This window comes from Streptomyces sp. NPDC006140 (genome assembly GCF_040628815.1).
GTDB lineage: Bacteria > Actinomycetota > Actinomycetes > Streptomycetales > Streptomycetaceae > Streptomyces.
The window spans coordinates 287604-399216 of sequence record NZ_JBEXTS010000001.1 but is presented as its reverse complement, the minus strand read 5'-3'; the positions used below and the strand labels follow the sequence as shown (position 1 = coordinate 399216).

Genomic DNA, 111613 nt, shown 5'->3' with positions numbered 1-111613 from the left:
TGTCCTACTTGACTTCCTCCCCCTCGTGTGAACGAGGGGAACTCCTACGGCTCGCGCCGTGGGGTTTTCTGCTTCATCGCCGACTGCCCGCCCGGAGTTCTCCGTTGAGGTCTTACACCAGCTCCACAGACAGACACCGCCAGCCCGGCGGCCAGAAGGTTGTTCGCCGCGTTCACGTCCCGGTCATGGGCCGTGCCACAGCTGTCACACGTCCAGATGCGGACGTTCAGCGGCATGTCCGGCTGGAGAGTGCCGCAGTGGGAGCACAACTTGGAGGAGGGGAAGAAGCGGTCCACCGCGATCACGTCCCGCCCGTACCAACTGGCCTTGTACTCCAGCATGTTCCGGAACTGCGACCACGCGGCGTCACTGATCGCGCGGGCCAGACTCCGGTTTTTCACCATGGTCCGCACGGTCAGGTCCTCGATCACGAGCGTTTGGTTCTCACGCACGAGTCGAGTGGACAGCTTGTGCAGCACATCACGCCTGCGATCGGCGATCCGGGCATGGATCTTCGCGACCTTTCGGCGCGCCTTGCGCCGGTTGGCGCCATCGCCCCTGGCCTTACGGGACAGCTCCCGCTGCGCCCTGGCAAGGCGCTCGCGGTCGCGGCGCTCGTGCCGGGGATTGGCGATCTTCTCCCCGGTCGAAAGGGTCAGCAGATGATCCAGACCGACATCGATGCCGACCGCCGCACGCGTGGCCGCGAGCGGCGTGACCGTCGGGTCCTCGCAGAGCAGCGAGACGAACCAGCGCCCCGCGCTGTCCCGGCTCACCGTCGCCGTGCTCGGCACAGCTCCCTCAGGCAGGGGGCGGGACCAGACGATGTCCAGCGGATGGGCCATCTTCGCCAGTGTCAGCCGGCCGTCACGGAACCGGAAGGCCGAGGATGTGTACTCCGCGCTCGCCCGCGACTTTTTCTTGGCCTTGAACCGCGGGTACCTGGCGCGTCTGGCGAAGAAGTTCGCGAAGGCCATCTGCAGGTGCCGCAGCGCCTGCTGGAGGGGAACGCAGGACACCTCGTTCAGGTAGGCCAGTTCCTCGGTTTTCTTCCACGCCGTCAGCATGGCCGAAGTCTGGTTGTAGTTGACCCGTTCTTGCCGCGCCCACGCCTCGGTGCGGGCAGCGAGCGCCATGTTGTAGACCTTGCGCACACATCCGAAGGTGCGCCACAGCTCCGCCGCCTGCGCATCGGTCGGATAGAAGCGGTACTTGAAGGCTCGCTTCACGCGAGTGGCCATGACTCACAAACTATCATCACAATGTGTGGCCACACGGTAGCTGTTGGTGATGGATGCCGATCCGCCAGAAGGGCGAATCGGTTCTCCCTGCCCCGCTCCGCAGGGGTCCGTTTCCTCCCCCGCCTGAAGGCGGGGGTATCCACGGAGGGATCCAGATGACAACCACCGTCCAGGCTCCTCCACCGGCAGCCGTCCCCACCACCGCGACCGCGTCCGGGCCCCCCGAGGGCCCGCGGTCGCGGCGCTGGCTGCTGGGGTTCTGGGCCGTGGTGTTCGTGCTGTTCCTGGTGGTGCAGCCGGGGCGGCAGACCTTCGACACCAAGCTCGGGGTGACCACCGACCCGGGTCAGTTCCTCGCCGATCTGGGGCAGTTGTGGCACGACCGGGCCGGGTTCGGCGGGATCCAGGACCAGTACGTCGGCTATCTGTGGCCGATGCTGCCGTTCTACTGGCTGTGCGACCTGGTGCGGCTGCCGGTGTGGCTGGCCGAGCGGCTGTGGATGTCGTTGATCGTCTCCGTCGCCTTCTGGGGGGCGCTCAGGCTGGCCGAGCGGCTGCGGGTGGGCAGTTCGGCGTCCCGGCTGCTGGGGGCCGTGGCGTACGCGCTGTGGCCGCTGTTCACGACCGTCATCGGGTCGACGTCGGCCGCCGCGCTGCCCGGCGCGTTCCTGCCGTGGGTGCTGCTGCCGCTGACGAACGAGCGGTACGCGGCCCGGGTCGCGGCGCTGCGGTCGGCGCTGCTCGTGCCGTTCATGGGCGGGGTGAACGCGTCGGCGACGCTGGCGTCCCTGCTGCCGGTCGGGCTGTATCTGCTGTCCCGGCCGCCGGGGCCGCGGATGCGCAAGCTGATCGCCTGGTGGGCCCCGGCGGTGATCGTGGTGACGGCCTGGTGGTGGGTGCCGCTGCTGCTGCTCGGCGTCTACGGCGAGAACTTCCTCCCCTATATAGAGACCGCGCGGACGACCACGGACACCATGTCGGCGACCGAGGCGCTGCGCGGCGCCGGGAACTGGGTGGCCTATCTGCACTTCGGCGAGGCCTGGCTGCCGGCGGGCTGGACCGTGGCCTCCTCCGTCCTGGTGGTCGTGTGCTCGGCGCTGGCGGCCGGGCTGGGTCTTGCCGGGCTCGCGCGGCGGGACCTGCCCGAGCGGCGGTGGCTGGTGCTGACGGTGCTGGTGACGGCACTGGTGCTGCTCGCCGGGTACGGCGGGGCGTTCGGGGCGCCGTTCCACGGCGTCGTGCAGGACTGGCTGGACGGGTGGCTGTCGCCGTTCCGGAACATCTACAAGTTCCAGACGGGGCTCGCCCTGGCGCTCGTGCTGGGGCTGGTCCATCTGGTCGGTGTGGCGGCCGAGCCGCGCGGGGCCCGGCAGGTGCGGGGCCGGCGGTTCGCCCCGCTGGTCGCGGCCGTGCTGATCGTGCCCGGGCTGCTGTGGCCGTACCTCAACGGCTCGATCCTCAACCCGGGTTCCTTCCAGAAGCTCCCCGCCTACTGGCAGGCCACGGCCGACTGGCTGGAGAAGTACTCCCCGGACTCCCGCGCCCTGGTCGTCCCGGCGACCGCGCACGGCATCTACACCTGGGGCTCGCCCATCGACCAGCCGCTCGACGTGCTGGCCGAGTCGCGGTGGGCGCAGCGCGACTACGTCCCGTTCGGCACGCCCGGCAACCGGCGCGCGATGGACGCCGTCGAGGAGGCGCTGCTGACCGGGGGCGAAGTGCCGGGCCTCGCCGACTACTTGAGCCGGGCGGGGCTGTACTACGTCGTCGTCCGCAATGACCTCGACCCGGACCAGATCGGCTCCGTGCCGACCGCGACCGTCAAGCGCACCCTCGAACAGTCGGGGTACGAGCGGGTGACGGGGCTCGGGCCGGTGATGACCGGCGGGCGGATCGCGCAGGACGCGCCGCTCCAGGTCGAGGGGCTGTACCCGCGGCAGCGGGCCGTGGAGATCTACCGGCCGACGGGGGACGACGTGATCCGGCCCGGGCAGGCCGGACTCGCCCCGGTCGCCGACACGGCCGTGGTGTCCGGCGGACCGGAGGCGCTGCTGCCGCTGGCGTCCGAGCTGCGCGGCCGGGCGACTGTCCTGACCGGCGACCACCACCCCGGGCTCGGCACGCCGGCCGTGCAGGTGGTGGGCGACGGGATGCGGCGGGCCGACACCCGGTTCGGGGTGGTCAACGCCGGCACCTCGTACACGTACACGCGCGACGAGCGCAACGCGCCCGACGCCCAGCAGGACCCGGGCGAGGAGCCGCGGCAGATCCTGCCGACCGAGGGCGTCGAGCACCAGACGGTGGCCGAACTGCGCGGCGCCCGCTCGGTGACGGCGTCGTCGTACGGCAACTGGCTGTTCCACCTGCCGCAGTACGACCCGGTGAACGCCTTCGACGGCAACCCGGACACCGCGTGGGCGGAGGGCGCGCCGGACACCCCGGACGGGCAGTGGCTGCGCATCGGCTTCACCGGCTCCTACGACATGCCGTCCTCCTTCAAGGTCACGCCGCTGCCGCAGGAGAGCGTGCGGGCGGCGGCGACGAAGGTGCGGGTGGAGACCGAGAAGGGCGCGAAGACCAGCTTCCTGCGGCCGAACGGCACGACGCAGAGCGTCAAGGCGCCCGAGGGTGCCACGCGGTGGATGAAGCTGACGATCACGGACTCGGTGGAGCGCCGGGCCGGGCTGACGGGCGCGGGCTTCTCCGAGATCGACCTGCCCGACGTGCGGGTGACGCGGATGCTGCGGCTGCCCGCCGACGCGGACGACGCCACCGCGTCCGCCACCGTCGTCTCCCTGCACCGCGCCTCCGACCCGACCGGCCTCTCCGCGACCGGCACCGAGGCCGGTCTGCACCGCCGCTTCACCACCCCCGCCGCCGGGACGTACGAGGTGAAGGCGACCGCGGTGCCGGTGCCGGGCGCGGAACTCGACGAGCTGCTGTACGAGGTGGCGCCCGAGCAGCAGGCCCGGATCGTCGCCACCGCCGACTCCACGGCCCGCCTCGGCGCGGGCCTCGGGGCGCGCAACCTCACCGACGGCGATCTGACGACGGCGTGGATCGCGGGCGACCGGCCGACGATCCACCTGCGCTGGGAGGGCAAGCAGCCGGTCGGCGAGCTGGTCCTGGCCCCGGCGGGCGGCCTGTCCACCCGGGCGTCCGAGGTGCACATCGGCTCCCCGGACGGCGCCGCGATCGCCGGCGTGGACGAGAACGGCTGGGTCCGCTTCCCGCCCATCACCACCGACCGGCTCGACATCACCGTCACCGAGACGGCCCCGCTGACCCTGCACAACCCGGTGGCCGACGAGGACCTGCGCCTCCCGGTGGGCCTCACCGAGGCGTACATCCCGTCCCTCGACCAGTACCGCACCCCGCAGCCGGACGGCACCCGGACGTTCTCGCTGCCCTGCGGGAAGGGCCCGGACGTGGCGCTCGACGGCGAGCTGTACCAGTCGAGCGTGAAGGGGACCGTACGGGACCTGGTGGAGCGCCGGGGCGTGGCGGTGACGCTCTGCCAGGAGGGCCGCGGGGACGCCGAGGTGGAGCTGGCCGCGGGGGAGCACCGGCTGGAGGGCGGTGACGCGGGCCCGCTCGCGCTCACGGACGTGACCCTGACGCGCGGGACGGTCCCGGAGGAGGCCGCGGCCGGGCGCGAGCTGCGGGTCCGGGACTGGCTGGGCGACCAGCGCCGGGTGACGGTCGGCTCGGGCGCGGCCTCGTACCTCACGACGTACGAGAACTTCAACGAGGGCTGGCGGGCCACGCTGAACGGCAAGGAGCTGACCCCGGTGCGGCTGGACGGCTGGCAGCAGGGCTGGCGGATCCCGGCCGGGGCGGGCGGCTCGGTCGAGCTGTCCTACGAGCCGGCCACCACCTACGACGCCGGGCTGATCGGCAGTGGTGTCGGCATCGCGGTCCTGCTGGGCCTGGCCGTCTGGCGCCGCCGGGCCCCCAACCCGGACGCGCCGCAGCCGGCTCCGCCGCTGCCCGGCCTGTGGCTCGGGGCGGTGGCGCTGACGCTGGTCGCAGCGGTGATCGCGGGCTGGTTCGCGCTGCTGGTCCCGGCGCTGGCGCTGCTCGCCGCGCGGCGGCACACGCTGCTGGTGCCGATCGCGTTCGCGGCCCTCGCGGCGGCGGGGATCGTCGCGGCCTTCGGCGCCGGGGAGCCGGTGGGCGCGGGCGGGGGCGCCTTCGGGCACCTGGCCCAACTGCTGGCGCTGACCGGCCTGTTCGCGGGACTGGTGAGCCTGCGGGAAGGGCCGCCGTCCGAGGCGCCGACCCAGCAGCTGCCGAGGACTGACACCGGGGAGGGCAAGCCCGCATGACGACACCGGTGCGTGTTCCGTTCCCGGTGGTGGACGAGGTCTCCCGGCACTGCCTCCAGCAGGAGGAACCGGAGACCGTCCACATCGAGGTCCACCTGCCGGGGCCGCTCGACCCGACGCGGCTGCGCAAGGCGTTCACGGAGGCCCTGTACCGGCACCCGCGGATCCTGATGCGGGAGGCGCGGGGGCCCTGGTACCGGCGGCGCTACGAGTGGGAGCTGACGGCGGAGCCGGACGTGGAGGTGGTGACCTTCGCCCCGTCGGGCCCCCGAGCCCTCGATGACGCCAGGACCCGGGCCCTGGCTCAGGCCCCGCCGCTGTCGCTGTCCCCGCCCATACGGCTCGAAGTGGTGGACTCGGTCCTCTTCCTCACCATCAACCACACCGCCCTCGACGGCCCGGCCTGCCTCCGTGTCCTGGCGACGGCCGCGGAGCTCTACGGCGGCCGGGACAACGCCCCCGCGGCGCCCCCGGTCCGTCCCGCGGAACCCCGGCGGGAGACCCCGGCCTCTGCGGCCACCTGGTCACCCCCGGCGCGGGTGGCGCGCGGCACGCCCGACCCCTCGCCGGGCAACGGCATGCTCGTCACCGAACTCGCCCTGCCGCACCGCCCCAAGGGCTCCCCCTACACCGTCAACGACCAGCTCATGGTCGCCACGGCCCTGACCATCGCCCACTGGAACAGGGAGCACGGCGCCCGGCCGCGCCCGCTGCGCATCACCATGCCGGTGGACGACCGCCCCCGCGACACGAGCATGCCCATCGGCAACGGCACCCGCCTGGTCGAAGTGCCCTTCGCCCCGGGCGAGTTGACCGACCCCGACCTGCCCGGCCTGCTCCGCCGCACCGCCGAGCGGACCCGCGCCCTGAAGGCCCTCCCCCGGCCCCAGCTCGGCCACGGCGCCACCCTCCTCACCGCCCCCTGGGCGCCGGTCGCCGCCCGCGCCGCCCTCACCCGCGCCCTGCGCCGGGCCGCCGCGCCCTGGACGTCGACGACCCTGCTCAGCAACATCGGCCGCATCCCCTACCCGCTCGACTTCGGCGAGGAGGCGGGCCGCGCGCACGCGGTCTGGTTCTCCGCCCCGGCCCGGATGCCGCGCGGCCTGACCGTGACCACCGCCTCCACGGCCGGCCGCCTCCACCTCGCCCTGCGCTGGTCCCGGGCCCTGCTGAGCGACGGCGACGGCGCCCACCTTCGCGACCTCTTCGAGCACCATCTGCACACCACGGAGGCCACCCCGTGACGACCTCCCCCGTGAAACCCCGCGACCTGCGCGACTTCTACGAGAACCCGGCCGTGCCGGTCGCCTCCGGCACCCCGCGCAGCCTCCGCCAGGCCCGCATGCTGGCCCGGGCCCTCGGCCCGGCCACCGGCGGCCCCCGCACCGTCCTCGACATCGGCTGCGGAGACGGCACCGCCGCCGCCACCGCCGCCCCGCTCCTGACCGGCCACCGCGTCATCGGCGTCGACTGGTCGCAGGACGCCCTGCGCCGCGCCCGCACCCGCATCCCCTACGCCGTCCGCGGCGAACTCACCGGCGGCGGGCTGCCGTTCGCCGCCGAGTCGGCCGACGCCGTGCTGTTCAGCGAGGTCATCGAGCACCTCGTCGACCCGGACGCCGCGCTGGACGAGATCCGGCGGATCCTGCGCCCCGGAGGACATCTGATGCTGTCCACCCCGAACCTGGCCGCCTGGTACAACCGCGCCCTGCTGCTGGCCGGCGTGCAACCCGTCTTCTCGGAGGTCAGCCTGCGCGGCATCCACGGGCGTCCGGGCAAGGAGGTCGTGGGCCACCTGCGGCTCTACACCCCGCGCGCGCTGCGGGAGTTCGTCGCCGCGTCCGGGTTCACGGTCGTGACGCTCGAAGGCGCTCCCTTCCACGGCGTGCCGCGCCCGCTGCGCCCGCTGGACCGGCTGGCCTGCGCCCGGCCGCAGCTGGCGTCGATCCTGCTGCTGCACGCCAGGAGGACGTGACCCATGTGGTGGGGAGTGGCCGCGGCCCTGCTGGCGAACACCCTGTACAGCCTGGGTTTCGTGCTGGAGAAACGGGCGCTCACCGCGCTGCCCGAGGTGAGCATCCGGCAGCCGGCCCGGCTGCTGCGCCTCGTCCTCGGCAGCCCGTTGTGGATCGGCGGCTCCCTCGCCCTCGCCGCCGGGTTCGCCGCGCAGCTCGTCGTCTACCGCACCCTGCCGATCGCCGCCGCGCAGGGCATCTTCGTCTCCGGTCTGGTGCTGCTCGTGCTGCTGTCGGCGCGGCTGCTCGGCGAGGAGACGACCGGCCGGGAAAGGTACGCCCTCGGCGCGATCCTGCTCGCCCTGCTGATGGTGGTGCTGTCACTGCGCGAGGGCTCGGACACCGTCAGCCAGGACGCGCCCTACCAGCTGATCCTGCTGGTGTGCGTGCCGTCGCTGGCGGCCGGGGTGTGGCTGTACGGCTCCGCCGAGCGGCGCGCCCGCAACCGGCACCGGCGCCCGACGACCGGCGTCGAGTACGGCGTCGCCGTGGGCCTGCTGTACGGCGTCAGCTCGCTGGCCATCAAGGGCGTCTCCAGCCACCTGACGACCGACGGGATCGGCGGCGCGGTCCTGGACCTGCTCGGCTCCCCGTACCCGTATCTGCTGCTGTTCACCGGCGTGTTCGGCCTGGTGATGTCGCAGGCGGCGCTGCAGCGCTGCCGGGCCTCGCTGATCGTGCCCGTGTGCACGACCGTGACCTCGCTGTTCACGGCCGTCCTCGGGACGCTGTCGTTCGGCGAGGCCCTGCCCGACGAGCCGCTGCGGCTCGCCCTGCGCGTGGCGGGCACGGCCCTGGCGGTCGCCGTCCTGCTCACCATGCCCAAGCACGACTCCGCTCCCCAGCCCCCCGCACCAGCCAAGGAGTTGGCATCGCCATGAAGCCCGACGACCCGCTGCTGAAGATCCTGGCCTGCCCGCTCGACAAGGGCCCGCTGCATCTGCTGGCCGAGGAGTCCGGGCAGGAGGAGGCGCTGTACAACCCGCGCCTGCACCGCCGTTACCCGATCGTCGACGGCATCCCGCAACTGCTGCCGTCCTCGGGCGAGCAGGTCCCGGACGACGTGCACGAGGAACTGCTCAAGAGGATGACCCCATGACCAGTCTGGCGGCGCGCCTCGCGCCCTTCCTGCCCGCCCGCCTGGTGGCCGCGACCGCCCGCGCGCTCTACCCCCGGTTCGAGCCGGAGCTGGCCCGGCTCGCCGAGCTGTGCCCTTCCGGCTGCGGTACGGCGGTGGACGTCGGCGGCTGGTACGGGCCGTGGACGCACCGGCTGTCCGGCCGCGCGGAGCACGTCGTGACGATCGAGCCGGTGCCGCACCTGGCCCGGCTGCTGGCCGCCGCGGTCCCGCCGAACGTGCGCGTGATCCGGGCGGCGGCCTCGGACCGTCCGGGCATCGCCCGGCTGTGGCTGCCGTCCGACGACTCGGGCGAACGGGGCGTGTCCTCGCTGGTCCGCCGGGACATCCACGGCCGGGCGCTGGACGTCCCCTGCGTCACGCTGGACGAACTGGGCCTGCGGAACGTCGGCTTCATCAAGATCGACGTGGACGGCAACGAGCCGGCGGTGCTGCGCGGGGCGACGGGCCTGCTGGCCCGCGACCGGCCGGCGCTGTTCGTGGAGCTGGAGTCCCGCATCCAGCCGATCGCGCCGGTGGTGACGTACCTGTCCCTGCTCGGCTACGACGGCTGGGTGCTGCCCGGCGACAGCTGGGTGCCGCTCGCCGAGTTCCCCCTGGAGGACCACCAGGCGGACGCCTCGTACGTCGTCTCCCACGGCCTGCTCCGCCGCGTCCTGCCGTCCCCGCTGCTCAGGGGCCCGCGCTACGTCAACTCGGTGCTGTTCCTGCCCGACGGGCGCCGCCCCGGCACGGCCCCGGTGGGCGACGATGGGTCCCATGCCCTCCGGAAAGCGCCCCGCTAGCCCCTTCACCCCGCTCGACTTCCAGCTGGTGCTGCTGCGCCGCATGGCCGACCACAACCCCGGCCTGGTGGAGGACGCCCGCCGCGAGCTGGGCGTCTCGATCGCCGACATGCGCGAGGCCAACAAGCGGTGGCAGGCGATGGTCCGCTCCCCGCGCTCCCGCGCGCCCCTGTCCCGCTACCGCCAGGTGCTGGGCGAACCGGAGTCCCGCACCGCCCGCCGGATCGGCGACCTCGACTGCGAAACCTGGCTCTGGCCCGTGCCCCTCTGGCCCGACCTGCGCTTCGAGGTGCTGACCGCCCCGAACGGCGCGGTGTGGAACGAGTGGCTGGTCCGCGCCCCGGGCGCGAAGGGCCCCGGCCTGCGCACCCTGGACGACCTCGCCCCCTGGTCCTGCACGGTCGACGAGGCGTCCCGCGCCTTCGCCCCGGCCCGTCCCCTCCAGGGCTCGGCCCCGACCCGGTGGGGGCTGGCGTTCACCGCGCCCGACGCCCAGGGCGTCCGGCGGGAGGTGGTCGCGGAGTTCACCTGGGGCTTGCTGCAGCGGGTGGCCGTCACCGGCACTCAGGACTGAGGCGCCCCGTCGGCTGTGCGACATCGCCGCCTGTGACGCGGAGAAGGTCCAGTTTCCCCGCGTCGTCGCTGCCGGCCGCCGCCGTGTAGGTGACCATGCGCAGGTCCGCGCCGGGGACGACGAGGACATCGCAGTCGAGCAGGATGTCGCCGATCCGCGGATGCCGGATCGTCTTGCGGTCGGTCGTGTGCTGGGCCGCGGCTGTCTCCGTCGCCCAGAGATGGGCGAAGGCACCGGAAACCTCCCGCAGTTCCCGCACGAGACGGCCGAGCTGGGCATCGGCGGGGTAGCGGGACACCGCGTCCTTGAGGTCGGCGACGATCGACACGACGAAGGCGTCCTGTCCGCGCTCCGACCGGACGGGGAGCATCGCGGCATGCGCGGCGCCGTCGCCGAAGAGTGCCCGGGCGAGGTTCCGTTCAGCGGCGGGGAGGACGGAGGCGTCGCCGTGCAGGGCGCTCCACATGGTGTTCCACCACACCAGGGTCCAGTCGGCGCTGAACACCCCGATCGGGACGTCGCCCAGGCGGGCGGCGAGCCGCTGGATCCCCGGGGGCACATGGGTGCTGACCGTTCCGTCCTGGGGCGGCAGGAGCCCTGCGCTCCGGTACAGCCGGTCGCGCTCGGCGCGGGAGAGCTGAAGGGCCCGGGCTAGGGCGCCGACGACCTGGGCCGAGGGGTTCTTCGCACGTCTTTGTTCCAGCCGCAGGACGTAGTCGACGGAGAGCCCGGCCAGTTGTGCGAGCTCCTCGCGGCGCAGTCCCGGAGCACGACGGCCGTCCGTCACGGTGAAGCCGGCGTCGGCCGGGGAGAGGCGGTCGCGCCAGGCGCGCAGGAGTGCGGCGAACTCGGGCCGGGAGGAAGCCATGGGTTCATTCTCGCCGCGCGGCGCCGGATGAGCCTGGGTACTGCCAGTCCTGGTGACGGGGAAGGCACTGGTCGGCTCCTGCGCACACAGCGAACGTGGGGACGCGCCCGAGCCGGGCGCCGTCGGCTGGACCAGTTGAGGAGTCACCCATGCAGCACACCCTCGTGATGACGGGCGCGAGCCGCGGGATCGGCCGCGTCGCCGCGGAGCACATCCTGCGCCGGTCGGACCACGCGCACCTCCTCGTCGTCGCCCGCGGTGCGTCCGGCGCGCGGCTGGCCGCGGAGCTGGGCGCGGGCGGGCACGCGGTCTCGCACGTCTCGGCGGACCTCGGCTCGCTGGGGAGCGTCCGCTCGGCCGCCACCGCGATCCGCGACCGGCTCGACCGCGGTGAACTCCCGTCCCTGCGCGGCTTCGTGGGGAACGCGGGTACGCAGTACACGAACGCGCTCACCGAGACACCCGACGGGTTCGAGTCCACCTTCGCGGTCAACGTGCTCGCCAACCACCTGTTCGTGCGCCTGCTCCAAGACCGCTTCGTCGCTCCCGCCCGGATCGTGATCACCGCCAGCGACACCCACTTCGGCGACTTCAGGCACAACCTGGGCATGGTGCCCCCTCCGGCCTGGAAGTCCCCGGACGTCCTGGTCCGCACGGGCGCCTTTCCCGAGCCGGACACCGCGGCCGGCGGACGCACCGCGTACGCGACGAGCAAGCTGGCCGCGATCTACCTGGTGCACGAGTACGCACGCCGGCTGCCGACCGGGATCGACGCCGTCGCCTACAACCCGGGGTTCGTGCCCGGCACGGGCCTCGCCCGCGACGCCGGGCCCCTCACCCGGTTCGCCATGCGGCGCGTCCTGCCGTTGCTGGCCCTCACCCCGTTCGCCACCAGCAGCAACGCCGCGGGCCGCTACCTCGCCGACGTCGTCCTCGGCGCCACCCGGGCGCCGACCGGCTCCTACGTCGACCGCGGCCGTGCGGACCGCTCGTCCCCGGAGTCCTACGACCCCCGGCGCGAAGGCGAGCTGTGGGAGGCCGCCGAACGGTTCACCGCGGCGTCCGCCGCCGGGGCGGAGGCGTGATGATCAGCCGGCGGCGGCCAGCACCGCCCGCACGACCCGCGGCAGGGAGTCGGGGTGCAGGCCGAGGAACAGGTTCGGCTCGACCAGCTCCAGCTCCATCACGCACGGCTCCCCGTCCGGCCCGGTGACGAGGTCGACCCGCGCGTACAGCAGCTCGGCGCCCCCGGGCACGGCGGCCAACGCCCGCTCCGCGACGGCCAGCTCGGCGGCCGTCGGCTCCCAGGGCCGCAGGTCGGGGTGCGCGACCTTGTCCGCGTCGTACGGGGTGCCCGGCGCGAGGACGGCGCCCTTGACGCTGGCGTGCAGCAGGCGCCCGCCGAAGAACTGCAGGGCCCGCTCGCCGGCGGTGTCGATGCTGCGCACGTACGGCTGCACCATCGCCGTGAAGCCCTCGGCGTGCATCCGCGCCAGCTGCCGTACGGCCGTCTCGTGCTCGTCGGGCGTGTAGCGGGCGGCGAAACGGGCGCCGGCGCCGGAGGTGGGCTTGATGACGTACTCAACGTACTCGGCGTGCTCGTCGTACTCGGCGTGCTCAGGGTGCTCGGCGCGCCCGTCGAGTTCGGGAAGGCCGGCGGGCTCGCCGGGGGCTATGTACCGGGTGGGGACGACGGGCACGCCGGCGGCCGCCAGATCCCCGAGGTACCGCTTGTCCGTGTTCCACCGCACGACCACGGGCGGGTTGGCGAGCCGCGTGAGCTTCCCGCAGCGCTCCACCCACGCCGCGAACTCCTCCGCGCGCCAGCTGTAGTCCCAGGTCGACCGGATCACGGCGAGGTCGAAGCCGCCCCAGTCGGCGCCGGGGTCGTCCCAGGGCACGGCGACGGCCTCGGCACCGGCCTCCCGCAGCGCCCGGACCAGCAGCGGAAGGTCCTGGTCCTTGCTGGGCTCGGGGCCGGAGTCGTAGGTGACGAGCGCGATACGGGGCACTACGGGCTCCCTCTCCGTGCGACTGGGCGATCGATCGGGCGATCGACCGGCAGGCTAACAACCGCCGCGGGAACCGGAACAGCCCGCTTGACCTTCACCTTCGGTGAAGCCCCAGCATCGGTGGCGGAACGGAAGGAGGTGGGGAGGTGCACCGGAGCATGCTGACGATCGGCGCGTTCGCGAAGGCCTGCCGGCTCTCGCCGAAGGCACTGCGCCTGTACGACGAGCTGGGCCTGCTGCGGCCCGCCCGGGTGGACCCGGACACGGGTTACCGGTACTACGCGGTGGCGCAACTGGAGCAGGCACGGCTGGTGGCGTGGCTGCGCCGGCTCGGCATGCCGCTGGCCGAGATCCGCCGGACCGTGGCCCTCGACCCGGCGACCGCCGCCCGGGAGATCCGCGCCTACTGGGCGCGGGTCGAGGCGGAGACGGCGGTACGGCGGGACCTCGCCGCGTTCCTGGTCGATCACCTGAGCACGGACCCCTGCGGGCCCGGAGAGGACACCCCCATGCTGGAACTGCGGTACTCCGCACACACTGACACCGGCCGCGTCCGCCCCGCCAACCAGGACACGGCGTACGCGGGCACCCGGCTGCTCGCCGTGGCCGACGGCTTCGGACCGGCGGGCGCGCCCGCGAGCAGCGCCGCCGTGGAGGCCCTGCGCTTCCTGGACACGGAGGAGGTCCCGGCCGACGGCGTCCTGAACCTCCTGGAGGACGCGGTGCGGGGCGCCGAGCAGGCCGTCCGGGACGCCGCCGACGGCTCCGAGGACGCCGGCACGACCCTGACCGCGCTGCTGTGGACGGGCTCGCGGCTGGCCCTGGTGCACATCGGCGACTCCCGCGCCTATCTGCTGCGCGACGGCGAACTGTTCCGCATCACGCACGACCACACCATGGTCCAGTCGATGATCGACGAGGGCCGCCTGACCGTCGAGGAGGCCGTGTCCCACCCGCAGCGCGCCCTGCTGCTGAAGGCGCTGACCGGCGACGGCACGGACGCCGTCCCCGACCTCCGCCTGCACGACGCCCGACCCGGCGACCGCTACCTCCTGTGCTCCGACGGCCTGTACGGCGTCGTCCCCGAGGACCGGATCCGGGACCTCCTCGCCTCGCCCGCCTCACCCGACGAGACGGTGACGGCCCTGGTGGCGGCGGCGAACCAGGCCGGCGGGCCGGACAACGTCAGCGGGGTGGTGGCGGACGTGGTGGCGGCCTGACCCGGACGGCCCAGGACCTCGGGCCGCGCGCCCGGCCTGCCGGTCTACTGAGCAGGGACGCCGCCGAACAGAGGAAGGGACTCCCATGGCTGTTGTGCTGTCCTTGCGCTGGGCCGGGATCACGCCCGAGCAGTACGACGCGATGCTGGACACGGTGCGCTGGGAGGAGCGGGTGCCGGACGGGCTCGTCCTGCACGTGGCCTGGTTCGAGGCGGACGGGCTGCACGTGACCGACGTGTGGCACGCCGAAGGGGACTTCCAGCGGTTCTTCGCCGAGCGGCTCGCCCCGGCGGTGCAGCAGGTCGGGCTCGCGGGTCAGCCCGAGGTCGCGTTCTCCCCGGCCCACCGGCGTTTCGTCCCACCGGGGACGGGCGGGGGCGCCTGAGTCCCTTCCCCGCATGGGCGGGTGGCGCCTGACTCCCCGTCCCGTTCGGGCGGGGGCTGCCCCTCCTCCCCCGGCTCCCGGTCCAGCGACCGCACCTTCGCCACCGTGCGGCCGTGGCGGCGCATGGCCGTGGCCGCCTGCCGGGGCTGCCACGCGGCGATCTGCTCGGCGATGGAGCGCATGAACCCGGCGAGCAGACTGCTGTGGGCGGCCGCCGCCACCGCCGCGTGGAACGGCCGGTCGCCCTCCACGCCGTGACCGCTCGCCTCGATCTCCTCCGCCGCTCGACCGGCTCGGTGTCGAGGCTGTCCCGCACGAGGTAGGTGCCCCCGCCGTGCCGGGCCTCCACCAGGCCCTGCACCTCCAGCACCACGATCGCGTGCTTCACCGAGGCCCGGCTGGCCCCGAGCCGCTGCGCGAGATGGGGGCCCCGAGACCGACGCCCTGCGGGCCGGCGAGGGCGTGGGCGGCATCGGCGTCCCCCTGCTCGCCGCCGTCCTGCTCTGCTACATCGGCGCCCTGGTCTCGGCGTTCGCCTCCTCCGTGGGGATCACGGGCGCCCTCATCCCGCTGGCCGTGCCGTTCCTGGAGCGGGACGAGATCGGCGCGGTCGGCATGGGCGCCGCCCCGGACGTGGACCGAGAGCGTTTCTTCCGGGAGCTGATGGTGTACGGAGGGATCGTGGTGGCCGTCGTACCGGCGGCGGCCTGGCTCGTGATGGTCGTACCCGGCTGGGGACAGCCGCACAAGCCCAGGACAACCGTCCGCACCAGCCAAGGAGATGCAGCTCGTGACCCCTCTCTTCCCCGCCCTGACCGACACCCCGGCCGACCGGCCCGCCCTCCGGTTCGGCGAGCGCTCCCTCACCTACGCGCAGCTCGCCGCCGCGGCCGGGGCGCTCACGACCCGCCTCGGCGGGGCCACGCGGATCGCCGTCTGGGCGACGCCCACGATGGAGACGGCCGTCGCCGTCGTCGCCGCGCTGCTGGCCGGTGTGCCCGCCGTGCCGCTCAACCCGAAGTCGGGCGAGAAGGAACTCGGGCACATCCTGTCCGACAGCGCGCCCGAGCTGGTGCTCGCGGCCCCCGACGATCAACTTCCCGCGCCCCTGCGGGATCTCACCCGTGTCGACGTCGACATGCACGCCACCGGCCCCGCCCCCGAGGACCGCGCCACGGCACAGGACCCGGCCCTGATCGTCTACACCTCCGGCACCACCGGCCCGCCCAAGGGCGCCGTCATCCCGCGCCGGGCGATCGCCTCGACCCTGGACGCGCTGGCCGACGCCTGGCAGTGGACCGGTGACGACGTCCTCGTGCACGGGCTGCCGCTGTTCCACGTCCACGGCCTGGTCCTCGGCACCCTCGGCCCGTTGCGACGCGGCGGCTCGGTGCGGCACCTGGGCCGGTTCAGCACCCAGGGCGTCGCCCGCGAGCTGAACGCGGGCGCGACCATGCTCTTCGGCGTGCCGACGATGTACCACCGGATCGCGGAGGCCGTGACGAGCGACCCGGAGCTGGTGAAGGCGCTGACCGGGGCGCGGCTGCTGGTCTCCGGGTCCGCCGCGCTGCCCGTGCACGACCACGGGCGGATCGCGACGGCGACCGGGCGGCGGGTGATCGAGCGGTACGGCATGACGGAGACGCTGATGAACACCAGCGTCCGCGCCGACGGCGAGGCCCGCCCGGGCACGGTCGGCGTGCCGCTGCCGGGCGTGGAGCTGCGGCTGGTCGAGGAGGACGGCTCGGAGGTCACCGCGCGGGACGGGGAGACCGTCGGCGAGATCCAGGTGCGCGGCCCGAACCTTTTCACCGAGTACCTGAACCGGCCCGACGCCACCGCCGCCGCGTTCACCGCCGACGGCTGGTTCCGCACCGGCGACATGGCGGTGCGCGACCCCGACGGCTATGTCCGGATCGTGGGCCGCAAGGCCACCGACCTGATCAAGAGCGGCGGTTACAAGATCGGGGCCGGTGAGATCGAGAACGCGCTGCTGGAGCACCCGGGCGTGCGGGAGGCCGCCGTCACCGGGGAGCCGGATCCCGACCTGGGCGAGCTGATCGTGGCCTGGATCGTGCCGGCCGATCCCCAAGCGCCACCCACTCTCGAGGAGTTGGCGGATCATGTGGCCCGGCGGCTCGCCCCGCACAAGCGTCCCCGGGTCGTCCACCACCTCGACGTGCTGCCCCGCAACGACATGGGGAAGATCATGAAGCGGGCGCTGACCCATGGCTGAGCGCCGCTCCGCCCGCGAGGTCGTCACCGCCCTGGCCGACGACTCGACCTTCGACGAACTCCCCGCCCCGGCAAGGCCGTCGAAGCCCGACGGCCCGCTCGGCTGGCCCGGCTACGACGCCTCCCGCGCCCGTGCCGCGGAGCGCACCGGCGAGCAGGAGTCCGTGGTGTGCGGCACGGCCCGCGTCGGCGGCACCCGGGCCGTGCTGATCGCGTTCGAGTTCGGCTTCCTCGGCGGATCCCTCGGCGAGCGCACCGGCGACCGACTGGAGGCGGCGTACACGTACGCCCGGGAGCGCCGGCTGCCGGTCGTGCCGCTGGTCGCCACCGGCGGCAGCCGGATGCAGGAGGGCATGCTCGCGCTGACCCAACTCCAGCGCGTGGCCCGGCAGTCGGCGCTCACCCGGGAGGCGGGGCCGGCCCAGGTGGCCGTCCTGCGCGACCCGACGACCGGGGGCGGCTGGGCCACGCTGGGCGCGGGCGCCGACGTGGTGCTCGCGCTGCCCGGGGCGCAGGTCGGGTTCGCCGGTTCCCGGGTGCGGCCGGCGGACGCGGACCCGGCGGCGTACACGGCGGAGGCGCAGGTCGCGGCGGGGGCGGCGGACGCCGTCGTACGGCCGGAGGAGCTGCGGGAGACGCTGGGGCGGTGGCTGCGGCTGCTGACCTGCCCGTCCACCACGCCCGCCGCGCCGCCCGACGCGCTCGGCGACACCGCGGTCCTGCCCGCCACGGGCTGGGACGCCGTCCGGCGCGCCCGCTCACCCCGACGCCCGCGCGCCGCCGCCTACTTGGACGCCTACTTCACCCACCGGGTCGCGATCAGCGGCGACCGCTGCGGCGGCACCGACCCGGACGGCGTGCTGTGCGGCTTCGGCGAGCACCAGGGCCGCACGATCGCGTACGCCGCGCAGACCGGGACCGCGACCCGCCCGGCCGGCTACCGCACCGCCGCCCGGCTGATCCGCCTCGCGGACCGGCTCGGCATCCCGGTGCTGACGCTCGTGGACACCCCGGGCGCCGCCAACGACGCGGAGGCGGAGCGGCAGGGCGCGGGGGCCGCGATCGCCGACCTGTTCGCCGCGGTGGCGGGCGCCCGGACGCCGGTGACGTCGCTGGTGATCGGCGAGGGCGGCTCCGGCGGCGCGCTGGCCCTGGCCGCGCCCGGCAATACCTGGGCCACGCCGGACAGTTACTTCTCGGTGATCGCCCCGGAACTCGCGGCGGCCATCCTCAAGCGGCCGCCGCGCGAGGTGGAGGCGACGGCGGACCAGTTGCGCATCCGGCCGCAGGACCTGGTGGAGCTGGGGGTGGTCCGGGGAACCGTCGGCCCGTGAGTTCCCGGTGGCTGCCCCTCGCATCATCAAGTACCGTCCGTCACAACGGGAATGCCCATAGCGAGGACGACGGGGGTGCCGTGGACGGGTTGGTCGAGTTCAGGACCGGTGACGGTGCGGTGGTCGCGGTCGAGGCGGTGGAGGAGCGGTCCGGCTCCCGCCTGGTCTCCCGGGGCGACGGCACGATCCAGGCGACCCGCACCTTCGAGGGCGCCCTGGACGGGGTGCGGGCCGCCGCGGAGTCCGCGCTGCGCGTCTTCCGCGACGGTTCCCTGAAGCCCGACGGCGTGGAGATCGAGTTCGGGGTGAGACTGTCCGCCGAGACGGGCGCGTTCATCGCCAAGGGCACCGCCGAGGGCCATCTGGTGGTCAGACTGACCTGGTCCCCGGACGCCCCGGAGGCACGTCCCGCCTCATGAACAGCGCCGAGTGGCACGCCCGGATCGAGTTACGCGGCCGGGTGACCGGGGCGGGTTTCCTGGTCGCTCCCGGCACCGTGCTGACGTGCGCGCACGTCGCCGGCGACGGCGCGGACCTGACGGTGACCTTCACGGAGCGGCCCGGCAGCCCGCCCGTGCCCGCCCGGGTCGTCGCCCACGGCGGCTGGACCGGCGGCGCCACCGACGTCGGTGACCTCGCCGTGCTGGAACTGGCCGAGGAGGTGCCCATCGCCCCGGCCGCCCTGGCCCCGGTCGACGCCGCCCACGGCCCGGTCCCGCGCAAGCTCGTCGTGTACGGCTTCCCGGCCGGCTTCGACGAGGGCACCCTCAGCGAACAGCGCGTCACCGCACCCCAGTTGATCAAGCGGGAGTGGCTCCAGCTGGAGGCCTGGCACCCGGGCGGCCAGCCCCTGGCCCCCGGCTTCAGCGGGGCCGCCGTCGCCCTGGCCGACACCGGCGAGGTCGTCGGCATGGTCACGGCGGCGGCGGGCAGCCGGGACGTGCGCACCGGCCGCATGATGCCCACCCAGGTCATGGCCCGCTACTGGCCCGGCCTGCAGAGCCTCGTCCCGACCTCCGACCACACCACCGCCGACCGGGCCCGGCTGCGCGCCCTGGTCGAGAGGGCGGCCCGCGCGGGCGTCGACTGCGACCCGGTGCGGCTCTACACCGCGGCGGCCGACCCGTTCGACCCGCCGCCGCCCGAGGAGGGGTTCGCCTCGCTGTGGTCGGCGGCCCTGTTCGTGCTGTGCGAACTCGACGGCCCGGGCGCCGCACGGACCGTGGCCCGGTTCGCCGACCGGCTCGAAGCGCTGCTGCGCCTCCCGGCGGTGGAGCCGTCGGCGCCCGACTGGTCGCCCATCCTCGTCGAACTCGCGCACAGCGGGGCGGGCGACGGGCTGATCCGCGTCGAGGTGTCCGCGTACAGCGGGGGACGGCGGCACCCGGTCGACTCGGGCACGGTCGAGCGGCACCGGCTGCACGCGTACGTGCGCGACCGCATCGAGGCGGCGTTCCGGTATCTGACGCCCGGCGCCGACGAGTTGGTGGCGTTCGCGCTGCCCCGGGACTGGCTGGACTGGCCCGTCGACCGCTGGGAGAGCGCCCCCGACGACACCACCCCGCTCGGCTGCCTCTACCCGCTGGTCGTCACCGATCACGCCCGGCGCAAGGCCAGCACCCGGCACGTGCTGACCCGGGCGTGGAAGCGGCTGGACGCCCTGCCGGGCGCGCGGGTGCACCGCGTGGAGTGCTGCGGGCCGGAGGAGCCCGGGCGGCTGCGGATGCGGCTGCGGCGGCCCGACGCCTGCCTCGCCGGGTTCGGCACCGCCCCGGCCGCCTCCCGGACCCGGCCGCACTTCGACACCTCGCTGACCGCGCCGGCCCCGGTGATCGTGTGGTCGCGCGGCGGCTGCGGCTCCGGGCAGGAGGAGTGCGAGGGAGCGGACGGCTGCACCGGCAAGGCCTTCCTCGACGCGCTGGACGCCTGCGTGGCGGCCGTGCCGCCCGCCGAACTCCCCCGTCACATCCTCGCGCTGCGCGAGGAGGCCGACGCGGAGGAGGACCACTGGGCGCGCGGCATCCAGCTGCTGTGGGACGACCCGCGCGTCTTCACCGACCCGCACGCCGTCGCCCCGGCACACGCGGAGTCGCCGGTGGCCTGACCCACCCGGACACGGTCCGGCGCGCCTGAGAAACACCAGCACGAAACGGAGAGCGAGACCGACCCCCATGCCGCACTGGTCCGTCTACACCGGCGACAGCGAGCCGCACGACGGCATCGACCACCTCCCCGCCCCACCGCCCTGGCGGGCCTTCGACGGCGGTCCCGCGCTGCCGCCGCCCGACGACACCGACGACGCGTCGGCCGTCTCCCCCGACCGCGTGCACCGGGCGAAGTCGTACGTCGCCACGCCGGAGACGGTCCGCCTCGTCAACGCCGCGCTCTGCCTGCGCCGGCCCCTGCTCGTCACCGGCCCGCCCGGCACCGGCAAGTCCTCGCTGGCCTACGCCGTCGCGCGCGAGCTGCGGCTCGGGCCGGTGCTGCGCTGGAACATCACCAGCCGCAGCACCCTCGCCGACGGCCTCTACCAGTACGACCCGCTGTCCCGGCTGTACGCGGCCCGGGACCGGTCCGACGCCGCCGCCGGGGACGTCGAGGACCATCTCCGGCTCGGCCCGCTCGGCACCGCCCTGCTCCCCTACGGCCGGCCCCGCGCCCTGCTCGTCGACGAGATCGACAAGAGCGACCTCGACCTGCCGAACGACCTGCTGAATGTCCTGGAGGAGGGCCAGTACGAGATCCCCGAGCTGGTCCGCGCCGCCCGCCACTCGGGCGACGGCACGGCCGAGGTCCTCGCGGACGGCACGGACACGCCGGTCACCGTCCACCGCGGCCGGGTGCGCTGCCGGGCCTTCCCGTTCGTCGTGCTGACCAGCAACGGCGAACGCGAGTTCCCGCCCGCCTTCCTGCGCCGCTGCGTCCGGCTGAAGCTGCGGCGCCCCGACCGCGACCAGCTCACCGACATCGTCCGCGCCCACCTCGACGCCCCCGGCGGCGACGCGGACCGGCTGATCACCCGCTTCCTGGAACGGGCCGGCGGCGGCGAACTGGCCACCGACCAGCTGCTGAACGCCCTCTACCTCACGGGCGTCGCGGGCCTGGACGCCGACTCCCGCGACGACCTGGCCGAACAGCTGATGCCGTACCTCAGCACCACGGCCGACGGCGATGGCTTCTGACGCCGGATCCGGGCCGTCGCCGCTCCCCCGGCCGGCGGCGGGCGGTGCTCCGACGCCCCAGGACGACGCCGCCGGGCGTGGGCCGTCCCCCGTCGCCCGGCTGGCCGCGGCCCTGTCGGCGGCGGGTGCGGCACCGACGCCCCGGGAGATCGCGGAACTGCTGTGGCTGGCAGGTCAGTTGGAGACGGAGCAGGACCGGCCGTCCGCGGGGGAACTCCGGGCGGTCCCGCCTGCCACCCCCGAGGAGGTCCCGGCCACCGAATCCCCCGCCGTCCCCGAGGACCCGGCCCCCACCGCCCCGGTACCGCCCCACCAGGCCCCCGCACCCACCCCCGCCCGCATCACCCTGCGCCTGCCCACCCCCCGCTCCCCGGACCAGGAACACGCTCGGACTCACCCCGGCGGCGGATCCCCCCTCCTCGCCCCCGCACCCCCGATGCTCCCCCACCCCCTCGCGCTGCAACGCGCCCTGCGCCCGCTGAAGCGCAAGGTGCCCTCCCCGCACGTCCGGGTGCTGGACGAGCGGGCGACGGCCGACCGGATCGCCAGGCTGGGCGCGCACCCCGACGTGTGGCTGCCCGTGCTGCGCCCGGCCCCCGACCGCTGGCTGCGCCTGAACCTCGTGCACGACACCGGCCCCACCATGCCGGTCTGGCGCCCCCTGGTGAGCGAACTGCACACGGCGCTCGCCCAGTCGGGCATCTTCCGCACGGTCACCCTGCACCCCGCCACCCCCGACGGCCGCGCCCGCCAGGTCCCCGTCCTGGACGACGGCCGTACCGTCACCCTCGTCGTCAGCGACTGCATGGGCCCGCAGTGGCGCCCGGGCGCGGCGGGCGAGCGCTGGTACCGCACGCTGCGCCACTGGGCCCACCACATGCCGCTCGCCGTGGTCCAGCCCCTGCCCGAACACCTGTGGCCCAGCACGGCGCTGCCCGCCGAGCCGGGCCTGCTGACGTCCCCCGCCACGGCGGCACCCTCCGCGTCCCTCGCCTTCACCCCGTACGACGACACGCCTCCCCCGGCGCAGGCCCTCCCCCTGCCGGTCCTGGAGCCCGGCGCCCCCTGGCTCGCCCACTGGGCGGCCCTGGTCGCCGACCCGGGCGGCGCCCGCACCCCCGGCGCCGCGGCCTGGCTGCCACCGGCTCCCGCGCCGCCCGCCGAACCGGCCCCCGGCCTCACCACCGCCTCCCCCGAAGACCTGGTCCTGCGCTTTCGCGCGACCGCGTCCCCGGAGGCCTTCCGACTCGCCGGGCACCTCGCGCTGGCGGTCCCCTCGGTGCCGGTGATGCGCCTCGTGCAGCGCGCCGTGGACCGCGACCCGCGCCCCCAGCACCTCGCCGAGGTGATCCTCAGCGGCATGCTCACCGCCGTCCCGGGCCCGCCCGGCTCCTACGCGTTCCGGCCCGGCGTACGGGAGTTGCTGCTGCGCTCCCTGCCCCGCACGGCCCGGGGCCGGACCCGGGAGTTCCTCGCCCGGGTCGGCGGCCTCATCGACGAGCGGGCGGGGCTCGCGGCCGGGGAGTTCCGGGCCGAGGCCGACCGCGGCCGGGGCGGCTCGGGACCGGCGTTCGCGACGGTCAGCGAGGAGACCGTGCGGCGGCTGGGCGGGGAGGAGCTGTTCGCCGGGCGGTACCGGCTGACCGGGCGGCGCCAGGCCGTGGACACCCGCACGGGCCGGCAGGTGATCGTGTGCCGGTACCGCGAGCAGCCCGCGCCGCAGGAGCGGTTCCTGCGGGAGGCGAGCGCGCTGGCCGGGATCGACGATCCGCATGTGGTGCGGGTGCTCGACTTCGGGGTGGAGGGCGACGCGCCCTACCTGGTGACGGAGTTCGTGGACGGGCTGACGGTGTCGGAAGTGCTGGCGGGCATCGACTTCCGGACCTTCACCCGCCTGGTCGGCCAGGGCATGGCCGGCCTCGGCGCCCTGCACGCCCGGGGTCTGGTGCGCGGGGAGCGAGGGCCGGCGGGCCTGCTGCTGCGGCCCGACGGCACCCTGCTGCTCAGCGGGTTCGCCCTGGGCGAGGAGTCCCGGGGCAAGGACGCCGAGTCGGACCTCGCCGAGTTCCGGTGGCTGCTCAAGCAGTTGGCCGCGGGTGTGCCGGGGCCCACCGGGCGCCAGGAGCTGGTGGACCTCATCGAGGAGCACCGGCTGCCCGAGGCCGCCGACTACGCGGCCCGCCTGGACGCGACGGGCCCGTGGCCGCCGTCGCGCTCCTTCACCCTGCTCGGCCCGCCCCGCATCAGCGACGGCACGCGGGACATCGAGCCTCCCTCACCGATGGCCCTGGCACTGCTGTGCATGCTCCTCCTGCGCCCCGGGCGGCGGGTGCCCCACACCGAACTGGCCGGGGGACTGTGGGAGGAGCCGCTGCCGGAGCGCGAGGCCGCCGCCCGCCTCGAAGAGCTGGCGACAGAGGTCCGGCAGGTGCTGCCCCCCGACCGCCTCGTCTCCTTCTCCCGCTCCTACGCCCTGCACGTACCGGACGTGTACGTCGACGTCCCGCACTACCAGAGGCTCGTCGCGGACGACGACGCCCGCAGGGCCCTCGACCTCTGGTACGGCGACCCCCTCGACGGCGTCCCCGGGCCCGCCGCCGCAGCCGCCCGGGACCGGCTGCGCGCCCTCCGGCGGGCCACCCTGACGGCCCCGGACGCAGCCCCGACCATCCTCTTCGAGGCCGACGACCTCACCGGCCACCCCGAGGCCCGCATCACCCTCGAATACGCGGTGCACGAGATGCTCTCCCGCGGCGCCCTCGCCGCCCACCGGTTCGACGTACGCGTCCGCCCCAACGGCTACGTCGTCCACACCGAGCCCGGCACCTACGTCCTCCCCGTCCTGGTCGCCGTCCTGCGCGGCCTGCCCGAGGTCCTCACCGGGCTCGTGGACCCGCCGCCCCTGACCGTCACCTTCTGGGACCGGCCCACCCCGCCACCGGCGGCACCACCCGGGCCGGCCGGCATCCAGGTGGTCGTGTCCCCGGCCGTGTACGAACAGTTCGCCGCCAGCTCCGCCGCCCAGGGCCCCCAGCGCCTCCAGCCCCTCTACCAGGGCGGTGCCGACACCCCGCCCGTCGCCTGGTACTGCCCGCTGACCCCCGCCGCGGCCCCCGAACCCGAGGTCCGCGACCTGGTCCGGGGCCCCTTCATCACGCACGACCTGCGCCGGCTCGGGATCCCGGCCCCGGGCCGCACGGCTGTCGTCCACACCCGGCCCGACGGCCCGCTCACCCTCCTCGACCCGGCCCGGCCCTACGGCGACGGGCCGACCCGGCCCGTGACGTACTACGAGGTCGACCTCACCACCCACCAGTCCCACCACCGCGTCTCCCTGCCCAGCTCCGGCAAGGGCGCCTTCGCCGCCGCGGTCGAGCTGTCCTGGCACGTGAACGACCCGGTCGCCTTCGTCCGCGGTGAGGTCGGCCGGGTGTCCGAACCGCTGCTGGACCATCTGCTGGAGGAGGCGGCCCGGATCACCCGCCGCCACCCGCTGCGCCGGGCGGGCGCGGCCCAGCGCGCGGTCAACGCCGGGCTGCGCCGGTGGCCCGTGCCGGGACTGTCGGTGGCGGCGTCGGTGCAGCTGGCCCCGGAGGGCGCGGCCCTGCCCGGACCGCAGGGCCCGGCCCCGTCCGACCGCCCGCTGCCCGGTCTGCTCGCCGACGCCGAGACGGTGCTGCTCGGCTTCGACGGGCCCATGGCCCGGCTGTTCTCGGCGAACGCCGCGAGCGAGGCCGTACTCGACCTGCTCGCCCTCGTCGCCGAGCACCGCGACCCGCGGGACGCCCTGCCCGCCGCGGTGCGGGACACCTTCACGCACCCGCTGGACGTGCTGCGGGCCTTCGCCCGGGACCGGCTCGGCCCGCTCCTGCGCGACCGCCTCGACGCCCTCGAACTCCGGGCGGTCCCCGACGCGCCCACCACCCACAACTCCGTGCCGCTGGTCCGCGCCCTGCACGACTCGGGCCGCCGCGTGAGCGTCGTCTCGGACGCCGGCGCACCGGCCGTGCACCGCTACCTCGACCCCTACGGCCTGCCCCTGGCCGGCATCCACGGCCGCGGCACGGACCTCACCCTCCTCACCCCGCACCCCGACTGCCTGCTGCGCGCCATGCACTCCTCGGGGGGCGCCGCCGCGACCGGCGTCCTGATCGGCTCCACGGTCGCCGAGCTGACCGCCGCCCAGCAGGCCGGCCTGCGCTTCGTCGGCCTCGCCCGCAACACCACCGCCGGGCGGCAGCTGCGCGAGGCCGGCTGCGAGACCACCGTCACCTCCCTCGCGCCCCTGCTGGAGGCCGCCCGCGCGCTGTGACGGAACGTCGAACCCCCCGTTCGGCGGCGCCCCGCCCGGCCCCCTTGGGAAGGCGGCCCGGTGCCCTCCCGCGCACGATGCGAGGGAGGCCCGCCGCCCGGCGGCCCCTGTCCGCGAGGCCCGCCACCTGGCGGCCCCCCACGGTCTGTGCTCTCGGGAGGACCTGCCATGACCGCCAGTCTGGAGCAGCTGCGCCGCTGCCACTTCGCCGTCGACCTGGGGGCGGCCCGCACCCGCGTCTACGTCAAGGGCGCCGGCCTCGTCGTCGACCAGCCGTCCGCCGCCGCCGTGAACACCCGCACCGGCGCGCTGATCGCGGTCGGCGAGCTCGCGGAGAAGATGACGGGCCGCACCCCGGACTACATCCGGGTGCGGCGGCCGGTCTCCGGCGGCACCGTCGTGGACATCGAGATGGCCCAGCGCATGCTGCGCCACCTGCTCGGCGACAAGATGCGCCGCGCTCTGCGCCGCAAGCCGATCCTGCGCGCCGCGGCCTGCACCCCGCACGACGCCGACCCGCTCGCCCAGCGCGCCGCGATCGAGACGCTGGTCGGCCTCGGGGCCCGCCGCGTGGAACTCGTCGACACGCTGATCGCCGCCGCCGTCGGGTGCGGGCTGCCCGTTGAGCAGCCCGAAGCCACAATGATCATGGTGTGCGGGGCGGCGGCCACGCAGGTGGCCGTGCTGTCCCTGGGCGCGATCGTCACCGCCGAGCGCATCCCGGTGGGCGGCGAGGCCGTCGACCAGGCGATCGTGCAGCACCTGCGCCACGAGCACGAGCTGATGCTGCCCAGCCAGTCGGTACGGCCGCTGCAGCTCGCCCTGTCCGGCAACGGCCTGACCCCGCAGGGCCCGGCCTCGACGGAGATCCACGGGCGGGACGTCGCCACCGGCCTGGCCCGCTCCGTCCAGGTCGACACGGCGGCCGTGCGGGACGCCATCCAGACGCCGCTCACCGCCATCCTGGACGGCATCGGCAAGGTGCTGCGGTCCTGCCCGCCCGACCTGGTCGCCGACCTCGCCGACCGGGGGATCATGATGGTCGGCGGCAGCGCCCTGCTGCCGGGCCTGGACCAGATGCTGCGGCAGGCGACCAACATGCCGGTGCACATCGCGGAGCGCCCGGACGTGTGCGCCGTGCAGGGCCTCGGCGCGATGCTGGAGGGCCGGATCGAACCCCTGGCCCTGGACCCGCTGGGCAGCTGAGGCCCAGGGGGTGTCAGCGGGCGAACCAGCAGCGCACGGTCGTCCCCTCGTCGCCCCGGTGCACCCGCACCAGGTCGGCGATCAGGTTGACCAGCAGCAGCCCGCGCCCGCCGCGCTGGTCGCGCGGTACGGGCTTGCGCCCGGCCAGGACGTCCGCGAGCCGCCCGCCGTCGCGCACCTCGCACACCACGAACCCGTTCTCGGGCCACACCCGCAGCACGCCGGAGCCGCCGCCGTGCACCACGCTGTTGGTGGTGAGCTCGGCCGTGGCGAGGGCCAGGTCGTCCAGCTTGACGCCGACGAGGCCCAGCCGCGCGGCCTGCCCGACGGCCACGTGCCGGGCCTGGGAGAGCGAGTCGGAGTCGAAGGCGAACGTCAGCGCGTCCGGCACGGGCGCCAGCGGCTCGTTGTAGCGGTCGACGACGGCCCCGGGGGCGTACGCGTCGCTGTCCTGCTCCGCCCGGGAGCCGGAGGGGATGACGGTGGGGTGGGTGGCGTACGCGTCGGCGACGACGTGGTCGGGAAGCCGCTCGACGTCGTACGGACACAGGATGGTCGCCGTACGGCCGCGGAAGGCCGCGTTGATGAGCGCCTCGTGCTGGACGCACGCCGGGTACTCGGTGTCGGAGCGTCCCGCCCAGATGGGCTCGCCGATGATCCGCACCCGGCGGCCGGCCGGCTGGGCGTCGGCGAACGCGCGTAGTACGCCGGGGATGATCCGCCCCGGGTTGCGGCCGGCCTCCTGCATGTCCAGGAGCCGCACGGCCCCGGCGGCGTCGCCCAGGGCGTCCCGGATGAGGGCGAGGTTCTTGCCGGGCACGGCGACCGCCACCGGTTCGCCGGCCTCCAGGCCGTCGCGTACGAAGGGCACGGTGGCGTCGAGGTACTCCTGCTCGTCCCGGTAGAAGAGGGCGGGGTGGACGAACGGCTCCAGGGGCCCGAAGGGCTCGGTGACGGAAGCTGTCATGACGGCGCAACCTCGATCCCGGCCTGGTCGGGCCACAGCAGGTCGAGCGTCCGCCGCAGGGCGGCCGGCGGGCGGCGCACCACGAACCGGCGGCCGTCACTCAGCCGTCCGGCGGCGGCCGCGAGCGCACCAGCGCCCGCGACGTCGACGAACGTCACATCGGACAGCTCCAGGTAGTACACGTCCTCACCTTCGCGAACGGCCTGCTCCAGTACACCTTCCCAGATCGCACGTGTCGTCAGGCCGACCTCGCCCGCCGCCCGGACCCCCCGCCGCCCGGCCAGCGGGAACACCGCCAGGCCCGGCGAGGGGCCGCAGGGCCCGGTGGCCGGCACCGGATACCGAGTGTTCACGCCCTCTCCCCACGCTTCTGGACCACAGCGCTCGTACCCGCCGGGAACAAGCTCATTCCCCCGATCCGTGTGTAGTACGCCGTGCGGCGGGCAGGCGCACCTCACACCGACGTCCACGGGGGCGAATGACGTCGTGCAGTCCGGCGAGACGAACGACGACCGACGAGGACCGACAAGGCGGTGACATGACGTCAGCGGCATCACCACATCTCACAGGAGGACTGAACACCCTGGTCATCTCCGGCCGCGTCGACGCGGACCGCGCCGAGCTCACCCCGCGTGGTGAGCTCGTCCACGGCTGCGCGGACATCCTGGCCAGAACCCTGTCCGACCTGCCGCCCACCGTCACCCGGGTCGACCTGGACATGGGGGGCGTGCACTTCATGGACACGGCCGGGCTCCAGTTCCTGGACGTGCTCGGGGACTACGCCCGGCGGCGGTCGCTGACGGTCACGGTCACCGTCACGAACTGGAACGGCCAGCCGCGCCGGATCCTGGAGCTGGCGGGGCTGGACACCACCGACCCCCTGGCCGGCCTGGGCGCCACCGACCCGCTGCCCGGCCTGGGCATCACCGGCCCGGACAGCGCCGCCCCCGGCACCGTGCCGCCGCCGGCTCCCGCCTCCTCGGCGGTCTCCATGGAACGCGCGGAGCGGCTGCACATCCTCCAGGAGGAGGTCGAGCAGCTCCGGCAGGCCATCGTCTCCCGCCCGGTCATCGACCAGGCGCGGGGCATCCTCATGGCCACCCACGGCTGCACGTCCGACGAGGCCTGGCACATCCTCCGGGAGGCCTCCCAGCTCTCCAACACCAAGCTCCGCGAGGTCGCCGCCGCGGTCACGGCGAGCGCGGGGTCCGACGGCCCGGCACCGTCGGCGGAACTCCGCACGGCCCTGCAGCGGGCCCTCGCGCGGCGCCGCCGGGTCTGAGGAGCCCGGGACAGAAGGCCCCGGCCGCCCGGGGTTCCCCCTACGGGCGGGCACCCTGCCGGCGGCCGCCGCGGCCCACGCCGTCCTGCACCTCCCGCGTCGCGGGTCAACCGGGCGCCCGCCCGCCGTGGTGCCGCGTGGCCAGAGGGGTACTCAGCCGACGACAGCGACCTCGGGAGGCACCGCCATGAGCGAGGACACCTGGACCACCCCGTCCCAGGCTGAGGGCGACCGCGACGACGAGCCGGACACGACTGCCCGGCCCACCCCGTCCCAGGCGGAGGGCGACCGGGACGAGAGCGACACGGAGGACGACGACACGGCGTCGTAGACAGGCACACCGCCGCACGCCCAGGACGTACCGTCCTCGGTGTGAGCGATGTGCCCCCCGCGACCGCAGCACCGGCAGACCGACGCGAGCCCTCCGCACCGCCGGTGACCGCCGACGACCCGGCCCTGCGGGCGGCCTACCGGCTGTGCCGGCGCCGGACCAGAGCCGAGGACCCGGCGGAGTACGCGCTGATCCAGCTGGTGCCCGCGCCCCTGCGCCCGGCGCTCCACGCCCTGTGGGCGGCGGCCAACGCCCTCGACGACCTGGGCGACGACCGCACCGCGCCCGCCGCCGAACGGGCCGCCCGGGTCGAGGCCTGGATCACCGCCCTGCACCGCGAACTGCCCACCGGGACGAGCCCGGACCCCATCCGCCGCGCCCTGGTGGACACGGCGAACCGCTGGCGCCTGGACCTGTCCGAACTGCACGGCGCCATGACCCAGGTCCGGGACGACACCGACGGCCGGCGCTTCGGCGACTGGACCGCGTGGCGCACCTGGGGCCGGGACAACCTGCTGCCCTGGTTCGGCCAGGTCCGCGCCGTCTTCGACCGCTCCGGCGTCCCCGTGGCCCTGCGCCTGGACACGCGGGAGAGCTACGAGGAGTTCCTCGACGGCGTCCGGCTCACCGACATCCTCAGCGACCTGTCCGCCGACCTCGCCCAGGGCGACCTCCTCCTGCCCGACGAGGCCCTCGACCGGCACCCCGGTTCGGCGGACGACCTGCTCCGCCGCCGCTGGAGCCCGGCCGTGGCCGCCCTGGTCACGGACCTGACCGGGCTGGCCCGCCAGTGGGTGAGCCAGGACTCCCTCGTCCGCGGCATGCACCCGGGCCCCGCCACCGTCCTGCGGGCGATGGCCGCCCTGCTGCGCGCCCAGCTCGACGCCATCGACTCCGCCGGTCCCGCCCTCCTGCGCGCCCGGCCCCGGCCCCCGCTCCACACCCGGGCCCGTATCCTCGCCCCGGCCCGGGCCCGTGCCGCCCTGGCCTGGCGCCTGACCCCGCTCACGGTGCCGCCACCCCGGCAGCCCGGCCCGCACCGACCCCCCGCGGCCGCCCGGCCGGCCCCCGCTGCCGTCTTCCGCCTCCCGCCACCCCACCCCAGCGGCCGGCGCCCCCCGCCGATCCCGCCCGCCCACCTCCCCCACCACGTCGCCGTGATCATGGACGGCAACGGCCGCTGGGCCCAGCAGCGCGGCCTGCCCCGGTACGAGGGCCACCGCGCCGGCGCCACCGCAGCCCGCGACGTGGTCCACGGCGCGCTGGAGCTGGGCCTGCGGCACCTGACGCTCTACACCTTCTCCACCGAGAACTGGAGCCGCGACGCCGAGGAGGTCGACGCGCTCCTCGACGTCCTGCGCCGCGAACTGGACGACGACGCCTTCCGCGACCTCGACGTCCGCCTGCGCTGGCACGGCCGCGCCGGCCGCCTGCCCCCCGACCTGGTCGAGCTCCTCCACCTCCGGGAGCGCACCACCCGCACCCGCACCGGCCTGACCCTGACGATGTGCATCGACTACGGCGGCCGGGACGAACTCACCCGCACCGCCGCCGCCCTGGCCCGCCGGACCCGTGCGGGCCACCTCGACCCCGACCTGATCACCGAGGACGACTTCGCGCGCCACCTGCCCCACCCGGACCTGCCGGACGTGGACCTGCTCTGGCGCACCGGCAACGAGCAGCGCACCTCCAACTTCCTGCCCTGGCACACGGCTTACGCCGAGCTGTACTTCACCCCGGGCCTCTGGCCCGACACCGACCGCCGCGACCTGTGGCAGGCCGTCACCGCCTACACCCACCGCCAACGCCGTCTCGGCACCGCTCCGACCACCCCGACGCTGCCCCGAATGCACCAATAAGTGTTCTACGTCACAGTGGAAACACAGCGGAGGAAGAGAGCGGTGATGTGACATGAACGCCTTCCCCAAGCCCGTGATCGACGCCATGGCCGCTCGGACGATGCGCCTGCACCACATGCTGTGGCACACCGCCCGCGACTCCTGGGCGGTGCTGACCCCGCAGGAGAAGGCGGTCTTCCGCGACCACGGCTGGGATCCGCCGCGCCCTTCCCTGACGGCGCCGCACCCGGTCACCGGCATCCGCTCCGTCGAGCGCGACAATGGCTCGGGCGAGGACTTCCTGTACATGCACCGCGAGATGATCGCCGCGGTCGACGAGATCCTCGCCGAGGTGGGCGACCCGCAGCACCCTCGCGTGGAGGGCTGGCCGACGGTCCCCGCCCCCGAGGACACCGCCTACCCGGTCCCACCCGCCTTCGACATCCCGGACGACCCGGCGACCGCCGACGCCATCCGGAATGCCAAGACCCAGGCGTCGTTCGATCAGCTCCGCGCCTGGGAGGCGGAGTTCACCGACCCGGCCGCGCTGCGCCAGATGACCCTGGGCCGTCTCGGCGCCAGGATCGAGTTCGGCATCCACAACCGGATGCATCTGCGCTGGGCCGCCGAAATGCCCGCCTACCGGCCCGGCGGCGACGTCTTCAGCGTCGACCCCCGCTGGGACGACGCCGATTACGACTGGCTCGCCGACACCTACTCCGCCCACGTGAACCCGGTCTTCTGGAAGCTCCACGGCTGGGTGGACGCCCGGATCGACGACTGGATGACCGCCAACGAGCTCACGGGCCCGGTCCCCTGGAGCTTCGACCCGCCGTGGAGCGGCCCCGAGGGCCACCACCATCACCGCGTCTCCCGGCCGTCGCTGGAGGAGCGTCTGAGCGACATGGAGTCCACGGCCGAACACCTGAGGCAGGCGGGCATCGCCCAGCCGGCCCGCTTCCCCGTCTTCGACGACGTCTGAGCGAACCGCGCATGATGAGACGTTTCCGCAGGTCATAACCTGCGCAGTGGGGCGGGTGGGACTCGAACCCACGGCCGACGGATTATGAGTCCTTTGAGGATCATCCGTGATCTTCCCGATCCTGCCCTGCACTTCCTGTTTCCGCAGGTCAGCTCCATGGTGCCGTATGCCTGAGCCCATCGTCCTTCCTGATCCTTCCGTGCCCTTCCGGTCCCTCGCGGGTCCCTGGGCACCGTCCGGGTCCCGGGAAGGCCCCTACGCCTGGCCCCTGAACACACGGAGAGATGGCCGCGGCGCCGCCCCGTTCGCGAAGGTGCTGGTCGCCGCTGCGAGAGGCGGCGCAGTCGAACTTGAGAGCAGCGGAGTGCCTTACCGGCGCAGCGTCCTCTCGCCCCCTGTGCCCGGGGCCGGAGCGGAGCGGCTTTCTGCAGGTCAGCCGCCTATCGACAGGGTACTCGGGTTTGCAGGCACGGATGGGCACAAGCCCCGTGAAGCGGTTACCTGGCGTGATGCAGGGAACAGGACGGGACTGTCGCTGATCAGGCTGCTGGAACGTCCGTTCAGATGAACGTGGTGGCAGGTGCTCCACTCGCCGCCGTGCCTCCCGGCGGCTGTGGGATGGTGCGGAGTATGAGCGGGAGCTATGACATCTTCCTCGCCCGGCTCCGTGACCGGGGTGGCTATGCCGACCTGGCACGCGCCGAGCAGGTCCTCACCGCGGCACTGGAGGTACTGGCTAACCGGCTCAGCGCGCACACGGCGGAAGCTCTCGCCGCCCAGTTGCCCGCGTTCCTGACCGCGGCCCTGGAAAACCGCTCGGAGCAGCAAGCCGAGCAGTTCGGCGTGGAGGAGTTCTGTCGTCGGCTGGCCGAGCTGAACGAGACGAACCTCAAGACCGCCCGCCGGGACGCCGAGGTCGTGCTGACCTGCCTCGCCGACACACAACGCCGGAGCCTAACCGCACAAATGCTGCACGAACTGCCCCACGAATACGCGCCGCTGTTCGGCAGGCCCGGAGTGACGTGACCACCGAAGTCCTGCGCCAGGTAGCTGGTTCGGCGTGTGACGGCGCCACGGCATTCGTCGGATGTGGTCATGGGTGGTCTCCGGAGCGGGGTGGCCCCGACGAGGTTGCCGGGGCCACCGTGATGGTCAGAGTGTGTCGAGATCCGCTCGGCTCGCAGCGAATCGCACTGCCTCATCGCGGAACGTCGCGAGGAGCAGGGCCGGATCCACCCCGGTGCGGATGCCGTCGAGCAGCAACTCGGCGAGCGTGTAGCCGGGGTGGATGTCGAGGGCGTCCGTGAGGGCGTGGCAGGCGGTGACGGTGTCGCCCTGTCGCCAGGCGACCCAGCCGAGGAGGATGAGGAGCGGCGGGGCCTTGTCGGTGTGCGGCGGTACGCAGTGCCGGGCGAGGTAGCCCCACAGCTTCCTCTCGTAGGGGAGGTCGTTCTCCTCGCCGGTGGAGAGCGCGGCGTCCCTGGTCTCCCGGTCTTGCAGGCCGAGGATGATGCGGGCGGCGATCTCGTCCATGAGCTGAGGTCGCCCGTTGCGGAAGTCGGCCAGGGCTCCGCTGATGATGTCGATGGTGCCGTGTCGGGCGAGGAGTTGTCCGTCGTCGGTGAGGACCTGGACGACGTGGTTGGCGGTGGCTGCGTCGAGGGCTTCGCGGTAGCGGACGGCTGTGGTGTCGGTGGTGGGGCGGTACTCGCTGGCGATTTGGACGGCGTGCTGGAGGTGGGCCATGCGCTCAGCTCGGCCCTCGCGGGCGGAGGTGAGGAAGTCGCGGGGATCCTCGCCGTCGATCGTGCCGAGGTGTATGCCGACGGCGAGTTCGTAGTCGGGGTCGGTGGTGATGGCGTCGCGCAGGGCAAGCCGAGCCGCGATGAGGTCGCCTTGGCGCCAGGCGACGAACGCGAACAGCGTCAGGATGGGGACGGCCTCCTGAGTGAACGGCTCCGCGCAGTGCCGGGCGAGGTAGGCCCACAAGCGTCGGGCGTGAGGAAGGTCCTCGTCCTCCGCGTGGGCCATGCCGGCCTCCACGGCCCCGTCGTCTTGCAGGCCAACGATGAGCTGCGTGGACAGGGCGCGGCTGAGTGCGGTATCGCCGCCACGGAACCGGCTCATGGCGACGTCGATCTGGGTGCAGGTCGTCATCAGCGTCGCGTCGCGTCCGGCGCTGGTTGTGCATTCCGTGTTGAAACGGAAGGCGGCCGTCTGGAGGTCCTTGAGGAAATCCGGGTCGGCTGTGGCCCGGAATTCCTTGATGATGTCGCGGGTGCGGGGGCCGGGGGCGCGGCCGAGGCGCGTCATCTGCGCGACGACGCTGGTGGGGTCGTCGGGAGATGGGAGCGGTTCACCCTCGCAGCACCCGTCGATGTTGCACTCGTAGGCCCACCACCGGTTGGCGACGAGCCCGATCGTCTGGAGGACGGTGGCGCGGTGCTCCGCGAACTCGTCGGTGAGCCAGGTACCGATGGGGGCCAGGAGGGCGGCGGTTTCCTCGGGGCTCTGGCCGGGGCGCGGTTCACGGCAGAGGTAGACGATGACGCCCTGGGCGGGGTCGTGCCCCTGGCCGTGGGCGTAGGCCACGAACTGGCGGGCGGCGTTCTCGGCCGTGGCCTGCCACTCGGCGGTGTCCTCGGGCAGGGGGAAGGTCATGGTCGGCCCGTCGTGGAAGTTCGGGCCGGGGGCGTGGAGCGCGATGCTGTCGTCGGGGTAGTGGCCGAGGAGGTACGGCAGGACCTGGGCGAGGTTGGGCAGGCTGGTGACCTGCACGGTGTTATCGGGCGTGCTCACTTCTGGGTTGCTTCCTTCTGTGGGGTGGTGTCGGGCTGCCCGATACGGGCGGGCGGAGCCGGGGTGGGAATGCCGCGTGGCTTGTTCGTCAGAGCGGGGAGCAGCCGTTCGCGGACGAGCGTGCCGAGTTCGGCCGCCAGGTCTTTACTGCGGCGGGTGGTCAGGACGGCGTGCCAGGTGCGGCCGGGCTGGAGCCGGGCGTCGTTGGCCGCCTGTGCCTCGGCCTGCTCCTCGGGTGTGGCGTCGGGGATCGGCGGCAGGTCGGGGCCTGCGGTGATCCAGGTCTGGATGGCGAGGCCGCGGGGCTGAACGCGGAGGCCGATGCGGTGGCGGTCGGGATGGTCGTAGGCGGCGGTGCGGTCAGGGGTCTCGGTGTCCTCCTTGCGCCAGGGCGGGTCGAGAGTGGGGGCGATCTGGTCGAGGGGCGGCACGTCGATCTCGTCGTGCGGTCCGGCGAAGGCCGGGCGCCGGCGGCGGGTCATAGGGGTGGTGCCGGGGCGGTCGAAGGTGTCGGGTTCGGTCACGCGGCTGTGGTCTCTTTGCTGGGCATGAGCTGGTCGAGGAGGGCGAATGCGCGACGGTGGGCCACGATCGTGCTGGCGGTCTCCATGTACCGGTCGCGCTGCTCGAAGGCTTCGGCGGCTTCGGCCCGGGTGTTGGCGTAGTCGTCTTCCGGCGCGAGGGAGTCGGCGCAGCCGATGAGGCAGCGGGGACCGAGGTCCCAGATGATCGCGTTGAGGGCGGCGCACCCGGCGGACAGCGCGTCGATGTCGTTGCCGTACCAGTGGAAGTCGTGGGTGCTCAGCCCGAGGTCGCGCAGGCGCTGGGCGACAGAGCGGAACATGCCGCCCGATCCGATGGCGGGCTCACGGAAGGAGCTGCCGGGCTGGGCGAAGTCCTTATCGATGAGCATGTTGGCGAGCAGGTCCGTGACGCACGCCGGCGTGTGGTACTCGCCGCGCCATTTCTTGTCGCTCTTGTGCCGTAGGCCGGTGAGCAGGGGGCTGAGGACGTCTGCCTCGGAGCGGCGCCAGGGGTCGTCGTGCCCGGTGAGGTCCATCAGGCCGGTGTTGATGGCGGCGCGGGTGACGGCGTGGACGGCGCGGAGCTGCTGGCGATCGGGGTTGGGGTTCCAGGCCCAGTCGTGCAGCGGTATCGCGCGGTTGATCAGGTCGGGGCGCTTGATCCAGTGACCGAGGTAGATCTCCTTGAACAGTTGCGGGAGTTCCTCGGGCTTGCGGTTGAGCACCCAGTCGGCCAGGCCGGGCACGTTGCGGAGCAGGCAGAGCGCGCCGACGGTGCCGAGGGGGATGTCGATGCTGCTGCCGCCGAAGCTCTGGTACCAGGCGTCGAGGACGTTTTCTGCGATCTTGCGGGCGTGCTCGTGCGAGTCTCGGGGTGCCGGGTAGCGCAGGGCGGTGGTCTTGCCGCGGCCGCGGGTGCTGGCCTTGGACTTGGGCGGGGGCTTCTTCGCCCACGAGGGCGCGGGCCGCTCGGCGGCCGAGGCCGCGGCTCGGGGCAAGAAGTCGTCGGACATTGTTGCGGAATCCTTTCTGCGAGCGCGAATGGAGCCGCCCCGGTGCGCGGGTCGCGCGGCCGGGGCGGCAGGGATGGTGCTGTGGTGAGGAGGCGTCAGCCTTCGGGATCGGCGCTGAGCTGGGTGACGATGGCGCGCAGCGCCACAGAGCGCGCGGCGTCGTGGTGCCCGGCCTGACGCAGACCGCTGACCAGGAACATCAGGGCGAACTCGTCCACATCCATGTGGTCGATCAACGCCTCGAAGGACAGGTGGCGCATCGCGAGCGGGCGGTGGGCGTAGCCAACGTGCAGGGTGGTCTCGATGTCCGCGAGGGTGGCGGCGGTCTGCTCGGTGGTGAGGCCGAGGAGCCTGGCCCAGGCGCTGAGGGTGTCGTCGTCTACCGGAAACTTCACGTGCGGTGGACCCTTTCGGGGTCGGCCGTCCCGTGCCCGCCCAAGAGTGGGCACGGGCGCGGTGGCGGTCAGGACGGGAAGGGGTTGTTCCGGTAGTCGGGGTGGACGGCGGCCCACAGTCCTTGGGGCATGGGTTCGGTGATGACGCCCCATCCGGCGAAGCGCAGGACGGCGAGGTAGCCGAGCCGCCCGCCGGCGAAGCCCTGGCGGTCGTCGCATTCCGGGTCCGGTGCGATGAAGATCCATCCGGGGAAGTCGTCGCAGCCGGGCATGACCTGGAAGCCGGGGCGCAGTTCGTGCGTGCCGTCGGTGACGATCGGCGGGAGGTCTGCGGCCTGGAGAATGCGGATGGCCTGCTGGACGTGGGGATGGCCGTGGTACTCGGGCAGGGTGCCGACGCCCTCGCGGATGACGAGCCGCGGGGCCTTGATGCCCTCGCTGGCGTGGTAGACGTCCATCAGGAGCAGCGCGTCCTCGATGCGGCCTGCGAAGCGCATGGCGAGGTTGGCGACGACGGCCACGGCATGGCGGTCGCTGCCCATGAGGCGCCGGAACTGCTCGTCGGTCATGTGGCTGAAGTGGCTGGCGCGGATCGCCGCGTGGGCGTGGGAGGCGACGCGCAGAGCACGGGCAACGTGCGCTGGGTCGACGCCGATGTGGTCGGCGAGGGTCTGAACTCCCCGGCTGTAGCTCATGTTTGTGGTCTCCAAGAAGGCGCTTGCGCGTATGGGTGCGCCCCCGGCGGTTCGCCGGGGGCGCGGGGGTGTTCGGGAGCTGTGCTCAGCGGCGCCGGCCGCCGCATCCGGCGTGGCCGCAGCCACCGCAGAAGCCGCCGCGGTTGCACTCACAGCCGCATCCGCCGCTGTTTGCGATCAGCATTTCCAGCTCCTTACCGGTTCGGTCATCTCCTGAATTCCTTACTTATATTTTATTCGCGTAAACTTCTAAAGCAAGTTCCATCGCGCGAAATTCAAATTGATTTTCCGGGAATCCGGCTTCATTAATTCGCTGCGACGGGAATGAGATCCGGCCACTGCACGGCTTCCAAGGCGCGGCGGTGGCTGTCCGGTACCGGCACCGTCGGGTAGCCGAGCCAGTCCATGCCCATCGCGGCGAGGATCGTGGCGTCGGCCTGGTCGTAGCGGCCCGGCCCTTCGCATTCGACGCCGTACCGCTCCACGGCCACGCTGCGCACCATGCCTTTCGCCACCCGCGACCGCTCGTTGCGTGGGTAGTCCTGGGCCGGGTTCGCCCGCCCGGTGGCGTAGATCGTGCGGTGGTGGGGGTTGGCCACGGCGTACGGGATGCGGTGCCGCCACAGGAACTGCGTCACCAGCCACCACAGCCCGGCCAGTTCGTGATGCCCAGCCTGCCCTCCCTGTGCGTAGGCTGCTCCCTCGACCACCACCAGGTCCGCGCCGTCCTTCACGCACATGCCGATGGCGCCCAGCAGCCAGTCCATCCGCTCGTGGCCGCGACGTCTGCCCGGACGCAGCGCCCTCGCCCAGTTCGTGCCCGCGACGCCCGTGGAGGTCAAGGAGAGGTCCAGGCCGATCACCTGCGGCTGCCACGCCCCCTTCCCCTGGACCGTGGGCAGGGTGACCGGGGCACTCTGGAGCAGCGCCGTCATGCGGCACCTCCGGCCCGTCGGATCACCTCAGCCATGGACAGGTCGCGGCGGAAGGGCGCCCCCATCTCCGCTTCCAAGTCGGCGTACTCGCGGGCCAGCTCCGGGCGCAGGCCGGCTGCGCAGGTCAGATCCGGGAGTGAGGCCAGCACGCATAGGCTGCACGACAGGCGGGACATGCCCGCGTCGTACGCCCAGTGGTACGGCAGGCCTCGTTCGCGGATGCGCTGCCACACCTCGGCGGTGCTCCACCGCAGCACCGGGTACCACAGGGTCACCGTGCGGCGGCCGCTGCTGGCGCGCTGGTCGGACTCGACGGCCTTCTTGCCCGCACGGGCCCGTGACTCCTCGGCCCGCAGGCCCATGACCAGCACAATCCGCGCCGGGCCTCCCGTGATGCCGAGTTCGGCGACCTGCTCAGTGATGAACTTCCGCGAGACGCCGCGCTTCTCGGCGGTGCAGAACCGGTTGAAGAGGTTGGGGAACTGTCCCCGGGCTTTGATGCGGTGCAGCAGCGACGGCCACTTCGCCGGGCTGCGGACCTCGAAGGGGAGGCCGTAGTGGTCGGCCTGCTGCCGGGCGAGGTCCAGGGTTCCGGGCCACTCCACCGCGTGCCCGCGGGGGGTGGTGCCCAGGTCGATGTGGTGCACCACGATGCGGTCGCGTACGCCGACTTCGTCGGCCAGCCGCACTGTCTCATCCAGTGCGGCTGCGCTGTCCTTGCCGCCGCTGTTGCTGATCACGATGCGGTCTGCTGCGGTCAGGTCGGGCACCGGGTCGGGGCCGTGTGCCTCGCGGATGCTGACGAGTTCGAGCTGGGCGGTCACCGCGGCACCCCCGCCGCGGCGGCCAGGTGCTGAGTGATGAGCCGGTCGGCTTCGCGTGGCGCGTCGGCCTTCAGCGGCGCGGTCCACTGGCCGAAGTAGCTGTCGGCCGGACCCCAGAGGTACCAGCCGGTGTCGGGGTAACCGTCCTGGGGATTCCTCTGGCGATGGGCCAGTTCCCACCAGCCGTCCCGCCAGCGCCACAGGCGGCGCGGTTCGGCATCGGGCAGCCAGCCCGCACGCTCGACCAGGTTCTGGAAGCGGGCGAGGTCGATGCGCATCAGGGCGTTCTCGCGGACGACGTCCGCCGCACGTGGCGCCGAGGAAGCGGCCCACTCGCTCATCTGGGGCAGCGTCATCTTGCCCAGGTGCCGGTTGAGTTCGGTGACGGCTTGGTCGCGCTGGCGGGCGACGCGGCGCAGGACGGTGGCGGCGCCGGGCGCGGCATGCTCTTCGAGCCACTGGGCGGTGGCCTCTATCTCGGTTCCCACAGGGTGGTTCATCTCGGTCCTTCGGACGGCCGCCGCCCCGGCACGGGCCGGGGCGGCGGCCTGCGGTACGGGGGCTACGGACGGGGCGTCTTGGGGGCCTTCTGGATGCAGTTGCCATCGGGCGGGAGGATGCCGCGGCCTGCGACGAGGTCCTGGAACCGCGCGCCGGGCCGGAACTTCACGACCCGGCGGGCGGCAACCTGCACCTTGGCCCCGTTCTGCGGGTTGTGTGCCGTACGGGCCGGGCGGTAGTGAGGCACGAGGGAACCGAATCCGGTGACCGAGACGGGATCGCCCGCGACGACGGCGCGCACCATCACGTCGAGGACGGTCTCCACGGCTTCGGTCGGCGTGAGGTGGCGGCCGGCCTTGTCGGCCACCGCCCGAATGAGCTGTGCCTTGTTCACTGGTTGCCTTTCACTTCGTAGTCGCTGATCGGTTGGGCTGGAGGCGGAGGGCCAGGCCGTCGGCGCGCCAGGCGGACGGCAAGGGGACCAGGCCCATGCCGTCGTCCTCCTCATGACAGGCGCTGCTGTCCGCATCGCAGAAGCGCACGTAGCTAGTAGAAACATGCTTCATAAATGTCTCCTATCTTGACCGTTGATCGTGCTGTGACGACAACCGTTTCTTCTTCGCGCGCCGGTTGGCCTGGGCGATCCGTGCGGCCTCCTTGCACAAGGAGCAGGCGGTTTCCCCACGCCGGTTGTGGGCGCGGGCGCCGGACTCGGTGCCGTGCGTGATGGGCTTGGCGCCTTCCTCGAGTTCCCTGGGGTGGGCGGTCTCGCAAGTGGCGCGGATCTCGCCGTTGAACCACAGACGTCCGCCGCAGATGCCGTCGAACTGGGAGGCGCGGGGCTTGACGAGGCTGATGCACTCGGCCCGGTACGGGCACACCCGGCAGACCTTGAGCAGGTCCTGCGTCCGCGGCGCCCTGAGCACCTCCTCGGAGGGGTCGTCGGGGGTGAAGCGCAGGTCCCCGGCGCACGGTGCCTCGCTGACCCACCCAGTGCCGCTCATCTGCTGCTCTCCGTGCGGGTTACGCGGTCGGCGGCAGCGGCATCAGGCGTACGAGGTCGCTGGTGGTGCTGCCGTAGGGGTGGCTGTAGCGGCCGTCAGCCGGCACAAGGTGGCGGTCGGCCAGGGCCGGTATCGCGAAGATCTGAGCGACCAGGCGGGTCAGGTTGTCGTCGCACTCGCGCGGCCAGCGGCTCCGGACGTGACTGTCCGTGCCGTCCTCGGCGACGCCTTCGATCACCTCGATGACGCGGCCTCCGCCGCTGCGTCCGTCCACGACGATGGCGATGGCCTGCGGATGGTGGCCGCGCACCAGCTCAGCGATGCGCACCGCCCGGTCGGGCGGGGGCAGCTCGACCAGCCAGAGGTTTCCGTCGCTTGCGCTGTCGCGCCGGACGGTGGCCCAGGCCGGAGAGTCGTACGGCTCCAGGGCGGTCTGGACGTCGACTTCTACCTCTGCGGCGAGCTCGGCGAGGGGGTGCTCCTCGTCGCTGGTCTCCCACAGCCACGGCAAGCCGCTGAGCGGGCTGGTCTGCTCGCCGAGCACGCCGAGCAGGTCCAGCTCCCGCGTCTTGCCGTAGTAGGCGACGCCGATGTACACGGCCTCGGGACACACCTGGCGGACCTTGGCGGTGATGTGGTCGAGCACTGCCAGGCAGTACGCCTTCTGGATACGGTGCCGCTCGGCGTCCAGCTCCTGGCGCCGTTGCGCAAGGACGGCCAGCTGAATGGATACGGCAGAGGTCATGACGGTGTTCTCCTTCTTCTTCAACGGGGTCAGGCAAGGACGGGCATGAGGCCTTCGCCGATCCAGCGGGCGACGTTCACGCTCACGGCGTTGCCGGCCAGCATGGTCTGGGCGGCCTTGGAGCCGACGGTCTTGAAGTCCTTGGTGAACCGCTGCGCCTCCAGTTGCTCGCGCGGGTCGAGCATGCGGAAGTAGCAGTCCTCGATGGCGGGCGCGGTGCGCACCAGGGCCGCCGAGTCCCGGGTGGACAGGGTGTGCAGCGGCCCGGCGGCGGTCCTCACCTTGCTGCCCTTGCGGTAGGGGATGACGAGGGTGTTGCGGGCCCGATCCCCGGCCGCCCCGTCGGGCACGACCAGGCCGTGATGGCGAGCTCCGGCCAGGGTGCTGAGCGGGTTGCCCACCGGGGCGGCGTCGCAGTTGTTGCGGAATTCCACGATGAACGGGGCCGGGTCGATGGTGACCAGGGCCTCGCTCTCGCGGGTCGTGCGGGTCCGCATGGGGACGTCGACCGGGGATGCGGTGTCGTTCCACGAGCCGCCGACCGGCACCAGCAGGCCTTCACCGAGCTTGGCCGTCCGTGTGGGCAGCGGCCTGGTGTGCGGGGTGAAGGCGCGGTCCGTGCCGTCCTTGCCATGGGTCACGGTGATGACGCTGGGCTGGTACGGGAACTTCTCCAGACCGGCCTCGATCCGCGCCATGGTGTTCGGCACCAGCGGCTTGGCACGGTCGCCGATGCGCTGGCCGATGTTGTCCCACCGGATGATGTCGGCAGCGGGGCGGACGTACGGCTCGACCAGCGCGTGCCCGCAGCGGGTGTTGGGGCACCGGTAGTCGTACTGCTGGCCGTACTTGCCGAACTTGACCTTCGGGTTGCGCCAGCTCTGACGGGCCTTGACGTCCTTCCCGCACTCGAAGCAGAACGCCAGCGGGCGCGGCGTGAGGTCGGGGCGCCGCACCCCTTCCAGGGTGAACACGACGTACACCCGGTCGCGCCACTGCGGCGCATACGGGTTGGTCTCCGAGCCGATGTGGGCGGAGGACACCGAGACGATCTGGACGCGGTAGCCGAGCTTCTTCATGGCGCGGATCCACTCGGGGAACAGGATCCAGTCGGTGATGAATTCGACCACGTTCTCCACGACGACGCAGGGGAACCGTTTCGCCTCGGCGGCGCGCAACACGCACCAGGCAGTCACCCGGGTCATCTCGAAGGCTTCCGGCGGCAGTTGTCGCCACTGTTCCTCTTCCTCGAAGAGGGCTTCCTGCGCGGGGTCGGGGCGTTTCCTCCCGCCGGCAGGGCTCAGCTCCCAGCAGATGACGCTGGCCCACAGCACCAGGGCCTTGGGCAGCCAGCGCATGGGGTAGTTCTGGATGTCGGCACACCGAGCAGCCGCGTTGGGGAAGTTGAGCTCGAAGGTGTCGATGGCGGTCTGCCAGTGGTTGATACCGAGGATCGGGTCGAACCCGGCTTCTTGCAGGCCGAGAGTGTCTCCGCCTGCCCCGCAGAGCAGATGGACGGATCGGGTCAAGGTCAGAGGTCTCCACGAAGCGGGGGCCGCCCGGCCCGGAGGAGCCGGGCGGCCTGCGGTCAGGACTGATCAGGAGCGCGCGACGCGCGGTGGTGGCGGCTGTCCTCGACGCCGAGGGCGATGAACACCGCGAGGCCGAGAAGGTTGGTGACCAGCAGCCAGATCACCGCTCTGCGCTCCTCCAGGGGCGCGGCGGGCGGCGCCGCTCAGTCATTGCTGCGTGTGACACGGACGGTGACGACGTAGCCGTCCCTCTCGAACACGGCGAGCGGGTAGCCCTCGCGTTCGGGCCGCTCCCAGATGCGCCGGTAGCCCTCGGCGGTTGTCAGGTGCTGGCACCACTCGAAGTAGCGGGCCACGGCCACGCCCGGCGTCTCACCCCCGCCGCTCTGGTTGTGGTTCAGGCCGTAAGGCGTGGAGTACGTGGCCGACGTGCTCAGCCGGGACGCGGCCTTGTGGACGTCCAGCGCATCGATGCGCGCGAACATCGGGACGAGGCTGGCGCCGTGGTGGCTCTGCGAGCCGCCCGGAGACGAGTCGTACAGAACCGTGTGCCGGTCGGGGTTCTCGCGGCTCTGGCGCAGGACGTGCCAGCCGGTCACGTCGGCGGGGTCCGTCGGCAGGCTCCCGTTGGAGCTGATCGCCAGCTCAGTGCCGTCGCCGAGGTCCGCGCGGATGAAGAACTCTCCCCCGCCCGTTTCGACATCGGTGACCCAGCCGAGGTAGCGCAGGGGCGTGATGACATGCCAGTAGCGGTGGAACAGCTTCAGCCACAGCGGGTCGGTCAGGCGGTTGTGGTCGGGCAGTGCCGCGACAGTGGTGTTCACGTTCGTGTTCTCCAAGAAGGGTATTGAGAGACAGACGCTAAAAGCGTCCGCATTTCAGATGTGTCACCTATCTATAGGTGTGCGTTCAGAACACAGCGGGCAGCTCACGGGAGCCGAGGATGCGCACCACCCACATCCGCCCTCCACGGGTGACGACGCAGCCGACGGGCCGGTCCTTGTGGCGCAGAACGAAGGCCGCACCCGGCTCCTCCCGACCAAGGGAGTCGGTCAGTTCGCGCAGGCCGGACGAGGCGCACTCGATCGAGCAGTACACCCCCTCCCCGAGGACCGGTGTGGCGCGAGGGCCGTGGACGACTTCGGCCACGACGACGTAGATGGAGGGTGAGGGGTCGAGAGTCACGGTGGTCACCGACAGTCTCCAAGAAGTTCGAGCCCGGATGGTTTCCGAGCGATTACTTATATCTTATTCGCATACGGTAGGGTGTCAATGAAGACGATCAAGCAACGCCCTTATCTGCTACGGGTGTTGGGGCGGCGCCGGTTCATGCGGGCAAGCTCCCGCACACGCTGACGGGCCATCTCCAGCGCCTGCGGGTCCGTCTCGGCCACACGCCGCTGCTGCTCGGCGAAGAACTCCCTCAGCCACTCCTGCTGCGCGACATGCTCGCGCGCAGCGGCTTCCTTGCGCGCCTGCTCACGGCCTGCGCGTGGGTTCGTGCCGCACCCTCGGCAGTTGCCGACCGGCACCGGGTGCTTAGGGCAGCCGGCCGGCGGCTCACCGGTCTCGGCGCCCGCGTCCGCCGCCGGGCCGTGCGTGGGGGTAGGGGGGTAAGGAAGGAGAGAGGAAGGAGAAGGAAAAGAAGGGGTTTCCCGCTGGAAACCCTCAGGGTTTCCCTCCGGCAACCCACTGGGTTTCCCTGTCGAAACCCTGAGGGTTCCCCTCTGGAAACCCTCAGGGTTGCCGCAGGGAAACCCAGTGGGTTTCCCTGCGGCAACCCTCTTCTGCCCCTCGCCGTGGCCCTCCTCACTGAGCCCTTCCTCCTCAGGCGCCCCGGCAGGAGCACCGCCTTCCTCCCGAGCGGCCACGTCCTGCTGGGTGCGGGCTGCCGCCGACGGCTTGCGCCGACGCGCCGTCCGGGCCAGCCGGGAGTTCGTCGGCGCGCGCCGCGCCGCACGGCGCCGCTCGCTCAGTTCCTCGGTCGAGGGGATCGGTGGCACGCCGTGCGGGAACACCCTGTACTCCGCGCGATGCCCGGCCCGGCCGACCTCAACGCGCTCGACCAGGCCGAGGCCGACCAGCTCGGTGACGACCGTGATGACGGCCTTCTCGCCCACGCCGGCCCAGGCCATCATCCGCTCAAGGCCCGGATGGGCCAGGCGGGTCTGGTCGTCGGCGGAGTCCGCGATCTTCATCAGGACAAGCTTCTGCGTCTTGTTGATCTCCTCCTTCGGCAAGTAGGCCGCCGCCAGCATCAGGTGGATACTCACCCGCACCTCTCTAGTTTCGGATTCAGCTTCGGCGCGCCCAGGCCGGGCGGAGCGGGGCACCGCCAGCAGGGCCTCGTCTTCCCGGCCTGGTGTGCTGATCAGGGCTTCTTGAGCGCAGCGACGTTGATGCTCACCGCGGTACGGCGCTCGTGATCCAGCCGCACGGGTACGGGGATGCCCGCCGCCTTCAGCTGGGCCTTCATCGCCGCCACGTCAGGAGCCATCGGCACGGGCAGCCCGGCCCGTTGGAAGATCGCGACCATGGCGTCGATGTCGTCGACCTTGGTCGGGTTGCCGCCGCTCCAGGTCAGTACGTTGTCGCCGTACACGCCGGGCTCGGAGCCGTCGAGCTGGGCGCGTAGCACCTTCAGCCGGTCCTTGAGCGGCTTCATCTGCTCGGAGACCTCCACGTACTCCGCCAGTGCCCGCTCCCGCTCGGCGTCGTCGTGGATGAGCATGCTCTGTGGGCGCTGACCGGCGATGGTCGGTCCCCAGCAGGCCGTCTTGAACGGGCAGTTGTCGCAGACGACCGACAGGCCCGGCCCGGGGAACGTGCGGGGCAGGTCCTCGGGCGTTTCGGCGGCGCGTACCTGCGCCACCCACCAACGTGCCCCGCGGGCCCGCTCGGCGTTGAAGGGCATCTCCTGGACGTGGTCGTCGCCGGAGTCGCGGTTGATGAACCGGAACCGGATGCGGCCGACCGGCAGCGGGCCGAGGCGGGCGAGCTGGCGCTGGCCGTCGATGTCGGCGAACCCTTCGGTGCGCAACAGGTCCGCGTACAGGAGGACTTGGCGGACTTCAGCGTCGCTGGCCCCGTACCGCAGGATGTTGTCCCACTGGTAGGTGCTCTTGGTCTTGATGTCCTCCACGGTGGTCTCCTCGGCGGGGAGACGGGGACGCAGGCGCTTGGGCAGTCGGGCGGCGGTTCGGCTGTCGAGCTGGACGGCGTCGATGTGGCCGCGGATGGTGTCGTCTTCGACGCGGCGCTCGATGATCCACCCGTACTCCTCGCGTGCCGCTTCGAGCATCCCGGCATGCAGGTAGGTGCCGAGGATGGCCTTGCGCTTCTCGCCGGTGTCGGTGGGCGTGCGGCCGTGCAGGAGGTATCCGGCGCGCCGTGCGCACACGGTGTCGCTCGCGCCGATCTTGGTTTGCAGAGAGCGGGGCCGGCGGGCGTCGGCCGCGTGCGCGGCGGGCCACAGGCTGACGGGCCGCTCAAGGGTCGTGATGGTCATAGGCGGTCCTCCAAGAAGGCGGGGTGCCGCCCTCGAAGCGGAAGGCGGCACCCCGAAAGAGAAAGGGGTCAGAGATCGTCCTGGGCGGCAGCGGCTCCGTGGCCTCCTGCCAGGTGCGGCCAGATCGCCTTGGCGAACGTGGTCAGCGCCTCTGCGGCCCGGCCGCTCACCTCCGAGTCGGCGATGGCCAGGCCCACTGCCGGAGCGGCGCCTTCCTCGTGGGGCTGGTCGACGGACACGAGGTAGTGGCAGCAGTGCCGGTCGATGGCGCTGACGAACCGCTGGCGGATGTGCCCGGGGATCTCGCTGGGCAGCGGTATCGAGCCACCGGCGGCGTGACGGCGAATGGCTTCGTCGGCCTGAGGGCTGGCGTCCTCAGCGATGGCGAGCCCTTCGTAACTCAGGGCTATGGCGGCGGTGTCGGCGGTGGCGGCTGTGCCGAGGAGGACAGCCGCGTCCGCCAGAGCGGTGAGGACCGTGTCCGGCGGGTACAGGGCCCACAGCTTGTCCGGCACCGGGAGCTGCTGGACCGTCAAGCCGCTGTCACTGTGCCGCTTGAGGACGAGCACCTCGATGGCCTTGTCGTCTCGGTCCGCCTGTGAGGACAGGTGCGCTCGGCAGGCTTCGATGATCTGGTTCTGTTCGTCGGCGGTGTTCAAGATCGTTTCTCCGTGCATCAGGACGATTCGGCGGCCGTGGCCTCAGCGCGCTTGCTGGTGGTGCGCTTGCGGCGCGCCTTGGGCGCCTCGCCAGCAGGTGTGTCCGTGTCGTCCGGCTCGGGCTTCTGCTGTGCCCGTCGCGACTGGGCCCGCTTCTTCGGCGGTGCCTTTTCGGCGCCCGCCTCGCCCGGCTCATCCGCCTGCTCGCCCTCTTCCAGGCCGGCTGCCGCCCGCAGACGTCGGGTGGCTTCCTCGGCCTCGCCCGCGACGACTTCGGCGTCGGCCTGCGCCATCTCCTCGTCCACGTACACGCCGGACAGGTCCTGCGGAGCCGCCATCCTCAGCGCCTGAGCCTCGGCGCACTTGCGCAGCATGTGGGACTCCATCTGCCGCCACATCTTGGCGAGGACGTACTTGCCCTGCTTGGCGTCCCAGTACTGCGGGGCGAACTCGCTCCACCGCGCGATGAAGGGGAAGCGGCTGGATCCCCGGAGCACGCTGACCTTGACAGCCGCCGGCGGGCCGGGCTTCAGCCACACCTCGTGGGCGTTGCCCTCGGCGTCGTAGTAGACGGTGTCCTCGTAGGAGATGCGCTCCCCAGTCCGCTCGGCCGCCCGGTGGGCGATCGTGCGGAAGCCGTCGATGCCGGTCTGGATGGTCCAGTTGACCGGGTTGTCCTCGCGGTCCTCGCCCCGGTTCTTGCGGCCGATCATGTAGATCTGCCGGGCGAACGGGTCGAGACCGGAGCGCACGCAGTAGTGGAAGAACACGGCCAGCTGGGCGCGCGGAGCCTGCTGAAGGCCGGGGCTGATCAGCGCCAGGGCGGCCACCTGCCGGGCGTCGAACTCCACTTGGTCAGCGCGCAGCACGATGGCGCTCTGGGTGACGAGGCGTTCGGGCAGCGTCTCCGTACCGGCCGGTGCCACAGCGGTCGGAGCGGTCTCGCCACCGTGCTGCTCGGTGGGCTGGTTCATGGGGTGTTGGTCTCCAAGAAGTCGGGGTCAGTCGGTCCGCAGAGCGCGGACTTCGAACACGTGCGCCCACTGCGGGTGGCGCTCGATGAGCAGCCGGACGTAGCGGGAGCGGAAGTTGTTGTTGAGGCGGAACTCGTCGCCTTCGGTGACTGTGGCGTAGCGCCAGCGCAGAACCTCGAAGAGCATCCCGATGCCGACGCGGGTCGCGCCGCGCTCGAGGTAGTCGGCGGTCAGACGTTCCAGCGCGCGCAGCACCCAGGGGTTGAGCCGGTGAAACGCCTCGAACTGCGCCTGGATCGTCGCCGCCTGCCTGTCGGGCTGCCGCACGGTGCGGATCACCAGGCCCGGAATCTCGTCCTGGACGCCCTGCACACCCACCCCCTGGTGATCTCGTATCAACAGTGTCACCTATCTTGAGGGGTGAGCGGCGGATGATCAACCCACTTACGGGGGGCGCGACTTCACGCCAGCACAGTCAGGCTGGGGTCACACCCTCGACCAGGTCCTCCATGCGAGCCTCCCGCTCCTCGTTGGCGCGGGAGAAGTCCGCGAGCATACGGACAGCGAGATTCGACTCCGGCCTCTCCAGCACGTAATGCGAGAGAGCGGACTCGACGAGCAGGACTTCCCTTGCCTCCAGGACGGCGACACCGTCACCGGCCGACGTGTGCACGAACTGCACGATTGCCTCCTTTGCGAATCTGGGAACCCCCCAACGGGGATAGTTATATCTTATTCGCAATTCGGCTCTATGTACAGTATTCCCGCAGGTCAGGCGCCCTTTCGTGCGTGCCGCCCGCGGGCTAGCACCTTCGATCCGGGACCGTCGTACGTGCCATTGCGCAGTGCGGCGACCACGTCCTGGTCGGCCTCCCACGGCAGGGCGCGGGCACTCGCACGCAGCACCGGTACCGCGTCGAGCACCGTGTCCAGCAGCCACAGCGGCGACCCCGACAGCAGCCAGTCTTCCTCCGCGAAGCTGCCCGAGGCGATCCGCGTCGCCAGAGTGCCCTGGGATGGAAGGTGGAACAGCTCGATGATCTCCTGCTGCCCGACGATCGGCGGAAGCTGGTCCCGGGAATCAGCTTCCCAGCCCTCGCCCTGCTCGGCCATGAGCTGTTCCTTGTAGCGCAGGTTCAGCACCTTTGGCCGGGGCGTCGTACGCCCGAAGCGGCAGGCGAATCCCAGCGGCCAGTAGCGCACTCCAGACACGACGATGGCCGTGGACGGGTCCAGCACTCCGCGGCTGGGTGAGAGCCACTGCGCCACCATCTGCGGCTCGACCCCGTACAGGGCAGCGAACTCCTGGTGCCCCACCAGGTACGGCTTGAGCCGATGCATGACCCGTCCTCCGCCCTCTCCTCGCACACGCCGACGCCGACGCCGACGCACGAGAGTAGCCGCACCGCACCGGCTGGCGTTCTGGCCGGTACTGCTATCGTGAACGGCGGTCTCCAAGAAGGACCAGTGGCCCCCGCTTCGGCGAGGGCCACCTTCTTTATACGTCCGGGGCTACGCGGGCTTCGCGGCCCGTTCGACCAGTTCCGGGCGCACCTTGTCCCGGTGGCGGCGGACCTGCCGGGTGAAGCGCAGAGCATGCACGCTCTTGCCCGTGATCTCCCGGAACCGGTTGGCCACCTCATCCGCCCGCAGCCTGCGCCGGTCCACAGTGAACAGCGGCCCGCTCTGCCGCGTCCCGATCAGCTCCTGTAGCTGGGCAGCCGCGGAATGGGTCACGAAAGATTCGCCTGCGTCAGGTAAGTGACGGAGTCGACCACGTCACCGACCACCTCACCCGAGGTGGACGTGGCCAGTTCAGCCGCGCGGGACTTGATTTCGTCCAGCGGCAGTCCCGCCTCGGGAAGTAGGTCCGCGCCACCGCACTGGTTGAGCGGTCCGGTAACAGGCAGGGACGCCCGGTTGCCTCCAGCGGTGCTGGGACCAGTGGACGCCGCGCCATGAGCGGCTGCGCCGTACTGGTTGGCGCAGCCCTGCCAAACGCCGGAGAAAGCAAACCGCCCAGCCCCCGGCCCACGCCGGAGTCGCAGCCGAACCGACCCCCAGCACGACTAGCGTGACAACTATGGTGCGAATGACGGCGTGATCTCTCATACCCCGCGCCAACGACTCCCCCGGCAGCCCGGTCACGGCGGACCCCTGACCGCACCGGGCCCGATCCCCTGCTCGGCCCTGCGGCTAATGACCGCACGCCCGGCCAACCCACACCCGATACCGCGGACGCGGGGGTGGCTGTGGTGAGCCCGGCGCCCACCGCTGCCGCCGTCGGTGACAGGGCCGTGATGGCCTGACGTGTTAGGTGCCTCAGCCGCGCACCATGTCGAGCACCGTCAGCGTCACGGCCGCGACTGTGGCCAGGACAGCGATGGCCGGCAGCGGCCACTTTCCCTTCTCCAGGGAAGCAACCCGCTCCTCCAGCTCCTCAACGGCCTTATCGGTTTGGTCGCTGCGCTGCACGAGCAGGGCGAGCTGCCCGTCGATCCGGGCCAGCCCGACTTCCAATGCACTCCGCAGCTCGGCCAAGGCCAGCGCGATTTCTCCCTCTGGCACGTGTCCCTCCTTGTGGCGATACCTACGTCAGTGCTTGGGGGTGACCGGGTCGTGCTTGCTCGGGAGCCAGGACGCCGTTCCCGCTCGTCCGAGCACCGTGCCGAGCGCGGACTTCAGTGCCGACAATGCCGCGGGTATCGAGGAGACGGCAGCGGCCTGCCACGCGGACAGCGACACCATGTCGGTGGTGCTTGAGGCCGTCATGAGGCCCAGAACCGACTGGAGATAGGTGGCGAGGGTGCGCTCCGCTATGTCGGCGAGAGCCTGTGGCATGGGGTCGTGCTCCTGCTCCGGCGCGGTGGGGTGGGGATCGGTCGCGGCTCCCTCGCGGGGGACGCGCAGTGCCTTCCAGGTCTCGGGTCCCGGAATGCCGTCGGCCGCGGCACCGTGGTAGGCGCGTTTGATCTGGTACGCGGCGTACGAGCGGCGGTGCGCCTCGTTCCAGACCGGGCCGGGCGGGGTGTCGTAGGAGTCGCAGCCCTCGGCGATCAGCCGCTTCGCCATGGCCTCGATCACGGGTGATGACCGACCATCGCGGAAAAAGTCCCTGCCGGGGTACGCCGCGTACTCCGAGACCGGCCTCGGCTTCGGCTTGGGCGCCGGTCTCGGCTTGGGCTTTGGCTCGCGCGGCGTCGTGTCGTCGTCCTTGAGGTGGCGCGCGACGCGGGCGCGGAAGTCGTCCATGTCGATCCCGCCCGGATCGGGCTTGCCCGGCTGCCACTCCTTGTGGCCGATGACGCTGTGCTCGTTCCAGCCGTGCGCACGGCACACGGCTGCCGCAGCACGGGCCATCGCGTCGAGCTGCGCGGACGGCCACGGCTGGCTGCCGGTGTTGATGCACTCGAAGCCGTAGAAGTGACGGTTGCCGTCCGTGTCGGCCTCGTTGTCGGGCGGCAGGGTCTTCTTCTCGGCGATGACCGCGAGCAGGACGTCTGTGTCGCCCATGCCGGCGTGGTTGGTCCGGCCGTAGCCGACCAGGTGGATCGTCCCGGACCTGTCGATGACGCCATGGCACAGGGGACCTGGAAGGTCGTGATAGCCGACGCGGCACAACTCCAACATCTCGGCCTCGGACGAGTAGGGGCCGGTGTGGTGGATCATGACCCCGTTGACGGGGCCCCAGTTGCCGTGGGTGTTGCGGTTGTGGGTACGCCAGTTGCCGTGCTCGACGACGCCGAGGCCCGCGTGCTTCAGCGCAGACAGGAACCTGTCGGCGCTCAATGGAGTCGCCACGCTCGCTTCGCTTTCTCCCCTGCGCCGGATGGCAGTCGGCCGAGCCCTACCGGTGGCGGGGCTGGTCCCTCGGGAGTTGGCTGCGAAGTGAGGGTGGAGGGTCACCCGGTTGTCATGGTACCGAGCGGCATCGATGCCTGTGGCGGCGCTCGCTAAAACCCTGTCCGTGAAGACCACGGCGGACGCCGGCCGACGGGCGGCAACGCCCAAGGGATTGTCAGTGGTGCCCGGTAGGGTCACCGCGACTTGCTGCGGTGACCGTTTGGTTGTGCAACGAAGGATGGGTCAAGGCATGTTGGACTGGGCGAAGGTAAGTCCACTCACAACATCGGGGCATCTCCGGATGCGGCCAGGAGACTTTCAGGAAAGGGATCGTCTCGTCGAGACCCATGTCGTCCACTTGATAAGGGGCATGCTCGCAGGTTCGCGGGCCGCGCATGTCGGCTTGAAGACCCGTAACGCTTGGAAGTGGTCTGGTCACGGATGGCGACCGGACGGTTTCTATTACTACCTTGGCGGATCAGGCCCCTGGGACAATGATCGCTTCGTGGCCGAGGCTGAACGGGGCAAGCCGATCCATCTCTTCGATATGGGTGGGCAGGTCTACCGATACATCGACGAATTCACGCTGGAGGACGTTTGTCCTCCAGTGACGCTTAGGCATCGCGACGGTAGGCCAATAGATGTTCCGGTGTTCAAGTTGCGTCCGACCGAGACCGTGGCGCACGTGCCCGGCCAGCTTGAGCGCCTCTGTGACCCTGAGGTAGTCACCCTGAAGCCAGTCGAGCGAAGCGACCTTCTGCTCAGCAGCGGTGCAGCACGTGAGCGGCTCCGTCCTGAGAATGAACTGGTTCTTCGGTTCTGTGAGTTCCTGGCGAGGCAAGGGCACGCCACCCAACGGATCCAGATCCGGCACACCGCTGACCATGCGCCGTTGTTCACCGATATCTGGGTGGACTCTGCGTTCCTTCTCATTGAAGCAAAGGTCCGACCGGAGCGTCAGGCGGTCAGGGACGCGATCAGCCAGATGACCGACTACACCCGCTTTCTGCCCAACCCACAGCGCGCCATCCTCCTATCCGGACGTCCTGGGGCCGATGTAATCGAGCTCGCGCACTCTGCAAGATGTGCCGTTATCTGGCCTGCGGGTCACGCCGGATGGCAGTCGAGCGTGGGATGGCTCGGCGGCCTCGGTGTCCGGCTATCGATGCCGTGACAGCCCAGGAAAACACGTACGAGGCAACCACTGCGTCCGCCGGTGAGACGGAGTCTATTCCGCATCGTCCCCATCAATTCGGCATGAGGCGCTGTCGAGGCTGAGCCAGGTGGCTCTGGCACTGCCGCCGTCCTGAACCCGCAAGGTCACTTGGCCCTCGGGGGCAATGTCAAGGTGAAGCTCACGGCGCGCCGCATCAGAGGCGACCGGGACGGTACGCGGCGTGGTGGGCCAGAAACCTTCCGGGAGAAGGGCAACGACTGCGTCGTCCATGGCTCGGCCGCCGGGCAGTCCGATCCGGCCGCTGAACTCCAGGGTGTCCCACGGGTTGGCCCGGATCTGCGGCGGCTGCGAAGAGTCGGGCACATTCGTGTCGCCGGTGAGCGGAAGGTCCCGCCACGGTGGGTACGGGGCGCGTCGGGCCCGTTCCAGGACGGTGACGCGCCGCTCCAGGCGGGCCAGTCGGCGCGCGAGCTCGGCGATCGTGTCCGGCATCTACAGCTCCTCCGTATCGTCGCCCTCTTCCGGCTTGATCGTGCGTTCCAGCTTCAGCGTCACGCGCTCCGGGGTCTCGCCCTCGCCGGGCCGCACGGTCCAGCCGAGGATGCGGTTCCATCCGTCATAGGCGGTGTGCGGCTCGTGCAGTCGGATACGGACGTCGTCCCCGACCCGCAGGGCCTCAATGGGGGCTGCGGGATGGTCAGTGATCTCCAGCTCGGTGAGCGTCGGCAGGACCTGCCGGGCCAACCGCTCGCGCCGGGCGCGCCGCCTGAGCTTGCTCTCGTCCTTCTCGCTGGTTTCGAGCTTGTGCTCCAGGCGCAGTCGGCCGTCGCGTGCCCCGTCGACCACGACCTTGCGTTTCTTACCCTCGCCTGCGCCGAGTCCGATGACCCACTGGGCGTAGGAGTCGGCGTCCTTGATGACCTGGGGCTCGCCGGTCACGTTGGCGCCGGTGGTGAAAGTCAGGTCCTCCCGGGGCCGGCCGAGCCGAGGGGCGCCCAGGACGATGCGGCGCTCGGCGCGGCGTCCACGCCAGGTGACGGTCTCGGTCCATTCCAGGCCGTCATCGATGTCCGCCATCTCGTCCACGATCTCCCCCAGATTGCGGGGGTCCGTCTTCGAGGTGGTGAACGGGTCCTTCGCCGTACCGGCCTTCGCCCTGGACTTCGTATCGTCCACGACGACGCCGAGATCGCCGTCCGGCTGCTCCTGCGCGTATGCCCAGACGTCGCGAATGACCTGGCAGGGATCGGCCTCGACGTAGGGGCCACGCCCGCCGAGGTTGCCGTGCAGGTCGAAGCGCCTGTGCAGATAGCTGGTGAACCCCGCTGCCTCGACGGGCAGTTTGGTGCCCTGCGGGGCTGCCCGCCACAGCAGCCCTCCCCACAGCAGATGGGAATTCCGCTCGACAAGGATCACCACGTCGCCAGCGTCGTCGAGCATGTCGCTCATCGCGGGGGCGAGCGTCGGGCTCAAGGTGGCGCTGAGCGACCCTGGACCGGACTTCTCCGGCCCGAACTCGACTTCCGTCAGCGGCAGGTTCCAGTGCAGGACCTCGCCGGTGGCGGCGCGGGCAAGGATGTAGCGGTAGTCGGGCATCACACCGGGCCTTCTGTGAACACAATCTCGGCGGTCACCGTGGTGCCCTTGGCCACCGTCAGGTCGCCGTCGCCGTACTTGTCGATCTGGTTGATCTGCACGGCCAGGTGCTGGCGGGTGCCCCGGTAGGCCGACGGCAGGGTGAAGGCGTCGGCGAGGATCACGCCGGCGCGGCGGATGCTGGTGCCGTCGTCGTCGAAGACGGTCGGCGGGGCGTTGTGCTCGCCGAGGCGGGTGCGCAGCTCGGCGTAGATGTTGCCGGCCTCGGCGCGCAGCCCGGAGAGGCTGACCACGATGGTGGCCTTCGTCGCCCACGCCGGGACATCCACGTCCCAGGCTGCCTCCTTGGGCCAGTTCGCCCACTGGCCGTGCTTGGCGGGCACCTTCTCGGTGTCCTTCGGGTGCACGGTCAGCAGGGTCCGCTCGGTGCGTGGATTGGCGATCCGCCGCAGGTCGGTGATCATGTCGGCGGTGACCGCAGCGGTGTTGCGGGGCAGGATGATGCGGGCGAGGGGGATGGCGGTCATCTCCCGCAGCGCGGTGGTGTCCTCGTCCACGCCCTGGATGAGCTGGAAATAGCCGATATCCTCCCGGCGGGGGTCGCGCTCGCCTTCGTATTCGGGGTCTTCGACGCGCAGGACGAGCAGGTCCGTGCGGGCGAACGGTCCGGTCGGCGGGACGTCGACCACCGCGTCGCCGATGTTGCTCTGCATGTAGGCCCCTTGCCACGGGCGTACGCCGTGGATCAGCGCCGAGCCGTCCCCGACCCGGACTCCGGGGCCGGGGGTTTCCAGGGGACGGACCTTGAGGTCACCGGCTTCGGCGATGCCCTGCCGACCGCGCGCCAGGTCGCGGATCATCAGGCGCATGGCGCGGGCGGAGTGGTCACCGCCGCGCACCATCATCGGGGGCTGGACAAGGGTCACTGGTGCTCCAATCACAACGCGGTGTACGCCGACCGCCACGAGATCTCGAGGCGCGCGGTGCCGGTGGGGTCCTCGCCGCTCCAGCCGATCTCGGAGCGGCCCCGCGGGATGGCGAACAGATCGAGGCGCGAGGGCGGGGTGAGGTCATTCGCGACGTTGACCTTGCCGTTGCGCAGGGCCCAGCAGGTGGTCGGCCGGGTCTCCATCTCCACCCACTCCCCGGGGCGCAGGGACAGGCGCAGTTCGAGGACGCGGCGGGTGACGGTGTTCCAGATGCGCGGGTTGGTGACCGGGCCGTGGATGCGGATGCTGGGCCAGGTCGACACGTTGCCGTGGTTGGTGATCCATCCCGGCCGGTCGTCGGGGTCCGCGCTGTCGCAGCCTCCGGGCGCGCACAGCGTCCGGTCCACCGTGCGGTCGCGGTCGTTGTTTCGGGCAGCCTGGTCGAGGCTCAACGTGAGCTGCGACAGCTCGTCGTCGTACCAGCGCGGGTCGAGACCGGCGAACTCGATGTCCAGGGGGATCCAGCCGTTGATCGCGTTGGCGGTGCTGGTTGCCTCCAAGCGGCGCAGCCTGCCGTACATACGGCGGGTCCGGTGTCCGGGCCAGCGTCCACGCAGCACATGTCGTCCCTCGGGCCTGGTTCGGGCAGCAGGGGTGTCGAGGGCAGACTCCAAGCGGGAGAGGAGGTCGGCGGCCTTGATCGGGTCGCCGGGCGTCTTGATGCCGGCCTCGAACCGCAGGGTGCGAGGCCCGTAGAAGTCCTGGCCCGGATAGGTGCCGTCCCCGGTTGGGTTGTCGGCGTCCTGAGGCCGGGTGGCAGGCGAGCCGAGTCCCTCGACGTTCCCGACCGGGATCGGGGTGCTGTGGCCCAGAACGACGCCGCCGATCTCGTACTGCCACGGGGCCAGCGCGATGGGCGGGGTCTGCGCTGCTGCTGTGTTCATCAAATCCTCCCGCCCCGTTGGGCGTTGCGCAGATTGCGCATCATTTCGTTGCCGATCCGCTCGGGTGTGGCGGAGCTGTCGGTGACGGTGACCGGCATGGTGCCGATCAGCGGCTGCTGCTCCCTCACGACGACGACCTGCACCCGCCCGCCCGCGCGGGCGTCGACCACCCGCGTGCGGGCGCGGTCGCTGCCGGTGCGGATGTCGAAGGCACGCACGACCCCGGACAGGACCTGGGCGTTGCTGGTCTGCTTGAAGGTGCTGGCCAGAATCGGGCTGTAGTCGCGGCTGCTGCGGCTTCGTACGCCGCCGTCGGCGAACCACTGGACCTCGCCGCCGAAGCGGCCGACGACCTCCTCCACCACGGCCTTGCTCCGATCGCGCTTCGACGGCGCGAGCGGCACGTAGGCTTCGCCCCCGGTCTCGGGCTCCGCCCAGATGCGCCAGCTCCCCGCCGGCGCGATCTGCGCCACGTGCTGCTCCCGGCGGCCGGGGCCAGTGACCCCACCATCGGCGAAGTAGTCGACGACCCCGCCGTCGGCCTGCTTGTTGGCCCGCCTGCGCAGGTTCTCCGCCTGCTGACGTACGGCATCGGCCGCTCCAGCACTTTGGTCGCGGAACGTCTCGAAGATGCTCACGTGGCGTGTGGTAACGGTCACCGACTTCCCGCGCAGTGCGTCGATGCGCCGCTGGATGGCGTCAGCCGCTTTGCGGGGGCCGCTGGTCGGCACGGTCACCCTGACGTTCTTCGACCCCGGGACCTTCTCGATCCGGAAGCCCAGCGCCTCCAGTTCCGTACGAGCCTGTGCCGTCGGGGCCCGAACGACGACGGACTTCGCTCCTGGGGTGGCCCGGATCTTGACCTGCACCGCTTCCAGGCTCTTGATGGCCGCAGCGGTTGGCGCGGACACGCGGACGTTCTTGCTGTTCGGGGTCTGGCCGAGCTTGTCGATCAGCCCGTCGAGGCTCCTGCGGGCAGCAGCGGTCGGCGCGGTGATCTTGATCTGACGGGTGCCCGGAACCGTCTTCACCGTGAAGCCGAGCTCGCGCAGCTTCTGCTGCGCGCCGTCGCTCAGCGAGTCGACCTTGATCGTCTTGGCGTTCGGCAGCCGGTGGAACTCAGCCTGGACCGCGATCAGATTCGCGAGCGTGCTGTCCATGCCCTTGGTCTGGAGCAGCAGCGACACCTTCGACGGCAGCAGACCGAGAGTGTCGGCGACGCCTTCGGCCTGGGCACGGGTCAGTCCGTAGCCGCGTGCGGCCTTGATCGCCTCGGTCCGTGCCCGGCTCATCTCGCCGCGGGCCTTGGCCAGCGCCGCCGGCAGCGCCTCGCCGTTGCGGATGGCCAGGTCGTACGTCGCCACGGAGGCGTCGGCCGCCGCATCGGACAGCGCGGTCAGCTGGGTGTAGAGCTGCTGCCCGTTCCTGGTGGTGGTGTTGAGCGTCCGGTCCTGGTTGACGAGCTGCCGACCGCCGAACCCCTGGTCGCGGTTGACGTTCCTGCTGCCCTCTTCCAGGTCGAGCACGGCGGAGTTGACCTTCGCCCGCGCCGCTTGCAGCGATATCTGGCCGCCGGAGAGCAGGTCGAGGGCGGTCTTGAGGGAGCGGGTGCGGGTGTCGGCGTCGGCGGTCTCGTCGGCCAAGCCGCCTACGGCGGCCTTGAGCCGGTCGTATGCGGAGGTGCCGTCCCCGGCGCCCTTGGTCGCCGCAGCCAGGTCCCGGGCGTTCTTGATCGACTCGGCCATCTCGCCCTTGACGCTGCCGAGGGCATCGGCGGCGTCCTTGTACTGCTGTCCGACGTCGGTGTAGTCGAGGACGCTGGCCTTGCCGCCCGCCAAGTCCCTGTACTCACGGTGGGCGTTCGCGGTGGCCATGAGCTGCCTCTGCAGCGCCTCCAGCGAGGTGCCCTGCCCGAGGTAGGCGTCCGTCAGGGTGGCGAGCGGCACGCCGGCCTGGTCCATGACCTTGGTGAGCTGGCCCTGGCTGGTCTTGGTGTCCAGCAAGATCTGGGCGGCCTGCTGGCGCACGTTGCTGTCGATCTGCCCGCCGGACTCGCGCAGGGCCGAGGTGAGCGAGGAGATGCGCTGCTGGTGCTCGGCCGTGGCCTGTGCCGCCCGCTGCTGGCGGGCGGCGAGCAGCCCCAGGCCGACAGAGACACCGGCCATGGCGATGCCGAACGGCCCGCCGAGTGCGTTGGTGATGCCGCCGAGGGCCGAGCGCAGGCCCGAACCGGCGGCGCGGCCGATGCCGTTCAGCGTGCCCATGAACGTCACTCCGGCGCCGTTCGCGCTGCGGAACGCCGCTGTCATGGAGCCGAGAAACCCGACGCGCGCCTGCACCGCGGCCCAGGCGGCTCCGTACCGCGACAGCGACATACCGGCGGAGGCTGCGAGCGCCTGCTGGACCCGCATCTGCTGGGCGAAGCTCTGGAAGCCGCTTCGGACAGGCCCGGAGACCGTGTTGGCGACGTTGGTCAAGGTCGGCTGGACGCGGCGGAACAGCAGCATGGCCAGGGCCGCGGACTGGATCGGCCCGGGCAGCGCGCCGAAGGCGCTGACGAGGCCGCCGACGATGTGCCCAATCGGAACGAGCACGAAGGACAGGCCCGAGACCGCGTCCATGGCCGCGTTGGCGACAGTGGCGATGATGTCGAGCGTGCCGGCCGCCGCACCACCTTCCTCGCCCAAGTCGGCGACGGCGGACACGACGGGCTCCGCGCCGTCGGCAGCGTTGCGCAGGACCTCGCCCAGGGTCTGGCCCGCATTGATCAGCAGATTCAGGCCGGTGGCCAGGGCGTCCTCGCCCAGCTCCTTGAGCGGGCCGACGAAAGCTTTCGCCTCGTCGATCAGGCCGCCAAGGCCCTCCTGGGTCTTGGCCTTGAGATCCGGGCCGTACAGGACGGCGAGGTTGCGGCCGTACTCCAGCGCCGTGGTCAGGTACGGCGTCGCCCCGGACATCCCGCGCGTCAGCAGGCGGGTGACCCACTCCAGTCCAGGGGCCATGCCCTCGTAGAGGGCGAGCCCGGTCTGCCGTGCCTGGGTGCGCAGCTGCACCATCGCACCGGCCAGGCCCTGCCCGCGCGACGCGGTGATGGACGCGGCGGCACCGGTCTGGCGTACGGCCAGCGACAGGTCGTCGAAGGACTCGGTGCCCTGGTGCGCGAGCGCAACGGCCCCGCTGAGCGCGGGCTTCCCGAACGCCCTCGTGACGCCTGCGGCGAAGTCCCTCTGAGACAGGTCGTGTTCGGCCTTGGCCAGGCCGTCGATCACAACGCGCAGCCCACGGAAGTGTCCCTGGGCGTCCCAGGCCTCGATCCCGAGGTCCTTGAGCGCGCGGCGCATCTGCGGGGTAGGCGCCGCGAGGTTCGCGAAGATGCCTCGCAGGCTCGTTCCCGCCGTCTGCCCCAGGATGCCCGCCTTGCCGAGCATGCCGACCGCAGCCGCCGTGTCCTGCAAGGAGATGCCAAGGGCGTTGGCGACCGGCCCGGCGTACCGCATCGAGTAGTAGATGTCGGTGATCGAGCCGGACGCCGAGTTCGCCGTGGCGGCCAGCGTGTCCGACGCCTGTGCCGCCTGATCAGCACCGAGGCCGTACTGGTCCATGATGTCGCCCAGGTACTTGGCCGACGTGGCGGCGTTGACGTCGGCCGCCGCCGCGAGCTGCAGCGAGGCGCGAACGGCGTCGATCGACTGATCGGCGCGGAAGCCCGCCTTGCTCAGCTCGACCATGCCCTCGGCCGCGTCGGCGGCCGTCGAGCCCGGCAGGCTCAGGTCGTTGCCGAGTTCCTGCGCGACGACGGCGGCGCGGTGCATCTGCGCGGCGGTGGCGTTGGTGACCGCGCGGAAGAGGTTCATCTGCCGCTGGTAACGGTTGCCCTCCTCGACCATCTCGCCCGCGCCGAGCAGCAGACTGCCGCCCGCGAGCATGTTGGTCGTGGAGATGCCCCCTCTGCCCGCGCCGGCCACGGCGCGCTGGAGGCGGGACATGGAGCGGGCCCCGTCATCCCCAGCTGCTCGAAGGCTGGCGCGGGCGGCCGAGGCGCGGGCGGTGATCCGGTTCAGCTCGCCGACGGCCGCGAGGGCGGAGCGGTTGAGCGCGGTGAACTGGCCAGCCAGGCGGGCCCCGTTCACGTCCAGGCGGGCAAGGGACCGGTTGGCGGCGTTGGTGCGGTCGGCGAGGGTCCGCATCTGGCCGGAGGCAGCGCGCGTTCCCGCGATCAGGTCGCGGACCTCGGCGCGCATCGCCACGGTCAGGGTGAACCCGGCCACCGCAGCGGGCCTCCTTACATCGTCGTGCGGGGTTGATCAGGGACGTTCGCGGTACTGCTCGCGCGGCAGGAGCTGGATCTTCACGCCGTAGCCGGAACGGTCGGTGGGGACGTGGTCGCGTTCCTGCTCGATCAGCTCGCAGCCGGGGCAGCGCAGCGTGTCGGTGACATAGGCGTGGGGGTCACCGCCGCGTTCGCGATCCCACTCCTCCAGCCGGGTGTGGCACTCGGGACACACCGACCGCTGCCACTCCGCCCAGGCCAGCGCCTTGGCCCTATCAAGCTCAGTCCACCGGCCGTTGCCACCGAGGAACTGCGAGTGCGGGATGCCGAACCGCTCGCACAGCTCCAGCTCGGCGCGCAGCTGCGCATCGCGGCTCAGTCTTTTCCCAGCTCCACCCGGCTTTCCTGCTGGACGGACCAGGCCGCGTCCCACAGGGCGTTGGCGTCCGGGGCCGACCAGGTATTCAGCAGCTCCTCGGCCTCCTCGCGGCTCATGCCGTCCACGGAGGCGGCCGAGACCAGCGCCGCGGGGAACGTGTCCGGGTTGAAGACCGCGCCTTCCTCGGTCTGCTGCTCGGTCGGCGGATGCTGGGTGATCAGCTCCTCCAGTACCGGGCGCGGCAGGGCCCGGAAGGTCAGGAACTCCGAGGCGGCGTCCAGCGCACTACGGGCGTCTTCGTACGTGGCCGCGGCATCCTCAGCCTGCTGGGCTGCCTGCTCGTCACCAGGGTTGGCCTCGGCGACGAACCGTGCGCGTCGGGCGGCCTGTTGGGTCTCCTCGAACCGCTGGCGAAGCTGGTCGTCGTCGCAGACGCGGAGCTTGTTCTGGGGCCGGGCGCGGCGGCGCAGGCGGTCCATCTTGGCCGCCCACGACCCCTCCGCCGACATGGCGGCGGAGGGGGACTGCTGACGCTTGGGCGGTGCAGAGTGCGACATGCTCAGTCCTCGGCGCCGTGCTCGCGGACCGTGGCAGCAGTCTTGGTGGTGCTCACCACCGTCACGTCCACCTGGTCACCGTCGCGGTCCTGGTCGTGGTGGCCGTGCTCGTGGTCGTCCTCGCAGTCCTCGACCGGCGTGGGCAGAGGGTGCGGAGGTACGGCCTCGGGCACCGGGGCGTCGAGCGAGGGCTCCTCGGTGATCGTGAAGGTGACCTGGAACTTGGCGGCCTCGTTGCCGGTCGAGTACGTGGCAGCGCGGGTGGCGACCTGCGCGGGGAAGACGTCGACCGAGCGGGAGCCGGGGATGTCGCCCTTGCGGAGGAAGACGACGTAGCCCTGGGCGCCCTTGGGCAGCTCCTGCTCGATGTCGTCGGAGAACCGGTCCTCGTAGAAGGTCAGGGAGCTGCTCTCGGCCTTGTCATTGCCCGGGATCGAGGAGTTGAAGGTACTCCCCATGTCCGGGGTCTCGATCGGCTCGTTCTCCAGCGCCCAGCCCTCGATGTCGCTGACGGCCTTGGTCAGGTCGAACCGGTTGGGCTCGGAGATCTCCGCGCGGGTCGGCCGCTTCGGATCCTTGACCTTCTTGAGCCAGTAGATCTTGGAGATGCCGCGCCGGAGGAATCGGGTCTGGGTAGACGGCTTGCTCGTGGTCGGCTTCGTCAGGGACACAGGTCCGCTCCCACTTCCGGGGCAGCGTCCCGTGCCGAGGCCCTGCCCCTTGACGTTCAAAGGGGGTTCGCCTGGCCTGGGGCCTAGCGTCCGCGCGGGCCTCCGCGGTGAGGATCGAAGAACGCGTCTTCAGGCAGAGGTCACGGTGATCGTGAACCGCTGCACGTAGGACACGATAACGCCTGCCGCCGACACCGACGGCTCTCCTCCGGCATCATGATCCAACTCCCGGTCAATGACACGGGCTTCAGGAACCCGCAGGTCGTGGGTCCACTGGTCGCCGCTCCGGCCGACGACGCCGGCGCGGACACGGTCGGCCAGCCACTGCACCTGATCCTCCCGTTCGCCGACCGACGTGACCTGATACGTCCAGACCGCATCCGCATGCCAGTCCCACAGGGGCGGCCCGCTGAACTCGCCGGGCAGTGAATCGAGGATGGTGTACGGCACTGCGGCGGGCTTCCACTCGCCGGACGTGCCTTGCACACGCGGCAGTTCACCAACCCCGCAGGGTCGGCCGGTTGCCTTCTCCACGAGCGCCGCCAGGGCCCGGGTCACGGGCAGGCGTGCCACGGTCACGGCAGCACACCTTCCGCGAGGGCCTGGATGAACGCGGGCTCGGTCTGTCGGAAGGCGAGCTCGACGTGCGGGAACGGCGGCTGCCGATAGTGGCGACCGAGCGCGTCGACGCCGACGAAGCCGTACTCCAACCGGCGCGCCTGCGGGGCATCGGTGAACACCTCGGCCGTGACCTGCCCGCCTCCGGTGCGCACCCGCACATCCCAAGAGGCACGGTACTGGCCGTTGATCACGTTCGGTCCCGGACGGCCGGATGCGTTGCGCTGAATACGGACCCGCAGCAGCATCGCGTGATGGCGGGTGATCGTGCGGGTGCGGGCACGGGCGGCAGGGCCCATCTGAGCCAGGGCTGCGGCCAGCGCGATCGGGTCGCGGAACGCGGTCGCGTCCGGGTGGGCATTCGGGTGCGGGTTCGCGAGTGCCATCAGTCGATCACCTGCACCCGGACGATGCGCACCACGCTGTAGGTGCCCACCGTCTCGTCCGACACGCGGAAGCGGCGGCCCACCAGCTGCGGGTCACGCGACCCGCCCGGCCGCACGGATCCAGCTACCCGGATCACGTCATCCGGCCGGAGTTCCGGGGCCTCGACCGGCAGTACAGCCTGGTAGTCCGTCGTGGGCGGCTTGACTGCCACGGCTCCGCTCAGCGGCCGAGTGATCGCCGGGCGGCCCAACGGAATTACGGCGCCGAGCCCCTCCCAGACCAAGACGTCGTCCGGCACCGGGGACACGAGCCGCCCGGTGGTTTCGTCCAGTACGTCGTCCGCGCGCCCCGCGCTGTCCCGCCACACTTCGAGCTTGTCGTCCAGGATGCGGCCGACGACTCGGCGTGCACCCTCCACGTCAAAGGCCACGAGCCCACTCCTGGAGCTGGGTGAGCATCGCCTCCGTCAGCGAACGCGGGCCCGTGCCAAGGTCGGGCCGGGCCAACGCAGCGCGTTCCAGCTCCCCGGCGTCGATCGCCTCCAGGAAGACCGCGGCCGGCGGGCCCGGGTCGGGGATGTCTGCCACACAGACACGGGCCAGGCCCTCAAAGACCGTCTCGGCGTAGTCCCCGGGGTAAAGGACGACCTGAGGCGACTCACCTTCGTGGTGACCGATCGCGTAGCCCTTGAAGGCTCCAGGGTCGACCCGCTGTCCGTTGAGCTCTATCGCAGCCTTGGGGCCGCGGGCCGTGATCCGTACGCTGTGCAGGTTCTCTTCGACGTGATCCATTCAGCCGACGCTAAGCGGCCCGTCGGACACACCCAGGCGGGCTGGCCCAGAAAATCAAACACGTGATTGGATCCGAGTGTGACCGCGATTCCCACCTGTCCTGTGCCATCGAAGCTTGATCGGCATCAAGTACTGACGGCCAGGAGCGGTGGAGGCCGGTCGTTGTCATACCTGGTCGTTCGCCAGGTGGTTGAGGACGGGCATGTCGTGGATGGTGATGTTGCGGTAGTGGGTGGTGATGATTTCCTTGTTTCTGAGCAGGCGGAGGCCACGAGCGAGGCTCTCTCGCGAGGCGCCGATGAGCGAGGCGAGTTCCTCCTGCGACAGGCGCAGGGAAATGGTCAATCCGTTCTCTGTGGGGTGGCCGTAGTCGGTGGCCAGCGTGGTCAATAGACGGGCCAGTCGTTGCACGAGCGATCCGGATGACAAGTCCAGTCTGATGCTGTCGGAAGCCCTGAGTTTTCCGATGACTTCACGCGTGAGAGCCCTCAGGGCTTCGGGGTGGCGGTCGAGGTAGTCCGCGAAAGACGGGCCGGGAAGGATGAGCGTGGTGCACGGCCCCAGCGTGGTCACGGTTGCCGACCTGGGTTGATGGTCGAGCATGCTAGTAGCGCCGACGGCACTTCCGGGTCTGGCGATGCGGAGCAGGATCTCGTGTCCGTCGGGTGTATAGGCGGTGACTTTTGCGACCCCGTTCATGAGAACGAAGACATGGTCGGACCGATCCCCCTGAACAAGGAGCCGCTCACCGGACTTGAAGCTACGCCGTCTCCCTTGTGCGATCAGTGCGTTATGCGCGTTCGGTGAGAGGCCCCCGAGGAAGGTCCCCGGGGGCCAGCCGTGTTGCTGAAGCGAACTCATCCAGGATCCGGATCAGTGCATCGCTTCGATGAGGCGCGGAAGTGCGGTCACGAGACCGGCCAAGGCCGCGAAGGCGACCGGGACGGCTGTCGGCATCTTGCGGCCCATTTTACGGACGATGTAGGCGCCCAGAATGAAGAGAGCCACTGTGACCAGCACAGCGCCTCCGATGAACCATTTGTAGTCATCGGGTGATTGCATGCAGAGGGTTCCTTCGATTGTTCGCCGATCCCGAAATTGCGTACACGTATGCGATGTTGGTGCCTTGGTAGGAGGCGTCGACACGTGAGCGCGGGAAAGAGCGTAGCGAGACGATCAAGGAACGTCGAGGGATTCACCGAAATAACTTCACCGAAACCAGTAGGAGGAATGCCCGGAAATGGGGCTTGTCCGGCATTTCGGCGATTTAAGGGAAGAAGCGGGGGCTGCCGGCTACCACCCCGGCAGTCCCGCCTCTGTAGCTGAGTCGGGATCGGCAGAACCCATACGCAGCCCGTATAGACTGCCGTTTTCTGTGCGGGCTGTCTGTGCCAGTTGACACAGACTCAATACTCAGTTCTGCGCTGCAGCGACGACTTGGCGCGATTGCTGCAGGGATTGCGGACGCTAGAACCCGCGGGCTGCAGCCTAGATCGTCGGAGGGCGTCGCGCTGACGTTGGCCACCGGCAACGGTGAATGAGGAGTGGCACGCGACCTACCGCCAGGTCGCCATATGCCCAGTAATGGAGCTGCCGCGACAGCTCATCCGTCTGTCGTCGGAAGTGCTGTTCCAATCGAACCGTGCGCGTTCTGCCGACCCGACACTGAACTGGGCATCGACCTGGCGTAGGGACCCCGGCCCCCGGGGTTGTCAGCCAGTGGGGCGGTCAGTGGGCTACAGCGAGCGCCAGCTCCCGCACGCCGGGCGTGCTGGGGTGCCTGGAGGACAGGTCGGAGACGATAGCCTGGATCGAGGGCCGATCGCGTACCTCTCCGGGGCTCACGCGCATCGCGGCGAGCAGTTCATGGGCAGTCTGCTCTGGTTTCCCCCACTGCCACCAGGCGCGAGCGAGGTCCGTGTGCATCCGGCTCTTGCGCTCGGCGGTGGGGAAGAGGTCGGCGCGCAAGCCTCGCCCGGCCTCAAGCGCCGCGCCGGCGTCTCCCAGGGCCCAGTGCACACCAACCGCGTACAGATCGACAGCGGCCGGGGAAATGCGGAACAGGCGACCTTCCGGTGGCACGGCGGGCAGCCGACGGGCCGCTCGCCGAGCCTCCTCGATCATGGCGAGAGCCTGACCGCGGTCGCCTGCGCGCGCCGCCGTATACGAGGTGGTGCAGAGCATTTGTGCGTATGCCGCGGCCTGTGCGTCAGTACGCAGTCCGGTGGTCTCCACCTCAGCGGCGGCACTGAGGATGAGGCGCTGCGCGGCGGGGGCCTGGTCCTGATGGCGGAGGACGATGGCGAGTTCACGCGCGGCCGCAGCGGCGGCCAGTGGAGAGCCGGAGAGGGACGCGTACGTCGTGGCGCGGTCAGCTGTGATGCGGGCGCGGTCATGCTGGCCGATCTTGACCAGGACCTGTGTGGCCAGGGTGTAGCAGGCGGAGAGACGCGCGTGATCGAGGTCCGAGCGGGATCGCGCGGCGTCATGGGCATCGCCAAGCAGGCCGGGTAGGTCGCGAAGCAGGGCCGCGTGCTGCCCGGCGTCGAACATGCGGCGGGCACGAGTGAGCCAGGCATCGGGCCGGACCGCCTTCCCGGAGGGGGCAGGGGTGCCAGCGAGTGCGTCATCGACGCCGAGAAGCAGGGAGGTAGGCACGGCCGTCCCTGCGGCGGCGAGCAGAGTACGGCGGCGCATCGGGTCCTCCTCGGCGTCACGCGAAGCGTCCGGCGCCACTCTAGTGGGGATGGCCACCGCGACGGTGGCGAAACCGCAGGCTGCCGCAAGAACGGATGACGGAAGCCCGACAGCGGCAGCTGCCGCCCGTAAGAGCGCAACGTCAGTGACCCGCTTGCTCGCTTCCAGTCGCGACACGGTCGAGGCGGAGCACCCGATCCGGGATCCCAAGTCCCCCTGTGTCCAACCGCGGTGGCGCCGGCCGAGGCGGATCAACGCGCCTGGCTCCCGGCGCTCGACCATGCCACGCGCTTCGGGGGAGGTCCACATTCCCAACTCGGTGGCGAGCATCAGCGCCCTCCCGCGCGGTTAGAACCCGGGGGCCCTCAACCGTACGGATGCGCTCTGCCCCCGTCGAGGGCGTGTGCAGGTTCTGCACATGAGGTGGGCAGGGTTGTGCAAGGTCACCCAGATGGGTAGGTGGCGGGAGAGGCCCCGCGCGGTGAGTGCGCGCGGGGCTTCGGCCATGCAGTAGATGGCGTCAGGCAACGGAGGCGATGAACGCCTTCCATGCCTCCGGCCGGACGGCAAGAGCCGGGCCGTTGGTCTGCTTGGAGTCGCACACGCCGACGGCCGCGGTCAGGTCGGCAACCATCAAGCAATTGCCGCCGTTGTTGCTGTAGGACGACTTGAACCAGGCGCCTTCGGGGGCGAGGTCCAGAGCGCGCTTGTTGAGGGCCATGTCTCAGATCTCTCGTGATAGTTGGTGCAGAAACTTCGGCGTTTCCCCGACGGGGAGCGAGTCATCCCGCAAGGCGTCGAACCTGCGGGCGAACCTCCAGACCTCAGTGTCCTTGTCGGTGAGGTTGGAAGCGCCATCGGCCATGTCCATCTGGACGACGGTCGGAACGGGATCTTCGAACTCCATCAGCGTGAAGTTGAAGTGCGCTCGGTAGGTGGGAGTGTTCATGGGCAGCACCTGGAGCGTCACGTTGTCCAGGGCGGCCAGATCGATGAGGCGTTCGATCTGCTTGAGCATGATCTCGCGACTGCCGACGATCCGGCGTAGGGCGGCTTCGTCGAGGATGGCGCGGATCTCCACGGGGTTCTCCCGGGTGAGGATCTCCTGGCGTTCCATTCGGAGCGCCACACCACGCTTCACGAACTCGGTGGTTTGTTCCTCCACGAGTTTGCCCGCCTCGAACAGCGCGCGGGCATAGTCTTCGGTCTGGAACAACCCGAAGACCACACCAGGCTCCCACGCCCTTATCGACTTGGCACCGTCCTCCAGTCCGATGTACATGGCCAGGCCCGAGGGCATCGTGCGCGCGTAGGTGGACCACCAGCCACGATTCAGACTGTCGCGGTGGATACCGACCAGGAACTCCACGTCCTCCTCGTCGGTGATTCCGTAGTGCTTCAGCAAGGCTTCGAGATCGGCAGCGCGGCGGAACGCGGATGTGCCCTTCTCTACCCGATACAGCTGCGACTCGGAGATGTCGGTACCGACGACCGCCTCCTTCGGAGACTTGAAGCCGGCCTTCTCGCGCAGGCGCTCCAGCTCCTTTCCGAGCTGCACGCGCCTGACCGTCGGTCCTGTAGGAGCCGCCACGTGCCCTCCTGTATCCAGTCCACTCGATTCTGCCCCGAGCCCAGGAAGCTCAGTCGAGAGTCCGCCGAACTGGGCTGATAGTTCGGCGGGGTGACGTGTGAGTCCAGCGGCTCGGGGGGTGAGTCCCGAGTCTGCCACCTCCAGTCTCCATTGCAAAGAACACAGCATCGACGCCTGCATATGCCAGATCAAGTGAAGTTTTCACTTCATCTTGCACTGCAACTCTCCCATGGGTCAGCCTTGTTGAGCCACGGAAGCGGCTCGTCCGACTGCGAGCCGCAACCCGAGGTCCGGGTGTCCCCTCCTGGTTCCGATAGGGGTGCCCGGTGAGCACCCCCCCCCCAGCGGTCCGCCACTGCGCCGAACCATCCCCCCCTCGACGGCGGCCCGCGCGCACTCCCGAGCAGACCGGACGGAGACAGCCTCCATGTCACCGAGTACGGCACAAAGTCGCCCTAATGCGGCGTGGATGGACAAGGACAACGAGCGGCAGTCGTGGGTACGAGACATCGCACTGCGCCCGCTGGCGAATCGCGGCCTGTACCTGAAGAAGAAGCGCGAGCAGAACAACATTGTCGCCCTGGAGACCCCCCTCAAGCGGAAGCGACGCATCATCGCCTACGCGCTCACCGAGACCGGCGGCCAGGTCGACCACGCGATGGCTTCCGTACGACGCCTCATCGAGGAGCACGACTACGACGTGGTCCACGAGCTGACCGACGTCCACGCCCCCTACGAGCCGCTCACCCGGCCCGGCTGGGCGGAGGCCCGGCGGCTCGTCAGCATGGGATTCGCTGACGGCATCGCGGTCCTGAACCGGGAAGCGGTCAGCGTCCACGACGACGAGTACGAGGAAGAGCTGCGCTGGCTCGGCGACCGCCCTGCGCTGCTGCTGCTCGTCATCCAGGAGACCGCCCCTTGAAGGGACTTGGGCCGCTGGCTCGATGAACGCCAGATCGGGTGGCGTCAGATCCTCACGCAGGTCCTGCTCGTCATATCCGTCTCCGCCGGACTCGTCTCCGCCCTGCTGTACGCCGACCGCTGAGAGCAGGCGCGCGCATCGAGCTGTTGCGCAAGGACTGGCGCAGCCTGACCACCTACCATCTGGACGAGCGCGGCAGCACCGCCGGCATCGTCCTGCGTGGCCCACGCCGCTGATTTCCCGCCCCTTGGCACTTACCGAGTTCCACGCCGACCAGGGGGCGGCCCAATACCCCCGTCCCCTGGCAAGCCGATCGGGAAGTGCGGCCAGGGGACGGGCCTGTACACGCATCTCAAGGCCAAGGCGTGCCGCGCCGCCGGGCCGTGACCGGCGCGGGCCCGTGTCTTCTCCCCCATTCAGGCGCCCGTCGCCCGCTGGAACTACACGCTCAGCACCTGAAAACGCGGGCCGACTTGTGCGGAAGCGACGGAACAGGCCCCTGAGCCGCCAGCTCGGGCCCGACATGATGATCGTGAGGGCAGTTGAAGTGACCCAGGCAGCACCACAGCCTCAAATGGCCCACAGTCGGCCGTTGGAAGGCCGAATGGAATTGGAGGAGCTAGCTGGCAGCCCGACCCAGTGGGCGTACGTCGCGGGCTGGAACGGCATCGAGATGTGGAAGGTGTCCGGCCCGCACGGTGAGTGGGCGCTGAAGGTCGGCCGGAACGACGGTGCGGTGGAGGTCGCCAGGGAGGCCGCCGTATGGGGCCGGATCGCCGGCATGGTCTCAGCGACGTCGTACGGCAAACGCGCCCAGCACGGCCGTGGCGTTGGCTCGGCCTGGCTGGCCACGCCGTGGCTGCGCGGCACGTCACTGTGGGACATCTTCTACCCGGTCAGAGAGCGCAGGGGCAACCATGCAGAGGCCCTGGCATCCGCCATCGAAGCGTGCATGGCCGTCGCCTCCATCCACCAGGCCCAGTGGGTCCACGGAGACCTCCAGCCGCACCACATCATCCTCACGCCCGGCGGCACGCGGCTCATCGACTGGTCCTGGGGCTGGTCAGCAGGCAGCGACCTTCCTGCCTCAAACACCTACAACGGCTGCTTCGTGCACCTGGCCGGCAACGAGCTGATCGCCCGCGCCCAGTCCGGGCAGCGGCCGGTACTCACGTCCCCACCTGACGAGACCTGGACCCTGGCGGCGTCGATCTGGTGGGCTGCAACAAACCAATGGCCCCGCGACTACCGGTCGTTGGGCATAGATCCGGCTGCTTTCACCCGGATCGAGCTGAGCAAGGTGATCCTGCGTCATCGCCCACCGCTCGGCCACATCGACCATTGGCCGCAGCTGGAGAAGGCGCTGAGGACGGTGCTCGAACCCCCCGCCGAAGCCCGGCCAGGCGCACTGGACCTGGCCCAATACCTGCGGGGAATCACCCCCTGACGGCCGCCCGAGGCCCCACCGTCTTCCCATCAAGCGCGTGTGCAGATCCTGCACAGCGAATGCACGCCACGGCAGCCGATCACCGCGGATACCCGGCTGCTGGTGCCCTAGTGCCAGCAACAGACACGCCCACCATCCCTTTGGCCGCTTCCCTGAGGAGGCACCCCATGGTTCCGCACGTTGTCCTCACCTGGGTCACCACCGCCCGCGGCGGAGCTGAGAACTCCGTTGTCGAGCTGGCCGGGAGCCTTGCCCGCCTGGTGCCCAGCGTCGACGTGGTGTGGTGGCGCCACGGCGGCCCGTCCGCCGGCCCCTGCGCCTCCGCCCGCCTCCACGAGGTCACCAGCTGGTCCGACTACGCCAGGACCTTGTCCCGTGTCTGCGCGGCGGCTGGCGACCGCCCGACGGTTGTGATCTCGAACCACCGCACCGCAGCTGCGGACGCAGTGATCACCCCCAACGCCCGCGTCATCCCCGTGGTCCGGCACGTCGTCAACCCCGACCAGGTAATGCGGGTGATCAACCCCTACGACGGTCACATGGTCGAGCGCACCATCGGCCGACTCTGGTGGGAGCTGCTGGCCGCCGTGCCCGTCTGGGTGGGCATCTCCCAGGCGTCGTCGGCCGCCCTGCGCAAGCATGCGCCCCAGGCCCGGTTCGTCACCACCATCCACAACGGCGTCACCATCCCGCCAACGGTCCCGGCCCACAACCGGCCCGCCACGGGCAGGCTCCTGGTGGCCTCCGTCGCCCGCACCGTGCCGTGGAAGCGGGTGGACCAGCTCGTACAGGCCGTGGCAGACCCGCGCCTGTCCACCTCCGTACGCCTCGACGTCTTCGGGGAACCAGGCTCCCAGCAGACCGAACTGGCCAACTTGGTCCGCGAACTCGCCGCACCCGTGCGCTTCATGGGATACACCGACGGCCTGCCCCAGCGGCTCGCCGAGTACGACCTGCTGGCCACTGCCGCCGTCCAGGAGGGCTTCGGACGTGCCGTCATCGACGCCGCGGGCGCCGCGGTGCCCTCCCTCGTGCCTGACGCCGGAGCCAGCCCCGAACTCGTCATCGACGGGCTGACCGGCATGGTCTACGACCCCGACGACCCCGGGGACCTCGTGGAGGCGCTCACCGAGGCGCTGCTCGACAGGCCGATGCTGATCCAGATGGGCAAGGCCGCCCGTGCCCTTGCCGAGGGCTGGTACACGCCGGGACGCTGCGCCGCCCAGTACCTGAAGCTCGTGCTGGGCCAGCGCCCCATCGACCGTCCGCTGGTGGCCGCGCAGTGAGCGGCGCCGGTCCCCTCTTGGGTGAGGTGCTGTGTCTGTCCGACGACCCCTTCTTGAAGGACCTGGGCGCGGGCGTCCTGGATGAGCAGCCCATCGCCTCCATCGGCGACATCTCCGGCGCCGCGTACGACCTGGTGCGCACCGCGCTCGGCGACCGGCCGCAGATCCACCCCGACGCCTACGTGTCCCCGCTGGCGAAGGTGGCTGACGACGTGGTGATCGGCCCGGGAGTGAGTGTGCACGAGTACTCGACGGTGCGCGGCCGGACGGTGCTCTCCTCCCATGTGCACGTCGGGTACGGATGCGAGGTCTCCCGGAGCCTCGTCGCAGAGCACAGCGTCCTCTCCCACCGGGCCACCGTGGGCTGCTGCGTCATCGGCCGGCACTGCTACTTCTCCGCGGACCTGCTCACCCCGTCCTGTCTGATCTCGAACGACGACATGCTCCATCCTGACAAGCCCATCCACTTTGCCCTGCCCGGCGGCGGGCGGATGAGCACCGGCCAGTCGAAGTGGTCGGCGCTGATCGGCGACCACGTCCGGGCCGGCTCCCGGGTCTCGATCGGCCCCGGCGCCGTGGTGGGCGCCCGCACGCTACTGGCCGCGAACGTCACTGTCGCCACCGCGTGGGTCCCTGCCGACACCCGTGTACACATATCCGAACACCAGTCCACTCTCCTGGGAGGCAGCCCGTGCTGATGTACGAGACCGAACGCAAGCACCTGGTCAGCGCCATCAATGACCTGCGTGAGTGGAAGCTGCTCGACCCGGCCGGCGGCGCCGTGTCCATGCGCCTGCACGACGGCAACATCCTCATGTCGTGCACCCGGCTGGCCTTCGACCGCTGGCAGGTCAGCCCGCGCGACTTCATCGTCCTCGACCCCGAGGGAGATATCGTCGAGCAGACCGGCGGGCTCGGCGCATCCGGCACTCCCTTACACCTGGACTTGTACCGGATGCTGCCCCGCGCCGGGGCCCTCGTGCACACCCACGCCCCCTATACCCTGGCCTTCGCCTCGCTCGGCGTGCCGGTCCCCAGCGTCACCAACCGCGCCGACACCTTCGGCGAGATCCCCTGCCTGCACGCCGACGACGCCGCGGTGAAGGCAGCCTTCCACGCCAACCCGGTGCCGCTCGATCTACCGAAGGGCACGGTGCAGCGGCCCGAGGTCGCCGCCGTCAACGTCCTGGAGTACCGGCCACAGCTGGAGAAGGTCATCGCGCCCCGCGCCAGCGAACTGGAACGGCACGGGCTCGCCTTCACCCTCTACCGGCACGGCGCGTTCACCGTCGGCCGACACCTGGAGGAAACAGTCGACCTGATGCTGCGTCTGGAGGAGACCGCGCGCACGGCGTTGCTCCAGGCGCAGCTGACCGGCGGAGTCGTCTATCCCAACCGCCTCTACGAGCCCGAGCGGCGGTCCTACGACCGTGCAACCATCGCCACACCAGTATCGTCGTATCTCACTGGACGGGATTAGACGTAGAGAAAATGGCGACAATCTCGTCCTAATCAGTCGAATCACGGGACGGGATACATCACTACATGAATATCGCCCACCATCAGGAGCGACCCATGGCAGCCGACCGCCACGTCTACCGCATCACCGGGGGCGTACCACTGCGCGGCACGGTGCAGGCGTCCGGTGCGAAGAACGCGGTCACCAAGCAGCTCGTCGCCACGCTCCTGACCGACGAACCGTGCGTGCTGCACGGCGTGCCCCGCATCCTGGAGGTCGACCTCGTCCTGGGCATGCTCGCCGAGCTGGGCACTGAGGTGGCCTGGCTCGACGAGCACACCGTGCGCGTGCACACGGCCCAGGTGACCAACACCCAGTTGTCCGCCATGTACTCCGGCGTCAACCGGATCCCGATCCTGATGATGGGCCCCCTGCTGCACCGGCGCGGCGAGACCGTCGTCCCCCTGCCAGGCGGCTGCACCATCGGCAAGCGGCCCATCGACTTCCACCTGAGCGGCCTGAGCCAGATGGGTGCCGACATCGTGGACAGCGCCCGGTCGGTCAAGGTCAGCGCCAGCAGGCTCACCGGCGCCCACGTCCACCTGGCCTTCCCGTCCGTCGGGGCCACGGAGAACCTGCTGCTGGCGGCCGTCCTCGCCAAGGGCACCACCGTGATCTCCAACGCGGCCGTCGAACCGGAGATCGTGGACCTGGTCCTCATGCTCCAGAAGATGGGCGCGCTCATCACGATCGACACCGACCGCACGATCGTGGTCAACGGCGTCACCGGACTGCGGGGCGTTGAGCACCGTACGGTCCCCGACCGGATCGAGATCGCCTCGTTCGCGGCGGCCGCCGTCGCCACCGACGGCCGGATCGAGGTAACCGGTGCCCGCCAGGACCACCTGATCACCTTCCTGAACGTCCTGCACCACATCGGCGGCGAGTTCACCGAGACCGAGACCGGCCTTGCGTTCTTCCGATCACGGCCGCTGACCGCCACCGACATCGAAACCGGCGTCCACCCCGGATTCATGACGGACTGGCAGCAGCCCATCACCGTCCTGCTCACCCAGGCCGCCGGTACCTCCGTCGTCCACGAAACCATCTACGAGGACCGCTTCGGCTACGCCGAGCAGCTCAGCCGCTCCATGGGCGCCGAGATCGAGCTGACCACCCGGTGCCTGGGCGCCACCGCGTGCCGCTGGCACAACCGGGACTTCCTGCACACCGCCAAGATCAGCGGCCCGGCCCCGCTCAAGGCGGCCGATCTGGTCATCCCCGACCTGCGGGCCGGCTTCGGCTATGTCCTCGCCGCGCTGGTCGCCGAAGGCACCAGCACCATCAGCGGCACCCGCTACCTCGAACGCGGCTACGAAGAGCCCATGGCCAAACTCACCGCCGTCGGCGCACGCATCACCACGAAGCCCGTCTGACCCCGGTGCCGCCCGCCACTGTCCGGCGGGCGGCACCGGCCCCATCAGAAAGGAACAGCCGGTGCGCACTCTCACGTTCCTCCCACCCACACAGCGGACCTGGGAGCCGGTGATCGACCAGCACGAAACCTGGCTCGGGGTCAACCCGGTCCAGGGGTGCAACAAGGCGTGCGGCTACTGCTACCTGGTCGACCGCGGCCAGACCCGCGTCAAACCGGTCGAACTGGCAACACCCAAGCGGACAGTCGACCTGCTCAAGGCGAGCCCGTACTACCACCCGCAGGCCGCCCTCGCCCTCTACACCTGCACTGACGCCCTCTCCACACCTCGCACCCGAGCCCACCTCATCGGCCTCCTCGGCGAACTCACCGCCCGAGACGTGCACAACCCGGTGTGCCTGATCACGAAGTGCGCCGTCACCCAGGACGTCATCGACGCCATCCTCGCCGCGCAGGCGGCCGGCACCCCTGTGATCGTCTACCTCAGCTACTCCGGCCTCGGCCCGGACATCGAACGCGGCATCGACCACCAGGCGCTGCGCGCCAACTTCCCCCGCCTCCACGAGCACGGCATTCCCGTCATCCACTACTGGCGCCCGCTGATGCCTGCGAACGCCGCCCCGGAGACGATCAACCATGTCCTGAACTGGGCCGCCCGCTACTCCGCCTGCTCCGTCGCCGTCGGCCTCAAGGTGAAGCCCGGGGCCAGGGATCAGATGACCGCGCTGTGGCCCGAACTCGGCGCCGACGAGCTGCCTCTCGAAGCCGCCGACGCCGTATGGCCGCGCCAGACCTGGGAGCTGCTGGCCTCGCTCCCGAGCCGTTACCCCGATCACCCCATCCTCCAGACCAACAGCTGTGCCCTGGCGTACGTCCTGCAGCGCGCCGACGCCCACCGCGTCCATGGCACGGCAGCCTGCGTCGCCAACCACTGCCCGGACACCCAACGGGGCCGGTGCGCCACCGCAATACCCACGCCTGTAACCACCGACGACATCCGCAGCCGCCTCGTCTGGCTCGGCGTACCCACCATCCGATCCGTCGACTGGGATGCCGAGCAGCGCACCGCCACCGTCGAAGGAGCCCTCGCCATCCGTGACCGCAACAACATCTCCCAGCAGCTCGGTATCGGCATCCGGGCCTCACGAGACGGGAACGACCGCTACTGGTCCGGACGACTCGAAGGCGGACAGCCACTCGTCGTCGACTCCTGACCGCCGATCTGAACTGGCAGATGAACAGGTTGAACGCATGCACGTGGCGATCGCGCGCACGCTCGTGCATCTCCGAGCGAAGCGCGGCTGGTCGGTGTACGACCTTGAGGAGCGCACAGGGGTCAGCCGCTCGACGCTGTCAAGAATCGAGCGAGCAGTCACCACCCCGAAGTTGGCCGTGTTGGTCAGGGTGTGCTTGGCCTACGGCTGCTCGGTAGCGCACCTTCTGACCGAAGCTGAGGCCGAGGTGCGGGGAACCGCCGCCGGCGGATCTGATACGTCGGGTTGACCTCGTCAGCCAGTGGCTGGGCGGTGTTGCTGCGTGACCTTCACTACCGGTAGCGGCGGGCGGGGGCCAGCCACGTCACCGCCATCACCGCATCCGCTGCCTCCTCCTCGTCTCCGGGCTCGTCCGGGGCGGGAGCCTGGCGGACCTGTTCGATCTGCCGCTCGATGCCGCGCAGGTTTTCCTGCAGGTCCATGGTCACCACGTTGTCGACGGTGACCTTCAGCGGGTCGGCGAGGAGCTTGGCACGTCGCTCGCCCAGTACCTCGAGCGCGACCGCGCGCACGGATTGCATGCGGAAGAAGCGGCATTCCAGGTCGGCCGGGTCAGTGTCCGGGCCGAGCTGCGCAAGCAGCCAGGACCGCTGGAACTCGTCCACCAGGTTCACATCCTCAAGGGGAGTCACGGCCCGGAGCCACTCGGGGGAAACTGGCTCCGGGCCGTACGGGCGAGCGTATTACGCGGAGGACGAGCGTGCTCGCCGCGACGGCGACTTCTTCATGCCGCCCCCGTCGGTCTCGCCCTGCCTGCGGTCGGGCCTGGCACCGGCTGCGGTGGGGTCCGGCTCGCCGACAACGACCTGCTCCGGCTCGGCGTCCTCGCATGGCGGCGTATCCCAGGCGTCCGGATGCGTCACCAGCGCCGCTATCTCCGGCGCCGGACTCTCGCCCGGCAGCAGGATCAGGTCTTCGTGGCTGGTCGGGTCCTTCACGTACACGGCGGCGATCAGTCGGCGCTCCGGCATCACAGCACCTTCGCGACGATGTGGGCGTCCGGGGTGTGCATCACCGGCATGCCGACCGCGGCGCCCTTGGTCCAGATCTGGACCGGGTCATCCTGAACCCCGCGGGTGATGATCAGGCCCGGCGCGTCCTCCCGGAGGATCTCCGGGTTCGAGCCGCGCGACAGCACCAGCGCCTCGGCCGTCACGCCGAGCATGGTCTGCGCCCACTTCTCCCGCTCCGGCGGCACGAGGATCCACAGATCCTCCGGCAGCACCTTGCGCGGCTTCCCGTCCACGCGGACCTGGGCCTTGTAGAACGTCACCGGCGGCAGGGAGTAGTTGCCCCGTACGACGTTGATCTGCTGCGGGGTCAGCGTCGCCGTCGGTGTCGTCGACGGGTTCACCGACCCGTAGTACGCGGCCCGGTAGGCGTTGTTCGCCGCGAGGAAGCTGAACGCCTTCCGGCTGGTGATCACCAGCTCCGGCTCCGGGGCGCCGATGTCGTCCAGGTGCTGAATCCAGCGCAGCTCATCGGTGATCAGGTCGGACTCCGGATCGGACCACGGGCGGGCCGCCACCGGCATGTTCTCGGCGGGAACGTTCCAGTCGACTTCCAGCGTCAGCCCATTCTCCTGCACCAGGGAGAACCGGCCATCGGCCAGGACGTCGCCGGCCGCCAGCTCCAGCCGGGACCGGATGGCCTCCACGTGCCGCTCGACGTCGTCGTACAGCAGCTCGATCAGCCGGTCCTGGTCCGAGCCTCGGGAGGCTTCGAGCAGGATCTGCTCCTGCTCCCCCACGACCAGCTTCTGGCCCAGCGCCGGCAGCGCGCCCTCACGGGAGGTCTGCCACGCCTCGCGGGTCGCGAACGGCACGCTGGCGTCGAACGCCCGGTACTTCGCCACGTTGACGTACCGGCCGGAGTCCTTCACCCGCCACTTGACTTCCGGCAGCACCATCGTCGGGAAGATGCTCTGCGTGAGCAGGAAGTCCTTCGGGCTGGGTATCGCTCGTGCGAACGTCGTCAGGTCAATGGCCTGGACGTCCTTGAGCAGGTCCTGAATCGTCACAGCTCAGGCCCCCGCTCACGCGAAGCGGATCTGCGCGGCACGCGGGTGCCACACAAGCTGCGACACGTCGATGCCGCCCGGGACGCACGACGCCTTCACCGCGCCGTGCCAAAGCAGCGCGGCCGGTACCCGTGTCTGGCCCGGAGCGAACGGCGCCTCGGCGAACACGAAGCCGCGCAGCACCTGGCGGCCGCAGGTGGCCTCCGGGTCGTACGGGCCGTACAGCTTCGACTCTGCGACCTTGCCCACCGGCACACCGGAGAAGACCCGGCCGTACGGCTCGCACCCGTCACCGCACTGGTAGTGGACGCCTTCGGTGAACAGGTTCAGGTCGAGGGTGATCGTGTCGGTCGAGTCGGTGCCGTGCAGCGAGGCCAGCCACTCACGGTTGGCGGTCAGGTGCTCCGACGTCGATACGGGCTGAATGGACATGCTGTGTCTCCATGGACGATGCGGTCAGCTTCCGCACACCGCCCACACAGGCGGTGCCGTCCACGAAGTCGAGGGGGCGTGGTCCCCACTGTGTGTGCCCCGGTTCAGCGGGCGTCGCTGAACCGGGGCACCAGAAGACCGCGGCGACGGGCCATCTCCAGCCCGGCTGCGCCCGGCTTCGGCGGTGGTGTCGTCCGCGTCGGGGCCCGCCCGGCTGGAGCTCCGGCCGGTGCCGCCGGCACCGGAGTGCGCGCCTCGCCGAACAGCTCCGGGCGCCGGGCGCGCAGGGCCTCTGCCGCTGCCTGGATCTGCGCCTCGTCCGCGTCATCTTCGGCGGCAAGCAGACGCTCCGCGTCCGTCAGGTCCTCACCCGACGCGCCCAGCGCCACCAGGGCCGCGCGGCGCAGCGCCGCCCGTTCCCGCTCTGCCGCCAGCTCCTCACGGCGAGCCGCCTCCAACTCCCTTTCAGCGGCAGCCCGTTCCCGGCGCTCAACTTCCGTCAGTGCCGCCCGCTCCGCCTCGCGCTGCGCAGTGACGAACTCCGTCAAAGCCTTCGGGGAGTCGAACCCCAGTGTGGACAACAGGCGCTTGATCGCGGCGCGTTCACCCTGAGCCTTCTCCCGCGTCAGCATCCGTCCCAGACGCTCCTGGGTAACCGTCACCTGCTGCTCCTGGCCGCCGTCATCCGCGTCGTCCAGGTGGTCGTTGGTCTCGTCCTCAGACGAGGCGCCGAGAATCGGGTAGATCGGCCGCCCGTCACCGCGGTAGCCGACAGGGTGACGAGCGGGCAGGGGCCGGACCATGCAACTCCTCCAGTGCGCGCCCCCGCGCTGTCGATCAGTTTAGCTACCGGCGCCGACATCGCCACCGACAACATGTCCCGCTCTCACGCCCCCCGGCCGCCGACAGGCTCAGGCATTCGGCCCACCTCCGCCGAACCTGGATCGTCCTCGGTCCCCATCGCCCCCTCCGGATCGGCGCGGCGCGCGGCAGCTTCCGCAAGCCGCACGGCGGCCTCCTCCTCGGCCTTCGCCCGGATACGCGCCACCTCCTGGGAGGCGTCGTCAATCGGATATCCCGCGTCCAGCAGCATCTGCACCGCCGTCTCCAGCGAGATCACACCCGCCCCATACGCGGTAACGACCTCCTCCAGCACCGCGCCCCGGTCCGTCGGCGTGTGCGGCGCCCACGCCAGCCGCGCCGAGAACGACTCCCCGGCCGCCCACCCTTCCGCGCGACCGGCCTGATACAGCCGCTGCACGAACTTCAGCAGCAGCCGGTACTTGTGCTCCCTGGCCAGCCGCATCGTCCCGATCAGCGCATCCAGCGGCGCGAGAGCCAACTGGAACGCGTATCCCGAGGGCACCTCCGCAGCGTCCAGCGTCCCCAGCCCCGCCGCGGTGATCCGTGAGTTCGCAGCGATCCGGTCCAGCAGGTGCTCCACCCGCGCCCGCAGTTCCGCCAACTGCGGCGAGGTGTCCAGCGCGTCCATGCGCCCCGACTCGCCGAGCTGCCACACCGCGCCGGCCTCCACCTTCAGCTTCTCCGGCCTGCCCGTCGCCCGGTCCACCGGCAGCCGTGCCCCCGCCAAACCGATGATCGGCGTGCCCGTCGTCGCCGAGGCCGCCGAGCTGTCCGAATCGGTCGCGGCCAGCTCGTCCAGGGCCTGGAGCACGCGAGCGAGACCGGACCGCCCCCAGTGCTCCCCGCCGTCCGGGATCGTGTTCGTGATGTGGATGACCGGAACGAAGTCGATCATCAAGTCCAGCCGGTTCAGCTCCGTGCCGTCTGCCCGTACCCGGAACGACGCCTTGTCCATGGGCAACCGGTCCAAGGTCTCCCCGCGCTTCAAGTCCTCCAGCAGCCACTCGGCGTCCGTCAGGTAGCACGTCACCTTCGACGCGCGGCCCGGCTCCCACGGGTAGGTCCGCACGACGCTGCCGTCCTCGGAAATCGGACCCAGCTCGTACGTCACCCGCCGCACCCTGGCCTTCAGCCCGGCGTCCTCATCCTCCGGCAGCTCCCACGCCAGATGCACCCGCGACGGGAAGTCCTCGTCCTGGTCGTCGTCCCACTGCGGGAAGAAAAACCCCGGATCGTAGACCCGCAGCGTCGGCCGCTGCTTCTCCGGGCTCCACGCCAGCACGTACACGCTGTCGCCCAGCAGCACGGCCGTACGCTCCGCCTGCTGAATCCGCAGAGTCAGCAGCTCCTTCTCAGCCCACTTCCGCAAACGCTCCTGAACAGCGGCGGCCTCCGTCGCGCCCGGCTCCGGCGACTCCTCATCAGCGTGCTCGGCACCCGCCACCGCGATCTGCTGATCCGACCCGAGCAGGTAGCCCAGCGCCGTATCGACCAGATTCGCCGCATCCCCCAGCTCACGCCGCTCCAGGGCAGCGTCGTCGCCCGCGGCCGCAGAAAGTTGCCCGGCCTGGTTGTTGTCGTAGGCCGCCAGCACCTTGTAGGCGGCCAGCCGCCGCAACTCATGCGGCGGCACCCAGGTCTTGGCCAACTCGGGAAACGCCTGACTCCCCGGACGGCCGGCATCAACCATCACAGATTTGTAGTTCAGCCACGACCAAGCGTCGATCAGGAATTGGCGCAGGCCCATCGGAAGCAGATCCTCCGTCGTCGGCCCCGCGCCGAAGGATCAGGGTAGTCATGAGCCATGCTGCGATGACGGGCCCACCGCACTCGGGTCAGAATCGCCGCGCGTCAGATAGCGAAGCAGCGGCGCTGTTGATCGCGTCGGCTGCCCCGTGGAGCTTCCTGGGTAGGTCGGCCAGGCGCGCTAGTTGAGGGAGGTTGTCCTGCAAGTGCCTGAGACCTTCGCTCGCCTTCAGCAGCGTGGGGGCGTTGTCCTGAAGATGCCCGAGCCTGTCACTGGCCTGGGACAGCATCCAGGCCGTATCTTCCGACACCCCAGGGCGGCGACCCCGTAGTTCCTCTACATCCGCCTTGAGGACCTTCACCAGCGACGCCCAATCGGGCATGGCCTCCGCGATCCTGGCCAGCAGTGGGGCCATCCGCTCGACGTACGCCTCCTGCGCCTCGTAGATCATCTCGGCCAGCCGTTCCTCCGTCAGCCCGTTCAACCCTGCCAAGGCAGCTTGCCCATCAGCCTCGCGGGAGGACTTCCAGCCTTCAAGGATCTCCACGGTGTACTTCTCACCACCCTTCCCATCGATCCGCTTGTGATGCACATTGCACAAAAGCAACAGGTTGGCGAAGCTGTTCCGCTTCTCCACACTCCACGACGCGGTAAACCGCTTCCCGTCCGGCTTGAGAGCACGGATGTGCGCGATGTCCAGGTTGAGCACTGGCTCCCCGTCGATCATGCGCACGGTCGGGACCCCACACCCCGGGGCATAGCAGCCACCTCGGGACAAGGTCATCAGCGCAGCAATGGCGGCGTTGCTGTACTTCCGGCGCAGTTCCTCGGCCATGGCCGTCCTCCTCGTCGAGCCGAAATCCCTACCTCGCACGGTAAGGGCCGCCACTGACAACTCACCCTCTCAGCAAGTAAGTTCTGGACCACTTGCGGTCACTACCGCCTGCCAGCCAGACGCTGATCATCCCCGCGCCGAGGGGGCGGCATCGTTGGGTCGAGAAACAGATCCCACAACGCCCACACTGCCGAGTCCAACAAGTCCGGCGAGTCCTCCGTCTCGCCCTGGCCGACGAACGTCGTCATCTGTTCCTCCAGCTCGGCGAACACCCGCGCAGAGCCCACGTGATGCACACGTGCCTGCTCGTACAGCTGCGCCGCCGGCGCCGCCCGCGCCCGCTTGCCCCGCGTGGCATGAACGATTCGCCAGTTCACGGTCGGATCCACCTGTTCCAGCAGCGCGGGCAGGTAGTCGCCCCCGTTGTTCGCCTCGATGACCACGCAGTCCGCGCGGTGCTCGTGGTACAGCTTCGCCGCGCGCTGCATCGCCTGGGTCGGCGTATACCGGTCCTGCTCGCAGTGCAGTAGATACCCGCGGGGCCGGTCGTCCCCGAACATCGTCTCCACCGGGTAGCCGCGTCCGGCCACGGTGAAGGCCGTCATGTCCGCGTTCTCGTGGCTCTTGGTCGCCGGGTCCACGGCGACGACCACCCGCTGCAAGTCCGGCAGGTGCTCGGGCCGGGGCCGGAAGCCCTCGACCTCCAGCATCCAGCCCTTCCACAGGGCGCCCTCCACGTCCTCCAGCAGCTCGCCCGACAGCTCCTGCCGTCCGAGGCGGGTACCGGCGTACTCCTCCTCCAGCTCCGCCCTGGCCGCGGGGCTGAGGTTGGCATCGTTCTCCCGCATGTGGCCGCGCGTGAGCACCACCCGGGGCGGCTCCCCGCCTTCCCGGTGCGCTTTCGCCTGCGCCTGGCCGCGCTCGACCAGCCGCTTCACGTGCGGCAGCGGCTTCGGCGTCGTGGAGATCACCACCTGCGGGGTGTCCGCCTCGCGCAGGCAGAACCACAGCATGTCGTACACCTCTTGCGCGGTGTGCCGCGACCAGGCCGCGTACTCGTCCAACCATGCCTTGTCGAAGGCCCAGCCGCGCAGGTTGTCCGGCGTCTCCGCGCCGAAGCCGCGGATCAGCGTGCCGTTCTTCAGCCGCAGCGTCGTCTCGCCCAGCGACGAGTTGTACTTCGCCACGTCCTCGGGCGGGATCACGGATAGCAGGCCGGACTTCGGGGAGTCGAAGCAGATGTCGCGCACCAGCGTGGCATTCTTAGCCACCACGGCGATCTGCAATCCGGGCGTCTTGGCCCACTCCCGCACGGTTTCTGCCGCAGTGCGGCTTTTGCCCCAGCCGCGGCCGGTGAGCAACATCCACACCGTCCACAGCCACCGTGGGGACCGCTGCGACGCGCGGGCGTGGTGGTGCAGCCATCCCTCGTGCGGCAGCCCGTCACAGTCCGGCACCTCGCACGCCCACCGGCGGGCCGACAACTCGTCGGCCCGCACCAACGCGGCGACCTCGGCCTTCAGCTGCTCTAGGCTCATCACCGACGGGTCGGCGAAGCCCTCGATCATGCGGCGCTTCGCCCGGCCCCGGCTCACTGCGCGTCCTCCGCCAGCCTGCGCTCCAGCTCCCGCCGCAGCTGATCCATCCGGGCTCGACGTTCCTCGTCCGTCAGGGCAGCAACGTCCGCCCCCTGGTCCTGGCCCTCCGTCGTCCCGATGGCCGCAGGAGCCTCGCCGACCGCCCGCCGCTCGATCTCCGCCGCGACCTGGATGTACCGCAGCAACTCGGACGGGGACAGCTCACGGGGGTCCAGGGCCTGGAGCCGCGCGACGGCCTTGCTCTGCACGGCCTGCGCCAACTTCGCGTGCCTGCGCGCGATCTCCCGCCGGGCCTGCGCCTGCTCCGCGAGGAACAACCGGTCCTGCTCACGGTCGTACGCCGTCGCCCGCATGACCCATGCGTACTGCCGCGACCACCGGCCAAGGAGCGCGCGAGATTTATGCAACTCGCGTGCCACTTTCGTGACACTCCGCGCCGGGCCCAGATCGCGGTATGTGGCGAACGCCTCGAATGCCTGAGGAGATTCGTGCCCCTGACGCTCCCAGGGATCCACGACGCCCCGGTCACCCACCGGTTGGCCTTCCTTCTCCCCTTGCGCCACCGCATCCAAGATCCAGGCCCTAAGAGTAGACACCAAAGGTGAGCGTCATTCGGCGCAGCCGTCCGCGGCCCTCCACCTTCGCCCCGCCGCCCAAGTAGACCGCGTCGAAGGCCGGAGCGATCATCCCGGCTTGCTGACGGCTGCGATGACGGCCGCGAGTCCCGAGACGATCGCGAGGAGGGCGAATAGGCCGGCATACCCGCCCAAGGATCCCGCAAGCGCAGCTCCAGCGAACGGCGAGACGGCACTCGCAGTAGTGACCGGAGCGGCGAGTAGGCCGGAGAGGCGGCCGTACGCCGCAGCTCCCCAGCGGTCGGTGACCGCGGTGGCCTGGAGAAGTGTGAGGTTACCGCGGACCGCGCCCGCCAGTATCGCGAGGACGACGAGTAGCGGGATCGGTCCGGGGACCGCCGCCAGGAGAGCGGTGGTCGCACCACCAACAGCTATCAGGACGACGGTGCGGGCCGTGACCGCAGTACGGCGGGCGAGGGTCGCGTAGAGCGTACGGCCGAGGGTCTGGCCCGCCCCACCGAGTCCGAGGGCCCATGCGGCTGTGGCGGGACTGGCGCCGCGTTCGGTCAGGAGGGGTACGAGGGCGATGACCACTGCGTACATCGCGAAGCCGTTGAGGGTGAGCGCGGCGGTGAGCATGAGGAAGGGACGACTGCGTGCAACTGATGTGCTGCCGTCGGCTCGTTGGACGGGATGCGGCGGGGCCGATGGCCAGGGCGCTCTGAGGGCCAGAGCGTGTGCGGGGATGGTGACAGCGGCGAGGACCGCGGCGAGGACGGCGTACGTGGCTCGCCAACTCAGGTGCTCGGAGAGCGTCGCCGTCAGTGGCGCGAAGGCGGTGGATGCGAGGCCGCCCGCAAGCGTGACGATGGTCAGGGCGCGGACGCGGTCCGGGCCCCACCAGCGGGTGACAGCAGCGAAGGCGGGCTGGTAGAAGGTGGCGGCCATGGCCACTCCCGCGAGCGCCCACGCGATGCTGAACATGGCCAGGTTGGGGGCGGACGCGAGGAGGAGAACGGCCGTCACGCCCAGCACGGAGCCGAGAGTCATGACGGCGCGCGGGCCGCGGCGGTCGAGGATGCGGCCGACGGGTATCCCGGTGACGGCGGATACCAGCAGGGCGCCAGAGAACGCGGCCGTGGTGGACGTGGTCGACCAGCCGGTGTCGGCGGTGGTCTGCGGGTTCAGTACGGGGAAGGCGTAGTAGACGATGCCCCAGCTGGTGATCTGGGTGGCGCACAGGGCGGGCAGAGCCGCGCGAGGCCGTGACCGGTCCCCCGTTCCGGTCATGGCCTCGCTGGTGTGGACGTTGGTCATCGGCGGATCAGCAGCAGCCGCCCGCAGCGACCGGTTCCTTCACGTCGGTGTCAGCCGGGCCGGCGCAGCACGTGCTGCCCTGCTGCTTGGCCAGGGAGTCGGCGTCGGCCTTCACGACGTACACCTCCCAGGGCTCCTGGCCCGGGCCCTGGACCCAGACCTTGTCCTGCACCGCGTAGCAACAGGTGGTGTCGTTCTCCACATCAGTAGCCAGGCCAACCTCGCCCAGGCGGGTGGTGGTGGCGTGAACGTCCTCGGTGCTCTCGACCTCGACGCCGAGGTGGTCCATGCGGGTGGCCTCACCCGCAGCGCCTTCGATCAGGACGAGCTTCAGCGGAGGCTCGGCGATGGCGAAGTTGGCGTAACCATCACGAAGTTTGGCGGGCTCGGTGCCGAACAGCTTCGTGTAGAAGGCCACGGACTCGGCGAGGTCGGGGACGCGGAGGGCGAGCTGTACTCGTGACATGGCGAAACTCCTTCCGTAGGTGTGGAGTTCAGCAGCCGCCGGAGGCGATGGCGGGGGCGCCGCTGCCGATCTGGAGGGTGGCTGGAGCCGCGCAGCAACCGCCACCGTCACCGCTCTGCGCGGCGTTGGGGTCGTCGAACAGGCCCGCGCCTCCGCACACGCCCGTCTCCGGGAGAGTCAACTCGACGCGCTCGGCGGCCTCCTGATCACCCGCGAGCGATGCCGCGATGGAGCGGACCTGCTCGTAGCCGGTCATGGCGAGGAACGTGGGCGCACGGCCGTAGCTCTTCATGCCGACCAGGTAGACGCCCTTCTCCGGGTGGGAGAGCTCGTTCACGCCGTGCGGGTAGACCGTGCCGCAGGAGTGGACGTTCGGGTCGATCAGCGGGGCCAGCTCCGTCGGGGCCTGGAGGCGCTCGTCGAGGCCGAGGCGAAGCTCGGAGAGGAAGGACAAGTCGGGACGGAAACCGGTCAGGACGATGACCTCGTCGACCGGGTCCAGACGGCGGCCGTCCTCAGCCACGAGGACGAGCCGGTCGCCGTCCCGTTCCACAGCCTGGGTACGGAATCCGGTGACGGCGCTCGCGTATCCGTCCTCTACCGCCGCCTTGGCACGCAGGCCCAGGGCACCGCGGGCCGGGAGCTCGTCGGCCTCGCCGCCTCCATATGTACTGGCGCCGATGCCCCGGCGCAGGATCCACACCGCGTGTGTGCCGTCCTCCTCCTTCGCCAGGTCGGCGAGGTAGGCGAGGGCCGTGAAAGCGGAGGCACCGGAGCCGACGACCGCAGTGCGCTTTCCTGCGTAACGGGCGCGTACGGCCGGGTCTTTGAGGTCCGGGACGCGGTAGGAGATGCGGTCGGCGGCCGGCTTCTCGCCGAGGGCGGGCAGGCCATTCGCGCCCAGCGGGCTCGGCACGGACCAGGTACCGGAGGCGTCGATGACGGCCCGGGCGGTGATCCGCTCCTCACCACCGTCCGCGGTCTGGATGTGCACGGTGAACGGCTGCTCGTCGCGGCCGGAGTCGACGATCCGGTCGCGCCCCGCACGCGCCACGCCGGTCACGGTTGCGCCGAAGCGGACCTTGTCACCGAGAGCATCGGCGAGCGGCTGAAGGTACTGCTCGGCCCAGTCGCCGCCGGTCGGGTAAAGGGCACCGTCCGGGCGGACCCAGCCAGTGGGAGCCAGCAGTTTCTCGGCGGCGGGGGCGGTGACCTCCGCCCAGGGGGAGAACAGCCGCACGTGGGCCCAGGCCCGCACGGCGGTGCCCGCGGCCGGACCGGCCTCCATCACCAGAGGCTCAATGCCGCGTTCGACGAGGCTGGCGGCAGCGGCCAGGCCGATCGGGCCGGCTCCGATGACCACGACAGGCAACTCGGTCGTGGGATCGTTCATGGCGACTCCTTTTACTTCGATGTCTGTCGATGGCTTGCGTCGCCAGCATGACACCTGCTTCGATAGGCGTCAACATAGACATTCGTCGAAATTGGGGTTCTGGTTCATGGAGTACATCGATGTCGCAGTGGTCGGGGGCGGGCAATCCGGGCTGGCCGCCGCGCACGTCCTGCGCCGGCAGGGCCTTACGCCGGTAGTACTGGAGGCGTCCGGGCAGGCGACCGGCTCGTGGCCCGACTACTACGACAGCCTCACGCTGTTCTCGCCCGCACGCTTCAGCGCCCTACCGGGCCTGTCGTTCGGCGGCGACGGCGACCGCTATCCGCACCGCGACGAGGTCGTCGACTACCTCACCCGCTACGCGGAGCGCCTGGACGCCGAGATCCGCACCCATACCCGCGTCGAGAGCGTGGAGCGTGACAGCACCGGCTTCACGCTGCGCACCGCTGACGGCCGCCGCCTGGGTGCGGCCGGGTTCGTCGCGGCGACCGGGGCCTTCGGCAACCCGCTGCTGCCCGACCTCCCCGGGCAGCACGACTTCACCGGCGAGTTGCTGCACGTCGCCGACTACCGCAGCCCCGCGCCGTACGCGGGCAAGCGGATCGTGGTGGTGGGCGGCGGCAACTCCGCTGTCCAAGTCGGCCACGAACTGGCGGACGTGGCCACGGTGACCCTGGCCACCCGCGCCCCGGTTCGCTTCCTTCCGCAGCTGCGCGACGGCAAGGACCTGCACCACTGGCTGACGGCCACCGGCTTCGACCACCTGCCGCCGGAATGGCTGATCCACTTCGTCGGCGGCACCCTCGTGCTCGACACCGGCCACTACAGGAGCGCCCTGGAGACCGGGCGTCTTCAGCGGCGGCCGATGTTCACCGCCCTTGACGGTGACGCGGTCGTGTGGGCCGACGGGACCCGGGAGCAGGTCGACGTGGTGCTGCTCGCCACTGGATACCGGCCGAACCTGGGCTACCTGGCCCAGCTCGGCGCCCTCGACGTGACTGGTGCGCCGCTGCACAGCGGCGGCATATCCGCCACCCACCCGGGGCTGGTCTACCTCGGCCTGGAGTTCCAGCGTTCCTTCGCCTCGAACACGCTGCGGGGCGTCGGGCGGGATGCGGAGTACGTGATCGACGCGCTGGCCGCGCACGTCCGCAAGGCCCCGGCCGCGGCCGGGCTCTGACGCGCGCCCGCCGGGGGACGGGGCGGTCTGCGAGTCGATTGAGCGGCGTCACCCGGCCCCTGCTGATTCGACGTGTGCCAACATAGATGCATGTCAAATGGGAAGGTGTTGCCGCTGCAGGAACCCGACACCGGACGGGATCTGGTTCCGTGCTGCCCGCCGCTGACCGAGCGCCCGTTCACCGCGGAGGAGGCCGAGACGGCTGCGCGGATGTTCAAGGCGCTCGGTGACCCGGTTCGGCTGCGGCTGTTCTCCGCAGTCGCCTCGCACAAGGGCGGCGAGGCGTGCGTGTGCGACATCTCCGACGTCGGCGTCTCCCAGCCGACCGTCTCCCACCACCTGAAGAAGCTCAAGGAGGCCGGTCTACTGGCCTCCGAGCGGCGCGGCACGTGGGTGTACTACCGGGTCGAGCCGTCGGTACTGGCGGCCATGGGTCAGCTGTTGAGCGTCCGGTAGTCCACCCGGTCGGGACCGCCCTGCCGCCCGGGTCATTTGCCGGCCGTCTGCACGGCAGGAGCGCATCATCTGACGTTCGCCTCAGCGTCACCAGCACAAGCGCCACATAGGTAACCATCTATGTCTTGGCGGGTGGGGCGCGAGCCAACGGGCGGACCACGGCAATGGCTTCGGCCTGCACCCGTACGTCTTCCGAAAGGGGCCACGGGTGCAACATCGGCGCAGGAAACGAGGCGCTCTTCTGCCGGCTGCCGCGGCTGTGGCCGTTGCGGTGGCAGCAGGCGGAGCAGTGGCCTGGGTGTGGGATAACGACGGCTCCGGGACCGCCCAATACAGGCCGCCGGGACCGCCGGCCGTGGCACGGGCCGACTGCGCCGAGAGGGGGCAGGTGCCCGGATCGGGGTCGACGGCTCAGCAGAACGCCATGGCGTACTGGATCAGGCAATACCAACGGGCGTGCTCTCCGGTACAGATCGCCTACAACCCTGTGGGCTCCGGTGCCGGGGTCGCCCAATTCATGCGCGGGGCCACCGCGTTCGGCGGCTCTGACAGCCCAGTCGAACCGAAGGAGGTTCAGCCGGCGGCTGGCGTGTGCCCAGGTGGCAGGGCCATCAACCTGCCGATGGTGGGCGGTGCCGTCGCGATCGGCTACAACCTGCCCGGTGTGGAGGATCTGGTGCTCGACGCGCCGACCGTGGCCAAGATCTTCGACTCCCAGATCACTACCTGGAACGACGCGGCGATACGGAAGCTGAACCCCGGCGCCGACCTGCCGTCCCTGCCCATCCGCGCCGTGCACCGGTCCGACGGCTCGGGGACCACCCAGAACCTCCAGGCATATCTCGCGGGCGCCGCTCCGGAGGTGTGGACGCATCCGGCGGAGAAGGCATGGCAGGGGCGAGGCGGAGATTCCGCCAACGGATCGAGCGCCGTCGCCTCGACGGTGAACTCCACCGCCGGTTCAATCGGTTACTTCGAGCTGTCCTTCGCGAACAAGCTCGGCATCAACACGGTGCGCATCGACACGGGCGCCTCCGAGCCGGTAGCCGCGACCACGGCGACCGCGTCAGCGGGCATCGCCGCCGCCGATGTGGTCGGCAAGGGCAAGGACATGACCCTGGAGTTCGACTACCGGACGTCCGCGAACGGCACGTACCCGATCGTCCTCGTCAGCTACGAGATCGTGTGCGACAAGGGCACACCGCCCGACATGCTGCCCGCCCTCAAATCCTTCCTCACCTACACCGCCAGCGACGACGGCCAGAAGCCGCTGTCCAAAATCCACTACGCGCCACTGCCGGAATCCGTCGCCGCCGAGGTACGTCAGGTCGTCAGAACCCTGCGCTGACGGCGCATGGATCAGCCACCTGCTTTGAGGAGCTGGGCGATTTCACGAGCCGCGTCACGGGCCGGGCGACCGACGCCGATGAGGGTGGCGGAGGCGGGACCGGTCCAGTCGCCGTAGCCGAGCAGGTGCAGGCGCGGTTCGGCCACAGCTCGCGTGCCCGCGGTGGCGATGTGGCCGCGAGGGCCGCGAAGGCCCAGGGGCGCCAGGTGGGAGAGGGCCGGACGGAAGCCGGTGCACCAGATGATCGCGTCGGCCGGTGCTCGTGTGCCGTCGGCCCAGACGACTCCGTCGCGTTCGAGGCGCACGAACATGGGCGACGCCTTGAGCAGCCCGGCGTCCCGGGTCTCCCGCACGGGCGGTACGGCGACGATGTCGCCCAGGGAGGCGACGCCTCCGGTGTCGGTGCGGCCCTCGTCGAGGGCGCGGCGGCGGGCGCTGGCCGCGTCGAACAGGGCCCGGCCGTCGATGTCGTCGGCGAGAAAGCGGGGCGGGCGCTGGGTGACCCAGGTCAGCTCGGTGTCGTAGGCCAGGTCGGCTGCGATCTGGGCGCCGGAGTTGCCGCCGCCGACCACGATGACGCGCTGTCCGGCGAGATCACGCGGATTGCGGAACTCGACGGTGTGCAGCTGCCGTCCTCGGAAGTCCGACCGGCCGGGGACGGCGGGCAGGAAGGGGCGCCACCAGGTGCCGGTGGCGCTGATCACCACTCGGGCCTGCCAGGTGCCCGAGTCCGTCTCCACGCGCAGGCGGTCGCCGTCCCGATGAACGCCCAAGACCCGTACGGGGCGACGCACGGGAAGCTCGTACCGACGCTCGTACTCGGTGAGGTAGCCGACCACGTGGCGTGCGTCCGGGTACGTCTCTCCCACCTGTACGGGCATGGGCCGCCCGGGCAGCGAGGAGTACGCGGCCGGGGAGAACAACTGCAGCGAGTCCCAGGCGTGTTTCCAGGCGCCGCCCGGCTCGGCCTGGGCGTCGAGGATGACGAAGTCCAGGCCGAGGCGGCGCAGGTGGTAGCCGGCGGCGAGCCCGGACTGGCCGCCGCCGACGATCACCACCTGCGTGTGCAGGGCGGCCGTCACGAGGTCCGCACCAGGCCGGTGCGGTCCAGGCAGTGCATCAGCTCTCCTGCGGTGCCGCCGTCAGCTGCCGACCGGCGGTGAACTTCCGCCGCCAGGCCAGGGAGACGTAGACCAGCGCGACCAGGACCGGCACCTCGATCAGCGGGCCGACCACACCGGACAGGGCCTGGCCGGAGGTGACGCCGAAGGTGGCGATGGCGACCGCGATGGCCAGCTCGAAGTTGTTGCCGGCCGCGGTGAAGGCGAGGGTCGCGGTGCGGTCGTAGGCGAGGCCGATGACCTTGCCGAGGGCGAAGGTGCCGAACCACATCACCGCGAAGTACACCAGCAGCGGCAGCGCGATCCGGGCGACGTCCAGCGGCTGCGAGGTGATCGTCTTCCCCTGCAGGGCGAAGAGGATGACGATCGTGAACAGCAGGCCGTACAGCGCCCAGGGACCGATCTTGGGAAGGAAGTTGGACTCGTACTTCTCGCGACCCAGCTTCTGCTCGCCGATGCGGCGGGTGAGGAACCCGGCAAGGAGGGGGATGCCGAGGAACACCACGACGTTGAGCGCGATCTGCCACACGGACACGTCCAGGCCCTGCCCGTCGCCGAGGTCGAGCCACTTGGGCAGCAGGTCGAGGTAGAGCCAGCCGAGCAGGCCGAACGCGATCACCTGGAAGACCGAGTTGAGGGCGACCAGGACAGCGGCAGCCTCACGGTCGCCGCAGGCCAGGTCGTTCCAGATGATGACCATGGCGATGCAGCGGGCGAGCCCGACGATGATCAGACCGGTGCGGTACTCGGGCAGGTCCGGCAGGAAGATCCAGGCCAGCGCGAACATCACGGCCGGTCCGACGATCCAGTTGATGACCAGCGACGAGACCATGAGCTTCTTGTCGCCGGTGACGGCGTCGAGCTTGTCGTAGCGGACCTTGGCCAGGACCGGGTACATCATGATCAGCAGGCCGAGGGCGATCGGCAGGGAGATGCCGCCGATCTCGACCTTCGCGAGGGCGTCGTTCAGGCCGGGGATGGCTCGTCCGAGGCCGAGGCCGAGGGCCATGGCGAGCAGGATCCATACGGCGAGGAAACGGTCGAGCGTCGACAGCTTCGCGACGACCGAGTAATCCTCGGCGGTGGTCGCGGACGCTTCGGTGGGGGTCACGGGCAGGCCCTCTTGTTGTCGGCGGCATTGCGAGCGGACTCGGCCAGATCGGCGAATTGGCCGGCGAGCTGGGCGATGACGTCCGGGCGCACCTTGTAGTACGTGTACCGGCCGCACGGCTCCGTCTCGACGACCCCGGCTTCCCGCAGCACCCTCAGGTGGTTGGAGAGGTTGGTCTGCCGCGCGCCGGTCTCCTCCACCAGGTGGGTGGTGCACAGCGTCTCTTTGGCGAGCAAGGTCACGATTTGAAGCCTGAGCGGGTCGGCCAGCACCCGGATCAGGTCAGTGTCGACTGACGTCATCATGGGCTGATACTCTCACATCAGTGGTAGCTGACACCACCGGGTGCTGAAGTCATTCGCGCCTGATGCCGTCGCGAGACAAGAGAGACCTCCTGATGTCCGACAAGCCCTCCGTGCTGTTCGTCTGTGTCCACAACGCCGGCCGTTCCCAGATGGCCGCCGCGTGGCTGACCCACCTGGCCGGGGACCGCGTCGAGGTCCGCTCCGCCGGCTCGAACCCGGGTGCCAACGTCAACCCGGCCGCCGTCGAGGCCATGCGCGAGGTCGGCATCGACATCTCCGCCGAGGTGCCGAAGATGCTCACCGTCGACGCCGTCAAGGAGTCCGACGTCTGCATCACCATGGGCTGCGGCGACACCTGCCCCGTCTTCCCCGGCAAGCGGTACCTGGACTGGCAGCTGGAGGACCCGGCCGGTCAGGGTGTCGAAGCCGTGCGGCCCATCCGTGACGAGATCAAGGTGCTGGTCGAGGGCCTGATCAAGGAGATCGCGCCGGAGCCGCAGGCATGAGCACACCCACGGACGTACGCGAGGTCATCGTCATCGGCTCCGGCCCCGCCGGATACACCGCCGCCCTCTACACCGCCCGCGCTTCGCTGAAGCCGCTGGTCTTCGAGGGCGCGGTCACGGCGGGCGGCGCGCTGGTGCAGACGACCGAGGTGGAGAACTTCCCCGGCTTCCGCGACGGCATCATGGGCCCGGACCTGATGGACAACATGCGCGCTCAGGCCGAGCGGTTCGGCGCCGAGCTCGTACCCGACGACATCATCTCGGTCGATCTCACCGGCGCCGTCAAGACCGTGACCGACAGCGCGGGCACCGTGCACCGGGCGAAGGCCGTGATCGTGGCGACCGGTTCACAGCACCGCAAGCTGGGCCTGCCGGGCGAGGACGCGCTCTCAGGCCGGGGTGTGTCGTACTGCGCGACCTGCGACGGTTTCTTCTTCCGCGAGCACGACATCGTGGTCGTCGGCGGCGGCGACACGGCGATGGAGGAGGCCACCTTCCTCTCCCGGTTCGCCAAGTCGGTGACGGTCGTCCACCGCCGGGACACCCTGCGCGCCTCCAAGGCCATGCAGGAGCGCGCCTTCGCCGACCCGAAGATCTCGTTCGCCTTCAACCGCGAGGTCGCAGAAATCCGCGAGGAGGGCGGCAAGCTCGCGGGCCTGACCCTACGTGACACCGTCACCGGCAAGACCTCCGAACTCCCGGCAACCGGACTGTTCGTCGCCATCGGCCACGACCCGCGCACTGAACTGGTCCAGAGGCAACTGGACCTGGACGACAACGGCTACCTCAAGGTCCAGTCCCCGAGCACGCGCACGAACCTCCCCGGCGTCTTCGGCGCCGGCGACGTGGTCGACCACACCTACCGTCAGGCCATCACCGCGGCCGGGTCCGGATGCGCGGCGGCGCTGGACGCCGAGCGATACCTGGCGGCCCTCGCCGACGTGCCCGCGATGGCCGAGGCCGTCGCCGTCGTCTGACGGCACCCGCCCCTTCCGTACGGAGGAGACCCCCCATGGCCCTCAAGAACGTCACCGACGACTCCTTCGAACAGGACGTCCTCAAGAGCGACAAGCCCGTCCTCGTCGACTTCTGGGCAGCGTGGTGCGGCCCGTGCCGCCAACTCGCCCCTTCCCTGGAGGCGATCGCGGCCGAGCACGGCGACGCCATCGAGATCGTCAAGCTGAACATCGACGAGAACCCGGCCACCGCCGCGCAGTACGGCGTGATGTCCATCCCGACGATGAACCTCTACAAGGGCGGCGAACTCGTCCAGACCATCGTCGGCGCCAAGCCGAAGGCCGCGCTGGAACGCGAGTTGGCCGAGCATCTCCACTGAGTGGGCGGGTGAAGCTGCGGCTACACCCGTTCGAGGGCCTGCGTCGCCAGGTCGCCGACCGTCGGGTCCAGGATCGCGCGCACCTTGTTCAGGCCGTCGTAGTTCACCGAGTACCAGGACCAGGTGCCGCGGCGTTCGCGGTTCAGGAGGCCCGCCTCGGTCATGATCTTCAGGTGGTGGCTGACGGTCGGCTGACGGAAGCCCAGGCAGTCGGCCAAGTCGCACACGCACGCCTCACCGGCCGGTGCGCGCTCGATGATGCGGAAGATCTGCAGCCGTGTGGGGTCGGCGATGGCCTTGAGCATGAGGGCCAGGCGCTCGGCCTCCTCGCGCTCGATGAGCAGGCACGCGAGGCCGGGGCTACAGGTCTCAGCCGTCGTCTCGCCCGCTTCCTCGGCGGCGCCCAATTCAGAGATAGCCATCTATTCACCATAGGTCGGGGCCGGCCGTCATCCCTGTGTTCGAAGACACACCGGAGCTGTTGTTCACCTACCGTTCACTTTGGCTCTCACCTATCCAAGAAATAGATAACTGCCTATCATTCGTGGTGAGAGCGGCGGCACAGGCCGCCGACCGAGGAGCCGCCCCATGGACGAGCAAAGTTCTCTCGGCCGCCACCGCCGAACAGCCCCAGCCCTGCGGGACATCGCGCCCGTGCTCGAACGCATCACGGCCCGCCTGGCCGCACGCCACGGCAGGGCCTTCTCGCAGGAGACGGTCGAGCGGTACGTGGAGGAGTGCTCCTGGCTGCTGTCGGCTGAGGCCCGCGTCGGTACCCACCTGCCGGTCCTGGTCGAGCGGTTCGCCGACCAGCGGCTGGGCGCCCTGGCCCGCGGCATGGGGCTGTCGCCGAAGGCGGTGCCCGAGGTGCTGTTCGTGTGCACCGAGAACGCGGGGCGTTCGCAGCTGGCCGCCGCGCTGATGCGGCACCGTGCCGGCGACGGGATCCGGGTGCTGACGGCCGGTTCCGATCCCGGCTTGTCGATCGCCCCGGTCGTGCTCAGGCTGCTCGCCGAGCAGGGTCTGGACCCGGACGAGGAGTTCCCCAAGCCGCTGACCACCGAGGTGGTCACCGCCGCCGACGTCATCGTCACGCTGGGCTGCGGCGACGCCTGTCCGGTACGGCCCGGGCGCCGCTATCTGGACTGGGATCTGCCGGACCTGAGCGGCCTGGACGTCGAGAGCGCGCGGGCCGTACGGGACGCCCTTGCCGCTCGTATCGACGTACTGGTCGGTGAACTCCTGCCGTCAAGGGTTCCTCCTGCGTGAATTGCCCACCAGGCAGAGGCCCGACGGATCGCCGAGCAAGCGATCCCCAAGGTGGCCGCGGCGAAGAGCGGCCCGGCGAACCTGATCGACCTCGCGATCGCACGGTTCGCTCTCAGATGTCGGTATCCGATGTCGCTCTGCGGCACCTGCCCGGTCGTCGCTGCGGCAGGCCCCGTTCGGTGCCGTCGCCAGAAGGTGCGGACCCTGTACGGGCGGCGGCGTGGCTGTACGGGCCGGCGGCGTGCCAGGTGGCGGTGGCGCCCGCGGCCAGGCCGGTGCCGAGCAGGGTTCCGGCGAGGGTGTCGGTGAGCCAGTGCACGCCGAGGAAGACTCGCGTGAAGCAGGCGGCGGCGACGCCGGCAACAGCGAGGACCGTACCGACGCGCACGAGGCCGGTGGGCAGTTGGGCAGCGCGTGCGACCCACAGCAGCAGCACGCAGGTGGCGGCCGCGGTCATGGCGTGGCCCGAGGGCATGGCGGCGAACTCGGCGGAGTCGACGGGCCGCTCCCACTCGGGCCGGTTGCGGCCGACGGCCCAGCGCAGCACTGTTCTCAGGGCCCATTCCGCGGCAGATGTGCAGGCCGTCCACAGTGCGATGAGCCGCTGGCGCCTGTGCCACAACCACACGACGGCCCCGGCGAGCAGCAGGCGCATGGTCCACGGATCCACGACCCAGTCGGTGACGATCCGGCTGGCGTGGGTGAGACCAGGGTGCTGCAGTGCCGCCGCGTGCAGTTGCACCGCCACCGCCTCATCCAGCCTCAGAACGGCCTTCACATCGGCGACGACCAGGGTGACGATCAGGGCCGCGCCCGCGGTGAGCACCAAGGCGGCTCTGCCGGCCGGATCGGCGATCCAGGCGGCCGCCGCCCCTCTGACCGCTTCTGGCCGCTCGCCGGGCCTGTCGGTGTCGGTCATCACGTTGCCTCCTCGGCGGATCGGGGTGCCTGGTCGTGTGCCCCGGAGGGGGATCGCTGACCAGCGCGCTGTGCGGAGAGTCGGAACGAAGGGTGGCGCACCGACGTAGACTCGGTGCCCGATATCGGTTTCGTCATTGCCGTGAGGGCGGGGAGGTGGGTAAGAGTGCGGGAGTTCCAGCGGGGCGCGGTGCGGCTGCACATCCTGCATCACGCGGCCGAGGAGGAGATCCACGGCGCGTGGATGACCGAGGAACTGGCCTCCCACGGTTACCAGATCAGCCCCGGCACCCTGTACCCCACGCTGCACCGGCTGGAGGCGGACGGGCTGCTGGTCTCCGAGCAGCGGGTGGTCGACGGCCGCACCCGGCGGGTCTACAAGGCGACCGAGGCCGGGAAGAAGGCCCTCGCGGAGGACCGCCAGGCGCTGAAGGAACTTGCCCGCGAGGTTCTCGGCGACGACGCCCCGTAGACGGACGACGAGTCAGCGGCCCGCTCCCCTCGTCGCGGCGGCTGGGATGGTGCTCGTCCTGGCGAGGCGCGCGTCGAGGGAGAGCGCGCCGGCGCCGGCCAGCAGCAGGAACAGACTGCCGCACAGTTGGGCCAGGTCGGTGCGGGACTCGTGAGCGAAGTCCCACCAGCCGGACTTGCCTTCGAACAGCGGGGCGTCGCCCCACAGGATCGGCAACTTGGTGATCAGTAGCGCGCCGAGCATGTTCACGATCATGGGAACGGTGGCGAGCCGGGTGAGCAGCCCGGCCAGGATCAGCGCACCGCAGGCGATCTCGAAGACCCCGTCCAAGGGCGCGAAGAAGCCGGGGACGGGGATGCCGGCCCTGTCGAACCGGCCGGTGCCCTGCGCGTCAGGGCGGAGGAACTTCAAGATGCCCTCGGAGAGGAAGACAGCCCCGACGTACAGGCGGATGAGGATCGTCACGGCCGGCGCCCGGGTGACGGTCAGCTTGGCCTGCCAGATGCCCAGTTGAGTCATGCGAATGCCCCTCTGCCTCGGCGGATACCTATCGGATCTCGATATCGTCCCGCGAGGCAGAGGGCCACCGCGGTTTTCGGCCCGCCCGGGGGCGCGTCGCCTCTACGAGCTGCGGGCGGCCACGGTGCGGCGCACCCCGTACGCGGCGACGCCGACGGCCAGGACGGCGCCGCCCCAGATCACGGAGGACACCGGCAGGGCGAAGGCCAGGACGAGGCAGCCCGCCAGCCCGACGGCGGGGACGACCCGGGCCGGTCGGCCCTCGTCCGGCGTGAGGGTCCAGGCGGAGGCGTTGGCGATGGCGTAGTACGCGAGCACACCGAAGGAGGAGAAGCCGATCACCCCGCGCAGATCGGCCGTCGCCGCCACGACGGCGACCACCGCACCCACGGCCAGTTCGGCGCGGTGGGGCACCTTGAACTTGGGGTGGACTGCCGCAAGGGCGTGCGGCAGGTGCCGGTCGCGGGCCATGGCCAGGGTGGTGCGGGAGACGCCGAGGATCAGTGCGAGCAGCGAGCCGAGCGCGGCCACCGCTGCGCCGACCCGCACGACCGGAGCCAGCCAGTCGGCGCCCGCCACACGTACGGCATCGGACAGCGGCGCGGCGGCCTCCGCCAGCCCCTTCGGGCCCAGCACCGTCAGCACGGAGATGGCGACGACGGCGTAGACGACCAGGGTGATGCCGAGGGCGATGGGAATGGCCCGGGGAATAGTGCGCTGCGGGTCACGGACCTCCTCGCCGAGGGTGGCGATGCGCGCATACCCGGCGAAGGCGAAGAACAGCAGCCCCGCCGCCTGGAGCACCCCGCCGAAGGTCGCGTCGTCGCCGACGTCGAGCCGGGCCGTGTCCGACGCCGAGGAGGTGAGGGCGGCGACCACGACGGCAGCGAGCACGGCCAGGACCACGGCCACGATCACCCGGGTCAGCAGCGCCGACTTCTGCACTCCCGCGTAGTTCACCACCGTCAGCGCCACCACCGCGGCGACCGCTACCCCGTGGGCCTGCCCCGGCCACACATACGAGCCGACCGTGAGCGCCATCGCCGCGCAGGAGGCCGTCTTGCCGACCACGAACCCCCAGCCCGCCAGGTAGCCCCAGAAGTCACCCAGCCGCTCGCGGCCGTAGACGTACGTGCCGCCCGACGCCGGGTACCGGGCCGCCAGCCGCGCGGAGGAGGTGGCGTTGCAGTACGCGACCACGGCGGCCAGCGCCAGGCCGATCAGCAGCCCGGAGCCGGCCGCGCGGGCCGCCGGAGCGAGCGCGGCGAAGATCCCCGCGCCGATCATCGACCCCAGGCCGATCACGACGGCATCCGGCACTCCCAGCCGCCGGTGGAGCTCGTCCGGCATACCGGAGGCGGTCGATGGCTTGCTCATGGCCCACTCCTTCGGCGGCACGGCCGCACATCTTACGAAAGCCGATATCGGCAGACGATACGGGACGGGCGCGGATCACTTCGACCGCCCCCCTTGCCAGACCGCGCGCGGCGTGACTTATCAGGTTCTGCGACACCACCACGCACAAGCAGGGGCGGGGCGCGGGCGGGAACGTGTTGGGCGGCGACCAGCGTCTCGCCGGGAGCCTGGGCATACAGGTCGTGAAGGTTTTCGACCTGGTGGCCGCACGGACCGGGCTCCGCCAGCACGAAGCCCTTGCGGCGGGCCGGGGCTGTACGCCGGTGACCACAGCCAGCGCCCCGGACGACCACAAGGCGCACCCGCTGGGCGCGACCCGGCCGCGGCTCGCGTCACCGGTGTAGACCGGCCGACGGGGCACCGCCAAGCAGCCCGTCGGCCGGAGTCTGTGGAGCCCGCTCTCATGTCTCCGCGTCGGTCAGGCACAGGGAGATCAGCGTTCGGGCCTCGGCCGGTGTGCGCGCCGTGATGATCTCCATCAGGGTTCCCGGGTCTGTGGTGAAGGTCTGCCACCGGGTGTGTCCGGCGGCCAAGTACCGGGCCCGGACCTTCGCGGAGAACCACCCCTTGCGGTGGAAGAGGGTGCCGACGCCGGGGATGTGGTGCCGCCCGTGCACGACGCCCCACCTCGGGTAGCGCCCCGCCCGCGACGGCAGGTCGATGTACGAGTCGTCCTCCGGTCCTCCGGCCACCGTCCTCAGGCCCCTATCCCCTGGGAGGCTGTGGGGACGACGACTGCGAGCCCGTCCCCTGTGCGCACGAGGAGCCGCACTCCAGCCGGTACCCCATGCCGCGGATCGCGTCGATGGTGCAGCAGCTCTCCCCCTCCTCCTTCAGCTTGTGGCGCACCCGGCGCACATGCACGGTGAGGGTGTTGCTCTCCGGGGCTTCCGTCCCCCACAGGGCCTGGGTCAGTTCACGGCGGGTGATGACCTTGTTGGGGCGCTCCATGAAGTAGCGCAGCAGCAGGAATTCACGGACCGGGAACTGGAGGGAACGGCCGCGGACATAGACGTGGAAGCCCGCCGGATCAAGCTCGATGTCACCGACCTTCAGGGGCACGGCCGAGCCGTCGCCCTCGTTCCAGCCGGACCGGAGAAGGGGAGTGATCTCCTCGATCCGGTAGGGGCGGGCGACGAAGGCGATCGCACCGGCCGCCACCGCCGCCGTCGCCTCCGCCGCCCCCTCGGCACCGGCTCCCACCAGGACCGGCACCGGATGGAGCCGGGCGATCAGCTCCGTGACCCGAGCAGCGTCCACGACGGGCAGAGGGGCGCCGAGCAGGACCGCGCGCGGTCGGCGGGCGCCGACCTGGAGCAGCACTTCCGCGCCGTCGTGGCAGACGAGGGTGCGGATGCCCACGCTCTCGAAGCGGGCCAGGGCCTGGCCGGCGAGTGCCTCGTCGGGCTCGGCCAGCAGCAGGTCGTGCAGCTGGCCTTCGTCTGGGCCACCGGGGCCGCTGGCCGCGGTCACCGGTGGCGGATGTGCCTCGGGTGTCACCCGTAGAACTCCTTCACGTGTGACGCGCAAAGGGGCGGACGTCGGACCGGTCATCGCTCAGCCGAAGCGGCCGGAGATGTAGTCCTCGGTGCGCTGGTCGGAGGGGTTGGAGAAGATCAGCTCGGTCTCGTCGTACTCGACGAGGCGGCCGTGGCGTACGCCCTTGTCGTCGACGTCGGCGGTGAAGAAGGCGGTGCGGTGCGAGACGCGCGCGGCCTGCTGCATGTTGTGCGTGACGATGACGATCGTGAACTCCTGGGCCAGGTGCTCCATGAGGTCCTCGATCTTCGCGGTGGCGATCGGGTCCAGGGCCGAGCAGGGCTCGTCCATGAGGATCACCTCCGGCTTGACCGCGATGGTGCGGGCGATGCACAGCCGCTGCTGCTGGCCGCCGGAGAGCGCCAGCGCCGAGGTCTTGAGCTTGTCCTTGACCTCGTCCCACAGCGCGGCGTGGGTGAGGGTCTCCTCGACGAGGTCGTCGAGGTTGCCCTTGAAGCCGCCCACCCGGGGGCCGTAGGCGATGTTGTCGTAGATCGACTTGGGGAACGGGTTCGGCTTCTGGAAGACCATGCCGATCCGGCGGCGCACCTCTATGGGGTCGACGTCGCGGCCGTACAGGTCCTCGTCGTGGTAGTGGATCTTTCCGGCCACGCGGGCGGTCGGGATGAGGTCGTTCATCCGGTTGAAGCAGCGCAGCACGGTGGACTTGCCGCAGCCGGACGGGCCGATCATCGCGGTGATCTGCCGCTGCCCGATGGTCATGTTGACGTCGCGGACGGCCTCGTGGTCACCGTAGAAGACGGACAGGCTGCCGACCTCGAAGACGGGGCTGGTCAGGGCCGGCGCCTCGCGGTAACTGACCTGCGGGGTCTTGGTGCCGCCGCGTGCGGCGTCGGAGGAAGAGGTCATGGCGGTCTCCTGCACAGCGGTCACTGGCGTCTTTCGGGTGCTGGGTGTCTCGGGCACGGCGGTCACCACCGGCGGCTGTAGCGGTTGCGGAGCCAGATCGCGGCGGCGTTCATCACGAGCAGGATCGCCAGCAGCAGGATGATCGCGGCGGCTGCCAGATGGTGGAACTCCTCGCGGGACTGGCTGATCCAGTTGTAGATCTGCACCGGGAGCACGGTGTACTCGCTCTGCAGACCCTCGGGGTTGAACATGACGAAGGTGACCGCGCCCAGCATGATCACCGGTGCCGCCTCACCGATCGCGCGGGACAGCGCGAGGATCGATCCGGTCGCGATGCCCGGCACGGCGGCGGGGAGCACCTGGCGCCAGATCGTCTGCCACTGGGTCGCGCCCAGCGCGAGCGACGCCTGCCGGATGGACCTTGGGACGGCCCTGATCGCTTCCCTCGACGAGATGATCACCACGGGCAGCACCAGCAGGGACAGCGTCAGCGAGGCGGTGAGGACCGTGGTGCCCAGCGCGAGCTGGCGGGCCAGCAGGCCGAGTCCGAGGATGCCGTAGATGATCGAGGGCACAGCGGCCAGGTTCTGGATGTTGACCTCGATCAGCCGGTTGTACCAGCGGTCCTGGTCCGCGTACTCCTCCAGATAGATCGCCGCCATGATGCCCGTCGGCAGGCAGAACAGCGCGGTGAAGGAGATGACCCAGATCGTGCCGAAGATCGCGGACTGGGCGCCCGCGTTCTCCGGACGGCGGATGGAGGGGAAGTTGTTCCACAACCGGGAGTCCAGGCGCGGCCACGCCTCGACGAGGACGTAGGTCAGCAGCGAGACCAGGAAGACGATGCCGATGGCCAGGCAGGCGAGCAGCAGCCAGCGGAACAAGCTCTCCCCCGGCCTAAACCGTGGTCCGGCCAGCGTTCCGCGGCCGGGAGCCGCCGGCTTCTCGATGACGGGGGCGGTCATTCGTACACCTCCCGGTACTTGCGGACCAGCCGGATGCTGATCAGGTTCATCACGAAGGTCGCCAGGAACAGCAGCGCGCCCACCGCGAAGATGGTGTTGTAGGAGATCGAGCCCACCGGGACGTCGCCGGAGGCGGCGCGTGCGATGAACGCGGTCATGGTCTCCATCTCGCCCAGCGGCCTGAGCGTGAACTCGGCGCTCACACCCGCCGCGATGAGCACGATCATGGTTTCGCCGACGGCCCGGGAGACACCGAGGACGCAGGCGGCGACGATGCCGGACAGGGCCGCGGGGACGACGACGCGGACCGAGGTCGTGCGCTTGCCGGAGCCGAGCGCGAAGGAGCCCTCGCGCAGCGCGTGCGGCACCGCGGACAGCGCGTCCTCGGTGAGCGAGGCGATGGTCGGCACGATCATCACGCCCATCACCAGGCCCGCCGCCAGGCCGTTGCGGACGTCGGGCGTCCAGCCGCTCGGCAGGATGTCCTTCAGCAGCGGCGTGATGAAGGCCAGCGCGAAGAAGCCGTAGACCACGGTGGGGATCCCGGCCAGGACCTCCAGGCTGGGCTTGAGCCACTTGCGCAGCCGCGGGTTGGCGTACTCGCTGAGGTAGATCGCCGCACCGAGCCCGACGGGCACGGCGATGAACAGGGCGATGCCGGTGATCACGACCGTGGCGGCCACCAGGGGCAGCACGCCGAAGTGCTTGTCGGCGAACAGCGGCGTCCACTCCGTGCCGGTGAAGAACTCGGACAGGCTGACCGTCCGGAAGAACTCCACGGCCGGGGGGATCAGCGAGACGACGATCCCCACGGTGGTGGCCACCGACACCAGGGCCGCGGTCAGCAGCAGCCCCTTGATCACGGCTTCGCCGTAACGCGGACGAGTCCGCCGCAGGGACCGGGAACCGGCCCCCGCAGCGGACTGGGTGCTGGAGCCGGTCACTTAGCGGCTTCCTTCAGCTTCGTCAGGGCCGCCTCGAGCTCCTTCTCCTGCTCCGCGTTGAGCGGAATGAACTTGGAGTCCTCGGCGATCTTCTTGTTGTTCTCCACGTAGAACTCGACGAAGTCGAGAACCTGCGGCTTCTTCAGGCCGGCGTCCGAGGGGTAGATGAACAGCTGCCGGCCCAGCGGCTTGTACGTGCCGTCCTGCACCGTCTCCACGCTCGGCGTGACACAGCCGTCGCCGCCGTCGATCTGGAGGACCTTGAGCTTGTCGGCGTTCTCCTCGTAGTAGGAGAAGCCGAAGTAGCCCATGCCGCCCTTGGTCCCGGACACGCCGGTCACGGTGACGTTGTCGTCCTCGCTGCCGCTGTAGTCCGTGCGGGAGGCACCCTCCTCACCGTTGATGGCCTCGGTGAAGTAGTCGAAGGTGCCCGAGTCGGTGCCCGCGCCGAAGAGCTTCAGCGGCTCGTTCGGGAACTTGGGGTCGACCTGGTTCCAGTTGTTCACCTTGGAACCGGGCTCCCAGATCTTCTTGAGCTGCTCGACGGTGAGGCACTCCGCCCAGTCGTTGTCCTTGCTGACCACGACGGAGAGACCGTCGTTGGCGATGGCGAGCTGCTCGTACTTGATGTTGTTCTCTTCGCAGGTCTTGATCTCCTCGTCCTTGATCGGACGGGAGGCGTCGGAGATGTCGGTCTCACCGACGCAGAACTTCTTGAAACCGCCACCGGTGCCGGACGTGGCGACCGTGACCCGGACCTTCGGCTGCTCCTCGGCGTAGAACTCCGAGGCGGCGCTGGTCAGCGGAGCCACGGTGCTGGAGCCGTCGACCTTCACCGTGCCCGACAGTTCATCACCACTGCCGCCCGACCCGGCGTCGCCGCCGCCGCACGCGCTCGCAGCCAGCATCACAGCAGCCGTCAGGGCCAGGGGAGCCTTGGCCCGGCGCAACGAAGTGGAAATGTTCACGACTCTCGACCCTCGCGTCTGCCGGGCGTGCCGGCGGTGGACGGGTGCGCTGCGCGCTCCGCTCTGACACCTTGGATCGAAGTCTGACTATATGAACACCGGATGTACGGGCGGCCCCTCCCGCATGAACTATAGCCACCCATCTATATAGATCGATCTTGCTTTAAGTGACGGTGGCGATTCCGGATGCCAGGGGGCCGGGATGGCGCGGCGGGGTCAGAGTTCGAACGGAGTTCACTGTTCAGCCGCTTCGGTGCGCCCGGACCGCGCCTAGCGTCATTCATCGACGTCCACCTATACACCGGTGGCATCGCGCTCGTCCCCGAAACGCATGGAGGAACCGTGCCCGACCTGCCCCTGCTGCCCGGCCACAACACCGCGCGGTCCGCTCTGACCTGCCGGTACCGGTGCGGCGACGCCTGCTCGCACGACGCGCCCAACCGCTCGCTCAACCCGTACTTCGGCGACATCGTGCAGCGGGCCCTCTCCCGCAGAGGCGTCCTCAAAGGCAGCGCCGCCGTGGTGGCACTGGCCGCCGGCGGCACCGCGCTCGTGGCCACTCCCGCGACCGCCGCACCGGCCACTGCCGGGGGCCGCCCGCCACGCGGCCTGGACTTCGAGCCGGTCGCCCCGAACACGGCAGACGCCGTGACGATCCCGGACGGCTACGCCCAGCAGGTCGTCATACGCTGGGGCGACCCCGTCCTCGCCGGGGCTCCCCGCTTCGACGCCCGCAAACAGAGCGCGCGGGCACAGGCACGGCAGTTCGGATACAACGCCGACTACATGGCGCTGCTGGACCTGCCCCGCCGCCGGGACCAGAAGCTGCTCGTGGTGAACCACGAGTACACCAGCGAACAGGTCATGTTCTACGGCTACGACCCGGCCAACCCCACCCGCGAACAGGTCGAGATCGCCTGGGCCGCCCACGGCCTGACCGTCCTCGTCGTACGCGAGGACCGCCGCTCGGGCCAGCTGTGGCCGGTCGTCGGCGACGTCCTCAACCGCCGCATCACCGCCACCACTCCCTTCACCCTCACCGGGCCGGCCGCGGGCAGCGATCTACTCAAGACCAGCGCCGACCCGACCGGCCGGACGGTACTGGGCACACTCAACAACTGCGGCGGCGGCACGACTCCGTGGGGCACGGTGCTGTCCGGCGAGGAGAACTTCAACCAGTACTTCGCAGGCGCGGCCGCCGTCACCGACCCGACCGCGAAGGCCCGCCTGGCCCGCTACGGCCTGCCCACCGGTGCCAGCGAGCGCAAGTGGGAGCGGTACGACGACCGCTTCGACATCGGCAAGGAACCGAACGAGCCCAACCGGCACGGCTGGGTCGTCGAGATCGACCCGCACGACCCGCACTCCACGCCGCGCAAGCGCACCGCCCTGGGCCGCTTCAAGCACGAGGCCGCCGAGCCCCGCATCACGGCCGACGGCCGCGTGGCCCTCTACATGGGCGACGACGAACGCTTCGACTACCTCTACAAGTACGTCTCCAAGCACGCGTACAAGAAGGGCCACGGCCGCGCCGCCCGCGAGCACAACATGCGTCTGCTCGACGAAGGCACGCTGTATGTCGCGAAGTTCACCGGCGACAGCCCGGCTTCCGAGATCGACGGCACAGGAAAGCTCCCTGGGGATGGGGAGTTCGACGGCGGCGGTGAGTGGATCCCGCTCGCCTCGGGCTCGGTGTCGCACGTGCCGGGGATGAGCGCAGAGGAGGTGTACGTCTTCACGCGCCTGGCCGCTGACAAGGTGGGCGCCACGAAGATGGACCGCCCCGAGGACGTCGAGCCCCACCCCTACACCGGCCGCGTCTACGTCGCCCTGACCAACAACAAGGACCGCGGCGCCACCGGCAAGGCCGGCCCCGACGAGGCCAACCCGCGCACCGGCAACAAGCACGGCCACATCCTGGAGCTGGAGGAGACCCGCTCCAACGCCGCCGCCCAGACCTTCCGCTGGAAGCTGATGCTGGTCTGCGGCGACCCCGAGGACCCCTCCACCTACTTCGCCGGCTTCGACAAGAACCAGGTCAGCCCGATCTCCTGCCCCGACAACGTCGCCTTCGACGAGTACGGCAACCTGTGGATCGCCACCGACGGTGCCGCCCTCGGCTTCAACGACGGCCTCTTCGCCGTCCCGGTCAAGGGACCCCAGCGCGGCCACGTGAAGCAGTTCCTGACCATGCCCAAGGGCGCTGAGTGCTGCGGCCCCATCATCACGAGGGACCGCATCCTCGTCGCTCCGCAGCACCCGGGCGAGACGGACGGCGCCACCGCCGAGAACCCCGGCTCCACCTGGCCCGACGGCCCGGGCAAACTCCCACGCCCGTCGGTCGTTGCAGTCTGGGCCGACTGATCACCAGCTGATCAGCCGCAGCAGGATGATCCACCCTCCGAGACCACCTCGGCCACCAGCCGCGGCACGGTCTCGGAGGCTGCCGCGCCCACGTCCCGCTTCGAGGCGCGCACAATGACGGAGTGCATTCCCTCGGTAACCTGGGCGTGAGCGTGACCTCGATCCCGGTGGCAGCGTCGAACCAACCTCGCACCGTCGTTGGACTCGCACCCGGGACGACGGATCACCCGAGCTCGGGGGGAACCACACCGTGGCGGCGGCGCGGGGACCACCGCATCCACCCCGTTGCGTGGTGCTCGTTGACAGGCCGCCCCCGGCTCGTCAGGGGGCACGCATCAAAAGCTTGATCGCTGAGAGCCGCTCCAAGCGGGATAGTCACCGTACTTCTCTGGCAGGTCTCGCCTGGTCTGTATGGGGACGGGCGTCAGGGGTGCAGGCATCTGACCATTGTGCGGACGGGTGGCGGCGCACATCGTAAAGATTCCGAGATCAACTGTGCGGTCGATGTTGTCGGGAGCGGCAACACCGTGTGTCGGGCGGATTCGCACCTCCAGGGTCTCATCCGGGAGGCGTTGCAGTTCCCATGCTCCGCTGCGCCAACCGACGTTCCACACCGCGTGCAGGGTGTTTCCGCGGGCGGGCAGCGTCCACAGCGGCCACATCAGCACATCCTGGCCGTCCAGGTGATGCCACAGGATCGGCCGCGTCGGGCGGATCGGTTGCACGGCACGGCTGGAGCGGGACTGGAAGGGGAACTCACCCACGGCAAGGGTCGCCAGCCAGGTGGCACCGGGGACAGCCATGCTGCCGGCCGGACCACGGACTTCCGGGTATGTGGAGTAAGAGGCGTGGGGGTCGAGCAGCCACCCGTCGGCGCCCTCCACCCGGCGCCAGCCGGTGAGAGCCTCGGTCAGCAGCCGTCGTGGCTCCTTCCTCACCTCCAGCATCGGGTAGTACCAGAAGCTGCCGATGGTCTGGCGGCCGCGGACAGCGATGTAGGGGGTCACCGCACAGTACCCGTCCGCGTCGGTCGCCTCGTCGGTCAAGGCTGCCTTCAACCAGGACAGGCCGCCCTTGTACCGATTCATGGTTCTCGCACGGAATTCGTCGGGCCGCATTCTCAGGGGGTCCGGACCGCCACTCCGGCGTCGCAGCGGGAAGTCGGTTTCGTAGGGAATGGCCCACCCCGGCTTGACCTTGTCCAGCCGCCGCAGCAGGGCGCTCACCAAGTCATCGATGCCTGAGTAGCGGGAGGCATCGCAGTGCACGATCGCCCAGTGAGACTCGGGCGACCAGCTCAGGTATGCCACCTCGCTGAGCTGGTTGATCAGTCCGATCGCCGCCAGGAACCCCAACGGCTCGTCGCCGACCAGCCCGGGCAACTCCACAGGGACATACTTCGTCATGTTGTTCCCCCTGAGGGCGCCCGCACGGTCCAGGCACACCACGCCATCGCATCCTCACTCCCCTACAGGCCAGCACAATAGGTGATCTCAGCAATACCCCGCGTCGGCGGGAGGATGTGGCTTGGCCGGGTAGCCGGTCTTGGCCTCTGGAGCACCTCCGCGTCGGACGGGAGGACCACGTAGGACAAGAGGGCGCAGCGGTGAAGGCCGGCACACGCCTGCGTCGGCCGGGAGGACATCGAGGGTGCCACAGCGGGGGGCTAGGCCGTTTCGTTCGGATCAGCCCGCCGTTGGTCCGGGCGTGCCGTTAACAGATGCGCAATGGGCGCGGATCGAGCCGCTACTCCCCGACCGGACGCCGAAGCGAGGCGGCCGGTGGCGTGACCACCGGGAGGTGATCGATGCGATCGCCTTCAAGTTCCAGACCGGAACGCAGTGGGTTCACCTGCCGGAGCAGTACGGCAACTGGAGGGGCGTCTACAACCGGTTGCGGATGTGGGCCGTCGACGGCACCTGGGAGCGGGTGTTCACCGCGCTGATGGCCCAGGCCGACGCGGACGAGGACCTCGACTGGGCCGTCTCGGTGGACTCCACGATCGTGCGCGCCCACCAGCACGCGGCCGGGGCCCGCAAAAAAGGGGGGGCCCCGGCCGGCGAACCGGCCGACCACGCCATCGGCCGGTCCCGCGGCGGGCTGACCACAAAGATCCACCTCGCAGCCGATGGCCGCTGCCGGCCTCTGGCCTTCCATCTCACCGCCGGACAGGCCGGTGACGCACCCGCCTTCGGCGAGGTGATGAGGCGTCTGCGCGTTCCCCGCCGGCGTGGACGGCCCCGCACCAGGCCGGACGTCGTCCTGGCCGACAAGGCGTATTCGTCACGCGCGATTCGCGGGCACCTGCGCAAGCGCGGCATCCGGGCAGTGATTCCCGTCCCGGCGGACCAGCGCGGCCACCGGCTGCGAAGGGGCAGCCGGGGCGGCAGACCACCGGCCTTCGACCGCGAGACCTACAAGCAGCGCAACACCGTCGAGCGGCGCATCAACCGCCTCAAGCAGTGGCGCGGCATCGCGACCCGCTACGAGAAGACCGCGACCATCTACATGGCCGGACTCCACGTCGCGGGCATCTTCCTGTGGTCTGCCCGATGATCCAATCGAAACCGACTAGACGTCGAGGCTCAAGGGAGCTCCTAGGGCCAGGACGATTTCGAGACGGAGTCGCGCGATTCGCCAGCCGTTCTCGGTTCGCCGGGCGACGGCGTGGTACTTGCCACCGGCGTCCTCGTGCGTCATCGGCTCCGAGACTTTCGGGAGGTGATACGCAACTTGGTAGGTGAGGATCGTTGCCTCATCCCCGTCGACCTCGATGTAGATCTGGCCCATGTGGTGAAACGTCGCCTCGTAGCGGGAGGGCAAATCGCGCTTGGGGCCGTCGGCGATAGCTTGTCGACCGCGGCGGACTTCCCTGCCGATCTCCATCACAGCGTCTTCGGTGAACAGTGCACCGTAGCCGTCGAAATCTCTTTCATCGAGCGTTCGCGGCACCGCCTGTATCAGCTTCCGCAGCTCCGATTCGTCCAGCAGTCGCTGCACCGTCGTAGTGTCCACGTCCTCGTTCCTTTCGTTGGTCAGGCTCACTGGTTGGCCTCTTCGAACTCGGTGTGTTTGCGCACTCGTGCCTGATCAGAGGTTCAGCAGGCGTTCCGCGTTGCCGTGTGCGATGCGTTTGCGGTCGGCACGGGAGAACGGCGCTGAGCGGAGGAACTCGACTGCCTCGGCGGTGGATTCGTAGGGGTAGTCGACGGCGAACAGCAGCCGGTCGGCGCCGATGGCGTGGACGGCTCCGAGGAGGGCCGCGTGGGAGAAGACGCCGCTGGTGGTCGCGTAGAGGTTGTGCCGCAGGTAGTGGGAGGGCAGTCGGCGTGGCCTGCCCTTGGGGTCGGCCTGGTGGGAGCGGCTGTCGAGCCGGGCCAGCTGGAAGGGCAGCAGTTCTCCCATGTGCCCCAGCGTCACCGAGGCCCCGGGGAACTCGTCGAACACTCCGCCGTAGATCAGGCGGAGTGCGTGTGCGCCGACCTGCGCCGTCCATCCCCAGGTCGGCCCGCTCAGCACGGGATGCCCCTGGAACACCCGCCACTGATCGGCAGGGACGAGCGCGGGATGGAGGTAGAGCGTCACGCCGAGCCGTTCAAGCTCGGCCCACACCGGCCGGAACCGCGGCTCGTCGAGGTAGTGGCCCTGGACGTGGTCGTTGTGCAGGACCCCCTTGAGACCCAGTACCTCCACGGCTCGGCGCAGCTCGGTCACGGCGGCCTGCGGGTCCTGCAGCGGCAGGACGGCGAAGCCGGCGAACCGTGTCGGGTGGGCGGCGACCACCTCGGCCAGGTGGTCGTTGACCCGGCGGGCCGTGGCCACGGCCTCGGAGGGGTCCTCGATGGCCTCCACGCCGGGTGAGGTGAGCGACAGGACCTGCATGTCCACCCCATGATCGTCCATGTCCGCCAGCCGCAACTCCGTGAAGTCCGCGAGCCGGCGCCCCCACTCCTGCCCCCAGCCGGGGGGCATAGGGGCCTCGCCCGGCCACGGGATCAGCTCCGGAACGGAGAACGCCTCTTCGACTGCGATCACCTTCATGCCGCGCCCCGGACGGCCGGCGGCGGTCCCGGCCGACGTGGAGGTGGCGGCCTGGGCGGCTGCGGGCGGGGCCGCGAGGGCTGCCGTGCCGGCGGTGGCGCC

General features: G+C 70.8%; 115 protein-coding genes and 3 pseudogenes (2 of these 118 only partly in view). 43 read left to right on the top strand and 75 right to left on the bottom strand.

Annotated elements, in window-relative coordinates; all coding sequences use genetic code 11:
• Nucleotides 1–12 carry the end of a class I SAM-dependent methyltransferase gene (locus ABZ386_RS01910; protein ID WP_351333033.1) on the top strand. Its footprint begins 726 nt before the window's first position, so the window shows 12 of its 738 coding nt (coding positions 727–738); its start codon lies off the left edge, out of view; the stop codon is at nucleotides 10–12.
• 32 nt (nucleotides 13–44) lie between these two features.
• Here ABZ386_RS01910 and ABZ386_RS01905 read toward each other — a convergent pair whose 3' ends face one another.
• Entirely contained in the window at nucleotides 45–1241 is a 1197-nt protein-coding gene (locus tag ABZ386_RS01905; RefSeq protein ID WP_356499502.1) for an RNA-guided endonuclease TnpB family protein, read from the bottom strand.
• Between the two features lie 155 nt (nucleotides 1242–1396).
• On the opposite strand from ABZ386_RS01905, the gene ABZ386_RS01900 reads away from it, so the two are divergent.
• The 7 genes from ABZ386_RS01900 to ABZ386_RS01870 are packed head-to-tail and all read left to right on the top strand — an operon-like array spanning nucleotide 1397 to nucleotide 10081.
• The gene (locus ABZ386_RS01900; RefSeq protein WP_358963163.1) at nucleotides 1397–5569 is read left to right on the top strand and encodes an alpha-(1->3)-arabinofuranosyltransferase; all 4173 of its coding nucleotides are present in this window, start codon (nucleotides 1397–1399) and stop codon (nucleotides 5567–5569) included.
• Complete coding sequence (locus tag ABZ386_RS01895) at nucleotides 5566–6813, top strand: condensation protein (RefSeq protein WP_358963161.1); 1248 nt, start codon at nucleotides 5566–5568, stop codon at nucleotides 6811–6813. Before ABZ386_RS01900 ends, ABZ386_RS01895 begins: the two co-directional genes overlap by 4 nt.
• Nucleotides 6810–7544, top strand: coding sequence for a class I SAM-dependent methyltransferase (locus tag ABZ386_RS01890; protein WP_356670926.1), 735 nt, complete (start codon nucleotides 6810–6812; stop codon nucleotides 7542–7544). Before ABZ386_RS01895 ends, ABZ386_RS01890 begins: the two co-directional genes overlap by 4 nt.
• A gap of 15 nt (nucleotides 7545–7559) precedes the next feature.
• Nucleotides 7560–8465 carry a hypothetical protein gene (locus ABZ386_RS01885; protein WP_351333036.1) on the top strand — a complete coding sequence of 302 codons (906 nt, stop codon included), beginning with the start codon at nucleotides 7560–7562 and terminating at the stop codon, nucleotides 8463–8465.
• Nucleotides 8462–8683 carry a Trm112 family protein gene (locus tag ABZ386_RS01880; RefSeq protein WP_351332833.1) on the top strand — a complete coding sequence of 74 codons (222 nt, stop codon included), beginning with the start codon at nucleotides 8462–8464 and terminating at the stop codon, nucleotides 8681–8683. Before ABZ386_RS01885 ends, ABZ386_RS01880 begins: the two co-directional genes overlap by 4 nt.
• Nucleotides 8680–9507, top strand: coding sequence for an FkbM family methyltransferase (locus ABZ386_RS01875; protein ID WP_356519776.1), 828 nt, complete (start codon nucleotides 8680–8682; stop codon nucleotides 9505–9507). Before ABZ386_RS01880 ends, ABZ386_RS01875 begins: the two co-directional genes overlap by 4 nt.
• Nucleotides 9473–10081, top strand: a complete 609-nt coding sequence (locus tag ABZ386_RS01870) for a hypothetical protein (RefSeq protein WP_356499494.1) — start codon at nucleotides 9473–9475, stop codon at nucleotides 10079–10081. Before ABZ386_RS01875 ends, ABZ386_RS01870 begins: the two co-directional genes overlap by 35 nt.
• On the opposite strand, the gene ABZ386_RS01865 is transcribed toward ABZ386_RS01870, so the two are convergent.
• Nucleotides 10062–10949, bottom strand: coding sequence for a helix-turn-helix transcriptional regulator (locus tag ABZ386_RS01865; protein WP_351332843.1), 888 nt, complete (start codon nucleotides 10947–10949; stop codon nucleotides 10062–10064). The two genes, ABZ386_RS01870 and ABZ386_RS01865, sit on opposite strands and share 20 nt — an antisense overlap.
• Nucleotides 10950–11098: 149 nt before the next feature.
• Here ABZ386_RS01865 and ABZ386_RS01860 point away from each other — a divergent pair, with 149 nt between their 5' ends.
• On the top strand, nucleotides 11099–12034 hold the full coding sequence (locus ABZ386_RS01860) for an SDR family NAD(P)-dependent oxidoreductase (protein ID WP_351332845.1): 936 nt from the start codon (nucleotides 11099–11101) through the stop codon (nucleotides 12032–12034).
• Between the two features lie 3 nt (nucleotides 12035–12037).
• On the opposite strand, the gene ABZ386_RS01855 is transcribed toward ABZ386_RS01860, so the two are convergent.
• Nucleotides 12038–12961, bottom strand: coding sequence for a hypothetical protein (locus ABZ386_RS01855; protein WP_355713157.1), 924 nt, complete (start codon nucleotides 12959–12961; stop codon nucleotides 12038–12040).
• A 158-nt stretch (nucleotides 12962–13119) separates the two neighbouring features.
• Here ABZ386_RS01855 and ABZ386_RS01850 point away from each other — a divergent pair, with 158 nt between their 5' ends.
• Together ABZ386_RS01850 and ABZ386_RS01845 are read left to right on the top strand one after the other, a co-directional pair.
• A complete protein-coding gene (locus tag ABZ386_RS01850) occupies nucleotides 13120–14181 on the top strand; it encodes a MerR family transcriptional regulator (protein WP_358963665.1) in 1062 nt (353 codons plus the stop codon).
• Between the two features lie 85 nt (nucleotides 14182–14266).
• Nucleotides 14267–14566 carry a hypothetical protein gene (locus tag ABZ386_RS01845; protein WP_355713160.1) on the top strand — a complete coding sequence of 100 codons (300 nt, stop codon included), beginning with the start codon at nucleotides 14267–14269 and terminating at the stop codon, nucleotides 14564–14566.
• 62 nt (nucleotides 14567–14628) lie between these two features.
• Here the strand turns inward: ABZ386_RS01845 and ABZ386_RS01840 are convergent.
• A pseudogene (locus ABZ386_RS01840) lies at nucleotides 14629–14987 on the bottom strand (GntR family transcriptional regulator); the annotation flags it as partial.
• Nucleotides 14988–15016: 29 nt separating this feature from the next.
• Here ABZ386_RS01840 and ABZ386_RS01835 point away from each other — a divergent pair.
• The 8 genes and pseudogenes from ABZ386_RS01835 to ABZ386_RS01800 form a co-directional block, all read left to right on the top strand.
• Nucleotides 15017–15304, top strand: a pseudogene (locus ABZ386_RS01835) (hypothetical protein); the annotation flags it as partial.
• A 52-nt stretch (nucleotides 15305–15356) separates the two neighbouring features.
• Nucleotides 15357–16802 (top strand): acyl-CoA synthetase, encoded by a 1446-nt coding sequence (locus ABZ386_RS01830; RefSeq protein ID WP_358963158.1) that lies wholly within the window; start codon nucleotides 15357–15359, stop codon nucleotides 16800–16802.
• A complete protein-coding gene (locus ABZ386_RS01825) occupies nucleotides 16795–18135 on the top strand; it encodes a carboxyl transferase domain-containing protein (protein ID WP_356499489.1) in 1341 nt (446 codons plus the stop codon). The genes ABZ386_RS01830 and ABZ386_RS01825 overlap by 8 nt, the downstream gene beginning before the upstream one ends.
• 80 nt (nucleotides 18136–18215) lie before the next feature.
• Nucleotides 18216–18554, top strand: coding sequence for a CU044_2847 family protein (locus tag ABZ386_RS01820; RefSeq protein WP_351332856.1), 339 nt, complete (start codon nucleotides 18216–18218; stop codon nucleotides 18552–18554).
• Nucleotides 18551–20239, top strand: a complete 1689-nt coding sequence (locus ABZ386_RS01815) for a trypsin-like peptidase domain-containing protein (RefSeq protein ID WP_358963155.1) — start codon at nucleotides 18551–18553, stop codon at nucleotides 20237–20239. Before ABZ386_RS01820 ends, ABZ386_RS01815 begins: the two co-directional genes overlap by 4 nt.
• A gap of 67 nt (nucleotides 20240–20306) precedes the next feature.
• Complete coding sequence (locus ABZ386_RS01810) at nucleotides 20307–21317, top strand: MoxR family ATPase (RefSeq protein ID WP_356499485.1); 1011 nt, start codon at nucleotides 20307–20309, stop codon at nucleotides 21315–21317.
• Complete coding sequence (locus tag ABZ386_RS01805; protein WP_358963153.1) at nucleotides 21307–25629, top strand: SAV_2336 N-terminal domain-related protein; 4323 nt, start codon at nucleotides 21307–21309, stop codon at nucleotides 25627–25629. Before ABZ386_RS01810 ends, ABZ386_RS01805 begins: the two co-directional genes overlap by 11 nt.
• A 168-nt stretch (nucleotides 25630–25797) precedes the next feature.
• Nucleotides 25798–26835, top strand: coding sequence for a rod shape-determining protein (locus ABZ386_RS01800; protein ID WP_351332867.1), 1038 nt, complete (start codon nucleotides 25798–25800; stop codon nucleotides 26833–26835).
• 13 nt (nucleotides 26836–26848) lie between these two features.
• Here the strand turns inward: ABZ386_RS01800 and ABZ386_RS01795 are convergent, their stop codons facing one another.
• Entirely contained in the window at nucleotides 26849–27802 is a 954-nt protein-coding gene (locus tag ABZ386_RS01795) for an anti-sigma factor RsbA family regulatory protein (protein ID WP_356499481.1), read from the bottom strand.
• A complete protein-coding gene (locus ABZ386_RS01790) occupies nucleotides 27799–28155 on the bottom strand; it encodes an STAS domain-containing protein (protein ID WP_351332873.1) in 357 nt (118 codons plus the stop codon). Before ABZ386_RS01790 ends, ABZ386_RS01795 begins: the two co-directional genes overlap by 4 nt.
• A 185-nt stretch (nucleotides 28156–28340) precedes the next feature.
• Here ABZ386_RS01790 and ABZ386_RS01785 point away from each other — a divergent pair, with 185 nt between their 5' ends.
• The 5 genes from ABZ386_RS01785 (at nucleotide 28341) to ABZ386_RS01765 (ending at nucleotide 33261) form a co-directional block, all read left to right on the top strand.
• Nucleotides 28341–29084, top strand: a complete 744-nt coding sequence (locus ABZ386_RS01785; protein ID WP_351332875.1) for an ANTAR domain-containing protein — start codon at nucleotides 28341–28343, stop codon at nucleotides 29082–29084.
• 187 nt (nucleotides 29085–29271) lie between these two features.
• Nucleotides 29272–29415, top strand: a complete 144-nt coding sequence (locus ABZ386_RS01780) for a hypothetical protein (protein WP_351332878.1) — start codon at nucleotides 29272–29274, stop codon at nucleotides 29413–29415.
• A gap of 41 nt (nucleotides 29416–29456) precedes the next feature.
• Nucleotides 29457–31274: a polyprenyl diphosphate synthase gene (gene uppS, locus ABZ386_RS01775; RefSeq protein WP_358963150.1), complete on the top strand. Its 1818-nt coding sequence runs from the start codon at nucleotides 29457–29459 to the stop codon at nucleotides 31272–31274.
• 52 nt (nucleotides 31275–31326) lie between these two features.
• A complete protein-coding gene (locus tag ABZ386_RS01770; RefSeq protein WP_355726461.1) occupies nucleotides 31327–32235 on the top strand; it encodes a hypothetical protein in 909 nt (302 codons plus the stop codon).
• 630 nt (nucleotides 32236–32865) lie between these two features.
• On the top strand, nucleotides 32866–33261 hold the full coding sequence (locus tag ABZ386_RS01765; protein WP_358963146.1) for a DUF2267 domain-containing protein: 396 nt from the start codon (nucleotides 32866–32868) through the stop codon (nucleotides 33259–33261).
• A gap of 126 nt (nucleotides 33262–33387) precedes the next feature.
• Here the strand turns inward: ABZ386_RS01765 and ABZ386_RS01760 are convergent, their stop codons facing one another.
• From ABZ386_RS01760 to ABZ386_RS01645, 24 genes and pseudogenes are all read right to left on the bottom strand, one after another.
• Nucleotides 33388–35034 (bottom strand): DUF4192 domain-containing protein, encoded by a 1647-nt coding sequence (locus tag ABZ386_RS01760; RefSeq protein ID WP_358963143.1) that lies wholly within the window; start codon nucleotides 35032–35034, stop codon nucleotides 33388–33390.
• Nucleotides 35031–35558, bottom strand: a complete 528-nt coding sequence (locus tag ABZ386_RS01755) for a hypothetical protein (protein WP_358963140.1) — start codon at nucleotides 35556–35558, stop codon at nucleotides 35031–35033. Before ABZ386_RS01755 ends, ABZ386_RS01760 begins: the two co-directional genes overlap by 4 nt.
• Nucleotides 35555–36571, bottom strand: coding sequence for an N-6 DNA methylase (locus ABZ386_RS01750; protein WP_358963137.1), 1017 nt, complete (start codon nucleotides 36569–36571; stop codon nucleotides 35555–35557). Before ABZ386_RS01750 ends, ABZ386_RS01755 begins: the two co-directional genes overlap by 4 nt.
• Nucleotides 36572–36666: 95 nt before the next feature.
• Nucleotides 36667–36966 carry a hypothetical protein gene (locus ABZ386_RS01745; protein ID WP_358963134.1) on the bottom strand — a complete coding sequence of 100 codons (300 nt, stop codon included), beginning with the start codon at nucleotides 36964–36966 and terminating at the stop codon, nucleotides 36667–36669.
• Nucleotides 36967–37034: 68 nt separating this feature from the next.
• A complete protein-coding gene (locus ABZ386_RS01740) occupies nucleotides 37035–37661 on the bottom strand; it encodes a hypothetical protein (RefSeq protein WP_358963131.1) in 627 nt (208 codons plus the stop codon).
• 305 nt (nucleotides 37662–37966) lie between these two features.
• Entirely contained in the window at nucleotides 37967–38596 is a 630-nt protein-coding gene (locus ABZ386_RS01735; protein ID WP_358963128.1) for a hypothetical protein, read from the bottom strand.
• The gene (locus tag ABZ386_RS01730; protein ID WP_358963125.1) at nucleotides 38593–39420 is read right to left on the bottom strand and encodes a phosphoadenosine phosphosulfate reductase family protein; all 828 of its coding nucleotides are present in this window, start codon (nucleotides 39418–39420) and stop codon (nucleotides 38593–38595) included. The genes ABZ386_RS01735 and ABZ386_RS01730 overlap by 4 nt, the downstream gene beginning before the upstream one ends.
• Nucleotides 39417–39920 carry a hypothetical protein gene (locus ABZ386_RS01725; RefSeq protein ID WP_358963122.1) on the bottom strand — a complete coding sequence of 168 codons (504 nt, stop codon included), beginning with the start codon at nucleotides 39918–39920 and terminating at the stop codon, nucleotides 39417–39419. Before ABZ386_RS01725 ends, ABZ386_RS01730 begins: the two co-directional genes overlap by 4 nt.
• Nucleotides 39921–39982: 62 nt before the next feature.
• The gene (locus ABZ386_RS01720) at nucleotides 39983–40315 is read right to left on the bottom strand and encodes an HU family DNA-binding protein (RefSeq protein ID WP_358963119.1); all 333 of its coding nucleotides are present in this window, start codon (nucleotides 40313–40315) and stop codon (nucleotides 39983–39985) included.
• Between the two features lie 181 nt (nucleotides 40316–40496).
• Nucleotides 40497–40925 carry a hypothetical protein gene (locus ABZ386_RS01715; RefSeq protein ID WP_358963116.1) on the bottom strand — a complete coding sequence of 143 codons (429 nt, stop codon included), beginning with the start codon at nucleotides 40923–40925 and terminating at the stop codon, nucleotides 40497–40499.
• 19 nt (nucleotides 40926–40944) lie between these two features.
• Nucleotides 40945–41670 carry a hypothetical protein gene (locus tag ABZ386_RS01710; RefSeq protein ID WP_358963113.1) on the bottom strand — a complete coding sequence of 242 codons (726 nt, stop codon included), beginning with the start codon at nucleotides 41668–41670 and terminating at the stop codon, nucleotides 40945–40947.
• 29 nt (nucleotides 41671–41699) lie between these two features.
• Nucleotides 41700–43199 (bottom strand): DNA cytosine methyltransferase, encoded by a 1500-nt coding sequence (locus ABZ386_RS01705; RefSeq protein WP_358963110.1) that lies wholly within the window; start codon nucleotides 43197–43199, stop codon nucleotides 41700–41702.
• A 206-nt stretch (nucleotides 43200–43405) separates the two neighbouring features.
• Nucleotides 43406–44026: a hypothetical protein gene (locus tag ABZ386_RS01700; protein WP_358963107.1), complete on the bottom strand. Its 621-nt coding sequence runs from the start codon at nucleotides 44024–44026 to the stop codon at nucleotides 43406–43408.
• Between the two features lie 85 nt (nucleotides 44027–44111).
• On the bottom strand, nucleotides 44112–44396 hold the full coding sequence (locus ABZ386_RS01695) for a hypothetical protein (protein ID WP_358963104.1): 285 nt from the start codon (nucleotides 44394–44396) through the stop codon (nucleotides 44112–44114).
• Nucleotides 44397–44497: 101 nt separating this feature from the next.
• Nucleotides 44498–45475 (bottom strand): helix-turn-helix domain-containing protein, encoded by a 978-nt coding sequence (locus ABZ386_RS01690; protein ID WP_358963101.1) that lies wholly within the window; start codon nucleotides 45473–45475, stop codon nucleotides 44498–44500.
• Between the two features lie 98 nt (nucleotides 45476–45573).
• Entirely contained in the window at nucleotides 45574–46710 is a 1137-nt protein-coding gene (locus ABZ386_RS01685; RefSeq protein WP_358963099.1) for a PD-(D/E)XK nuclease family protein, read from the bottom strand.
• Nucleotides 46711–46778: 68 nt separating this feature from the next.
• On the bottom strand, nucleotides 46779–47369 hold the full coding sequence (locus ABZ386_RS01680; RefSeq protein ID WP_358963096.1) for a hypothetical protein: 591 nt from the start codon (nucleotides 47367–47369) through the stop codon (nucleotides 46779–46781).
• 17 nt (nucleotides 47370–47386) lie between these two features.
• Complete coding sequence (locus ABZ386_RS01675) at nucleotides 47387–48343, bottom strand: RecT family recombinase (protein WP_358963093.1); 957 nt, start codon at nucleotides 48341–48343, stop codon at nucleotides 47387–47389.
• 27 nt (nucleotides 48344–48370) lie between these two features.
• Nucleotides 48371–48715 (bottom strand): hypothetical protein, encoded by a 345-nt coding sequence (locus ABZ386_RS01670; RefSeq protein ID WP_358963090.1) that lies wholly within the window; start codon nucleotides 48713–48715, stop codon nucleotides 48371–48373.
• A gap of 103 nt (nucleotides 48716–48818) precedes the next feature.
• Entirely contained in the window at nucleotides 48819–49025 is a 207-nt protein-coding gene (locus ABZ386_RS01665; RefSeq protein WP_358963087.1) for a hypothetical protein, read from the bottom strand.
• An 89-nt stretch (nucleotides 49026–49114) separates the two neighbouring features.
• Nucleotides 49115–49684: a hypothetical protein gene (locus tag ABZ386_RS01660; RefSeq protein WP_358963084.1), complete on the bottom strand. Its 570-nt coding sequence runs from the start codon at nucleotides 49682–49684 to the stop codon at nucleotides 49115–49117.
• Between the two features lie 171 nt (nucleotides 49685–49855).
• Nucleotides 49856–50080 (bottom strand): hypothetical protein, encoded by a 225-nt coding sequence (locus ABZ386_RS01655; protein ID WP_358963082.1) that lies wholly within the window; start codon nucleotides 50078–50080, stop codon nucleotides 49856–49858.
• Nucleotides 50081–50665: 585 nt separating this feature from the next.
• Nucleotides 50666–50911 (bottom strand): hypothetical protein, encoded by a 246-nt coding sequence (locus tag ABZ386_RS01650; RefSeq protein WP_358963080.1) that lies wholly within the window; start codon nucleotides 50909–50911, stop codon nucleotides 50666–50668.
• 330 nt (nucleotides 50912–51241) lie between these two features.
• A pseudogene (locus ABZ386_RS01645) lies at nucleotides 51242–52144 on the bottom strand (peptidoglycan-binding protein); the annotation flags it as partial.
• 547 nt (nucleotides 52145–52691) lie between these two features.
• Here ABZ386_RS01645 and ABZ386_RS01640 point away from each other — a divergent pair.
• Complete coding sequence (locus ABZ386_RS01640) at nucleotides 52692–53360, top strand: hypothetical protein (protein WP_358963078.1); 669 nt, start codon at nucleotides 52692–52694, stop codon at nucleotides 53358–53360.
• Nucleotides 53361–53414: 54 nt separating this feature from the next.
• On the opposite strand, the gene ABZ386_RS01635 is transcribed toward ABZ386_RS01640, so the two are convergent.
• The 17 genes from ABZ386_RS01635 to ABZ386_RS01555 all read right to left on the bottom strand — a co-directional run bounded on the left by ABZ386_RS01635 (nucleotide 53415) and on the right by ABZ386_RS01555 (nucleotide 68760).
• Entirely contained in the window at nucleotides 53415–53855 is a 441-nt protein-coding gene (locus ABZ386_RS01635) for a hypothetical protein (protein ID WP_358963075.1), read from the bottom strand.
• Entirely contained in the window at nucleotides 53856–54959 is a 1104-nt protein-coding gene (locus ABZ386_RS01630; protein ID WP_358963073.1) for a hypothetical protein, read from the bottom strand.
• On the bottom strand, nucleotides 54959–55885 hold the full coding sequence (locus ABZ386_RS01625) for a hypothetical protein (protein ID WP_358963071.1): 927 nt from the start codon (nucleotides 55883–55885) through the stop codon (nucleotides 54959–54961). Before ABZ386_RS01625 ends, ABZ386_RS01630 begins: the two co-directional genes overlap by 1 nt.
• Before the next feature lie 11 nt (nucleotides 55886–55896).
• Complete coding sequence (locus tag ABZ386_RS01620; RefSeq protein ID WP_358963069.1) at nucleotides 55897–56832, bottom strand: hypothetical protein; 936 nt, start codon at nucleotides 56830–56832, stop codon at nucleotides 55897–55899.
• Nucleotides 56832–61100, bottom strand: coding sequence for a phage tail tape measure protein (locus tag ABZ386_RS01615; RefSeq protein WP_358963066.1), 4269 nt, complete (start codon nucleotides 61098–61100; stop codon nucleotides 56832–56834). Before ABZ386_RS01615 ends, ABZ386_RS01620 begins: the two co-directional genes overlap by 1 nt.
• Nucleotides 61101–61136: 36 nt before the next feature.
• Nucleotides 61137–61337 (bottom strand): hypothetical protein, encoded by a 201-nt coding sequence (locus ABZ386_RS01610; protein ID WP_358963062.1) that lies wholly within the window; start codon nucleotides 61335–61337, stop codon nucleotides 61137–61139.
• 140 nt (nucleotides 61338–61477) lie between these two features.
• Nucleotides 61478–62038, bottom strand: a complete 561-nt coding sequence (locus ABZ386_RS01605) for a hypothetical protein (protein WP_358963060.1) — start codon at nucleotides 62036–62038, stop codon at nucleotides 61478–61480.
• Nucleotides 62039–62040: 2 nt separating this feature from the next.
• Nucleotides 62041–62709: a hypothetical protein gene (locus ABZ386_RS01600; RefSeq protein ID WP_358963058.1), complete on the bottom strand. Its 669-nt coding sequence runs from the start codon at nucleotides 62707–62709 to the stop codon at nucleotides 62041–62043.
• Nucleotides 62710–62838: 129 nt separating this feature from the next.
• Nucleotides 62839–63288: a hypothetical protein gene (locus ABZ386_RS01595; RefSeq protein ID WP_358963055.1), complete on the bottom strand. Its 450-nt coding sequence runs from the start codon at nucleotides 63286–63288 to the stop codon at nucleotides 62839–62841.
• Entirely contained in the window at nucleotides 63285–63713 is a 429-nt protein-coding gene (locus tag ABZ386_RS01590) for an HK97 gp10 family phage protein (protein WP_358963052.1), read from the bottom strand. Before ABZ386_RS01590 ends, ABZ386_RS01595 begins: the two co-directional genes overlap by 4 nt.
• Entirely contained in the window at nucleotides 63713–64144 is a 432-nt protein-coding gene (locus ABZ386_RS01585; RefSeq protein WP_358963050.1) for a DUF6093 family protein, read from the bottom strand. The genes ABZ386_RS01590 and ABZ386_RS01585 overlap by 1 nt, the downstream gene beginning before the upstream one ends.
• A complete protein-coding gene (locus ABZ386_RS01580) occupies nucleotides 64134–64505 on the bottom strand; it encodes a hypothetical protein (protein WP_358963047.1) in 372 nt (123 codons plus the stop codon). Before ABZ386_RS01580 ends, ABZ386_RS01585 begins: the two co-directional genes overlap by 11 nt.
• 165 nt (nucleotides 64506–64670) lie before the next feature.
• The gene (locus tag ABZ386_RS01575) at nucleotides 64671–65366 is read right to left on the bottom strand and encodes a Crp/Fnr family transcriptional regulator (protein WP_358963044.1); all 696 of its coding nucleotides are present in this window, start codon (nucleotides 65364–65366) and stop codon (nucleotides 64671–64673) included.
• 12 nt (nucleotides 65367–65378) lie between these two features.
• Nucleotides 65379–65567 carry a hypothetical protein gene (locus tag ABZ386_RS01570; protein ID WP_358963042.1) on the bottom strand — a complete coding sequence of 63 codons (189 nt, stop codon included), beginning with the start codon at nucleotides 65565–65567 and terminating at the stop codon, nucleotides 65379–65381.
• 666 nt (nucleotides 65568–66233) lie between these two features.
• The gene (locus tag ABZ386_RS01565; protein WP_358963039.1) at nucleotides 66234–67532 is read right to left on the bottom strand and encodes a helix-turn-helix transcriptional regulator; all 1299 of its coding nucleotides are present in this window, start codon (nucleotides 67530–67532) and stop codon (nucleotides 66234–66236) included.
• A gap of 190 nt (nucleotides 67533–67722) precedes the next feature.
• Entirely contained in the window at nucleotides 67723–67923 is a 201-nt protein-coding gene (locus tag ABZ386_RS01560; RefSeq protein WP_358963036.1) for a DUF397 domain-containing protein, read from the bottom strand.
• A 3-nt stretch (nucleotides 67924–67926) separates the two neighbouring features.
• Nucleotides 67927–68760, bottom strand: a complete 834-nt coding sequence (locus ABZ386_RS01555) for a helix-turn-helix transcriptional regulator (RefSeq protein WP_358963033.1) — start codon at nucleotides 68758–68760, stop codon at nucleotides 67927–67929.
• Nucleotides 68761–69262: 502 nt separating this feature from the next.
• Between ABZ386_RS01555 and ABZ386_RS01550 the strand changes: the two genes are divergently transcribed.
• From ABZ386_RS01550 to ABZ386_RS01515, 8 genes are all read left to right on the top strand, one after another.
• Nucleotides 69263–69715 carry a hypothetical protein gene (locus tag ABZ386_RS01550; RefSeq protein WP_358963030.1) on the top strand — a complete coding sequence of 151 codons (453 nt, stop codon included), beginning with the start codon at nucleotides 69263–69265 and terminating at the stop codon, nucleotides 69713–69715.
• A gap of 604 nt (nucleotides 69716–70319) precedes the next feature.
• The gene (locus tag ABZ386_RS01545; RefSeq protein WP_358963028.1) at nucleotides 70320–71162 is read left to right on the top strand and encodes a hypothetical protein; all 843 of its coding nucleotides are present in this window, start codon (nucleotides 70320–70322) and stop codon (nucleotides 71160–71162) included.
• A gap of 167 nt (nucleotides 71163–71329) precedes the next feature.
• Entirely contained in the window at nucleotides 71330–72448 is a 1119-nt protein-coding gene (locus tag ABZ386_RS01540; RefSeq protein WP_358963025.1) for a glycosyltransferase family 4 protein, read from the top strand.
• Nucleotides 72449–72465: 17 nt separating this feature from the next.
• Nucleotides 72466–73146, top strand: coding sequence for a hypothetical protein (locus ABZ386_RS01535; protein WP_358963023.1), 681 nt, complete (start codon nucleotides 72466–72468; stop codon nucleotides 73144–73146).
• Nucleotides 73146–73928: a class II aldolase/adducin family protein gene (locus ABZ386_RS01530; protein WP_358963662.1), complete on the top strand. Its 783-nt coding sequence runs from the start codon at nucleotides 73146–73148 to the stop codon at nucleotides 73926–73928. Before ABZ386_RS01535 ends, ABZ386_RS01530 begins: the two co-directional genes overlap by 1 nt.
• 95 nt (nucleotides 73929–74023) lie before the next feature.
• A complete protein-coding gene (gene murA / locus ABZ386_RS01525) occupies nucleotides 74024–75343 on the top strand; it encodes a UDP-N-acetylglucosamine 1-carboxyvinyltransferase (protein ID WP_358963020.1) in 1320 nt (439 codons plus the stop codon).
• 61 nt (nucleotides 75344–75404) lie between these two features.
• Entirely contained in the window at nucleotides 75405–76556 is a 1152-nt protein-coding gene (locus ABZ386_RS01520; RefSeq protein WP_358963018.1) for a hypothetical protein, read from the top strand.
• A 37-nt stretch (nucleotides 76557–76593) separates the two neighbouring features.
• Nucleotides 76594–76845 carry a helix-turn-helix transcriptional regulator gene (locus tag ABZ386_RS01515; protein ID WP_358963016.1) on the top strand — a complete coding sequence of 84 codons (252 nt, stop codon included), beginning with the start codon at nucleotides 76594–76596 and terminating at the stop codon, nucleotides 76843–76845.
• 43 nt (nucleotides 76846–76888) lie between these two features.
• Here the strand turns inward: ABZ386_RS01515 and ABZ386_RS01510 are convergent, their stop codons facing one another.
• The 12 genes from ABZ386_RS01510 to ABZ386_RS01455 form a co-directional block, all read right to left on the bottom strand.
• Entirely contained in the window at nucleotides 76889–77221 is a 333-nt protein-coding gene (locus ABZ386_RS01510; RefSeq protein WP_358963014.1) for a hypothetical protein, read from the bottom strand.
• A gap of 78 nt (nucleotides 77222–77299) precedes the next feature.
• Complete coding sequence (locus ABZ386_RS01505) at nucleotides 77300–77587, bottom strand: hypothetical protein (RefSeq protein ID WP_358963012.1); 288 nt, start codon at nucleotides 77585–77587, stop codon at nucleotides 77300–77302.
• A complete protein-coding gene (locus ABZ386_RS01500; protein ID WP_358963010.1) occupies nucleotides 77587–78636 on the bottom strand; it encodes a major capsid protein in 1050 nt (349 codons plus the stop codon). Before ABZ386_RS01500 ends, ABZ386_RS01505 begins: the two co-directional genes overlap by 1 nt.
• Nucleotides 78637–78651: 15 nt before the next feature.
• The gene (locus ABZ386_RS01495; protein WP_358963007.1) at nucleotides 78652–79068 is read right to left on the bottom strand and encodes a head decoration protein; all 417 of its coding nucleotides are present in this window, start codon (nucleotides 79066–79068) and stop codon (nucleotides 78652–78654) included.
• A 104-nt stretch (nucleotides 79069–79172) separates the two neighbouring features.
• Complete coding sequence (locus tag ABZ386_RS01490) at nucleotides 79173–79871, bottom strand: hypothetical protein (RefSeq protein WP_358963005.1); 699 nt, start codon at nucleotides 79869–79871, stop codon at nucleotides 79173–79175.
• A gap of 83 nt (nucleotides 79872–79954) precedes the next feature.
• Nucleotides 79955–81679 carry a hypothetical protein gene (locus tag ABZ386_RS01485; protein ID WP_358963003.1) on the bottom strand — a complete coding sequence of 575 codons (1725 nt, stop codon included), beginning with the start codon at nucleotides 81677–81679 and terminating at the stop codon, nucleotides 79955–79957.
• Nucleotides 81680–81767: 88 nt separating this feature from the next.
• Nucleotides 81768–82514, bottom strand: a complete 747-nt coding sequence (locus ABZ386_RS01480; RefSeq protein WP_358963001.1) for a hypothetical protein — start codon at nucleotides 82512–82514, stop codon at nucleotides 81768–81770.
• A 101-nt stretch (nucleotides 82515–82615) separates the two neighbouring features.
• Nucleotides 82616–84082 carry a terminase family protein gene (locus ABZ386_RS01475; RefSeq protein WP_358962999.1) on the bottom strand — a complete coding sequence of 489 codons (1467 nt, stop codon included), beginning with the start codon at nucleotides 84080–84082 and terminating at the stop codon, nucleotides 82616–82618.
• Between the two features lie 23 nt (nucleotides 84083–84105).
• Complete coding sequence (locus tag ABZ386_RS01470; RefSeq protein ID WP_358962997.1) at nucleotides 84106–84465, bottom strand: hypothetical protein; 360 nt, start codon at nucleotides 84463–84465, stop codon at nucleotides 84106–84108.
• 330 nt (nucleotides 84466–84795) lie between these two features.
• Nucleotides 84796–86004, bottom strand: coding sequence for an MFS transporter (locus ABZ386_RS01465; protein WP_358962995.1), 1209 nt, complete (start codon nucleotides 86002–86004; stop codon nucleotides 84796–84798).
• 7 nt (nucleotides 86005–86011) lie between these two features.
• Nucleotides 86012–86470, bottom strand: a complete 459-nt coding sequence (locus tag ABZ386_RS01460) for an ArsI/CadI family heavy metal resistance metalloenzyme (protein WP_358962992.1) — start codon at nucleotides 86468–86470, stop codon at nucleotides 86012–86014.
• A 28-nt stretch (nucleotides 86471–86498) separates the two neighbouring features.
• Complete coding sequence (locus ABZ386_RS01455; protein ID WP_358962990.1) at nucleotides 86499–87863, bottom strand: NAD(P)-binding domain-containing protein; 1365 nt, start codon at nucleotides 87861–87863, stop codon at nucleotides 86499–86501.
• A 106-nt stretch (nucleotides 87864–87969) separates the two neighbouring features.
• Between ABZ386_RS01455 and ABZ386_RS01450 the strand changes: the two genes are divergently transcribed.
• From ABZ386_RS01450 to pstS, 3 genes are all read left to right on the top strand, one after another.
• Complete coding sequence (locus tag ABZ386_RS01450; protein WP_358962988.1) at nucleotides 87970–89043, top strand: NAD(P)/FAD-dependent oxidoreductase; 1074 nt, start codon at nucleotides 87970–87972, stop codon at nucleotides 89041–89043.
• Between the two features lie 90 nt (nucleotides 89044–89133).
• A complete protein-coding gene (locus ABZ386_RS01445) occupies nucleotides 89134–89499 on the top strand; it encodes a metalloregulator ArsR/SmtB family transcription factor (protein WP_358962986.1) in 366 nt (121 codons plus the stop codon).
• 208 nt (nucleotides 89500–89707) lie between these two features.
• Complete coding sequence (pstS, locus tag ABZ386_RS01440) at nucleotides 89708–90847, top strand: phosphate ABC transporter substrate-binding protein PstS (protein WP_358962984.1); 1140 nt, start codon at nucleotides 89708–89710, stop codon at nucleotides 90845–90847.
• A gap of 11 nt (nucleotides 90848–90858) precedes the next feature.
• Here pstS and ABZ386_RS01435 read toward each other — a convergent pair whose 3' ends face one another.
• Genes ABZ386_RS01435 through ABZ386_RS01425 form a run of 3 tightly spaced genes read right to left on the bottom strand, consistent with a single transcriptional unit; the run spans nucleotide 90859 to nucleotide 93384 of the window.
• The gene (locus tag ABZ386_RS01435; protein ID WP_358962981.1) at nucleotides 90859–91929 is read right to left on the bottom strand and encodes an ArsO family NAD(P)H-dependent flavin-containing monooxygenase; all 1071 of its coding nucleotides are present in this window, start codon (nucleotides 91927–91929) and stop codon (nucleotides 90859–90861) included.
• Between the two features lie 37 nt (nucleotides 91930–91966).
• Nucleotides 91967–93079 carry an ACR3 family arsenite efflux transporter gene (gene arsB / locus ABZ386_RS01430; protein WP_358962979.1) on the bottom strand — a complete coding sequence of 371 codons (1113 nt, stop codon included), beginning with the start codon at nucleotides 93077–93079 and terminating at the stop codon, nucleotides 91967–91969.
• Entirely contained in the window at nucleotides 93076–93384 is a 309-nt protein-coding gene (locus tag ABZ386_RS01425) for a metalloregulator ArsR/SmtB family transcription factor (protein WP_356619135.1), read from the bottom strand. Before ABZ386_RS01425 ends, arsB begins: the two co-directional genes overlap by 4 nt.
• Nucleotides 93385–93476: 92 nt before the next feature.
• Here ABZ386_RS01425 and ABZ386_RS01420 point away from each other — a divergent pair, with 92 nt between their 5' ends.
• The 3 genes from ABZ386_RS01420 to trxA are packed head-to-tail and all read left to right on the top strand — an operon-like array spanning nucleotide 93477 to nucleotide 95226.
• Nucleotides 93477–93890 carry an arsenate reductase ArsC gene (locus tag ABZ386_RS01420; RefSeq protein WP_319178752.1) on the top strand — a complete coding sequence of 138 codons (414 nt, stop codon included), beginning with the start codon at nucleotides 93477–93479 and terminating at the stop codon, nucleotides 93888–93890.
• Nucleotides 93887–94867, top strand: coding sequence for a thioredoxin-disulfide reductase (gene trxB / locus ABZ386_RS01415; protein ID WP_358962976.1), 981 nt, complete (start codon nucleotides 93887–93889; stop codon nucleotides 94865–94867). The genes ABZ386_RS01420 and trxB overlap by 4 nt, the downstream gene beginning before the upstream one ends.
• Before the next feature lie 35 nt (nucleotides 94868–94902).
• Nucleotides 94903–95226 carry a thioredoxin gene (gene trxA, locus ABZ386_RS01410; protein ID WP_358962974.1) on the top strand — a complete coding sequence of 108 codons (324 nt, stop codon included), beginning with the start codon at nucleotides 94903–94905 and terminating at the stop codon, nucleotides 95224–95226.
• 20 nt (nucleotides 95227–95246) lie between these two features.
• Here the strand turns inward: trxA and ABZ386_RS01405 are convergent, their stop codons facing one another.
• Nucleotides 95247–95648 (bottom strand): metalloregulator ArsR/SmtB family transcription factor, encoded by a 402-nt coding sequence (locus ABZ386_RS01405; RefSeq protein ID WP_358962971.1) that lies wholly within the window; start codon nucleotides 95646–95648, stop codon nucleotides 95247–95249.
• Between the two features lie 166 nt (nucleotides 95649–95814).
• On the opposite strand from ABZ386_RS01405, the gene ABZ386_RS01400 reads away from it, so the two are divergent.
• Nucleotides 95815–96495, top strand: coding sequence for a three-helix bundle dimerization domain-containing protein (locus tag ABZ386_RS01400; protein WP_358962969.1), 681 nt, complete (start codon nucleotides 95815–95817; stop codon nucleotides 96493–96495).
• Nucleotides 96496–96607: 112 nt separating this feature from the next.
• Here ABZ386_RS01400 and ABZ386_RS01395 read toward each other — a convergent pair whose 3' ends face one another.
• Nucleotides 96608–97414 carry a phosphatase PAP2 family protein gene (locus ABZ386_RS01395; protein ID WP_358962967.1) on the bottom strand — a complete coding sequence of 269 codons (807 nt, stop codon included), beginning with the start codon at nucleotides 97412–97414 and terminating at the stop codon, nucleotides 96608–96610.
• Between the two features lie 165 nt (nucleotides 97415–97579).
• Here ABZ386_RS01395 and ABZ386_RS01390 point away from each other — a divergent pair, with 165 nt between their 5' ends.
• Nucleotides 97580–97885: a PadR family transcriptional regulator gene (locus ABZ386_RS01390; protein WP_358962965.1), complete on the top strand. Its 306-nt coding sequence runs from the start codon at nucleotides 97580–97582 to the stop codon at nucleotides 97883–97885.
• Nucleotides 97886–97897: 12 nt separating this feature from the next.
• On the opposite strand, the gene ABZ386_RS01385 is transcribed toward ABZ386_RS01390, so the two are convergent.
• The 8 genes from ABZ386_RS01385 to ABZ386_RS01350 all read right to left on the bottom strand — a co-directional run bounded on the left by ABZ386_RS01385 (nucleotide 97898) and on the right by ABZ386_RS01350 (nucleotide 105106).
• The gene (locus ABZ386_RS01385; protein ID WP_358962963.1) at nucleotides 97898–98404 is read right to left on the bottom strand and encodes a DoxX family protein; all 507 of its coding nucleotides are present in this window, start codon (nucleotides 98402–98404) and stop codon (nucleotides 97898–97900) included.
• 102 nt (nucleotides 98405–98506) lie between these two features.
• Complete coding sequence (locus tag ABZ386_RS01380) at nucleotides 98507–99781, bottom strand: APC family permease (RefSeq protein ID WP_358962961.1); 1275 nt, start codon at nucleotides 99779–99781, stop codon at nucleotides 98507–98509.
• Nucleotides 99782–100221: 440 nt separating this feature from the next.
• Nucleotides 100222–100512, bottom strand: coding sequence for a hypothetical protein (locus ABZ386_RS01375; protein WP_358962958.1), 291 nt, complete (start codon nucleotides 100510–100512; stop codon nucleotides 100222–100224).
• Nucleotides 100513–100525: 13 nt separating this feature from the next.
• The gene (locus ABZ386_RS01370; RefSeq protein ID WP_358962955.1) at nucleotides 100526–101320 is read right to left on the bottom strand and encodes a response regulator transcription factor; all 795 of its coding nucleotides are present in this window, start codon (nucleotides 101318–101320) and stop codon (nucleotides 100526–100528) included.
• A 57-nt stretch (nucleotides 101321–101377) separates the two neighbouring features.
• A complete protein-coding gene (gene pstB, locus ABZ386_RS01365; protein ID WP_358962953.1) occupies nucleotides 101378–102229 on the bottom strand; it encodes a phosphate ABC transporter ATP-binding protein PstB in 852 nt (283 codons plus the stop codon).
• Nucleotides 102230–102291: 62 nt separating this feature from the next.
• Nucleotides 102292–103194: a phosphate ABC transporter permease PstA gene (gene pstA / locus ABZ386_RS01360; RefSeq protein ID WP_358962950.1), complete on the bottom strand. Its 903-nt coding sequence runs from the start codon at nucleotides 103192–103194 to the stop codon at nucleotides 102292–102294.
• Nucleotides 103191–104138 (bottom strand): phosphate ABC transporter permease subunit PstC, encoded by a 948-nt coding sequence (gene pstC / locus ABZ386_RS01355; RefSeq protein ID WP_358962948.1) that lies wholly within the window; start codon nucleotides 104136–104138, stop codon nucleotides 103191–103193. The genes pstA and pstC overlap by 4 nt, the downstream gene beginning before the upstream one ends.
• Nucleotides 104135–105106 carry a PstS family phosphate ABC transporter substrate-binding protein gene (locus ABZ386_RS01350; protein ID WP_358962946.1) on the bottom strand — a complete coding sequence of 324 codons (972 nt, stop codon included), beginning with the start codon at nucleotides 105104–105106 and terminating at the stop codon, nucleotides 104135–104137. Before ABZ386_RS01350 ends, pstC begins: the two co-directional genes overlap by 4 nt.
• A gap of 342 nt (nucleotides 105107–105448) precedes the next feature.
• On the opposite strand from ABZ386_RS01350, the gene ABZ386_RS01345 reads away from it, so the two are divergent.
• Nucleotides 105449–107470, top strand: coding sequence for a PhoX family phosphatase (locus ABZ386_RS01345; protein WP_358962944.1), 2022 nt, complete (start codon nucleotides 105449–105451; stop codon nucleotides 107468–107470).
• A 335-nt stretch (nucleotides 107471–107805) separates the two neighbouring features.
• On the opposite strand, the gene ABZ386_RS01340 is transcribed toward ABZ386_RS01345, so the two are convergent.
• Nucleotides 107806–108876 (bottom strand): hypothetical protein, encoded by a 1071-nt coding sequence (locus ABZ386_RS01340; RefSeq protein ID WP_358962941.1) that lies wholly within the window; start codon nucleotides 108874–108876, stop codon nucleotides 107806–107808.
• A 301-nt stretch (nucleotides 108877–109177) separates the two neighbouring features.
• Here ABZ386_RS01340 and ABZ386_RS01335 point away from each other — a divergent pair, with 301 nt between their 5' ends.
• Nucleotides 109178–110026: an IS5 family transposase gene (locus ABZ386_RS01335; RefSeq protein WP_358962939.1), complete on the top strand. Its 849-nt coding sequence runs from the start codon at nucleotides 109178–109180 to the stop codon at nucleotides 110024–110026.
• Between the two features lie 15 nt (nucleotides 110027–110041).
• On the opposite strand, the gene ABZ386_RS01330 is transcribed toward ABZ386_RS01335, so the two are convergent.
• Together ABZ386_RS01330 and ABZ386_RS01325 are read right to left on the bottom strand one after the other, a co-directional pair.
• Complete coding sequence (locus tag ABZ386_RS01330; RefSeq protein ID WP_358962937.1) at nucleotides 110042–110515, bottom strand: nuclear transport factor 2 family protein; 474 nt, start codon at nucleotides 110513–110515, stop codon at nucleotides 110042–110044.
• Between the two features lie 45 nt (nucleotides 110516–110560).
• Nucleotides 110561–111613 carry the 3' portion of an amidohydrolase family protein gene (locus ABZ386_RS01325; protein ID WP_358962932.1) on the bottom strand. 72 nt of this gene lie beyond the right edge of the window, so only the last 1053 of its 1125 coding nucleotides appear in the window; its start codon lies off the right edge, out of view — the gene reads right to left on this strand; it ends in the stop codon at nucleotides 110561–110563.

What these genes read in the sequence shown, in the direction of transcription:
- ABZ386_RS01905 (WP_356499502.1), bottom strand. Translation starts at nt 1,241, where the DNA reads ATGGCCACTCGCGTGAAGCGAGCCTTCAAGTACCGCTTCTATCCGACC.
- ABZ386_RS01515 (WP_358963016.1), top strand. Translation starts at nt 76,594, where the DNA reads ATGCACGTGGCGATCGCGCGCACGCTCGTGCATCTCCGAGCGAAGCGC.
- murA (WP_358963020.1), top strand. Translation starts at nt 74,024, where the DNA reads ATGGCAGCCGACCGCCACGTCTACCGCATCACCGGGGGCGTACCACTG.
- ABZ386_RS01630 (WP_358963073.1), bottom strand. Translation starts at nt 54,959, where the DNA reads ATGCCCGACTACCGCTACATCCTTGCCCGCGCCGCCACCGGCGAGGTC.
- ABZ386_RS01805 (WP_358963153.1), top strand. Translation starts at nt 21,307, where the DNA reads ATGGCTTCTGACGCCGGATCCGGGCCGTCGCCGCTCCCCCGGCCGGCG.
- ABZ386_RS01475 (WP_358962999.1), bottom strand. Translation starts at nt 84,082, where the DNA reads ATGATCGAGGGCTTCGCCGACCCGTCGGTGATGAGCCTAGAGCAGCTG.
- ABZ386_RS01385 (WP_358962963.1), bottom strand. Translation starts at nt 98,404, where the DNA reads ATGACTCAACTGGGCATCTGGCAGGCCAAGCTGACCGTCACCCGGGCG.
- ABZ386_RS01880 (WP_351332833.1), top strand. Translation starts at nt 8,462, where the DNA reads ATGAAGCCCGACGACCCGCTGCTGAAGATCCTGGCCTGCCCGCTCGAC.
- ABZ386_RS01795 (WP_356499481.1), bottom strand. Translation starts at nt 27,802, where the DNA reads ATGACAGCTTCCGTCACCGAGCCCTTCGGGCCCCTGGAGCCGTTCGTC.
- ABZ386_RS01900 (WP_358963163.1), top strand. Translation starts at nt 1,397, where the DNA reads ATGACAACCACCGTCCAGGCTCCTCCACCGGCAGCCGTCCCCACCACC.
- ABZ386_RS01685 (WP_358963099.1), bottom strand. Translation starts at nt 46,710, where the DNA reads ATGACCATCACGACCCTTGAGCGGCCCGTCAGCCTGTGGCCCGCCGCG.
- ABZ386_RS01560 (WP_358963036.1), bottom strand. Translation starts at nt 67,923, where the DNA reads ATGGCCCTCAACAAGCGCGCTCTGGACCTCGCCCCCGAAGGCGCCTGG.
- ABZ386_RS01450 (WP_358962988.1), top strand. Translation starts at nt 87,970, where the DNA reads ATGGAGTACATCGATGTCGCAGTGGTCGGGGGCGGGCAATCCGGGCTG.
- ABZ386_RS01545 (WP_358963028.1), top strand. Translation starts at nt 70,320, where the DNA reads ATGGAATTGGAGGAGCTAGCTGGCAGCCCGACCCAGTGGGCGTACGTC.
- ABZ386_RS01495 (WP_358963007.1), bottom strand. Translation starts at nt 79,068, where the DNA reads ATGTCCATTCAGCCCGTATCGACGTCGGAGCACCTGACCGCCAACCGT.
- ABZ386_RS01470 (WP_358962997.1), bottom strand. Translation starts at nt 84,465, where the DNA reads ATGCGGGCGACGGCGTACGACCGTGAGCAGGACCGGTTGTTCCTCGCG.
- trxB (WP_358962976.1), top strand. Translation starts at nt 93,887, where the DNA reads ATGAGCACACCCACGGACGTACGCGAGGTCATCGTCATCGGCTCCGGC.
- ABZ386_RS01725 (WP_358963122.1), bottom strand. Translation starts at nt 39,920, where the DNA reads ATGAACCACCCTGTGGGAACCGAGATAGAGGCCACCGCCCAGTGGCTC.
- ABZ386_RS01565 (WP_358963039.1), bottom strand. Translation starts at nt 67,532, where the DNA reads ATGCTCGCCACCGAGTTGGGAATGTGGACCTCCCCCGAAGCGCGTGGC.
- ABZ386_RS01635 (WP_358963075.1), bottom strand. Translation starts at nt 53,855, where the DNA reads ATGCCGGACACGATCGCCGAGCTCGCGCGCCGACTGGCCCGCCTGGAG.
- ABZ386_RS01800 (WP_351332867.1), top strand. Translation starts at nt 25,798, where the DNA reads ATGACCGCCAGTCTGGAGCAGCTGCGCCGCTGCCACTTCGCCGTCGAC.
- ABZ386_RS01550 (WP_358963030.1), top strand. Translation starts at nt 69,263, where the DNA reads ATGGACAAGGACAACGAGCGGCAGTCGTGGGTACGAGACATCGCACTG.
- ABZ386_RS01445 (WP_358962986.1), top strand. Translation starts at nt 89,134, where the DNA reads ATGTCAAATGGGAAGGTGTTGCCGCTGCAGGAACCCGACACCGGACGG.
- ABZ386_RS01675 (WP_358963093.1), bottom strand. Translation starts at nt 48,343, where the DNA reads ATGAACCAGCCCACCGAGCAGCACGGTGGCGAGACCGCTCCGACCGCT.
- ABZ386_RS01455 (WP_358962990.1), bottom strand. Translation starts at nt 87,863, where the DNA reads ATGAACGATCCCACGACCGAGTTGCCTGTCGTGGTCATCGGAGCCGGC.
- ABZ386_RS01620 (WP_358963069.1), bottom strand. Translation starts at nt 56,832, where the DNA reads ATGAACACAGCAGCAGCGCAGACCCCGCCCATCGCGCTGGCCCCGTGG.
- ABZ386_RS01465 (WP_358962995.1), bottom strand. Translation starts at nt 86,004, where the DNA reads ATGACCAACGTCCACACCAGCGAGGCCATGACCGGAACGGGGGACCGG.
- ABZ386_RS01715 (WP_358963116.1), bottom strand. Translation starts at nt 40,925, where the DNA reads ATGAGCGGCACTGGGTGGGTCAGCGAGGCACCGTGCGCCGGGGACCTG.
- ABZ386_RS01810 (WP_356499485.1), top strand. Translation starts at nt 20,307, where the DNA reads ATGCCGCACTGGTCCGTCTACACCGGCGACAGCGAGCCGCACGACGGC.
- ABZ386_RS01850 (WP_358963665.1), top strand. Translation starts at nt 13,120, where the DNA reads ATGCTGACGATCGGCGCGTTCGCGAAGGCCTGCCGGCTCTCGCCGAAG.
- ABZ386_RS01750 (WP_358963137.1), bottom strand. Translation starts at nt 36,571, where the DNA reads ATGTCCGACGACTTCTTGCCCCGAGCCGCGGCCTCGGCCGCCGAGCGG.
- ABZ386_RS01530 (WP_358963662.1), top strand. Translation starts at nt 73,146, where the DNA reads ATGTACGAGACCGAACGCAAGCACCTGGTCAGCGCCATCAATGACCTG.
- ABZ386_RS01380 (WP_358962961.1), bottom strand. Translation starts at nt 99,781, where the DNA reads ATGAGCAAGCCATCGACCGCCTCCGGTATGCCGGACGAGCTCCACCGG.
- ABZ386_RS01490 (WP_358963005.1), bottom strand. Translation starts at nt 79,871, where the DNA reads ATGGTCCGGCCCCTGCCCGCTCGTCACCCTGTCGGCTACCGCGGTGAC.
- ABZ386_RS01580 (WP_358963047.1), bottom strand. Translation starts at nt 64,505, where the DNA reads ATGGATCACGTCGAAGAGAACCTGCACAGCGTACGGATCACGGCCCGC.
- pstB (WP_358962953.1), bottom strand. Translation starts at nt 102,229, where the DNA reads ATGACCTCTTCCTCCGACGCCGCACGCGGCGGCACCAAGACCCCGCAG.
- ABZ386_RS01710 (WP_358963113.1), bottom strand. Translation starts at nt 41,670, where the DNA reads ATGACCTCTGCCGTATCCATTCAGCTGGCCGTCCTTGCGCAACGGCGC.
- ABZ386_RS01395 (WP_358962967.1), bottom strand. Translation starts at nt 97,414, where the DNA reads ATGACCGACACCGACAGGCCCGGCGAGCGGCCAGAAGCGGTCAGAGGG.
- ABZ386_RS01770 (WP_355726461.1), top strand. Translation starts at nt 31,327, where the DNA reads ATGAACGCCTTCCCCAAGCCCGTGATCGACGCCATGGCCGCTCGGACG.
- ABZ386_RS01570 (WP_358963042.1), bottom strand. Translation starts at nt 65,567, where the DNA reads ATGCAATCACCCGATGACTACAAATGGTTCATCGGAGGCGCTGTGCTG.
- ABZ386_RS01740 (WP_358963131.1), bottom strand. Translation starts at nt 37,661, where the DNA reads ATGAGCTACAGCCGGGGAGTTCAGACCCTCGCCGACCACATCGGCGTC.
- ABZ386_RS01540 (WP_358963025.1), top strand. Translation starts at nt 71,330, where the DNA reads ATGGTTCCGCACGTTGTCCTCACCTGGGTCACCACCGCCCGCGGCGGA.
- ABZ386_RS01605 (WP_358963060.1), bottom strand. Translation starts at nt 62,038, where the DNA reads ATGTCGCACTCTGCACCGCCCAAGCGTCAGCAGTCCCCCTCCGCCGCC.
- ABZ386_RS01785 (WP_351332875.1), top strand. Translation starts at nt 28,341, where the DNA reads ATGACGTCAGCGGCATCACCACATCTCACAGGAGGACTGAACACCCTG.
- ABZ386_RS01590 (WP_358963052.1), bottom strand. Translation starts at nt 63,713, where the DNA reads ATGGCACTCGCGAACCCGCACCCGAATGCCCACCCGGACGCGACCGCG.
- ABZ386_RS01485 (WP_358963003.1), bottom strand. Translation starts at nt 81,679, where the DNA reads ATGGGCCTGCGCCAATTCCTGATCGACGCTTGGTCGTGGCTGAACTAC.
- ABZ386_RS01405 (WP_358962971.1), bottom strand. Translation starts at nt 95,648, where the DNA reads ATGGCTATCTCTGAATTGGGCGCCGCCGAGGAAGCGGGCGAGACGACG.
- ABZ386_RS01660 (WP_358963084.1), bottom strand. Translation starts at nt 49,684, where the DNA reads ATGCATCGGCTCAAGCCGTACCTGGTGGGGCACCAGGAGTTCGCTGCC.
- ABZ386_RS01825 (WP_356499489.1), top strand. Translation starts at nt 16,795, where the DNA reads ATGGCTGAGCGCCGCTCCGCCCGCGAGGTCGTCACCGCCCTGGCCGAC.
- ABZ386_RS01420 (WP_319178752.1), top strand. Translation starts at nt 93,477, where the DNA reads ATGTCCGACAAGCCCTCCGTGCTGTTCGTCTGTGTCCACAACGCCGGC.
- ABZ386_RS01480 (WP_358963001.1), bottom strand. Translation starts at nt 82,514, where the DNA reads ATGGCCGAGGAACTGCGCCGGAAGTACAGCAACGCCGCCATTGCTGCG.
- ABZ386_RS01860 (WP_351332845.1), top strand. Translation starts at nt 11,099, where the DNA reads ATGCAGCACACCCTCGTGATGACGGGCGCGAGCCGCGGGATCGGCCGC.
- ABZ386_RS01895 (WP_358963161.1), top strand. Translation starts at nt 5,566, where the DNA reads ATGACGACACCGGTGCGTGTTCCGTTCCCGGTGGTGGACGAGGTCTCC.
- ABZ386_RS01575 (WP_358963044.1), bottom strand. Translation starts at nt 65,366, where the DNA reads ATGAGTTCGCTTCAGCAACACGGCTGGCCCCCGGGGACCTTCCTCGGG.
- ABZ386_RS01765 (WP_358963146.1), top strand. Translation starts at nt 32,866, where the DNA reads ATGAGCGGGAGCTATGACATCTTCCTCGCCCGGCTCCGTGACCGGGGT.
- ABZ386_RS01505 (WP_358963012.1), bottom strand. Translation starts at nt 77,587, where the DNA reads ATGCCGGAGCGCCGACTGATCGCCGCCGTGTACGTGAAGGACCCGACC.
- ABZ386_RS01815 (WP_358963155.1), top strand. Translation starts at nt 18,551, where the DNA reads ATGAACAGCGCCGAGTGGCACGCCCGGATCGAGTTACGCGGCCGGGTG.
- pstA (WP_358962950.1), bottom strand. Translation starts at nt 103,194, where the DNA reads ATGACCGCCCCCGTCATCGAGAAGCCGGCGGCTCCCGGCCGCGGAACG.
- ABZ386_RS01875 (WP_356519776.1), top strand. Translation starts at nt 8,680, where the DNA reads ATGACCAGTCTGGCGGCGCGCCTCGCGCCCTTCCTGCCCGCCCGCCTG.
- ABZ386_RS01425 (WP_356619135.1), bottom strand. Translation starts at nt 93,384, where the DNA reads ATGATGACGTCAGTCGACACTGACCTGATCCGGGTGCTGGCCGACCCG.
- ABZ386_RS01865 (WP_351332843.1), bottom strand. Translation starts at nt 10,949, where the DNA reads ATGGCTTCCTCCCGGCCCGAGTTCGCCGCACTCCTGCGCGCCTGGCGC.
- ABZ386_RS01870 (WP_356499494.1), top strand. Translation starts at nt 9,473, where the DNA reads ATGGGTCCCATGCCCTCCGGAAAGCGCCCCGCTAGCCCCTTCACCCCG.
- trxA (WP_358962974.1), top strand. Translation starts at nt 94,903, where the DNA reads ATGGCCCTCAAGAACGTCACCGACGACTCCTTCGAACAGGACGTCCTC.
- ABZ386_RS01735 (WP_358963128.1), bottom strand. Translation starts at nt 38,596, where the DNA reads ATGACGGCGCTGCTCCAGAGTGCCCCGGTCACCCTGCCCACGGTCCAG.
- ABZ386_RS01460 (WP_358962992.1), bottom strand. Translation starts at nt 86,470, where the DNA reads ATGTCACGAGTACAGCTCGCCCTCCGCGTCCCCGACCTCGCCGAGTCC.
- ABZ386_RS01845 (WP_355713160.1), top strand. Translation starts at nt 14,267, where the DNA reads ATGGCTGTTGTGCTGTCCTTGCGCTGGGCCGGGATCACGCCCGAGCAG.
- ABZ386_RS01780 (WP_351332878.1), top strand. Translation starts at nt 29,272, where the DNA reads ATGAGCGAGGACACCTGGACCACCCCGTCCCAGGCTGAGGGCGACCGC.
- ABZ386_RS01400 (WP_358962969.1), top strand. Translation starts at nt 95,815, where the DNA reads ATGGACGAGCAAAGTTCTCTCGGCCGCCACCGCCGAACAGCCCCAGCC.
- ABZ386_RS01340 (WP_358962941.1), bottom strand. Translation starts at nt 108,876, where the DNA reads ATGACGAAGTATGTCCCTGTGGAGTTGCCCGGGCTGGTCGGCGACGAG.